The sequence below is a fragment of the Chryseobacterium sp. SIMBA_029 genome (assembly GCF_046535275.1).
Classification (GTDB): domain Bacteria; phylum Bacteroidota; class Bacteroidia; order Flavobacteriales; family Weeksellaceae; genus Chryseobacterium.
In genome coordinates, this window is the sequence record NZ_JAWRXA010000003.1 from 57672 (window position 1) to 173014 (window position 115343).

Below are 115343 nucleotides of genomic sequence, written 5' to 3' on the forward strand. Positions count from 1 at the left end.
CAAATTTATCTTTTTCGCCTCATCATCAGGGTTTTCCAGGTTGATATTCGGAGCAACGAAGTTATTCTGCATCATCAGAATAGAGTAAATTACTTCACTCGCACCCGCCATCCAGCATTCATGACCCGTCATTGATTTTGTAGAACTTACCGGAACCTCACCTCCGAAGATCTCATAAATTGCCTTCGCTTCATTGGCATCTCCTAATGGTGTAGAGGTAGCGTGGGCATTGATGTAATCAATATCCTTTGCCGTTAATCCGGACTGTTTTAATGCGCGGTCCATGGCTAAAGCAGGTCCGTCTACATTGGGAGTAGAAATATGTCCTCCATTGGAAGAGAAGCCATAGCCTACAATTTCTGCAAGGATGGGCACGCCTCTTCTTTGTGCGGATTCCAGACTTTCAACCACCAAACTTGCAGCTCCTCCGCTAGGGATAAGTCCGTCTCTGTCAGCATCAAAAGGTCTTGAAGCTTTGGCGGGTTCATTTTCTCTTGCTGAAAAAACACCCAGTCCGTCAAAGCTTGCCATAGAATATTTATTGGTTTCCTGAGCTCCGCCGCAAATGATCATTTCCTGAAAACCATTTTTAATCATCATGTAAGCCAGTCCCAACGAATGAGATCCGCTTGCACAGGCCGCACTGATGGTAAGATTGATCCCTCTCAATTTAAAAATCGTTGAAAGGTTCATGGTAACGGTGGAGTTCATCGATTTAAAAATCGCTCCCGAGCCCATTAAAGTAGTGTCTTTTTTTTCTCTTGCGATGTCTATGGATTCTACAACCGCTTTAGAAACGCTGTCATTTCCATATAATATCCCGACTTCGTACTGATCTAAAAAGTCCTGGTCGATTTTCGCCTGCGCCAGTGCATCCAGGGTTGCGAGATAAGCATATTCGCTTTCTTCACCCATGCTTACGCGCTGTCTTCTATTGAGATAGTTTTTAAGGTCTGGTTTGGGAACTACACCCGTTAATCCGGATCTGAATCCAAATTCTTTTCTTTCCTGGTCTAAAACGATACCGGATTTTCCTTGATATAGGGATTCCTTGACCTCTTCTAAAGAGATCCCGATGCAAGAATAAATTCCCATTCCGGTAATTACAACCCTATTTTCCATTTTATTTAATTTAGAAATGTATAAGTCTGGCAGTATAACAATGAGGTAATGGACACTGGTAGATTGGTAGATTGTTATATTGCCAAATTGTTACATTATTTAAGAGTAAATTCCTCCGTTAATATTAATCACTTCTCCTGTAATATAGGAAGCTTTTCTGGACGCTAAGAATGCAACCAGGTCTGCCACTTCTTCTGCTTCACCAAACCTGTTGACAGGAATCATCGCTTTCAATTCATCTTCATTAAAATCCTGCGTCATATCTGTCCTGATAAATCCAGGCGCTACGGCATTCACCGTGATATTCCTTTTAGCAATCTCCTGTGCCAGAGACTTTGTAGCGGCAACCAAAGCGCCTTTTGCTGCAGAATAATTGGTCTGGCCGGCTGTTCCTTTTACTCCGGAAACCGATACCATATTGATGATTCGTCCGTATTTATTCCTTAATAATTTTTGAATAAAGAAATTCGTTACGTTGAAAAACCCATTTAAACTCGTGTTAATCACACTGTTCCAGTCTTCTCTCTGCATCCACATAAACAGGCCATCTCTTGTTATTCCTGCATTATTTACGATCACTTCTACCACAGCATCAGGGTTTCTCTCCTGCCATTGTTCTAAAACGCTTTGCGTTTCTTCTGCATTTCCAACATCAAATTTAAGGATTTCTCCTGTAGCACCAAGTTCTTCTACTTTGGCTAATGTTTCTTTTGCAGCCTTTTCATTGGATGCAAAATTGATCAGCAGGTGATAATTTTTTTCTTCTGCGAGTTTGATACAGATTGCTCTTCCGATTCCTCTGGAGCCTCCTGTTACTATTGCACATTTCATGTCTTAGTGTTAGTTTTTTTTAATTTTGAAAAAGTTCTGCATTATAGAACCATTTATTTCCCAATACGTTTCCGGATGTATCAATAAAGCTCCATTTCCCGGATTTCTTCACTCTGGAAACACCATCATTGAAACCTTTATTCTTTTCATTGAATCCAAAACTTACGGAGATGTCATATTCCATCGGAATTACCAGTTTTCCTGAAGGATCAATGAAACCCCAGCTTTTTCCTTTTACCGGTGCAAGACGGTCGTCACTGAACACCTCAGCATCATTATAAGCAGGTTCAATCACATAGTTCCCATCCAGGCCTATGTACCCCCATTTTCCTCCTACAGATACGGGAGCCAGGTTTTGGTTAAAAGCTCTTGCTTTGTCAAACTTAGGCTCTATAATCCAGGTCCCTGTTTTATCCGTAAATCCTACTTTCCCATTTTTGCGGGCGTAAGTGATAGATTGACTTCCAAAGTCCCAGATATCGTCGGCTCCTTCCAATTCTCTGAACAGATCACCATCAATAATTCCATAGGCATCTCCTTTCTGTGCCCAGGTAATGCCGTTCACATATTCTCCAATATTGTCATATTCTAACGGGACAATTAATTTCCCGGTGGTATCAATGATTCCCCATTGCCCTTTTTTAGATACTTTTGCAAACCCATTGTTAAAAGGTTTAATCACATCATATGCTGCAGGGATGATTACTTTGCCATTGGTATCAAAGGCTCCGATTTTTCCGGCTACTTTCATCAAAGCCAGTCCTTCATTAAAATCATAGAGCTTATCGGAAGAAGGCATCGTCAGTTTTTCTCCTTTTTTATTGATATAATACCAGGCACCATCACTTTCAGCCATACAGATTCCGTCATGAAAATCTTTCACATTTGAAAAGGCAGGTTCGATCTCCATCTTACCGTCTTTGCCTATAAATCCCCAGAGCTTTCCCATTTTTACAGCAGCCAGTCCTTCTGAAAAACTTTTCGCGGTATCAAAGTTCGGTTCTATACTATATGTACCTGATGTATCGATATAGCCAATTTTGGCTTTTTCTTTAACTAATGCCAGTTTTTGGGCAAATATGGATTGCCAAAGGAAAAATAATGAAAAAATGATTACTTTTTTCATGCTTTGGTTCCTTTAAGATACTGCTTCACCTTCTCCAGATAAGGATACATAACCATATCATCTGAAAAGGCTGGAATAATCTTTCTTATTTCATCATACAATTCTTTTGTAGATGAAGATATTTCATCCTGAAAACCCAGATATTCAATAGCCTGCACAATGGTAATAGCTTCAATCGCCAATACTTCGAATGCATTTTCAATTACCTTCCTGCAGATCACTGCAGCATTGGTCCCCATGCTTACAATATCCTGATTATCATTATTATTAGGAATACTGTGAACATACATTGAGTTGGACAGCATTTGGCTTTCAGCCGTCGTAGAAGTTGCCGTAAACTGAACTCCCTGCATCCCGAAATTGAATCCTAATTTTCCCAAATTCACAAATGGAGGCAGAATTTCATTGATTTTTGCATTCAGCAGATAGTTTAACTGTCTTTCAGCAAGCATGGTAAGTTTGGTCACTACAATTTTCAGTTTGTCCATTTCCAATGAAATATAATCGCCATGAAAGTTTCCACCGTGGTATACGTGCTGGCCTTCAACATCAATAATCGGATTATCATTGGCTGAATTGATCTCATTTTCAAGGACATTCTCTGTATATTCCAACGTATCTAAAACAGGTCCTAAGATCTGCGGAACACATCTTAATGAATAATATTCCTGAACTTTTTCTTTAAATACTTTTTCCTGCTCTTCAAAGTGAGTGTACAGGTGGTCCGCTCTCTTTCTAATCAGCTTGCTATCAGACAAATGAGCACGCATTCTTTCTGCAACTTTCTGCTGACCGTAGTGCTTTTTGGTTCCGTTCAACGCTTCTGATAAGTGATCATCATACGCCTGAACAATTTCATTGATCGCACAAGAAAGTTTGATTGAAATATCTGTCAGTTGATTCGCTTTGTAAGCGTTCACAATACCGATTCCTGACATTACGGATGTCCCGTTCATTAAAGCAAGTCCTTCACGGATCTCTACTTTTATAGGATTCAATCCTTCAATTTCAAAAACTTCTTTGGTTAATTTCCGGTCTCCTTTATAGAAAACTTCTCCTTCACCGATCAGGACTAATGCCAGATGAGCAAGCTGTACAAGATCGCCGCTCGCCCCTACTCCGCCATGTTCAAAAATAAGTGGCGTAATATCTCTGTTAATCAATTCTCTAAGGAGGTCAATTACAGAATGGTGTACTCCGGAGTTTCCTAATGATAAGGTGTTTAATCTCGCCAGCATACAGGCTTTAACTTCCTGTGCAGGCAGAGGATTTCCGATGCCGGAAGAATGACTTCTTATGAGATTATACTGAAGCTGATGGGTGTCTTCATCACTGATTTTAAATTGAGCCATCGGCCCGAAACCAGTATTTACCCCATATATTACTTTGTTTTTCGAAAATTCTTTTAAAAATTGGAAACTGGCTTCCACTCTATGTAGCAGAGAATCATCCAATTCTATTTTTTCATTCCCAATGATAATTTTTTGAAAATCCTTCAGTTCTAAAAAGTTATTTATTTTCATCAATTAAAAGTAATAGTTGCTAATTTTGTAAAATATTAATTATTTGTCACTAATTTTGCGGCAAAGATAGAAGTTATTATTAAAATAAAAAATCAAGATGAGCAAAGAATTTGTTGATGTTCTCGTAATCGGAGCTGGGCCTTCCGGATGCGTATCTTCTTCATACTTAAAGAAGAACAATATCAACGTGAAGGTTGTTGAAAAAACAAAATTCCCAAGATTGGTTGTCGGTGAAAGTTTAATCCCCAGGGTAATGGACCATTTTGAAGAAGCTGGTCTTTTTCCTGCTCTGGATGCCATGGGTTTTGAAAAAAAACTGGGCGCCCGCTTCTTAAGAGGTGACGAGGTTTGTCTTTTTGATTTCAGTGATAAATTCGGCGAAGGCTGGAACTGGACCTGGCAGGTTCCAAGAGCTGATTTTGATAATACCCTGGCACAGGAGGTGATTAATAAAGGAGTTGACCTTGAGTTTGAAACTGAGGTTGTTGGGATTACATTCAACGGAACAGATTCTATCACCACAGTCAAAAATAAAAATGGCGAAATGAAGGAAATTCATTCCAAGTTTGTCATTGATTCTAGCGGTTACGGAAGAGTACTTCCCCGTCTTCTTGATCTTGAAAAACCCTCAAAACTTTCTCCCCATTCTGCTATTTTCGCCCATGTAGAAGATCTTAACAGAGAGGAAGGTGTTGAAGGAACCTTGATTTCTTTTGATATTATTGAAACTGAAGTATGGCTTTGGGTGATTCCTTTTTCTAATGGAAATACAAGCATAGGAATTGTTGGCCCGACTGATTATATTGAAAAACTGTCCTCAAACGGAGACCCGACTGAGGCCCTTAAAAAGGCAATTTCCCTTTCTGATTATTATGTTAAGCGTTTTGGAGACGTAGATTTCCTTTTTGAACCCAGACATCTGAAAGATTATTCATGTTCTGTTAAAAAATTATTCGGTGATGGATTTGCATTAACTGGCAATGCCTCGGAATTCCTTGATCCCGTTTTCTCATCAGGAATGGCATTTGCCACAGAATCAGGAATGCTTGCCGCAAAACTGGCGATAAGACAGCTGAATGGAGAAACTATAGACTGGCAGAAAGAATATACCGACTATATATTATACGGTGTAGATGTTTTCACCACCTATGTAAAGGAATGGTATACCGGAAACCTTCAGGAATTATTCTTCCACCGGCCTGAAAATGAAGATGTAAAGAGGAAAATATGTGCCGTTTTAGCGGGATATGTATGGAATAAAGACAATCCTTTTGTAAAGAAACATGATACGGTAATTAAAAACCTTGCGAATTTGATCAAGTCCGAAAGAGAGCAAAAGCAAGAATAATCATAAAAAACCGGCCTGAAATTCGGGCCGGTTTTTTATATCTATATCTACTGATGATATTTTTCTATCTCTTAGCAACCTATCTTAAATCAACAAAAGTGATTGGTTTTCTGCTATTTGGATGAAAGACTGTCTTAGACAAAACCGCAAAGTCTATCACTTCAATTTTTGGACTTACTCTTAATTTTGCACGGAAATGGTCTCTCACCTCATTGACAAAATTGTCATGTTCTTCTTCTGTACTTACTTTAATGATAATTTCATCCAATCCCAATTCATTAGACTGAATAACAATCTGATAGCAGGAAATGGTATTAAAATCATTCAGGATATCAGTCATTGCAGGAGGATACAGCGTTGTCCCTTTGTATTTGATCATCTGCTGTTTTCTTCCTAACACGGGTCCCAAACGCATCGTTGTCCTTCCACATTGACAAGGTTCATAATGCGCTTTTACGATATCACCGGTTTTAAACCTTAACAAAGGAATTGCTTCTACGCCTAATGTGGTAATCGTCAGCTCACCGCTTTCTCCTTCTTTTACTGGATTCTCATTATCATCAAGAATTTCAGTGATGATCAGTTCAGGATGATGGTGCCCTCCAACCTGAAATTCACATTCGGTAAAAGCGGTGCTCATTTCTGTCGAGGCATACGTTGAGAATAATTTAATATTCCACTTTTCTTTGATTTTCTGGGAAAGAATATTATCTGTAAAATCCTGATTTTTGATGCTTTCTCCAATACAAACAGCCCCATACACACTGGAACTTTTATAATCTATTCCATGTTTTTCAGCATAATCAATCATTTTCAGTAGAAAAGAAGGAACGGTGATCAGATATTTCGGCCGGTATCTGAAAATAGAATCCCATTGCAATTCAGGAATTCCCGGACCCATTCGTACCACACTGGCTCCCATTTTCCTCAAACCCAGAAAATAAGCCAGTCCCGCCATAAATCTTTTATCAATTGTGGTTACCATTTGTACCACATTGCCTTTTTGGATCCCCGCACAGGCAAAAGAAACCGCTTCATTGTAGGCCAGTCTTTCAAGGTCACTGTCAGACAATCCAAAAGTTACCGGATCCCCCAGAGTTCCTGAAGTCGTACTATAATCGACAATTTTATCCGGCGGAATGCAGAAAAAATCGTGGTTATGCTCCTGAAGATCATTCTTTGTGGTTGTAGGGATTTTCTGCAGATCTTCTAAAGACTGAATATCATGAATGTTGATATCATGTTCTGTGAATAATTTCTGGTAGAATGGAGAGTTGTTTTGAAGATACACCAAAAGCGCCTGAAGTTTTTTCTCCTGAATTGTTTTGATTTCCTGAACGTTTGATCGTTCTATTGATGGATAGAATTCCAATGATTGTAATTTTTAGAAGACAAATTTATTAAAACTTAGATATTGTATGGAGGTATTCATGTAAAATGTAGCTATAATATTGTAAAATCTACGCAGGGAGAAAATTGCAGAGCCTTTATAACCACAGATTGCACAAATTTTTACAGAGGTTTGCGTTTAAAATCTGCATGATCTGCAGAATCTGCGAGAGTAAAATAAAACACTTACATTAAATTCATGATGTTGTAAAATCTATGCTAAGAGAAAATTACGGAGCCTTTATGACCACAGATGACACAAATCTTCACAGATGTTTGCGGTCAAATAGTTTGGTAAATAGCATTTGTGCAATCTGCAAAATCCGCAAGGAAATACGAAAATTTGCAGTAATTTAAATTAAAATAAAGACTCATTTATCATTAGCAATTCCCTTGATAAACCTCCCAGCATTTATATTTCTGAAATTGAAGTTTTTAATAGATGATATCAAAATAAAACATATATTATAAACCGACAAAAAATCACTAAATTTGCAGACTTAATTAATCAACGATATTGAGATAATACAATGAGCCAATTTAAAGAATATAAAAACCTCAACCTTATTGATATAGCCGAGAACGTATCGGAATTTTGGAAACAAAATGAAACTTTCAATAAAAGTGTTGAAATTCGTGAGGGTCAACCCGAGTTTGTATTTTATGAAGGTCCGCCTTCAGCAAACGGTATGCCTGGAATTCACCACGTAATGGCAAGAGCGTTAAAAGATATTTTCTGCCGTTACCAAACCCAGAACGGAAAACAGGTTTTCCGTAAAGCGGGATGGGACACTCATGGACTTCCTGTGGAGCTGGGTGTTGAAAAGGAATTAGGAATCACTAAAGAAGATATTGGCAAAAAGATTTCTATTGAAGATTACAACAAAGCATGTCGTGAAGCGGTAATGCGTTATACAGACGTGTGGAATGAACTGACAGAAAAAATAGGATATTGGGTAGATCTTGAGGATCCCTATATTACATATAAGTCAAAATACATGGAGACCGTTTGGTGGCTGCTTAAGCAATTATACAGCAAAGAATTGTTGTATAAAGGCTACACCATCCAGCCTTATTCTCCAAAAGCAGGAACAGGACTTTCTTCTGCGGAATTAAATATGCCTGGAACTTATCACGATGTTTCTGATACTACAGTGGTCGCTCAGTTTAAAGTAAAGAAAGAATCTTCTGAATTATTTAGTGATGCTGAAGGACACGTAAGCATTCTTGCATGGACGACCACTCCATGGACCCTGCCTTCCAACACAGCGTTGGCTGTAGGAAGAGATATTGAATATGTCTTAGTTAAAACGTTTAATCAATATACTTTTGAACCGATAACCGTTGTTTTAGCGAGAGTACTTTTAGAAAAGAACTTTGGTAAAAAGTATGTGGAAGGAAGTCATGAAGATTTCGCTAATTATACATCAGAAAGTAAGACGATTCCTTATCAAATTTTAAAAGAATTTACAGGAGTAAAATTAACCGGAACTCAATACGAGCAATTAGTTCCCTGGTTTGCTCCAAACGACACTCCTGAAAAAGCGTTCAGAGTAATTTTAGGAGATTTTGTAACGACTGAGGACGGAACCGGTATCGTTCACATCGCTCCTACTTTTGGTGCGGATGATGCAAGAGTGGCAAAAGAAGCCGGAATTCCGCCAATGTTGATAAAAGACGAAAATGACAATCTGGTTCCGCTGGTAGATTTACAGGGAAGATTTATCAAGGGAGAAAATGTTCCTGAATTATTCTCCGGAAAATACATCAAGAACGAATATTACGATGATGGAACTGCGCCTGAAAAATCCTGGGATGTAGAGCTGGCCATTTTATTAAAAACAGAAAATAAAGCCTTCAAAGTAGAGAAATATGTTCACAGCTATCCACACTGCTGGAGAACTGATAAGCCTGTATTGTACTATCCGCTGGATTCATGGTTTGTGAAAATGACCGCTGTGAAAGACAGACTGGTAGATTTAAATAAAGAAATCAACTGGAAGCCTAAATCAACGGGAGAAGGACGTTTTGCAAACTGGATTGAAAATGTAAACGACTGGAACCTTTCGCGTTCAAGATATTGGGGAATTCCTTTGCCGATCTGGAGGACGGAAGATTTAAAAGAAGAAAAGATCATTGGTTCTGTAGAAGAATTATACAATGAGATTGAAAAATCTGTTGAAAAAGGATTCATGCAGGAAAATCCTTTCAAAGATTTCGAAATCGGAAATATGTCTGAGGAGAACTATTCTTTAGTTGATCTTCATAAAAATGTAGTTGATAAAGTAATTTTAGTTTCAGATTCCGGAAAAGCAATGAAACGTGAAAGCGACCTGATTGACGTTTGGTTCGATTCAGGTTCGATGCCTTACGCTCAATTGCATTATCCTTTTGAAAATAAAGAATTAATCGACACCCGTAAAGCATTCCCTGCAGATTTCATTGCAGAGGGTGTTGACCAGACGCGTGGATGGTTCTATACACTTCATGCGATCGGAACTGCAGTTTTTGATTCAGTTGCCTATAAAAATGTAATGAGTAATGGGCTTGTTTTGGATAAAAACGGACTGAAAATGTCAAAATCCAAAGGAAATGGAGTTGATCCGTTTGAAACATTAGCAGTTTATGGACCAGATGCTACGAGATGGTATATGATTTCGAATGCAAACCCTTGGGAAAATCTGAAGTTTGATATCGAAGGAATCGATGAAGTAAGAAGAAAATTCTTTGGAACTCTTTATAATACGTATTCATTCTTTGCATTATATGCTAATGTGGATGGATTCAATTATTCTGAAAAAGAAATAGAAAACCGTCCTGAAATTGACCGTTGGGTCCTTTCTGAACTGAATCTTCTCATAAAAGAAGTGAAAGCATTCTATGAAGACTATGAACCGACAAGAGTAGCAAGAGCCATCAGCACGTTTGTAAATGACAACCTGAGTAACTGGTATGTAAGATTATGCAGAAGACGTTTCTGGAAAGGAGATTATTCGGAAGATAAAATATCTGCTTACCAGACTTTATATACCTGTCTGGAAACGGTTGCTAAATTATCGGCACCTATTGCTCCATTCTTTATGGATCAGCTGTATCAGGATCTTAATAAGGTTACAGGTAAAGAAAACGGTGAATCTGTGCATTTAACGGATTTCCCTGTTGCAGATGAAAGCCTGATCGATCAGGATCTGGTTGAAAAAACGCATTTGGCACAAAGCATTACGAGTATGGTCTTCTCTTTAAGAAAAAAGGAAAATGTAAAAGTACGCCAGCCTTTACAGAAAGTATTAGTTCCGGTACTGGACGCCAAAGCAGAGGCACAGATTCTGGCGGTTGCAGAACTGATCAAGCAGGAGGTAAATGTTAAAGAATTACAGCTCATCAATGCTGAAGAAGCTGCTCACTTAATCATCAAGCAGATCAAGCCTAACTTTAAAACCCTAGGTCCTAAATTAGGAAAAGATATGAAAGTTGTGGGAGCTCAAATTGCTGATTTTTCAGCGGAACAGATCACAGCTCTAGAAAAAGAAGGCAAAATAGATATTCAGGGTTACGAAATCACAATGAATGACGTTGAAATTTCAACAAAAGACATTCCCGGATGGACTGTAACTTCTGATGGAAAAACAACTGTGGCATTAGATTTGACGCTAACAGAAGAGTTAAAATCTGAAGGAATTGCAAGAGAATTGATTAACAGGGTTCAAAACCTTAGAAAAGAGAAAGATTTTGAGCTGACAGACAGGATCAACATCTTTTTGGAAGAAAACTCACCATTCTTGGATGATTTCAAGAAAAATGAGGAATATATTTCATCCGAGGTCTTGTCAAATAAAATAGAAATTGTATCTTCACTTTCAAATTTTAACGAAATCGAAATAGATGAGGTTAATTTTAAGATAAATGTTGAAAAAAATTAACATATAGTTATTGGATTTCAAATTCCATTTCATAATTTTATTAAAAAAGAGAAAAAGAACATGTCAGACGAAAGAGTAAGATACAGTGATGCTGATTTACAGGAATTTAAAGCAATCATTAGAGAAAAAATAGACAAAGCAGAGAAAGATCTGCAGCTGATCAGAGAAAGCTTCATCAACGACCAGAATAATGGAACAGATGATACTTCGCCTACTTTTAAAGCTTTTGAAGAAGGGGCAGAAACACTGAGCAAGGAACAAAATTCTATCCTGGCAGGAAGACAGGAGAAATTTGTACGCGATCTGAAAAATGCTCTGATAAGAATAGAGAACAAAACGTACGGAGTATGCAGAGTAACAGGAAAGCTTATCCCTAAGGAAAGACTTCTTGCCGTTCCTCACGCTACACTTAGTATTGAAGCTAAAAATATGCAAAAATAAACCTTCAGGGTTTGTAAATAAATTTGGGTTTATATTGTATTTCATCAATACTTTATAAACCTAATTTTTAATATATATCCATGAGCGAATATTTGATTTTAGGCGTTGTCCTTATTGTCGTTTTAGGGTTTTTCAACAGAGAATGGATCAAAACCAAATTCTTTCCTGCTCAACCCAGAAACTACACAATTGATGATCAGTTCAATTCAGATAAACGGGAAAGGGAAAAAGAAATCGACCATCTTTTAAGTAAAATGGGCAAGAACGGGATCAATGACCTGTCTGCAAAAGACAGAAAAAGACTTGATGAACTGTCTAAAAAGTAAAAATTTAAATCGAGAACATATGGAATCTATTATCGTCCACACTAAAAATGCAATGGAATTGAATGCTTTGAAAAGTGTTTTAAAAGACATGAATATTCAATTTGAAAAATTCCACACCAAAAACACATTCCATAATCAAAAAACGATCAAGAAAGTTATCGAAAAAAAGAATGAAAAAATAGGAAAACCTTATAAACCAAAAGGACTGTAATGAAAAAGATTTTAGCTGTAACTTTTCTTATTCTGTTAATTGATCAGGCTTCAAAAATATACGTTAAAACGCATTTTAACCTTGATGATAGTATTTCCATACTTCCAGGTTTTAAATTAACTTTTGTAGAGAATCCGGGGATGGCCTATGGATTTCATTTCGGGGGGGTTATCGGTAAGTATTTCCTTGTTATTGTAAGAATATTTTTAATCGGTGGAATGATCTACCTTTTCAAAAAATGGCTGCAGAGAGGGGAATCCAATTATTTATTAATTCCAATGGCAGTTATATTTGCCGGAGCAATCGGTAATCTGATCGATGGAATGTTCTACGGACTTATTTTCGACAGCGGAACAATGTATGATGCAAGTATCGACCGATGGATTGGCTATGGAGGTATCTCCAAAATGGTTCCAGTAGGGCAAGGCTATTCTACTTTTATGAGAGGGTGTGTAGTAGATATGCTTCACTTCCCAATCGTAGACTGGTATGTGCCGGATAATATCCCATTGATCGGCGGAAAACATTTAGAGTTCTTTAAATACATTTTCAATGTTGCAGACTCAGCGATCACAGTAGGAGCCGCTTTCTTGCTTATTTTCAGAAAAAAAGCATTCCCGAACGGCCTCGAATTTTAAAAGAAGTACCATTCGATGAAAAAAATTATAAAAAACATCTTCATATTTTTCCTGCTTCTTTTGGTTGCAGGAATTATTTTTATAGCCTGGGCCAATTACAGCATCAGGAAAGACAGTGCGCCGTTTGTCTCTTACAAAATAGCTGAAGTTCCGGAAACGAAAACAGCATTATTGCTGGGCACCGGAAAAACCTTAAGCAACGGTCTGCCTAATACTTATTTCTATAACAGGATTCAGGCAGCTATTGATTTATACAAAAGCGGAAAAATCAAATACATTATTGTAAGCGGTGACAACAGTACCAAAGACTATAACGAACCTGAAGACATGCAGCTGGCTTTAATGCAGTATGGCATTCCGAAAGACCACATATTTATGGATCATGCTGGGTTCAGAACACTGGATTCTGTGGTCAGGGCTAAAGATATCTTCGGACAGACTCGACTGGTGATTATTTCACAGAAATTCCACAATGAAAGAGCGGTTTTTTTAGCCCGAAAAAATGGAATGAAAGCCTTTGGATACAATGCGAATGATGTCAACAAATATGCCGGGTTTAAAACCAATATGCGTGAATATCTGGCGAAAGCAAAAGTATATTGGGACCTTTTGTTTGGGGTAGAACCTAAATTCGGCGGGGAGAAGGTTTTAATTCCTTAATCTTTTAATTCATTATTCCCCCAAACCCCTTAAATTTGCAATTCATTAATTTTTATAAATAATTTTAAAATGTCAAGAATTCTTACCGGCATTCAAGCCACCGGAACACCCCATCTTGGAAATTTACTTGGGGCCATCATTCCTGCTGTTGAACTATCCAAACAGGAAGGAAATGAATCGTTTTTATTCATTGCAAACCTGCATTCTCTTACCCAGATAAAAGATGCAAAGGAGCTGAAACAAAATACCTACGAGATTGCTGCGGCTTGGCTTGCTTGTGGATTAGATACTGAAAAAACATTCTTTTACAGACAAAGTGATATCCCTGAAACCTGTGAACTATCTTGGCATTTATCATGTTTTTTTCCTTATCAGAGATTAACGCTGGCTCATTCATTTAAAGATAAAGCAGACCGTCTTCAGGATGTGAACGCCGGTTTGTTTACATATCCTATTTTAATGGCTGCTGATATTCTATTATATGATGCAGAGGTTGTACCTGTAGGAAAAGATCAGCTTCAGCATTTAGAAATTGCACGTGATGTAGCATCAAGGTTTAATAACCAGATGGGAGAAGTATTGGTACTTCCACAGGCTGAGCTTCAGGAGAACACAAAATATGTCCCTGGAACAGATGGACACAAGATGTCTAAATCCAGAGGAAATATCATTAACATTTTCCTTTCTGATAAGGAGCTTAAAAAGCAGGTGATGAGCATTGAAACGGATTCTAAATCGTTGGAAGAACCTAAAGACCCTTCTACCGATAAGGTTTTTGCTATTTATGAACTGATTGCAACCCCTGAACAGACTGAGGAGTTAAGAGCTAAATATCTTGCCGGAAACTTTGGGTACGGCCATGCAAAAATGGAACTTTTAAATCTTATCACCGACCGATTTGCTAAAGAAAGAGAAATCTTTGCATATTATATGACTCACCTTGACGAACTGGAAGCTAAACTTCAGGAAGGTGCTGTAAAGACAAGAGCTATCGCAACACAAACCATTACAAGAGTAAGAGAAAGTTTAGGAATTTAATTACTAAATATAAGGGGTGCATTATCCCGCATTTTTAGAGAGCATAAAGTAATGCATCCCTTCATCAAACTCATAGGCAATATCCCATCCGGGATATTGTTTTATTATAGACCTGATGATAGAAAGGCCTAAACCGGTAGAGCTATGGTCTGAACCCTGTTTATAAAACCGATTGAAAATCTGGGATGGGTCTAATGAAACTCCGGTACCCGTATTTTGAAATACAATTCTTTCCTTTTCTGTAATAATCTGAATCGTTCCATGCTGACGGTTATATTTAACTGCATTCTTAAGCAGATTGGAGAGTAAAATATCTGCCAGATCCCGGTTAAAATTGGCTTCCAAAACTTCTTTTTCTACTAGATTAACCTCAATTTTCTTGTATTCTATAAAATCCTGATATTCATTAAGCAGCTCACTGATCAGTTCATTAAAATTAACATTCACGGTTTTTGCAAATTGATTGTTATCAATTTTCGAAAGCATTAACAAGGATTTATTCAGTCCGGACATTCTTCGGAGATCATTTTTAACCTCGTTTAAGAAATTCAGGTTTTTCTTATCCAGCTCATCATTCTGAATCGCCAGATCGATTTTATTAATGGCAATTGCCAAAGGAGTCTGCAGTTCGTGAGAAGCATTTTCTATAAACTGTTTTTGCTGATGAAAAGCACGTTCATTACGTTCTATCATCTCGTTGATTTCTATATCCAGTTCTTCAAACTCTTTAATAGAAAAATCTTGCGGCATTTCCGAAGGCGGAATCCCAAACTGATATTTTTTAAGTTTATCCAGAATCAGATAAAAAGGCCGCATTGCTTTATGAAGGAGAAATCCATTCACCGCAATGATGCTCACGACCAACAGCAGGTACAATACAATCAATGCCGTGGTGAGGTCATACACCAGCTCATCCTGTTCTACCGTTGACGTTCTGATCACCAACTGCTGAGTCTTTCCGAACTGGTCTATAAAGTCTGTTTCAAGAACCCGGTAAGGCTGGTCTTTATCATCATATTCCATATAGTACATTTTATTGTACAATCGGTTTTTAGGCTTATATGAAGAAGCAGAAACGGGATTAATTTTAAACTCATTAAAACCAAATTCATTATTCTTCAATAAATTTTCGTCAAAGTACACTGCTTTTATAATCTGTATCTTCCTGTTTTTAAGACCATCATCCACATTATCATACACTTCATCTAAAATATAGGCATAGAATAAGGCGGCCCATACTGCAATGATAAACAGCAGGATCGTAATCAGATATTTTATGGTGTAATATTTTAACGAAATCTTCATCAGACAAATTTATAACCAATTCCGTAAACCGCCTGAAAATCTGCTTCTGCGTTGAGCGTTTTTAACTTTTTACGAAGATTTTTAATCTGTGAATAAATAAAATCCAGGCTGTCTGCCTGATCAATATAATCTCCCCAAATGGCTTCCGCAAGCATCGTTTTCTGGAGCGTTTTTTCCGGATGTATTACAAAGTAGTAGAGAAGATCATATTCTTTCCTGTTCAGAATAAGTTCAGTCTCTCCTATCTTCACCGTTCTTTTTTCAGGATCAATATAAATATTTTTATAACTGATTGTATTTTCACCATCCTGGTTTTTCCTTCTTATCACCGATTTGATCCGCGCCATTAATTCTGCAAGGTGAAATGGCTTCGCCAGATAGTCATCCGCGCCTATTTCCAATCCGTTCACCTTATCATCCACTGAATCTTTAGCCGATAAAATGATCACAGGATCTTTCTTATGCATATTTTTAATTTCCTTCAGCAGATCCATTCCATTACCATCAGGCAGCATAATATCCAAAAGGATACAGTCATATTCATAAGAAATGATCTTTTCAAGCCCGGATGTATAGTCAGAGGCATGCTCTACAATAAAATGCTCAGCTTCCAGGAAGTTTTGCACGATATTCCTGAGTTCAGGTTCATCTTCTATAATAAGAATTTTCATACTAAGAATTGTTGAAGTAATATAAGATTAATTTTCAGAAAAAACTTTCCCTTTCGCCAAAATAACCTCCTTTTTCAGGAGGCTATGATGCAGTTATTTTAAAAAGAGAGTTCTTAAAAAAATTCCTTTTGAATTAAAAATCAAAGCCCTACCATTCATTAATCTTATATTGTAGGTATTGCTTGTGTTTTCTATAGAATCAACCACAGCACATGGATGATTTCTCGTGATATAGCTCAAAATGTTTTTTCTAACCGCTTTACCACTCATTATATTCCAATTGATCATATCGTTACCATTTAGTTGTTAAAAAACAGGACTTTTCATCCCCGGCTTACCCACTGTATTAATCGTCAATTCTTTTAAAATTTCCATTTTTGTCGAATTCCAGATCAATACCGTTAGAAAGTTCGGCTTTATAAGACCAACGTTCTTTCTCTATCTTAACGATAAACGTATTGGGAAAGGTTTTAGCAGCGTAGTTTTTAATAGATGCCGGAATAAAACCATACGGAAGCTTTTGGTGCTGCCCATCAACTTCTTTCCAGTTTCCATTGCGGTCAAATTCTACTTTTACGCCATTGATTAAGAGAACTTTGTACTCATCTACTCCGTATATTTCACGGTCTTCTATAACAGAACCGGCCGTTATTCCTTTAAAATGAGCTGCCAGAAAGCTTTTTGCCGCCTTTGGAAGCTGATTAGGATGTATCGCTTTATCCTGAGCAAAGATAGAACCCGCCATTAACAGGAAAATGATACTGAATGCTTGTGTAATTTTTCTTAAATTTTTCATATGATAGAATTTTACTTATTAAATTGTCAAGCAAAATTCTATAATCATTTAGGAAAGAATTAGGAATGCAGTAAAATATTTTTTTTAAAGGTATTCTTTGAGCTGTAAAAGATGCGTAACCGCCTTCAGGTTTTCCTCCTGCCTGTTTTCATGATATACATCAAAGAAAATAACATCTATCCCAAAATTCCGGGCTCCTACAACGTCTGCCACCCAATCATCACCTATCAGAATACTTTCTTCCTTCAATGCCTTGGAAAGACCTAATGAATACTCAAAAATTTCAGGTTTAGGTTTTCTTACCCCAACAGAATCAGCGCTCGTAATCGTTTGAAAATAATGGGCAATTCCAGAGAGGATACATTTTCTTTCCGTTACTTCCTGAAACCCGTTTGAAATAATATGTAAAGTATATTTTTTAGATTTCAGATATTCCAGTATATAGGCGGCACCTTCTACCAGTTCATTATGATTAAGGATTTTATCCAGAAAATGTTCTTCAAAAAATTGGGAAAGTTCTTCGTCATCCACACCAAAGCGGTTGAATGTATCATAAAAGCGGTGCTTTCTTAAATATTCTTTTCCGATAAGGCCATCCCGTATATCTTCCCAAAGCTTTTCGTTAATCTCATGATATACCGCATGAAATTCTTCAAAATCAATTCCATATTTCAAGTTGATTTCCTGTTTTTCAAAAAGAGTTTTGATGGTAAGATAGGCGTTCTTGCGGTGATCCCAGAGCGTATTGTCCAGGTCAAAAAAAATGTGCTGAATTTTCATACAGCACAAAATTAATATTTTAATTTTTGGAAATCGGGAAATTCTTATTCTTGGCTTTAATTACTTCAAGATTTTTCGAAAAACTGAGTAAAAACTCAATGGTTTGTTTTTTTGGTTTCAAAGTTTTCACTTTTAAAGAATCATTTTTTCTCATAGGCGTCTAAATGTTTTCTTTATAACGTGAATTTTTACTAATTATTATCTGGTCAGTATAATATTATTCTCATCCATAATTTTTCTTAAATTGATCAAAGCATACCTCACGCGTCCTAAAGTGGTATTAATACTCATATCCGTATGATCCGCGATTTCTTTAAAACTTAACCCGTCAAAAAATCTAAGCTTAATCACTTCCTGCTGATTCTGAGGCAAATATTGAAGCATTTTTAAAAGATCTTCCTGAATTTGATTCGTAACCAGCTGGTCCTCAATATTTTCTGAAGGCTCTCTTATTAAATCAAAAATAGAATAATCATCAGTTTCAAAAGTAGTTTCTGAAACTTTGATATTTTTTGATTTTAATCTAAAGTGGTCTATAATAAGATTGTAGGCAATTCTTTTAGCCCAAAGAATAAATTTGCCTTCTTCGTTGTACCGTCCTTCTTTCAGCATGACAATTATTTTCATAAATGTATCCTGAAAAACATCGTTGGCTAGGTCTTCATCATTAATTTTATAAAAAATGAATGTAAACAGTTCTTTCTGATGACGATGGATAAGGGCTGATAATGCATCCTCGTCTCCTTCCTGGTAAAGGGAAATTAGTAAACTATCCGATTTTAATTTCATAACTCTTCTCAATATAAAATAGTTGTAGACAAACTTTCCTCCAGATATTTTATCTGGGCATAGCTGTAATTACAAAACAGTTTTTTAGAGTAAAGTCAAATCAATAGGCGGTACAATTTTACAGATGTAAATATAATAAAATTTTAATACCTGTTAACTAATTATTAAATTTTTACGATAAATATCTAAAAAATATCACTTAAACATGTCATGAATAAACACAGTAGGGATATTTAGTGTGAAATTAATATTCAAACCTTTCATTTCTTTCCCGTTAAGTCTGGCATCTCCAATAGGGAAAGCATAGCCTCCCGTCAGGTCCAGCATTCCAAAAAGGCTTACCCCTATCTTAGGAGCGATGTATTTATTGGTTCCTTCCGCTCCCATCAGAAAATAATAGGAATGATAGAAATCTACATCTTTTTGAAAATTAAGAAGGACATCCGCCTGAAGTTTCGGCATGATTGCAAATTTTGAATGGGTGGAACCCATCAATGCAGACGCTCCCAACCTGTAAATAACATCATCATTTTTTAAGAAAAGCAACTTACCTCCCACTTCTCCAAAGCTCTGGTTTTGGTACTCGTATCCCACGGTGATCATTTTATGCATCGTATACTGGGCTTTCGCACCTATGCTCAGAAAAAATATTGAAAAAACAGCAATTGCGGACCTCAAATTCATCATCTTAAATTTATTTATGGTGTAAAATTAAAAAAAACTGCCTTATCTGGTGAAGATAAAGCAGTCTATTATTGTATTAAGAAAAAATTAAATACCGAAAGCGGTTTTAATCTCTTCTACTTTGTCTAGTTTCTCCCACGTAAAGAACTCAAGATCTTTTAACGTAAGCTCATTCTTGTGACCTTTATTAAAGGTTTTATCAGCTACAAAATGTTCTCTTCCCATATGTCCATAAGAAGCAGTTTCCTGATAGATAGGGTTTCTTAATTTCAAATTCTGCTCGATAGCATAGGGTCTTAAATCAAAAATAGCAGATACTTTTTTAGCAATTTCGCCATCGTGAAGATCTACTTTTGCTGTTCCGTAGGTATTGATGTACAATCCGCAAGGTTCAGCAACACCGATTGCATAAGAAACCTGTACCAACACTTCATCAGCAACCCCTGCAGCCACTAAATTCTTAGCGATGTGTCTTGTTGCATAGGCAGCGCTTCTGTCAACTTTAGAAGGATCTTTTCCGGAAAAAGCACCACCACCGTGAGCTCCTTTCCCACCATACGTATCAACGATGATTTTTCGTCCTGTAAGACCGGTATCTCCGTGAGGACCTCCGATTACAAATTTTCCTGTAGGATTAATATGGTATTTGATCTGATCGTTGAATAATGCCTTAATTTCCTCAGTCTGCTGTGCTGCTACTCTTGGAATCAGTATACTTTTGATATCCTGACGGATTTTGTCAAGCATTTCTTCTTCTGTTCCAAAATCATCATGCTGTGTAGAAACCACGATAGAATCAATTCTTACCGGCTTGTGATCATCAGAATATTCAATGGTAACCTGGCTTTTTGCATCTGGACGAAGGTAAGCGATTTCTTTATTTTCTCTTCTGATGGCAGAAAGTTCTTTAAGAATAGTGTGAGCAAGATCTAACGCAAGAGGCATATAATTAGCCGTTTCGTTCGTTGCATACCCAAACATCATCCCTTGATCTCCAGCACCCTGAGCGTTTGCTTTTCCTTCAAAGGTTTCATCTGTAACAATTCTGTCAACACCCTGATTGATATCAGGTGATTGTTCATGGATTGCAGAGATTACTCCACAAGAATCTCCATTGAACATATATTCTCCTTTCGTATAGCCAATTCCGTTGATTACTTCTCTTGCAATCGTCTGAACATCAAGATAAGCGTCGGATTTTACTTCTCCTGCAAGAACTACCTGTCCCGTCGTTACAAGAGTTTCACAAGCTACTTTTGAATTTTTATCATAAGCCAAAAAATGGTCGATTAACGCATCGGAAATCTGATCGGCGATTTTATCTGGATGCCCTTCTGAAACGGATTCAGATGTAAATAAATAAGACATATTATTCTTTATTTTTTAGATTAAAAATAGACGAAGAAAAATAAGAAATAGATACCCAGAAAGCTGAAAAAGAATTACTGTTTTAGCTTTTTTTTATAGAGGTTGCAATCAGGTCAAATTTTTCCTCGTTCATAAACGTTGGCAAATTTAAGTACTATTTTTTTAATACTCAAACCTTTTGTTTACTAATTATAATTTTCTTTAAATTATTGATCTGTCTTACTTTAAGAAAAAGAAATTATTGTGGCTTAATACTTACGAATTCTTTTGGGCTTTCGTTATAATTAAGCTTTTTGCTTAATGAAGCAGTAATAGAATGTGCTAATTCATCAATAATTTTTTGCTTGAAAGTAGGCTTATAATAGATAATACTGATCTCTCTGTAAGGGAAAGGCTTTTTAAATCTGAAAACATTGGTCTTCTGTTCTTCAGAAAGCTGACTTAGGGCAAGCTCCGGCAAAATACTGATCCCTCCTACTTTATCTACCATATGTACCAAAGTCTGGATGTTAGAGGCCAGGAAATCCAGATTTTTAGGCTTCAGTGTATTTTCTTTTAAATGACAGATATTTTCAAATTGATTTCTCAGACAGTTTCCTTCTTCAAGAAGCCAAACTTTTTCAACGTTCAGATCTTCAGGAATGATGTAAGAATTTTTCTTGTTTGCTTCTGTATTCGAGCTGTAGATCATCAGTTCTTCATTAAATAAGAAATCCTGATAAAACTCATCTGCCGTATCATAAGGAGTGGAAATAATTCCTGCATCCAGTTCTCCGGCTTTTAAAGCTTTGATAATATTATCTGTAGTCATTTCTTTGACATTCATCTGGATTTTTGGATTGTCTTCCAGAAACTTGAAGATTTCAGTCGGCAGAATGAAAGAAGATACCGTAGGAATGATTCCCAGGTTAATTGTTCCTCCTAAAATATTGTTTAAAAGATTGGCTTTATTTTTAAGCTCATTGACAGACTCTATAATGACCTTAGCCTGATCGATGATCTGCACGCCCACATCTGTGGTACGTATCGGGTGTGTAGTTCTGTCAAAAACCTTTACATCCAGTTCATCCTCAAATTTTTGTATCATTGCACTTAGCGTAGGCTGTGTAATAAAGCATGCTTGAGCCGCTTTCCCAAAATGTTTGTACTTATCTACAGCGATAAGGTACTCCAATTGCTGAATGTTCATTTGATTAATATTATCTATTACAAAGATAAAAGGTTTTTGCTATAAGCAATCAAAAATTCAAGTAAATTTGACATTTGATACGTCTACACAAGACATCTGCAAAGGATATCAATCATTCAAATATAACTATATGGATTCTAAAAAATTAACCTTAGGTAGCGGTGCTCCTTATTTCGAACATCAAGATTCACAGACTGTAGGTCCCAGAGGCCCTGTCCTGCTTCAGGATTTCATACTTCAGGAAAATCTTGCTCATTTTGTAAGAGAGAGAATCCCTGAAAGAATTGTACATGCAAAAGGAAGTGGTGCGTATGGTAAATTTACCGTGACCCACGATATCAGCCAATACACAAAAGCCAAATTATTTTCAACAGTAGGAAACTCCTGCAAAATGTTTGCGCGTTTTTCTACGGTAGGCGGAGAGAAAGGAAGTGCAGACACCGCAAGAGATCCAAGAGGATTTGCCTTAAAATTCTATACCGAAGACGGAAACTGGGATTTAGTAGGAAATAACACTCCGGTTTTCTTTATTAAGGATGCCAAAAAATTTCCGGATTTTATCCATACCCAAAAAAGAGTTCCCAAAACCAATTTAAAAAGTGCCACGATGATGTGGGATTTCTGGAGTTTAAATCCTGAATCGCTTCATCAGGTTCTTATCCTGATGTCTGACAGAGGAACGCCTCACGGTTTCAGACATATGCATGGCTTTGGTTCTCATACTTTTTCAATGATCAATGCCAATAACGAGAGAACTTGGGTCAAGTTCCATTTTAAAACAAAACAGGGAATCAAAAACTTCAGCAATGAAGATGCTGTGAAAATGGCAGGTGAAAACCCGGACTTTGCTCAGGAAGATCTATGCAGCGCTATTGAAAATGGTGATTTTCCAAAATGGACGATGTATATCCAGGTCATGACAGAAGAACAGGCTAAAGATTTCAGATGGAATCCTTTTGATATTACTAAAGTTTGGTTCCAGGGAGATTTCCCATTGATCGAAGTCGGAGAAATGGAACTGAATGAAATTCCGGTTAACTATTTTGCTCATGTAGAGCAGTCTACCTTCTCACCGAGCAACTTAATCAACGGTATTAGCTTTTCCCCGGATAAAATGCTTCAGGGAAGATTATTCTCTTACCCGGATGCCCACCGATACAGAGTAGGGGTAAATGCTCATCAATTAGAGGTCAACCGATGCCCGTTTGCCGTTAACAATTATCAAAGAGATGGATATATGGCAGATTCCACAGATTACGGAGATAAGCCGAATTACCATCCTAACAGTTTCGATGACATCAAACCGGATCCTTCTTATAAAAGCTATGATTATGAATTAGACAGCGCTCATGTTGCCAGCTATAACAGAAATGAAAATGATGATGATCACTACACTCAGCCAGGTCTGTTATACACAAAAGCAATGAACACAGAAGACAGGGAACACCTTATCCATAATATAGTAGGAAGTATGAGAGGAATTGATGGCCCTAAAAGGGATGAGATCATAAATCGTCAGCTATGTCACTTTTTCAGAGCCAATATTGAACTTGGCATGAAAGTAGCTTCTCAACTAAATATCAATATTGACGCAAATATGATGAACCATTCCAAATAAGCATATTGAACAATAAATTCAATTAAAAGGAAAAAAAACCAATATTTTTTCCTTTTTTTTGCAAAAAATTTATAATTTGCAAAAAATAATATTTTAAAGTGGAAAAATGAGTTACGAAAATATATTATTAAAAAAAGAAGATAAATTATCTATTATTACAATAAATAGACCTGAGAGTTTAAATGCCCTAAATGCAAAAACAATTCAGGATATCAGTGCAGCTCTTGACGAAGTGAATTCTGACCCTTCTTGCAGAGTCGTAATCCTTACAGGAAGCGGGGAAAAATCATTTGTTGCCGGAGCTGATATTAAAGAATTTAGTGAATTTGGACAGGAAAAAGCCGAAGAACTGGCTAGAAACGGACAAAATACGCTGTTCAACAAAATTGAAAATATGTCTAAACCTGTTATTGCTGCCGTTAACGGATTTGCATTAGGAGGAGGTTTAGAGCTTGCTATGGCGTGCCATATCAGATATGCATCGGAAAATGCCAGACTGGGACTTCCTGAAGTTACCCTGGGATTAATTCCTGGTTACGGAGGAACCCAAAGGCTTCCTAAGCTTATCGGAAAAGGCCTTGCCAACGAACTGATCTTCTCTGCCAAAATGATTCCTGCCCAAAAGGCAAAAGAAATCGGATTGGTGAATGAAGTATACCCTATTAATGAACTATTAACCAAAACAAAAGAACTCGCCAACACGATTGCCCATAACTCACCGATGGCAATCTCTAAAGCAATCCACGCGGTGAATTTATCTGATACGGATAAAGGTTTTGATACTGAAATCAAGTATTTCGGAGAACTTTTTGAACTTGAAGATAAAAAAGAAGGAGTTTCTGCTTTTTTAGAGAAAAGAAAGCCTAACTTCTAAGACTAAAGACCAATTATTTCGAAAAAACAAACAACAATGCAGCGGTATGAATAAGTTTGATAAAGCTTATCTAAAAATGGCTCAAGAATGGGCAAAACTCTCCTACTGTAAGAGAAAACAGGTAGGGGCTCTTATCGTAAAAGATAGGATGATCATTTCAGATGGTTACAACGGAACTCCTTCGGGATTTGAAAATTGCTGTGAAAATGCTGACGGAAACACACACTGGTACGTACTCCACGCAGAAGCTAATGCCATATTAAAACTGGCTGCTTCTACACAATCTGCTAAAGGTGCAACGTTATATTTAACGCTTTCACCATGCAAAGAATGTAGTAAACTTATTTTACAGGCAGGAATTACAAGACTGGTGTATATTAATGAATATTCAGACGACGACGGGATATCGTTCCTGAGAAACCATCATATTGAAATAGAGCAAATATCAGAATGTGAACTAAAAAAATAAGCACAAATGACTTGGGATGAAAAAATTAAGGATTTTGAAATATTTCTTCGATTCGAAAGAAATTTTTCAGAAAACACTCTCGACGCCTATGTTCGGGACATTAAAAAACTAAAAGAGTATGCTGAAGAGGATCTGGAGAATGTCGGTCCGGACTCTATCGCCTACGAAAACCTGCAAGAGTATATCTTCAATCTTTCTAAAAAGAAATTTAGTGAAAGATCTCAGGCAAGATGGATTTCTTCTATTAAATCTTTTTTTAAATTTTTACTTGAAGACGAATTCAGGGATGATAATCCAGCGTCACTTCTTGAAGGACCAAAACTAGGATTGTATCTTCCTGATACGTTAAGCCTGATGGACATCAATAAAATTATTGCTGCGATCGAGATCAATTCTGATCTTGGAAAGAGAAATCACAGCATTATTGAAGTACTCTATGGGTGCGGATTGCGCGTTTCAGAACTTATCGATCTTAAAATTTCGAATATCAATTTCAAAGAACAGTACATTAAGGTGATCGGAAAGGGAAATAAAACCCGTTTTGTACCTCTTGCTGACTATACAGCTGAATTGCTGGACAGTTACATCAAGGATGTTCGTTCGAAAAACAAAATCAACAAAAAATATGAAGACACTCTGTTTCTGAACAGCCGGGGTACCTCGATGTCCAGAGTGATTGTCTTTCTTATTATCAAAGAATTAACTGATAAAGCGGGTGTAAGCAAAAAAATATCTCCGCACACCTTCAGGCATTCTTTCGCAACGCATTTATTACAAAATGGTGCAGATCTTCGATACATACAGGAAATGTTGGGTCACTCCAGTATTACTACAACCGAAATCTATACCCATTTAAAAACAGAAGAACTGAGGGACGTTATTTTAAGTTATCATCCGAGAAATATGAATATTGCTCAATGAAACTAAGTTCCATCTGACATTTAGAAAATTATAACAGATGAAATTATTGAAATATTGCCCAAGCTGTGGCAAAGAATCTCTAGAATGGGATGGTGAAAAGAAATGGAGCTGCCCCAACTGCGATTTCAGACTGTACAACAATGTTGCCGGGGCAGTAGCCGTGGTCATCAGGTGCGGGGATGAAGTGTATCTTACCAGAAGGAATCAGGAGCCTAAAAAGGGGAAACTTGATCTGGCAGGAGGCTTTGTTGATCCTAAAGAAAGTGCAGAAGAAGCTTGCAAAAGAGAGTTATTTGAAGAACTACAGCTCAACATTGATATTTCAAACTTAAAGTATATAACGAGTCTCCCTAATATATACCAATACAAAGAGATTGATTATAATACAATTGATCTGTTTTATGAATACACCGTTTCAGAAAAGTTTGATGTCAATATCGAACTTTCTGAGATCTCAGAAACACAATGGATTCCACTGAAAGAGGTGAATCCGGATGATATTGCCTTTGATTCTCAAAAGAGATTTTTTGAAGCCTATTTGAAGTCAATATAACCCAAAATATTATTCCCGTAGATGTTAAATCTGCGGGAATTTTTTATATGAATGTATTTGATAATTCGTAATTATTATCTGTTGAACTAAAAGGTATAGACTTATTAATCCTCTATTAATAAGCTTTTGCTTTCAACATGTCTTCAAAATAATGAATCAACAATGTTCTTTCAGCATCAGAAAGATTCGCTTCTTTATGGTATACGATATAACCGGGTAACGGCATCATCTTATTTTGAATTGTTTCAGTGGCTCTGGTCAGCATATTGGTCTTTAAATCCTTGTTATAAGTACCCCATACAGAAAAATTAAGCCGTTCGCGGCCATCATTCACATGGCTTTTGATAGACCAGGAAATCGGAGCAATATCCGCATATTTTGGATAGACCGTTTCATTGGAATGGCAATCATAGCAAGCCCCTTTAAGTAAGCCTGCAATCTTCTGAGGAGTCTTGTTAACCTCTATAAAGTTTACAGAATGTTTCACTGGCTGATTTACCTTATCAATGGGAATAAACTGAATTAACGCAAAAGCTACCAGCGTCCAAAATATCACTTTTTTTATCGTCTTCATTATTTTACTTTACCGGAGTTAAGACTGCATTATCAGATTTCAATTCTTTCTTTACTTCCTTTGTTACAGGCGCATCCTTAGCATCAGTTTCAGGTGTAGTAGTAACACCGGAGACTGTTGTTTTAGGGCTGTCCAATGTTCTGATATCTTTTAAATCCCAATCTTCATGGGTTTCCCATAACGGTCTTATGACTGCTTTTTTATAGAAAATATAAGAATCTTCTGCAAAAACCTCATTGGTAAAATCGGCTTTATCCCAATATTTATTTCCATTGTTGTCTACCAATATTCTTACAATGTATTCTTCAGGTTTTAAGATATCGAATTTAACCTTATCTCCTTTGGTATACTGCTGATAGATGACCTTTTCAGCTGAATCCAGAAGCTGAATCCAATAATTCGTTGTCGGTGCATTTTGAATCGTGAATTCAATACTTCCAAAATTATCTATTTTATCAATATCAAAGTCAAAACGATACGGCGCACTCGTTTTATCATAGAAAGATGAAACACTCTTACTAGGAACGGTAAGCTGATATTTTTTTCCCGTAATAAAATCAGAAGTCACTAAAATCTCATATGGATTCGTCTCTGAAATCTTGGCCGTAAACTGCTGAGTCGTTAAACTATCGCTCTTTAATTCCCACTTTTCAGGGTTTATTTTATCTATGATATAGTTGGAAGTAATTTTAAGCTGTGCTTTGGGAGATAATGTACCGCCTTCATTATTTGAAAGCACCATTTTATTTTTTGTATTATACTTATAAAATACAGAAACGGTATCTTTTTTACTGTCTGCATCATAACTGAACTTAAGGTTTTCCGTCACCGTCTGCCCTACTTTACTCGCTACCGCATCAAACCATATGTTTACAGAGTCTGATTTTGGTCGATGGGTTACTTTGATGTCCTGAAGTTTATCGTTAATAGAAAGCACCTTTACGTCTGTAGGATCTCCTTCAAAAGTCATCAAAATTCCACCAGGGTTTTCCTTCATTTCAAGATATTTCACCGGTTTTTTTGACGGATATATCTTTAAATTTAATCCTGAAATAGATTTTTCAATAGTAACAGGTTCTTTCTGGAAACCAATCTTTTCAGTTCCGGGATCGTAAATAGAGTTTTCATTTTCGTCTTCGAAAGCGATGATTTTATATTTTCCCGGTGACAGATAATTTAGTTCATAATAGCCGTCATCATCTACTTTAGTGATATAATAAGGCTTCTGCTTATAGTTCATGGTATCTTTCACCTGATACAAACCAACCACCAGTTTGTTTTCACTGCTGCTGCCTTTTTTCTTGGTAGCAAGGGCATCTTTTATTTCTCCGCTGATATACAGATCGTCTAATTTATCACCTGTAGAAAATGCAAAATTAAAATAACGCAGAATATTCGTTTCATTATTATCGGCAATAGAATTCCCGAAGTTAAAATTATACGTTGTATTGGCCTGCAGTGTATCTTCCCACTGAATCAACACATATTTGTTGGCAATATTGGAAGGAAGAATACGCTTTATTTTTTTGATAGGGGGAGAAATGATCAGATTTTTATTGATATCCTTCAGGGTAATATATTCGTCAAAATCCAGTCGCAATTCCCGGATATCTCTTTTAACATTAATCCTTGTAGAATCGATATTTGAACCCAGAAATTTAGGAGCCAGAGAGTCTTTCGGCCCGCCGACAGGTGAACCTACCCTTGCACAGGAATGTACAAGAAAACAGATAATAAATAATAGAATAAGTCTTTTCATGAACATGTTTAGGCAAAAGTAAACATTATTCTCCATAAACGTCGTGTCCGCCGTTTAAAGTATCTTTATTGTCATTCATGACGCTGTGAAGCTTGTCTTTCTGTACCGGGAAATCTTCAAACAGTCCGGATAGCGCAAGTGCGGTATATACTTTATTGGAATAAGCATTCCCGATCGCCACGATGGTAACTTTTGATTTTAATAAATGGGCAAAAACTGAATTGCTTCCATGCCACCATCCATTATGATAAGTGAGTTTTTCACCGTTGTCGAAAATCTTCATTCTGAATCCTAATCCATAATTATTCATTCCCATTTTTTCATTGCTGTACGGAGAAAAAACCATCTGCATCAGTTCCGGCTTCAGAAAGTTTTTAGAATACATTGCTTTAGAAAAATTATACAGATCTCTCGGTGTAGTGTATACATTTTTATCACCATAGATAAGATCCAGCCTGTCTAAAGGATATAATTTTCTTCCTCCAAAGTAAAATGACTGTGAAGCCGTAGGTACATCTTTTTCCTGGAAAATATACGTGTTGTTCATTTTCAGTGGCGCAAATATCATTTCTTTCATGGCCTGCGGAAAAGGAGTTTTCGTTACTTTTTCAATCAAAAGTGCCAGTAAGGCGAAGTTGGTATTACAATACATAAAACCTGTATCGGTATCTCTTGCCAGTTCAGGTTTATATGTAATGATCATATTCAGAATATCCTGATTGGTAAGGTAGGTCTTGGAAAGCTCTGCGGGAGCAGGCTGAATCTTCGTAATGAAATATTCATACTTTGGAAGCCCGCTTCTCTGATCCAGTAAGGTTTGCACCGTGACATTCGGATAAGGAAATCCCGGGAAAAATTGAGTCAGGTGGTCTGATAATTTTATTTTTCCGGCTTCTATCAATTTCATCATCGCCATAGCCGTCAACGTTTTTGAAACAGAAGCTACATGCAGCGGTGTATTTTTGTCGATCGGCATCTGGTTTCCTTCTCTTCCGAAACCTCTGTAGTTTTCGTATAAGATCTCATCTCCTTTCGCCACTAGTATCCCGCCACTCAGATTGCCGTTTTCCCAGACTTTTTTATAGTATTGATCAATATATCCTACCAGCGATGTTTTATTGGAAAGCTGTCCGTCTGCCGTTGTAAAAACACCGTTTAAATCTACATTCCCGTAATTAGGCAGATTGGTTGTATTTTCGGCGGAGGCCTGTTGGTCTTCAGATTTTTTTTTACAGGAAAAAAGAACTAAAAAAATAGTTACAATGAGTACAAAATTGCGCTTCTTCATGGATTTCAAAATGAGGAGCAATTTAATAAAACTCAAAATAAATATTAAATATTGAGGGTAAATTATGAATTATTTAACATAAAAAGGTAAAACCACGAAATTGTAAAAATCAATACACCGATCCTGAAACGGAAGAATGAATGATAACAATAGGTTTTACCTTTTTACGATTTTAAGTAAAAGAGGCTACAATTTTATCGACGATTACTTGTGCAAGCTTCTCCTTGCTTTGATGCGTCCAGCCTGCAATATGGGGCGTAACAATCACTTTTTCAGATTCCAGAAGGTATTTCAGGTCATCATTTTCTGTTTCGATATTTTCGAATGATGATTTTTCATATTCCAATACATCCAGACAGGCACCTTTTATTTTTCCAGCTTTTAATGCCTCAACTAAACTTTTCGTTTCAATATTTTTCCCTCTTGCTGTATTCACAAAATAGAAATCATTCTTCATATCAGAAATGAATGGCCCATCAATCAGATAATATGATTCATCAGTTAAAGGGATATGTAAACTCAAAACCTCAGCTTTTTCCTTTAATTCCTTCAAAGAAACCTGTGTAGCATATTCATCTGAAAGATCAGGCAGAATATCATGAAAAATCACTGTACAGCCAAAGCCTGAAAGCCTTTTTGCGGTTGCTTTTCCCATATTTCCATACCCGATAAGTCCAACTGTTTTTCCCAGTAACTCATCACCTCTGTTTTCTTCGCGCTTCCAGATTCCATTTTTCACTTCCTTCGAAGCAATGAAAAGACGATTCATTAAGATCAGCAGCATTCCGACAACGTGTTCTGCTACAGAATCTCTGTTGCCTTCCGGAGAATTAATCAGTTGAATTCCTAATTTCTCTGCTACAGGAATATCAATATTTTCCATCCCTGCGCCTACTCTTGCAATGAATTTCAGGTTTTTCCCTTTTTCAAGGAAATTTTTATCTAAAGGAATCCGGCTTCTGATGATCACTCCGTCATAATTTTCAATGATGCGGCATATCTCATCGTAAGAAGACGTAAAATCCTCTTCCAGTATGAAGTTTTTTGCAATAAGCTGCTCGGTGATAAGCGGATGGTTTTTATCTAAAAGGAGAATTTTCATTTTTCTAAACACAAATTACTTTTCACAAATGACACCGATGAGAATGTTACTTCTTATCTTTTTTCACTTCTTTTATTACCTCAGGCTCCTGGAAAAGTTTTTTCAATTCCACAGATTCCAAAGGTTTCATTCTTCCGGAAAGGATCAGGGAAAGTTCTTTTCTACGGAAAGCCGCTGCAAATCTCTCTTTTTCTTCTTCCGTTTCAGGAATCATTTCAGGAATCGGGATAGGACGGTTGAATTCATCCACCGCAACAAAAGTATAAATCCCTGCATTGGTGTGGATTTTCACCTGGTTAATCGGATCATCCAACCAAACATCTACATACACTTCCATAGAAGTAGAAAATGCTCTTGAAACTTTGGATTCTAATACAACGACTCCCCCTTCAGGAATCGGATGATTAAAAGAAACGTGATTTACGGAAGCGGTTACTACTCTTCTTTCACAGTGTCTTGCTGCAGAAATAGACGCACAACGGTCCATTTTTGCTAACAATTCACCACCAAAAAGGTTTCTTAAAGAATTTGTTTCGTTCGGGAGAACGATATTGGTCATAATGGTCAGAGATTCTGCCGCTTTTTTTATTTTTGCCATGTCTTCTTAGTGTTATTTTTAGGGGCCTGAACTCCAACCGGTTTTCCAGCAGATTTCATTAGTGAATCTTTTTTCAGGGAATCAGCAATTTTCATTTCTGCCGTTTCATGCACCATTATTTTAATGGTATCCTTGGCAATTCTATGCGTTTTCGTCTGTACAGAAACGTTTTCAAAAGATTTTTTCCCGAAAAGAAGGTCTTTCTGGGTATAGGCCAGGATTAACAGACCTGCAACAGGAACAATGAAAAGGAAGATCCAAAGTATAGATTTGTTGAATTTATAATCTTTTTCGCGGTTCTCTGTACGGACTATTTTTTCACCGTTACTGATATCCGAAAATCTGATTTCTTCCAGTCCATAAAAATCAGGACGGCCAGACTCTACTCTTTTTCCTTTAAAATGGGTTTTCTCGTCCTCGATCATGATGGTACCCAGATTTTGAATCTCCAAAACCTGTTCTGCCTGGAGTTTTTTCTTCCAAAAATCAGTCTGGATCTTTAGATCACTTTTAGAGGCTTCCAAAGACATCTGCTTTTGTTCTGCAATGAAAGCAGCCAGTTCATCAGACTGCACTTCATGATCCACTGCAAAAGTGATCTGACTTGCAGGCGGAAGAATGCTTCCGTTTTCAGAATTGATAATTGCCTTAGAGTTCTCCAGGGAAAATACACCAAAGCCTGGAACTGTTGCAGTTCCAGCTTGTTTCAGATATTCTAGAATGTAAGCTGAAATATTCATTTGACGGCAAATTTATAACTTTTTCATGACTTTTAAGGAGATTTATTTGTCACAAAAAAAAGACTGCCGGAACAGTCTTTTTGATTAATGTGTATTAAAATTATAATATTGAAATTTGTTTAACAAATTATCTTTTAAATTATTGAATTTTCCAGCTGATTCCAAACATAAAATTAGTTCCGGCTTGTGAAAAATAATACGGCCCGCCATCATAAACAGCACCATTATTGACATATTTTTTATTGAAAATGTTATTCACTAATAATTTCAAAGCGATATCATTATTGGCAATTTTAAACTGATACTGAGCATTAAAATCAGTCAGCATATAATCTTTCAGCTGCAGGTTTTTATCTTCCGTGTTATCCAGGTATTGCTTCCCTACATATTGGTTCATCAAGGCAAACTGGAAGTTTTTATTTGGATTAAATTTCAATCCGACATTGGCAATGATATCTGGTGAAAATGAAGTCTGGGTATTTCCTAAATCTTTTACCAGCGTTGCATTTTCTATCTTAAAATCAAGATTTCTATTCTGGCTTAAACTTGTATTGGCCGAAATCTCCCACTGTTTTGAAAGTTTTGCCAATGCTCCGATCTCGATTCCTCTTCTGTAACTTTTACCGGAATTGGTTCTGATAAACGCACCCACATTATTAAGTTCACCATTTAAAACCAACTGATTAACATAATACATATAATAAAGATTCGCCGTGAATGAAATACTTCCAAACTGCTTTTCCAAACCAGCTTCAAAATCGTGAAGCACTTCTGATTTTACATTAGAATCTGCAATAAGGTCGTCTCTATTGGGCTCACGATGGGCATTTGCATAGGACAAGAAAACTTTTCCGTTTCCTATCTTGTAATTGACTCCCGCTTTAGGGTTAAAGAAAAGCCAGTTTTTATTCAAATCTGTCCCTTCGCCATCTCCCGCAGTTATAATTCTTGTATTATAATCGATATGTCTGAGCTGCAGATCCCCGAATAATTCAAAACGGTCATTAAGTCTTACTAATGCTTTTGCAAAACCTGAGACTTCATTCTTTACCGAACGGCTTCTGTAGTATTCACTTTCGTTAATCTGAGGATAAAAAACTCCGGTAACATTTCCGAAATGTCTTCCGTAATACTGATTTGCAACGGCTCCAAAATTAAGGTCAATATTTTCAAATTTCCCGTAAAGAGTGGAAACCAATCCGTAAAAATCATTATTCAGCCATTTTTTTCTTATAAAATCTGAATATTGTACCGTTTCTCCGCCATCTATGATGTTGGGAAGGTTATATCTTGAAAAAGGATCTCCCTGTTTGTAATTTTCATAATAGCCTTTTCCTTTGGTATAATGCAGCGTTGTTTCCAGGTTCCAGTGATCGTTTATTCCCTGTTCCCAAAGCAACTGGTAATGATTCTGTCTGTAATTATCGGTTTCATTATCATAGAAACTTACGATATTCTTCCAGTCTGCATCATAAATAGCTCCTGAAACATTAAATTTAGGATCTGTTTCCCAGGTTTTTCTGTCAATTCCGTTCCAGGCCTGATATGTTTTTTCTTTACCTCCGAAAGCCATCAGACGAAGTCTGGTTTTACCTTCTTCAAATAAAGCGGTGAAATTATACGAATGAAGATCTGAAGAAGCCCTGTCAATATATCCGTCAGAATGAATATTGGTATATCTTCCCATTACAGAAAGCCTGTTTTTCCAGAATTTTCCGGATCCTACTTCAGCCGAATATTTGTACGTATTGAATGATCCGTAGCTGTCATCTGTTTTTACATAAAACTTTTCTTCCGGATCCTTCGAAATTACATTGATGCTGGCCCCAAAAGCCGAAACCCCGTTGTTCGACGTTCCTACTCCCCGCTGGATAACGATCTGGGATGCTGAACTGGTAAGGTCGGGAACATTCACAAAGAAAGTTCCTTGACTTTCGGAGTCATTGAACGGAACACCGTTCATCATAACGTTAATTCCTCTTCCCGCTACTCCACGGATTCTGAAGCCGGTATATCCAACTCCGTTTCCGGCATCGGAAGTGGAAATAATTGAAGTTTGATTTTTTAAAAGCACCGGAAAATCCTGACCAAGATTTCTGCTGTCCAGATCTTTCTGTACATTGATAATTTCTTTGGCAACCGGAAGTCTTTTTGTGAAGTTAACACCATCGATTTCCCTTACCTTGAGGGAATCTGTATGTTGAGTTTGGGCCAATCCCAGTGAGCTTGCGGTAAGCCCTAAAAAAAGTAATCCTTTCATTCTATAAATCTTTAAAATTTAATGAATAAAAGGGGCGGATTAAATAATGTAACGTTAGCAGTCTAAAAATGAGATTCGTATATCGTTATACTGTTTCATTGATACATTTTCAAAATTCCCTAAACAGCATTATCTGTTCCAGGTTCATTGGGTATAATCTCAGCCTGTTAAAGCACCCCTTTATTTCAGCCGCGAAATTACAAAAAAATTGTGAGATGTGAGATTTTGATTACAGCGTTCAAAAAGAACTTACTCTCTTTCTCAATCTGAGAGCGTGTTTTTTGATGCAACATTCATTTGGACTCTATCTCTTTAATACGTTTTATTATCAGCATCAATGTAGTAATAATTGGTACCGTCTTTTGTCACTTCAAACATCTTGCCTAATTTCCAGCTGAAATTTCTTTTGATGTTGGAATATTCAAAAGGGATGATTACTTTATTATTAACATCAATCACTCCAAATCTATCATTATTGGAGGCTACAATCATAGGATCAGCTGTATCGTCACCTTCCATAATGTACAGGTATTGATATTGTGGGTAAATCTGGTATTGTTTATAATCTTCGGAATTTACAAATTTTGATTTCTCGATAATGCCATAAAATCCATTGGAGATATACGCCTGAAACAGCTGTTGCTTGTAAGGTTCAAACTTGCACTGCCCTAAATCCTTATCTTTAAATTCATACACCCTTTTTCCTTTCTGATCTATCCGGTAAGAAATTAAATCTTTTTCTACCGTTGCATAGTCTTTGGTTCCAAACTTTCTTACCTTTTCATTGGGAGAATTCAGAAGGTTGCAATCTTCATAAAAAAAGACGACAATATGATATTCAGGCGAAATGATAAATTTTCCTTTTTGATTGACATAGCCGAATTTTCCATCCTTTTTTTTAGGAATTAAAACTGGAAGATCTTTATTAATAACCACTAGGTCCGGGTTGATTTTAGGTCCAGCAGAAGCTTTTTTTACAGTGCTTTTTCCACTGCTTTTTATGGGTGCTTTTTTCACGGATTTCGTCTGTGAAAAAACGAAAACCGAAATAAATACGCATAAAAAATTCAGGATATTTTTCATATTCACCATTTGTGTGCAAAACTACGGCCAAAAATAGAAATTATCAAATTCATATTTATAAAGAATCTAAATAATTTCCCCGCGATAAAATAGTAAAAATTCGTAAATTTGGAAACATTTTTAATTGTTTGATAATTTTTAAACGTTTTTGAGATATGACATTTGATATTGATATGATCAAAAAAGTGTACGAGCGTTACTTTAAAAGAGTTTTTACCACAAAACCACTTGCACGTAAACCGCTTACCTCCTCAAAAAAGTCCTTTATACTCGCCTTTGGGACAGAATATTATTTCACATTTTAAAAAAGACGTAGATTATGCTGACTTCCTCAGTCTGTATTATGTCTCTAAATGCCGGAATTCAACGTGGCATTCATTGTATTTTATACAGATTTGTAAAGAAGAATGGCAGTATTAATAATTATGTATTAATCTACCTTTAACATTGAAAGACTTCTATTATGAACATTTATAAAGATTACATTAAAGAGATTGAAGAAAGAAAAAGCCAGGGGCTTCATCCAAAGCCTATTGACGGTGCCGAATTACTAAGCGAAATCATCGCACAAATTAAAGATTCAGGTAACGCAGATCGATCGGATTCTCTTAAATTTTTCATTTACAATACATTACCCGGAACCACAAGTGCAGCGGGTGTAAAAGCTCAATTTTTAAAGGAAATTATTCTAGGTGAATCAGTTGTAGAAGAGATATCTCCGGCTTATGCCTTTGAATTATTATCTCACATGAAGGGAGGTCCTTCCATTAAAGTATTGCTGGATCTTGCTTTAGGAAATGATATTTCTGTTGCTAAAGAAGCTGCAAGCGTTCTTAAAACACAAGTTTACCTTTATGACGCGGATACAAACCGTCTGAAGGAAGCATTTAATAGCGGTAATGAAATCGCAAAAGACCTAATTGAAAGCTACGCAAAAGCTGAATTCTTCACAAAACTTCCAGAAGTTGTCGAAGAAGTAAAAGTAGTTACATTTATCGCTGGTGAAGGTGACATCTCTACAGATTTACTTTCTCCGGGTAATCAGGCTCACTCCAGATCAGACCGTGAACTTCATGGTAAATGTATGATCACCCCTCAGGCTCAGGAAGAAATCAAAGCTTTACAGGCACAACATCCTGATGCAAGCGTAATGCTTATCGCTGAGAAAGGTACGATGGGTGTAGGTTCATCAAGAATGTCAGGGGTAAATAACGTAGCTCTTTGGACTGGTAAACAAGCAAGCCCATATATTCCATTTGTAAATATTGCTCCAATTGTTGGGGGAACAAATGGTATTTCTCCGATTTTCCTTACTACAGTTGACGTAACAGGAGGTATCGGAATCGACCTTCAGAACTGGGTGAAAAAAGTAGACGAAAACGGAAATCCTGTTCGTAACGAGAATGGTGACATCATTTTAGAAGAAGCTTATTCTGTAGCTACAGGAACAGTTTTAACGATCAATACTAAAGAAAAGAAATTATATAACGGAGATAAAGAATTGAAAGATATTTCAAAATCATTTACTCCTCAAAAATTAGAATTCATCAAAGCTGGTGGTTCTTATGCCATTGTATTTGGTAAAAAATTACAAACATTTGCTGCCAAACTTTTAGGAATTGAAACACCTCTTGTTTTTGCTCCTTCTAAAGAAATTTCTATCGAAGGACAAGGTCTTACTGCAGTTGAAAAAATCTTCAACAGAAATGCCGTTGGTGTTACTGAAGGTAAATTATTACACGCAGGTTCTGACGTTCGTGTAGAAGTAAACATTGTTGGTTCTCAGGATACGACAGGTTTGATGACCGCGCAGGAATTGGAATCTATGGCTGCAACTGTAATTTCTCCAATCGTTGACGGAGCTTATCAGTCAGGATGTCATACTGCTTCTGTTTGGGATAAAAAAGCTCAGACGAACATTCCTAAATTAATGAAATTCATGAATGAGTTCGGAGTGATCACAGCACGTGACCCGAAAGGTGAATATCATGCCATGACAGACGTTATTCACAAAGTTCTTAACGATATTACGATTGACGAATGGGCAATCATCATTGGTGGCGACTCTCACACAAGAATGTCTAAAGGAGTAGCTTTCGGAGCAGACTCTGGAACGGTAGCATTGGCTTTAGCAACAGGTGAAGCTTCTATGCCAATCCCTGAATCTGTGAAAGTGACTTTCAAAGGAGATATGAAGGAGCATATGGATTTCCGTGATGTAGTTCATGCAACTCAGGCTCAGATGTTGAAGCAATTTGATGGTGAGAACGTATTCCAAGGTAGAATTATTGAGGTTCACATCGGAACACTTCCTGCTGACCAGGCATTCACGTTTACAGACTGGACTGCAGAAATGAAAGCAAAAGCTTCTATCAATATTTCTGAAGATGATACTTTAATTGAATCATTGGAAATCGCAAAAGGCAGAATCCAGATTATGATCAACAAGGGTATGGATAATCATAACCAAGTTCTTCAGGGCCTAATCGACAAAGCTAATAAGAGAATCGCTGAGATCAGATCAGGTGAAAAACCAGCACTGGCTCCAGATGCGAATGCTAAATATTATGCAGAAGTAGTGGTTGACCTTGACATCATTGTAGAACCGATGATTGCTGACCCGGATGTAAATAATGATGATGTTTCTAAGAGATACACACACGATACGATCAGAACACTTTCTTTTTATGGAGGAGAGAAAAAAGTAGATCTTGGTTTTGTAGGATCATGTATGGTTCACAAAGGAGACTTGAAAATTGTTTCTCAAATGCTTAGAAACATTGAAAAACAACAAGGGAAAGTAGAATTCAATGCTCCACTTGTGGTAGCAGCTCCTACTTACAATATCATTGATGAGTTAAAAGCAGAAGGGGACTGGGAATTTTTAGAAAAATATTCAGGTTTCGAATTTGATGATAATGCTCCTAAAGGTGAAGCTCGTGTTGAGTACAAAAATATGATGTACCTTGAGCGTCCTGGATGTAACCTTTGTATGGGTAACCAGGAAAAAGCAGCTAAAGGAGATACGGTTTTGGCAACTTCAACTCGTCTTTTCCAAGGAAGAGTAGTGGAAGATTCTGAACGTAAAAAAGGTGAATCTTTACTAGCATCAACTCCAGTTGTTGTACTTTCTGCCATCATTGGAAGGATTCCTAATATCGAGGAGTATAAAGCTGCAGTTGAAGGTATTGACCTTACTAAATTTGCTCCACCTATTAAGGATTTGGTTCAGGTTGGTCATTAATAGAGTTTAATGATAAGTCCTAGGACTGTTTTAAAAATTATATAAATGAAAGATTTTAGTCCTGCGGGATTTAAAATCTTTCATTTTTTTGTTTAGAACCTTTCTATTTAAGACTGATTAAGAATTATTTTAACTCAAAAAAAGAAAAGAAATTCTATTTTTTCTTAACTTGATAGACAGTTGATAGAAATAAAACATCTTGATTATTTATCAGAATTATCCCTTCTATGACCCGAAGGAACAGAATTTGATGGATTACAGTATTCCGTTTTAGATAGTACATTCATAACGGAAAAGTTTATTTGAAAAAAAGAAAAATTAAATTAAGATATGACTTTTGATATTGATATGATCAAAAAAGTATACGAGCGTTACCCAGAAAGAATTGCTGCGGCAAGACAAATCGTGGGAAAACCTCTTACACTTTCAGAAAAAATCCTTTACACCCATCTTTGGGAAGGTAATGCTACATCAGCACATGAAAGAGGAAACTCTTATGTAGATTTCGCACCGGACAGAGTAGCTATGCAGGATGCCACTGCGCAGATGGCGCTTTTACAGTTTATGCAGGCAGGAAAAGCTAAAGTTGCTGTTCCTTCAACTGCTCATGCAGATCACCTGATCCAGGCAAGAGTAGGTGCAGAATCCGATTTACAGGAAGGTATCAACAAAAACTCTGAGGTGTTCAACTTCCTGAGTTCTGTTTGTGATAAATATGGAATTGGCTTCTGGAAACCGGGAGCTGGTATTATCCATCAGGTTGTATTAGAGAACTATGCATTCCCTGGAGGGATGATGATCGGTACGGATTCTCATACCGTAAATGCAGGAGGTCTTGGAATGGTTGCCATCGGAGTAGGTGGTGCTGATGCTGTAGATGTGATGGCTGGAATGGCTTGGGAACTTAAAATGCCTAAGCTTATCGGTGTTAAATTAACCGGTAAAATGTCAGGCTGGACTGCTGCAAAAGATGTGATCTTAAAAGTGGCAGGAATCCTTACCGTAAAAGGAGGAACAGGATGCATCGTAGAATATTTTGGAGAAGGAGCACAATCTCTTTCAGCAACCGGTAAAGGAACCATCTGTAACATGGGTGCTGAAATCGGAGCTACTACTTCTACTTTCGGGTATGATGATTCTATGAGAAGATATCTTGCTTCTACAGGAAGACAGGATGTTGTAGATGCTGCCGACGTAATCGCTGAACATTTAACTGGGGATGCAGAAGTGTATGCAAACCCTGAACAATATTTCGATCAGGTCATTGAGATCAATCTTTCTGAGCTGACTCCACACCTGAACGGACCTTTCACCCCGGATTTGGCAACTCCTGTTTCTGAATTCAAAGCTAAAGCTGAAGCTAACGGATGGCCACTGGAAGTAGAATGGGCATTGATAGGTTCTTGTACCAACTCTTCTTATGAAGATTTATCAAGAGCAGCTTCTATTGTAGAAGATGCTGTGGCAAAAGGAGTTAAGCCTAAAGCTATTTTAGGAATTAACCCTGGATCTGAGCAGGTAAAATTCACAGCAGAAAGAGACGGATTCTTAGATTCTTTCAGAAAATTTGAAAATGCAAGAATTTTCACCAATGCCTGTGGACCTTGTATCGGACAATGGGATAGAGAAGGTTCCGAAAAAGGTGAGAAAAACTCTATTATTCACTCTTTCAACAGAAACTTTGCGAAAAGAGCTGACGGTAACCCAAATACCCACGCTTTTGTAGCTTCACCGGAAATGGTAGCTGCAGTAGCTATTTCAGGAAGATTAGACTTCAACCCTATTACGGATACTTTAACCAACCAAAACGGTGAGCAGGTAAAACTTGACGAACCCAAAGGAACTGAACTTCCTGCAAGAGGATTTGCAGTAGATGACAACGGATATCAGGCTCCATCTGAAGACGGTTCTTCAGTGGTCGTGAACGTAAGTCCTACTTCAGACAGATTACAGTTATTAGAAGAATTCCCCGCTTGGGACGGTAAAAATATTGAAGGAGCCAAGGTATTAATCAAAGCTTTTGGAAAATGTACGACTGACCACATTTCTATGGCCGGACCATGGCTGAAATACAGAGGCCACCTTGACAATATTTCAAACAATATGCTGATCGGAGCTGTGAATGCCTATAACATGGAAACCAACCACGTTAAAAACGAATTAACGGGTGAATACGGAGAAGTTCCTGCTGTACAAAGAGCTTATAAAGCTGCAGGTATACCTTCTATCGTTGTTGGAGACCAAAACTACGGTGAAGGTTCTTCCAGAGAGCACGCCGCTATGGAGCCAAGACACCTTGGGGTAAAAGCGGTATTGGTAAAATCATTTGCAAGAATCCATGAAACAAACCTTAAAAAACAAGGAATGCTGGGATTAACATTTGCTAATGAAGCTGATTATGATAAAATCCAGGAAGATGACACGGTTAACTTCTTAGATCTTGATCAGTTTGCTCCAGGAAAGCAGCTGACTTTAGAGTTTGTACACGCAGACGGCACTAAAGATCTTATCATGGCTAACCATACGTATAATGATCAACAGATTGACTGGTTCAAAGCAGGTTCTGCGCTAAACCTTATCAAAAGACAAGAACATTAATTATTAGATTAATTCCTTATACAAAAAGCAGCTTCTGAGAAGCTGCTTTTTTATTTATTTAAGACTGTTTAAAAGATTTGCTCTATAGCTGTCTCCTATAGGAATTTCATGTTCCGACAGTAAAAGGATCTTTTTGGGTCCTATACTTTTCACCTGGTTTAGGTTAATCATAAAAGATTTATGAACGCGGATAAAAGATGATTTCGGAAGTTCCTGTTCCAAAGATTTTAAACTGTCTAAAATAATGTACTCCTGATGAACTGTCCGGATATTGACGTAATCTTTAATGCTTTCTATATAAAGGATTTCATCAAAATTAATGCGGTGCTGCTGCCCCGATGATTTTACAAAAAAATAGGTGTCAGAATTCCCTTCACTAACCGCAAACCGTTCCTGGACCTTCAGTGCACTTTTATTAAAGCGATCAAAAGAAATGGGCTTTAAAAGATAATCTACAATATTGTGCTCATATCCCTCCAGGGCGTATTCAGAATAGGCGGTTGTTAAAACATATTTAATTTTTCCTCCTACAATCTTCATGAAATTAATTCCGGTAAGTTCCGGCATCTGAATATCCAGAAATACAACATCAGTATCATTATTTTGGATATATTCCAGTGCCAGAATGGGATTTTCCGTAGAAAAAACCAATTCGAGAAAAGGAATTTTCCGGACATAATTTTCTAGAAGCGAAATCGCCAGTGGCTCGTCATCTACAATGATACATTTAATCGTTCTCATAAGGGAAAATTATTCTTAAATCTACAATAAATTCGGATTCCAGATCCTTTATATAGAGTTCATGCCGTTTGGGATATAAAATTTCCAGTCTTTTTTTCACATTTTCAATTCCAATTCCGGACGCCGTATCTTTCATTCTTTGATTTTTATAATTATGAAGATAAAAATGAAGTACTTTATTGTCATCCGAAACTTTCAACACAAAACCCTTTTCTCTGAAATCTCCGTGCTTAAAGGCATTTTCTACAAAAGGAACCAGCAACATGGGTGAAATATCGATTTTAGGATGGTTGATATTTTTTTCAATGATGAGTAATTCAGGATTTTTGATTCTGAGTTTTTCAAGCCCAATTAAGCTTTCGATATATCCTATTTCCTTATCCAGGCTGATCACATCTTTTTCAAGGTCTTTAGTGCTGTACCTCAGCAATTCGCTTAGTTTTTCAATGGCCGGAAGTGCTTTATCTGAATTTTGATACACCAGGGAATAGATATTATTTAAAGAATTAAAAATAAAATGCGGATTGATCTGGGTTTTCAAGGCCTGAAGCTGGGCATGTTTTCTTTCTTCAATAAGCCTTGTGCGCTCTGCCTCTATTTTCAGATAATATTTAAAGAACCACAAGTTGGTACTCACGAAAACCGTTAAGCTCGAATAATAGATATTATCATAAAAATAGTATAGGAAGGTAGTTCCTTCCGCATAATTTCTGAACCCGGCCACCGCAGGAAGCAAAAGTTCTTCCATTGAATATCTGAAGAGGACGAAAATAAATACTCCGACAAAAAAACCGATGATCATCAGGTAAAATCTTTTAGGATCAAAAAATCTTGGTACGACAAAAAAATAATTGACGTAAAAACCCAGGAAATTGGCCAGGAAGATCGTAACGTCTAATATATCGAGACCATCTTTATCATATACTGCTCTCGCAAGAAGACCGTTGAATATGATTAACAGCCAATAAAAAAAATGCAGAAAGAAAACTTGTTTTTGCTTCATGCTCAAATGTAAGCCACAGAACTTTTACATTCCTATACATTTCCGATGAAACCCGCTTTTTTTTCGATGAAACCCTTTTGAGCGGATTAATCCTACCTGAAATCTAAATGCCATTTCATAAAAAAAATTTTGAAAATACCTTTGGTTCAAGATTATAAACTATGAAACTTAAATATATCCTGATCGGCAGCCTTTTATCTGCAACGCTATCTGCACAAGTTCAAAAAGACAGCACCCAGCATGTGGAACAGATCAATCTTTTGGTGAAGAAAAAACTCATTGAAAGAAAAGCAGACCGCCTTATCTTTAATGTAGAAGCATCGATAGCTTCTCAAGGGATGGATGCAACAGAAACACTTGCCAACGTTCCCATGCTGAAAGTAGACGAAAACATGGGCTCTATTTCTATTACCGGAAAAAGTATCGTGAGTGTGATGATCAACGGAAGAATGCTGAATCTTTCGGGAACGGCTTTGTTAAATTATCTGAAATCTATCCGTTCTGAAAATATCTCAAAAATAGAAGTCATCACGACTCCTCCATCAAAATATGAAGCTCAAGGAAACAGCGGCATCATTAATATTATCCTGAAGAAAAACCCTAATTTAGGTTTCAGTGGAAATATTAATACTAACCTTATCCAGCGAAGTTATTCCGGGTTCAGTTCCAATGGCTCGCTTAATTATCAGACGGAAAAATTCAGCAGCAGTCTGAAACTTACCTATTATGATTCCGCTAAACGTACGGATGAAAATTACACCATTCTAGGAGCTTCCCAGAACTACAGCAACTCGATACGAAAAGATATGTGGAAGGAACTGACTCCTACCCTTAATTTATCCTATAAAATCAGTAAAAATGCGGAGATCGGGATGGAATACATCTATGCCCATCAAAAATCAGGGATGGATATCGTGAATACCACAAAGAACATTGCTTCTAATCTTGACGAAGAAAACCTTTTAACCAACACTTTTCACCGTGAAAAACTTCCTACCCACACGTTAAGCGCTTATTACGACCTGAAGTTGGATTCACTGGGAAAGAAACTGAGTATTGCAGGGAATTTTTATAAGAATGACTCTGACACTGATGTTAATTTTTCTACGTTCAGATCTTCTGATCAATCTGTTCAGGATGTGAAAACTACTTCTTTGATTTCGCCTCAGATCTTTTCTGTTCAGGCAGATCTGGAGCTTCCATTCTCTTTCGGAACCATTGAAACCGGAGTTAAATTCAATCAGTTTAAAAACACTTCTGACATTCAATATTTTAATTTGACCGGAGGACAATATGTTCCGGATCTTTTAAGAGCTAATTTGTTCCAGTACCAGGAAGAAAATTATGCAGGTTACTTCAGTTTCTCCAAAACATTGGGTGAACATTGGGAGACCAAAGCAGGTATTCGCTATGAAAATACAAACGCGGAAAGCACCACTCCATCTTCTAATTCACACAACAAATACAATTATGGGCAATGGTTCCCTTCGGCTTATGTTTCGTACAAAGAAGATAAAAATGTGTTCAGTTTTTCTTATTCAAGGAGGATCAACCGCCCAAGCATGAGCAATCTCAATCCGTTCCGCTGGTATGAAAATCCGTATTCTTATTCTTCAGGAAATCCTTTACTGACACCGGCTTATATCAACAACCTGGAGCTGGGATATACTTTCAATAATAAATTCTCAACCAGTATATATTACCTTCGAATGAAAAATGGATTTGGCCAGATTTCTTACATAGACGAACTTTCACAGATCAGCACTTATCTGAATTATTACAACAACAATTTCTGGGGACTTAATGCCTCTTATACCGATACTTTTTTCAAGTTCTGGGAAACCAGCATTTCAATGAATGCCTCGCTTCAGAATTCATCCGTATTTAATATTGAAGCAGAAACACAGAAAGGAAGTTCGTTCAGCTACTCTGTCAACAATACTTTTACTTTAAACAAAAATAAAACACTGGTATTTTTCCTGAATTACAGCCACAGCCTGGCATACAAAAATGTGAACTCTTATTTCCAGGCTTTTCCGGAGCTGACTTCGGGATTAAAGGTTTCCCTGATGGAAAAGAAGCTTCAAATCAATGCAACGGTGACCAATATTTTTGCACAGAGATACCGCGGGGAGCTGTATTTCTCTGATAATACCCAGTACATGAATAACTATTGGGACGGCAGAAGCTTCCGTTTAAGTGTTAATTATACTTTTGGAAGCAGCAAAAAGAAAATTAATAAGAAGAATATCAATTTTGAAGAAAAAGAAAGAGCACAGTAATTGTTTTTGTTAACTCATTATCACGCTTTTGATCTTGATTTTTTTTAAACCACAAAAGAGTTTTTATAATGATAGACTCTCGCAGATCTGGCTGATGGAACAGATTCTCATTGCATACTTTTTTTAAACATTAAGATCAATGAAGAATGTAAGGTCAGTTAAGAAAAAATTAAATAATTTTTTAAGTTGTAGCTCTTAAGCGAAGCTAAAACTAAATATTCTTAAAAGCTTAACAGAATCTTAATGGTTTGAATTTTTTATCTCGCAGATGAACAAACAAAAGTAAAAAATCTGCATCATCTGATTAATCTGCGTGAAACTTTAAAATTAATCTCTATCCATCCACATTTTGAAATTGATCCTTTTTGTTATTCACTCAAACAAAAAAACAGAGAATGAATCTCTGTTTTTTGTTTTAACCTTTATCTATTTTAAAACTTGAATTCTACCCTCGCGAAAACGAAGCGTCCTCCTATACCATACTGGGAAACCTGTCTGGAATACACAAACTGATTATCAGCTGTTAACGAGCTGATATTTGGGCTTTTGGAAGGTAGTATATTGAATATATTATTGCTTCCTATCGTCGCCGAAATATTTTTATTAAAATCATACCCCACAGAAAGATCTGTCACAATACGGTCATTTAAAACAAAATGCTCTCTGCTTTCCGTAACTCCGTCAAAGTTAGCATCCAGCACATCCGCATCCGTCACTTTTCCAAAGTACGAATTCCTAAGAGCAACGGTAAGTGCCGAAAACCTCACGGTATTGGCAAACGTGGCTTTGATACGGGGTACGGCTTCTTCAAAATATACTCTGTTGGGCTCAGAGAAATAATTATCAATCTGGCTTACCAATTTAGGAGAAGCATGAATATCCCCAACTCTTCTGGTTTGATTCAAATTAAGTCCCAGATTATTTTCCAAAGATATTCTTTCCGAGATTCTTGAATTCTGGGAAATAGTGATGTCCAATCCTTTCGTCTGGGAATCTACTGCATTAGCAAAGAAATTCGCAGCACTGGCTCTCGCAATATCAAAAGCCCCCTGCAACACCGCCTGGTCTGATCCCGGTGCAAAACTTCCTTCGGGACGGTAGAATAAATCTGTAAGCACTACTCTATCCTTAATTTTTATAAGATAAGCATCTGCTGTAAATACGAGACTTAAAGCCGGAATTTTCCAGGTAATCCCCGTGCTGTATGACTGTGAAGTTTCCTGTTTCAGTTTGGGAATTCCTAAAGCCTGAGCAGCTTCAGAATTATTTCTGAAAGTCCCGACCTGCGTTGTTTTTCCCTGCTGGATTAATGTAGACGTAGAACTGTAGTAAATCTGTGCTAAAGAAGGTGCTCTGAATCCTGTAGAAACAGCCCCTCTCCAGTTAAAGTTCTTAGCCAGTTTTACATTCGTTGCTAATTTATAATTAAAGGTGGAACCAAAGTCGGAATAGTTTTCGTACCGCACCGCTCCTTCTATCAACCACCAGTCAGTAGGCTCAATTTCAACGTCAGCATATGCTGCGACACTGTTTCTGCTTCCGGAAACCGCATTATCCGGACTGAATCCCGGAAAAACCTGTGATCCGGCCGGTCTTATATTTCCAAAGAAATCAGTGGCCTTTTCATTTTCAGGAGTAGCAGCCGTTACTACACGTCCAAAAATATCATAGGAGACGTAGGAGTTTTCATTTCCTGCATTCACTTTATAGTTTTCATACCTGTATTCTCCTCCAAAAGCCACATTCAGGCCGTGAAGAACATCATATTTTTTTGAGAAATCCAGATTCAGGGTATTTTGTAAAAATTCTGATCCTCCTGCTTCGAAAGTTCTTGGTGAGCTATCTCCCAGAGATGCATTAAATGTATTCACCACCCCAAAATTAAAAGCATTCTTTCCGAAAGTATTACTTAAATCTACATTCCAGCCGTTCCATTTTCCTTTGATCCCGCCTGCTAAGGAATAATCATTCACACTGGCTTCAATTTGGGGCAGATATCCATTTGGGGTAACAGCATTGATGTTTCTTTCTGTGTTGGGAAGCCTGTAAAATCCTCCGGAATTCCCCAGACGGTAGCTGTAGCCTCCAAAGGAATAGACTTTCCAGTCTTCATTAACCGGAATTTCAGAATTGAAAAAAAGTTGTGCTGACTGCAGTTTAGACTGTCCCGCCCTAAGGCTGAAATCTTTTCTTTCCAATCCTCTGTAGGTAAGCTCCTGATCTGTAACGTCTTTTCCTAAAAGCCCCTGGAGCGCAGAAATACTATTAGCTCCTGATATCTGATTCCTGAAATCCTGTGAAAAATAACCTACCTGCGATGCATACTGCTTAACGGTATTGATAATCTGCTGGCTATTTGAAGTATTGGTAATATTTTTATATAATCCATCGATATTCACTCCATCCTGCAATGCTCTGTAATTAATTGCATTATAGGCATTATAAATATCACCTTCCCGTACACCCGCTCTTGAATACGGGTCACGGTATTGTACAGATCCTGTAACATTAATGAAGCCTTTCCCTCCAATTTTTGCTCCGTAGTTCAGATCGGCCGAGATCGTTTGACCATCTATCCCTCCGGAAAAATTATTGGTAGCTGATGAAGCATATCCTCCCAGGAAAACCTGTCCTGATAATCCCAACCTTCTTTTAAGTCCCAAATTCACGACTCCTGCAATGGCATCAGAACCGTACTGAGCAGATGCTCCGTCTCTTAGTACTTCTATTTTCTCCAGGGCAAAAGCAGGAATTGCATTAAGATCTGTTCCTACCGAACCCCTTCCAGGAGTCAACGTAACATTAATTAATGAAGACTGATATCTTCTTTTTCCATTCAGCAGGACCAGAACCTGATCCGGACCAAGACCTCTGAGGAGAGCGGGATCTACAAAATCGGTTCCGTCGTTAACGGTATGTGAAGTGGAAGAAAATGAAGGCACCACATAGTTGAGGGCCTGGCTTATATTGTTAACTGGACTTTGTCTTAAGATTTTTGAAATATTAATGATATCTACAGGAACCGGAGTTTCTGTAAGAGATCTTCCGGATCCTCTTGATCCCAGGATTACAACATCATCGATCTTTTTGGATGATGCAGAATCCGACTGTCCAAAGTAAAATGCTGAAATAAGAGCTGCTGAAGCTATGATTGTTTTTTTTCGAAATTACGCATGTGTTTTTCTATTTTTATTATTGATTGTTTGTTTGATTTTTAGGCAATAGTTATCCTGTATCCTTATGGTAAGGATAGTGTTAGAAAGCCGAAATGGGGGTATTATTTTTTAAAGAAGTCTAGAAACAACAACACATGCGCATGTGGAAATGGCATGAAAAGAGGTCAGAATAATGAAGTGAAACTTCATGATCTGAGAGATGATAATTTACATTGGTTTTTGGGTTTCCCTTGTCTTTAAACATTGATTTTATTTTAAAACAAAAATGTCAAGATGGGGAGAAAATAGAGAATAAACATTTTTTCCGGGCATACCGGCTTATCTATTTCAGCACCTTGCTTGTTTTTGCAGGTTGCTATCCCATCTATGAGATTCTTGATAATTACGCAGCAAAGATATAATTATTTCGGAAATAAAAAAATAATTGCCAAAAATTTTAACTTTTCGCAAATGCTACCGTAACAAATCCAATACAAATAAAGCCCCACAAATTTTGTGAGGCTTTACCTTTTACTTTATGTTACGGAAAGTATTAATTGATATCAACCTGTTGTTCAGGTTTATTCTTTTCCGGATTTTTTGGTAAGACTACGGTTAAAATCCCATTTTCATAAAGCGCTGAAATCTGATCATCAAAGACTTTGTCCGTCAGCTGAAACCTACGCTCAAAAGATCCGGGATAAAATTCCTGATAAATTAATTTAGAATCGGTATTTTCTGAAGTATCAGTGTAGGAAAGGGTAAGAATCTGATCTTTAACCGTCACTTTAAAAAGATTTTTCTGCAATCCCGCAGCATACAGCTGGACCGTAAAGCTGTCTTCATTTTCTGTAATATTTACAGGCTTGTGGTTATTGATTTTTCTGTCGAACATCTCCTTTAAAGGGTGGTTATTCCCCATAAAATGTTCTTTGAATTTTCTTCCGAAACTGCCTTTTTCAAATGATCCGCATTCGTCATGTTTCGCGAATGGTCCTTGTGTATTATGATGTTGTGTATACATTGTTTTAATTATTTAGTTTGTGTTATTGTATTAATAAAAATTCGTTTTTTAGCGGATAGGAATGATGGCTAAATTTTCTTTACGAACCTGTGAATATATCGTTCCCCCCTGTTTTGGGAAGTTATGATGATAAGGAAGATAAACATTGCTGTTTTTTTCATATCCCATAGTTTGGCCCCTTTTTTTACCGATCATTTTTGCGATCAACGTTCCAATTCCGGCTAATAATAGTCCTGCAAATAATAGTTTAAAAATCAGTGATAAAATAAATACTGCTGCTCCGGCCAATAGTGTTACTCCTAATAATTTTGGCAGAATAAATTTCATTTTATTGTTCATTTTGTTCATTGTTAAATTGTACTTTCTTTTTATGTAAGACGAAACAGATATGGATTTACTTTTTTTATTATCAGCTATTTACCATCTATTCCGTTTACATGATACAAGACGAAAGCCTGTTTAATTTTACTTTATTTTTTTAATCTTAAAAATCAATAAGCCTTATTTTCATCAATCAAATTAGGGCTGACAGACTCTTATCTGAATTAAAAAAACAGCGATGAAATTTGAACATTTTGTAACAAAATTTATTTTTCAGCGTCTAACTGGTTAGTAGTAAAAAACATTATGAAAAAAATTATACTCACTGTATCTTTATTAGGTTCCGTCTTTGTTTATTCGCAGGAAAAAGAAAATACGCCAAGCAAAGAGAAGCAAATTGAAGGGGTTGTTATCACTAAAACTAAAAAAGCCGTTGAACAGAAAGCTGACCGAACTATTTTTGATTTTTCGGAGCAGCCACAGCTTAACAACGGAAATGTTCTGGAAGGCATCAAAAAACTTCCGGGATTGGTTTCTACTGACATTGCCGGAATGATGTATCAGGGGAAAATGCTGGATGTTTATCTTAACGGCAGACCTTTAAATATTACTTCCAATGAATTAAATTCTTTCCTGGAAGGAATGCCCGCCAATTCTGTTGACAGAATAGAAGTGATCACCCAGCCGGGCGCAGAATATCCTGCCACTTCCGGTGGTGCGATTATGAATATCATTACAAATAAAAATGCCAATAAGTATTTAACCGCCACGTATTCCGGGAATTATTCTTTTTCCAACTATGAAAAATTCAGAAGCAGAACTACTAACTCTCTGAATTTGAATGCGAGAAACAAATTATTCGGATGGCAGCTGAATTTCGGTCAAAACTACCGTGAAAGCATGATGAATACGATGCAGGATGTATTGTTGAACAGTAATACTGACCGTATCGGCCGTGGATATTTTGCTAAATCAGGATTGACTTTTGATCTGGGGGACGACAGGTTATTGCTGAACTACGATATCTATCATAATAATAACGACAACTACACCGCGAGTAATGGTCTTGCAGAAATTTTTGATAAAGACAAGGATCTGTACAGAGAAGCCAATTTTAATGCTTTCGATGCTGCACGTACTAATAATTTACGACAGGAAGCTGTCATAACGTACCAAAAACGTTTCAGTGATAAATCTCAAAAATTAGATTTCCAGTTTGGATATACAAAATCCGACAGTAAGTTTGCTCAGGATAATTTTTTCCAGGAAGGAAATTTCACTGATGACGGGCAATTTTTCCGAAATCCGGGTGCCAATGATATCCTTAATAACAAATCGGATATGAGGGTTGCCAATTTTAAGGTGGATTATTCACAACCTATCAATATTCTTGATGGTGGAAAAGTGAGCGCCGGAGGATTGTATGAAAGACAGGATTTTGAAACGGAAAGCAAAGGGCTTAAAAACCTGGAATATCAGAGACAGACTGCTTCTACCTACCTGGAGTTTCAGGCTAAACTGAAAAAATTCGACTTCACATTAGGAGCTCGTGCTGAAAATTATGATATTTCCGGGATTGCAAGAAAGGACAGTGCAGGTACCATTGTACAAAAAGATCTTACAACATTCAATAAGTTTAAACTGTTCCCTAACGCCAGTGTACAGTACAGCCTGATGAATCAGGTGTATATTGCTGCAAACTATAATAAAAAGATCAGCTTACCGAGTATTTCAGCCCTGAATCCGAATAACGTAACGTTTTCAGGTCCCAATACGCAGGTAAACGGTAACCCAAATCTTCAGCCTACTATTTTTGATAATTATGAATTAAAGATCTCTGCTTTTGATTATGCATTTATCGGATACAGCGTAAGTTCTGCAAAAGATCAGGTAGCGCAGATCATTATGAAGGATGGTAAAAATCTTTACAATCAGCAGGTGAACATTTCCAGTATGAAAATTCATAACTTCAATGTTGGACTTCCTGTTCCTTTTATGATCTTCAGAAAGCCTATCAGCGAAATCATGAAGTTTGATTTCAATCCTGATAAAATCAACTTTATGTATCTGTATGCAGGATATCAGAAGCATGAAATTGAAAACCTCAGTAATAAAGGCTTCTGGATCTTTAACGTAATGGCCCAGCTGATTCTTCCTAAAGGCATCAAAATGACGGCAAATTACAGTTATCTGACTCCTAAGGCAGGCTATTTTTACTTTACGGCAGAAAAACCGTTTAACAACAACGTTGATATCACACTAACTAAGAAGTTCCTGGATAATAAACTGACTCTTTCTATTTTTGCGAATGATATCTTTAACGGACAGGTGATGCAGGTACGTTCTAACCCACCTTCAGGCGATGCGGTGGTATTAAGAAGCAAGTATGATTCAAGAAACTTCGGATTATCTATCAATTATAAAATTCCTACAAAAAATAAGCTGGCAAAAGAAGATGCCAATATCTTAAACAGCACGAAAAAAGAAGACACCGGTGGTGTAATGCAGCCGGGACAATAGTTTGTCACCCCATTATAAAACAGGGCAGTAAGAAATCTTACTGCCCTGTTTATTGTAAACAATCTCATTAAAAATCAACGGATTGAAATCTCCAGTTGAATGTATCGATAAGTGTCATTTGATTGATTGGTACAGGAAGATCTGTGATAATATGTAAAGCCAGATTAGCCATCATACTCCCCACAATTCCCGGCAAAGTTCCCAGTACACCAAGGCTGTCGCAGTCTGGAATATCTTCATCAAAAGGAGGTTCGGGAAAAAGGTCTCTTAAATTTTTGCTTCCTCGATGATTAAATACGGCAACCTGCCCGGAAAATCCCAATATACTGCCATAGATAAGCGGCTTTTTTACGATGACACAGCTGTCATTGATCAAATAGCGTGTTGAGAAATTATCTGAACAATCAATCACCATATCAAAGGCAGAAAGGATTTGTTCTGCGTTTGAAGGTTCAATTTTTTCTTTAATTTCAATACAATGTATATGATGATTGAGTTTTTTCACAAATTCCGCTGCACTGCTGACTTTTGATTTTCCTACCGATTGCTCCTGATGGATGACCTGACGGTTTAAATTGTGAAGTTCGACTTGATCAAAGTCTGCTACGCCTAAAGTTCCTACACCTGCTGCTGCCAGATATTGAATAACAGGACTTCCCAACCCGCCGGCACCTACGACCAGTACTTTTGAAGCCATTATTTTTCGCTGGCCTTCCAATCCTACCTCATCAATAAATATCTGACGGCTGTACCTTGCTAAAATATCTTCGCTTTTCATTTTAATTCATATGTTTTTGCTCATTAAGATTTTTTAAAGTTTAGAAAATAGTAAGGCTCCTCTTAAAATTTAAAAATCGGGTTCTTATTATATAATTCTACATCTATTGTCATTCCGACGAAGGAGGAATCTCGTTTATAGATTAGACTCTTTATTGCACTTCGTTACATTCAGAATGACAGCAGAATAGTAACTTTCCTCCTCCCTTATTCCTTCTTTACGCTCTCTTTATATTATTCGTAACGACTTCCTTCTTTTAATGGTTTATTTTTAAAAAAAATCCACTGTAAGCCGGATCCCAGTCTTTCATGACCGGATCGTAGCCTGCTTTTCTAATGCTGTTTTTCACTTCTTCCATACTGCGTTCATCACTGATTTCAAACTGTTCCAGAGATTCTACGTCTACGGCATAACCGCCGGGGTTTGTTTTTGAAGCTGCACTCATTGCTGTTGCTCCGAGTGATATGATATTATCCCTGAACTTTTCACTTTCTCTGGTGGATATTGATATTTCAAGGTCTTCATTCCAGATTCGATAGGCACAAATCAACTGTAAAAGATCTTTATCATCCATTATAAAATTAGGCTCTATGATTCCTTCCGCCGGCCTTAGCCTTGGAAATGACACTGAAAACCGGCTTTTCCAGTACTCTTTCTGTAAATAATCGATATGAAGCGCATTGAAAAAACTGTCTACACGCCAGTCTTCCAGTCCTAATAAAACACCGAGTCCAATTTTATGGATTCCTGCTCTCCCTATCCTGTCAGGGGTTTCAAGACGGAAATGAAAATTAGATTTTTTTCCTCTGGGATGATATTCTTTATAGACCTCCTGATGATATGTTTCCTGATAGACGAGCACAGAATGTACACCTTCCTGATGCAGCTCCAGATATTCTTCTTCTGATAAAGGCTGCACTTCAATGGATATATTGGCAAAATGTGGTCTCAGCTTGCGGACAGCATTCAGAAAATAAGGAACTCCCACTATTTTATTGGCTTCTCCGCTTACCAGAAGGACATGATTAACTCCCATTGCTTTCAGAGCAGAGGCTTCTATCATCAGTTCTGTATCCGAAAGCGTTTTCCGTTTAAGGGTATTATCTAAACTGAACCCGCAGTAGGTACAGATATTCTGACATTCATTACTAAGATACAGCGGGGCATACAGCTGAATTGTTTTTCCAAAGCGTTTCTGCGTAATTGCCTGAGCCATCACCGCCATGCGTTCCAGTTGCTGGGCCGCAGCAGGAGAAATCAGGTGGAGAAAGTCTTCTATGGTTTTATTCTTTTTTTGCAGACTATACGCTACCTCAGAAACGGTTACCATGTCCAATTTTTCCTTGATTTCCTGCCAGGAATAGCGTTCAAAAATATCTTTAAAGCTGTTCATGATTTCTGTTGTTATTCAAATAAAAACGAAGTCAGCGGGCTGGATGCTTCTGCATGGTTTCCAATGACTCCCAATCCTGATTCAAACGCTCTTCTTCCTGCAATAACTCCTTCTTTAAATGCAAAAGCCATATTCTCGGGATTTCTGGCTACCGCAATTGCAGTGTTGACAAGAACTGCATCAGCACCCATTTCCATTGCCTTTGCGGCATCAGAAGGAGCTCCGATTCCTGCATCCACCACCACGGGAACCTTCGACTGGCTGATGATAATTTCTAAAAAATCCACCGTCCTTAAGCCTTTATTCGTTCCAATTGGAGCTCCCAACGGCATTACCACTGCTGTTCCGGCATCTTCAAGACGCTTGCATAAAACAGGATCTGCATGAATATAGGGCATTACGATAAACCCCAATTTTGTCAACTCTTCTGTAGCATAGAGGGTTTCTATAGGATCGGGCAATAAGTATTTCGGATCCGGATGGATTTCCAGCTTCACCCAATTGGTTTCCAACGCTTCCCGGGCAAGCTGGGCTGCCAGTATAGCTTCTTTTGCGGTGCGGGCACCTGAAGTATTCGGTAAAAGGTGGGTTTGGGTAGCTTGCAATGAACTTAGTAAACCATCTTCAGAAGACTGGATATCCAATCTTTTTAATGCCATGGTAACCATTTGGGTTCCTGATGCCATAATAGATGCTTCCATTTCTCTCATGCTTCCAAATTTTCCGGTTCCTAAAAAGAGCCTTGAATTAAAAATCCGGTCTGCTATTATTAATTGTTGATTATTCATTTCATTATTGTTTTAAATTCATTGATGATGGAAGGGTTTTCTGTAATCTGACCGGAGACTGCCACCCCGTATATTCCTGCCTGCTGTAATGGGTTGATATCTTCTAACCGGACACCACCAATGGCATAGATCTTTGGAATTGCTATTGATTCTTTCTGTAAGCTTTCAATAATGTTTTGATAGCCATCAAATCCCAAAACCGGGCTGAGCTTTTCTTTTGTAGCCGTAAATCTTAACGGCCCTAAGCCAATGTAATCACAACCCTCGCTAATTCTTTGCAATACATCCGAGAATGTGTTGGCGGTTCCGCCGATAATTTTATGATCTCCCAGTATTAATCTTGCTTCTAAAACTGATTCGTCATTGAGACCCAGATGTACTCCGTCTGAATCAATGATTTTTGCAACCCGAACGTTGTCATTGATAATGCAAATGGCATTATAGTTTGAACACAGCTGTTTCGCATGTTCACAAAGCCTGATGAATTCGTTTTCCGGAGCATCTTTCCACCGGACCTGAACCCATTGTATACCATGATCCAGCACTTTATGAATATTAAGTTTCTGTTCAGATTCACTCTTTCCCTGAGAGATGTATTGTAATTTTTCCATAATTACTATTGAATGTAGTCTTAGTAAAGAAGGTTTATTTTAAAAATTATGATCTGTTTTTTACCTAAGAAAGAACGATATCCCTGCATTTCTTAAAAGTATTAACAGGTGTACTGCTATTCCAGATTGCTCCCAGCAAGGCTGCTCCATCTGCGCCGGCCTGAAATACCTTTTTAATAGTATTTTCATCAATCCCGCCCAGAGCAATCAATTTTACATGGATGTTATTCCGGTAGGTAAGATCTTCCATCATTTTTGTATCCTGTCCGTATCCTTTTTTAGAAATACTGGGAAACACGGGGCTTATAAATGAATACTGCCATTCGTTTCCCAGCATATTATAATCATTGATTTGATGTACCGAAGTTGAAATTATATTTCCTTCTTCGATCTTTGATCTGTACAACCCATTGACCCGATCGGCTTCCCTCACATGAAACCGGGAAATATTGTAAAACTTCCCTACCTCATAATGGCTGTGCAATACCAATTTAGAATGAAATGTCTGATCAATCCCATTGATCAACCCCTTCATTTCTTCATCATTAATAAAAGGCTTTCTGATGTGTAAAAGATCAAGACCCTCGCGAAACATTTCGTTGATGGTTTCAATTTCATGACTGATGAGGTCTTCATGGGTAATTACAATGATCATAGATAAATTTCTTTGCCTTTTTCGATGAATTCCATGGACTTATCAAACATCCCTTGCTCAGCAGATTCCCGGATTTCCTGGGTAATTTTCATCGAACAGAACTTAGGTCCGCACATGGAACAGAAATGGGCAATTTTAGCTCCTTCGGCTGGAAGTGTTTCATCATGATATGATTTTGCCGTTTCCGGATCTAATGAAAGGTTAAACTGATCTTCCCATCGGAATTCAAAACGTGCTTTACTCAATGCATTATCTCTGTATTGTGATCCAGGATGTCCTTTGGCAAGATCTGCCGCGTGGGCAGCCAGCTTATAAGTGATCACCCCATCTTTTACATCCTTTTTATTAGGAAGTCCTAAATGTTCTTTAGGTGTAACATAGCACAGCATTGCACACCCAAACCAACCAATCATCGCCGCCCCGATTCCTGAGGTGATATGATCATATCCCGGAGCAATATCCGTCGTCAAAGGACCTAAGGTATAAAATGGAGCTTCATGGCATTCTTTCAGCTGTTTGTCCATATTTTCTTTAATCATATGCATCGGTACATGCCCTGGACCTTCAATCATTACCTGTACATTATGCTTCCACGCAATTTTAGTCAGCTCTCCTAACGTTTCCAATTCTGCAAACTGGGCAGCATCGTTCGCATCGGCAATAGAACCCGGGCGAAGTCCATCTCCCAAAGAAAAAGCAACGTCATACTTCTTCATGATCTCGCATATCTCTTCAAAATGGGTATATAAAAAGTTTTCTTTGTGATGATAGAGACACCATTTGGCCATGATAGAACCTCCTCTGGACACAATTCCTGTGACTCTCTGAGCGGTAAGATGAATGTATCTGAGTAAAACACCCGCATGGATCGTAAAGTAGGATACGCCTTGCTCGGCCTGCTCTATTAAAGTGTCTTTAAAAACTTCCCAGGTCAAATCTTCAGGAACACCTTTCACTTTTTCCAATGCCTGATAGATCGGTACGGTACCTATAGGAACCGGACTATTCCTGATGATCCATTCTCTGGTTTCATGAATGTTTTTTCCGGTTGAAAGATCCATGATCGTGTCAGCGCCCCAGCGGCAAGCCCAAACTGCTTTTTCAACTTCTTCCTCGATACTGGATGATACAGCACTGTTTCCGATATTGGCATTGATTTTAACCAAAAAGTTTCGTCCAATGATCATCGGTTCACTTTCCGGATGATTGATATTATTCGGAATAATTGCTCTTCCGGCTGCTATTTCATCCCTTATAAATTCAGGAGTGATTTTATTTTTAGGGGTATTGGCTCCAAAGCTATTTCCCGGATGCTGAAAAGCCATTTCTTTTGAAACTGTGTCCAGCTGTTCTATCCGCTGATTTTCCCTGATGGCAACGTATTCCATTTCTGCTGTAATAATACCCTTTCTTGCATAATAGAGCTGGGTAATTTCTTTTCCTTCTTTCACCACTTTAGGTTTGTGATCATAGGAAAAACGAAGGTCATCCAGACGGGAATCGGCAAGACGTGTCTTTCCATATTCTGATGTGATCCCTTCCAGAATATCTACATCTTCACGATCCAGTATCCATTGCTCCCTTATTCTCGGGATCCCTTTTAAAATGTCTATTAGCGCATTTTTATCTGTGTACGGTCCGGAGGTGTCATAAATGGTTACCGGCGGGTTATGTTCCAGTGTTCCGTTGCTGAGTTTGGTGGGACTCAGGTGTATTTCACGCATGGCAACATGGATGGGATGTAGTGTTCCTTCAATATAGATTTTATTTGAGTTCGGAAATGGCGAACAGGTGATTGAATGAGCCATAAAATTTTTGTTTTGTATGAGAATTAACCGCCCTGAGTGGCAGTGATGATTAAAATAGAATCTTTGTTTTTAAGCAATGTATCAGGCCAGGACGGCTGGGGAACGATAGAGTTGTTGACGGCTACGGCGATCCCTTTTTTGCGTTCGGGTACCTCCATAGCCATTAATGCTTCCAGATTTTCGGGAAGTTGATCAAACGTCTTCGTTGTATGGTTGATTGTAAGTTCCATTCCTAAGTTTTAATTAAACATATCACTTTAGGAATGGCTGTAATTATGCAGTAGAATGCACAACAAAAGTCATCTCACTTTTCCCTACGCTGGTATGATCCAGATCAGGTTCAAAGGGTAAAGTCTCAGTCTGTTTGTCAACAGACACCCCTAAAGTATGGGACGAAGGTAGTTATTTTTTCAGAATGAGCAAAATTTCATGTATTTCTGAAAAACAACAAGGCCGAAAATTGTATAATTTCCGGCCTTATTCATTATTTTCCAGCTCAATATGTTGAGATACTGATATTATTATTCTTCACAGGCTCTCCAGATCGCATCATTCTGCGGTACGGGAGCTATCACCTCAATTTTTTCTTTGGTCACGGGATGAATAAACTCCAGTTTTCTGGCATGAAGATTAATTCCCCCATCCGGATTTGAACGGGGTGAACCGTATTTTAAATCTCCTTTAATCGGAACTCCCGTTTTGGATAGCTGAGCTCTGATTTGATGATGCCTTCCTGTTTCCAGATCAATTTCCAGTAAAAGATAATTATCTAACGTTTTGATCACATGATACGTTAAGATGGCTTCTTTTGCCCCCTCAGTCACCTTTGTAAAAACAATCGCTTTATTCGTTTTTTCGTTCTTCTGTAAATAATGCACTAGGCGCTGGCTTTTGGGAATCATTTCTTTTGGAACAACTGCCCAGTAGGTCTTTTTAATTTCCCTGTTTTTCACCATCTGGGTCAGACGGGAAAGTGCTTTGGAAGTTTTGGCATAAATAACCAATCCGGAAGTTGGACGGTCAATACGATGTACTAAACCGAGAAAAACATTTCCCGGTTTGCCATCTCTTATTTTTATAAAATTTTTAATCGAATCCAATAACGGCTCATCCCCGGTTTTATCCCCTTGAACAAGCTGGCCGACTTTTTTATTAATGATTAAAAGGTGATTATCCTCGTAAACAATCTGTTCCTTCATATATTCCTAACCTATATTTTTGGGTCTGCCGACAAAAGAAAGGATAATCCCTCCCAGAAGTCCCAGCGTTTTCATTCCTGCCAATCTCGATTCCAATGGTAAAAATGCTCCGATAATACAAAGGGCGCCCGCAGCATACATTGCATAGACAAAATTTTTGTTGGAAAGAGCAGGTGCCTGAAGCAGAAAGCTCGCTCCAATCAGGACATAGAAAACTCTTTTTGAAAGCAGAATATTAATTTCAGGTGAAAACAGATTAAACCATCCTACTGCAAGACAGATGATGGCAATAATGGATATAATTCCTTGTAAGGCTTGTTGGTTTCTCATTAATTAATAACTTTCTTTTTCATTTGGAAATTCTACAGCCTTCACATCTTTTACATACTGAGCCACAGCTCCTGTAATTTCTGTGTAAAGATCAAGGTATCTTCTCAGGAATTTCGGACTAAACCCTTGATTCATTCCTACCATATCATGATATACCAAAACCTGCCCGTCACAATCAGAGCCTGCACCAATACCGATCGTTGGAATAGTAATGCTTTCTGAGACTCTTTTAGCCAAATCAGCAGGGATTTTTTCAAGCACGATAGAGAAACATCCTAATTCTTCTAAAAGCTGTGCATCAGCGATTAGTTTTTCAGCTTCAGCCTCTTCTTTGGCTCTTACTTTATAAGTTCCAAATTTATAAATTGATTGTGGCGTCAATCCTAAATGTCCCATTACTGGAATCCCCGCATTAATAATTTTCTTGATGGATTTTGAAATTTCTTTTCCTCCTTCAATCTTAACTCCATGCGCCCCTCCTTCTTTCATCATTCTTACGGCAGATTCCAGTGCTTTTTCCGGATTACTCTGGTAAGTACCGAACGGAAGATCAGCAATCACCAAAGCTCTGTCTACTCCACGCACTACACATTGAGCATGATAAATCATCTGATCCAGCGTTATCGGTAATGTAGTCTCAAAACCAGCCATTACGTTAGCCGCAGAATCTCCTATTAAAATTGCATCTACTCCACCTGCATCTACCATCTTGGCTGTGGTAAAATCATATGCAGTAAGCATGGTTATTTTCTCCTTGTCGAATTTCATTTTACGCAAGGTTTCAGTCGTAACTTTTTTAATTTCAGAGTGAACAGACATAATTTATCTATTTTTAAAAGTTAAAAAGTCGGCTTTCGCCGACTTAAATTTTGTATGATTTTTATAAAACTACGTGTCCTAGTTTCATTAGTTTGTCGTGGTTTAGGATTCTGATGTTTCTGCCGTCCACTTCTATCAGACTGTCCTGTTTGAATTCGGAAATCAAACGGATGGCACTTTCGGTGGCCGTACCTATAATATTGGCAATTTCTTCTCTGGTAAGCGAAATTTTGATGAACCCTTCAGGATCCACGCCTAATTTCTGCTCCAGCAGCAGTAAAATCTCAGCCAGCCTTTCTCTTACCGTCTTTTGGGCAAGGAAAGTAACGGTATTTGAAGATTCACCCAGTTCATAAGAGATCTTCTGAAGCATCACGAATGATAATTGGGGATCAACTTCTAAGAGGTACATGAAAACCTCTGCAGGCAGGAAAATGCATTCTATATCTGTCATTGCTTCAGCCTTTGCCTGGAAATTTTCTCCGCAAAGTAATGAACGATAGCCGATGATGTCGCCTTCTTTGATAAATCTTAAAATCTGATCTTTCCCGAATGCTCCCGATTTTGACAGCTTAGCTGCTCCTTTTTCTAAAAAGTAAACTCCTCTTGGAGTTTCTCCATCCTCGAAAATAATATCGTGTTTTTGAAAATCGAGCCTCTTCTTGGCACTCATATACTTCTCAAAATCTGCACTGGAAAGTCTTTCTTTAAATGATTTATCATTAAAAACTCTGGCGAACCTCTCTTCAATTGCAATCTGTTGTTCCTGCGACATTTTATATGACATTTATCACAAAAATAGAACATTTTAACTCGATAAACAAAAAAAATTGTTATAATTTTGTACGTCAATAATTTAGGGAGGTGAGCGAGAACTGTTTTCATTGTGGTCAGGGTATAGAAAAAGAGAGAATTCTTTTTGACGAAAAAATTTTCTGTTGCAACGGCTGTAAATCTGTTTACGAAATTCTAAATACGAATAATTTAAGTAATTTCTACGAACTTAACAAGCGTGCCGGAATTCGTCCTAATGATGAAAACTCTTCACAATTCGATTATCTTGATACTCCTGAAATTTTCGAAAAAGTAACGGATTTCTCTGAAGGAAATACCAGCCTGGTTACTTTTAAAATTCCTGTTATCCACTGTTCTTCATGCATCTGGTTACTGGAAAGCCTTCATACCTTAAATAAAAACATCAAATATTCTCAGGTTAACTTCACGAGAAAAAACCTGCAGATATCTTTCAATCATAACGACTTAAAATTAAGCGAATTAGCTAATTTTCTAACCAATCTTGGATACAAACCGGTTATCAGCCTTGAAACAGCCGATAAAAATGTTGATCATCTTGACAAATCATTACTTATAAAGTTCGTTATTGCTGCTTTTGCATTCGGTAACGGAATGTTCCTTGCCATCCCGGAATATATGGGTGAACAGGATTACTGGATGGAACATTATAAAGGCCTGTTCAGGATATTGATGTTTATTCTCGCCTGTCCCGTTGTGTTTTATTCCGCTTCTGATTATTATAAATCGGCATGGTACGGATTAAAAAATAAGATCGTGAATATTGACGTTCCGATTGTGCTGGGAATCTTTGTCCTTTTCGGGCGTAGTATTTACGAGATTGCTACTGATTACGGCCCTGGATACTTTGATACCTTATGTGGTCTTTTATTCTTCATGCTTATGGGGAAACTCTTTCAAAAAAGAACCTACAGCGCCCTTTCTTATGACCGTGATTACAAATCATTTTACCCAATCGCCGTTACAAAGGTTGATTTTAATGGAAAACAGGACAATATTTTACTTTCTGAAGTGAAAGTAGGCGATCGTATTTTAGTTAGAAATGAAGAAATTATTCCTGTAGATGCCATTTTAATTAATGGGGAAGGAAATATAGATAACAGTTTCATTACGGGAGAAAGTGAAAGCATCAGCAAGCATCCGGGAGATAAAATCTTCGCAGGAGGAAAACAGATCGGATCTTCACTGGAACTGGAAGTGATTAAGGATGTAGATCAAAGTTATCTTACTCAGCTTTGGAATAAAGAAGCATTCAAAAAACATGAAACAGGATTAGACACACTGACGAATAACATCAGTAAGTATTTCACTTTCATAATTTTAGGCATTGCCGCAGCTTCTGCAATTTACTGGTCATTTATTGATCTGGAAAAAATGTTCCAGGTAGTTTCAGCTATTCTGATCATTGCATGCCCTTGCGCCCTTGCGCTATCTGCACCGTTCACTTTTGGACACATTATGAGGATTTTAGGCAGAAATAAATTCTATGTAAAAGATACCCTTACCATTGAAAAAATAGCTAAACTTGATACTATTGTCTTTGATAAGACCGGAACGATTACACACAGAAAAAAATCAAGTATAAAATACCAGGGTACTGAAATCAGTGAATTTGATTTACTGAATATCAAGACTTTATTAAAAAACTCCAACCATCCGCTTTCTAAATCTCTCTATGAATTCATAGAAGTGAATGATGATTATTTCCCTGTAGAACATTTCAGAGAAATCTCCGGAAAAGGGTATGAAGCTCAGGTACGAGGAAATACGTATAAAATTGGTTCTGCCCGTTATAATAACCAGGAATCGAAAAACCTTGAAACTGCAGTTTTTGTAAGCAAAAACGACGAATTTTTAGGCAAATTCATCTTTAAAAATGAGTACCGCCAAAATCTTAAGGATTTATTCAAAAAACTGACCCACTATAAAATCTTCATTCTGAGTGGAGATAATTCTTCAGAAGAAAACCAGCTTAAGGAATTAATTCCAAGTTTTCACGCCATGGCTTTTAACCAAAGCCCGGAAGACAAACTGAATTATATTAAAAATCTTCAGGATCAAAACCTCAAAGTTGCCATGCTTGGTGATGGTCTTAATGATGCAGGAGCTTTGAAACAAAGCAACGTAGGAATTGCCATTTCTGATGACACGAACAGCTTCACCCCTTCTTCTGATGTGATCATGAACGGTGAAAAAGTAGTAACCCTTGACAAGTATTTAAACGTTTGTAAAGGCTCCATAACGATTGTGAAAATGACATTTATAATTAGTTTCCTTTACAATATTGTTGGATTAAGTTATGCGGTTACAGGGCATATGCATCCGCTTTTTGCGGCAATTCTTATGCCAATCAGTTCTATTACCGTGGTTTCTTTCACCACACTTTCTACCTGGATATTGGGTAGAAAACACTTCAAAAAACAGGCGTAAACACCCTTATTTAGACTGATTTTAAATTAGCTGAAATCGGCATTTCGTGATGAATGTCATTATTTTTCACTAAATTTGAACCCCGAAAATAGGTTAATTTTGTTGACTGATGGATATTCTATATTTAATGATCCTTTGCAGTGTTTCTTTGGCTGCAATCTTCTTGGTGGTATTTATAATAAACGCCAGGAAAGGACAGTTTGAAGATGATGAATCTCCGGCTGTGAGAATCCTTTTTGACTCTGGAGAGATCAAAGAGGATGAAGAAATTGTCAACAAAAAAACAGACGAGAAAATAACAGGAGAAAATAATAAAATTGAAGAAAAAAGTGAATAGTTGATATGGAAACACAGAAGTTTAGTTATGACAACAGTATTGTTCGGGCATTCCTTTACGCGACCATAGTTTTTGGGCTCATAGGATTTACGTTCGGACTTACGGCAGCACTCATGCTTTTCTACCCGGAATTACCTGAATTTTTATTCGGGACTGATGATACAACCATTAGGAGTTTGTCCTCAGGTAACATTCAAGGGCTGATAAACACTCATGGTGCATTTGGTTTTGGTAGAATTAGAATGTTGCACACCAGCACCGTAATCTTTGCATTCGTATGTAATATCGTTTATACCGGTATTTATTACTCATTACAGAGATTATTAAAAACAAGAATGTACAGTGATACATTATCTTGGTTACACTTCTGGACTTGGCAATTTATGATTGTTGCTACGTTCGTTACCTTCTTTATGGGAATCAATACCTCTAAAGAATATGCAGAGCATGAGTGGCCAATTGACATATTAATCGCATTCTCTTGGATTATTTTCGGGATCAACATGTTCCTGACGATTGCAAAAAGAAGAGTAAGACACTTATATGTAGCGATTTGGTTCTATATTGGAACTTGGATTGCGGTAGCAATGCTTCACATCTTCAACAACCTGGAGGTTCCTTTATCTTTCACTGGCTGGAAATCTTATTCAGCATATGCAGGGGTAAAAGACGCTATTGTACAGTGGTGGTACGGTCATAATGCGGTAGCATTCGTACTAACGACTCCGGTACTAGGTTTGATGTATTACTTCCTGCCAAAAGCGGCAGACAGACCTGTATTCTCTTATAAGTTGTCTATTATTCACTTCTGGTCATTAATTTTCGTATATATCTGGGCTGGTCCTCACCACCTTCAGTATACAGCACTTCCGGCTTGGGCTCAGGCAGTGGGAACAGGTTTCTCAATCATGCTTATTGCACCATCTTGGGGAGGAATGCTGAATGGTCTTCTTACTCTAAGAGGAGCTTGGGATAAGGTAAGAGAAAATCCTATCTTGAAGTTCTTCGTAGTTGCAGTTACCTGTTATGGTATGGCAACGTTTGAAGGACCGCTTTTAGCCACTAAAAACATCAACAAAATCGGTCACTTTACGGACTGGGTTATTGGTCACGTTCATTTAGGAGCTCTTGGATGGAATGGCTTCATGGCATTCGGGGTTATCTATTATTTGGTACCGATCTTGTGGAGAACAAAACTTTGGTCTGTAAAATTAGCTAACTGGCATTTCTGGTTAGGGACTTTAGGAATTATTTTCTATGCAGTACCAATGTATATTGCAGGATTCACTCAAGGATTAATGTGGAAGCAGTTTAATCCGGACGGAACTTTATTGTGGAAAAACTGGTTAGACACAGTAACTGCAATTATTCCTTACTATAAAATGAGATTTGCAGGAGGTTTATTCTATATCTCCGGAGCCATCTTAATGGTCGTAAACGTTGTAGCTACTGCAAGAAAAGGATCATTTCAAAAAGAAGTTCCTGCAGAAGCTCCTGCTTTGGCAAACATCGGTAAAAACAGAAAAGAAGGAGAAGGTACTCACCTTTGGTTAGAAAGAACACCGGTATTATTAGGTATTCTATCTTTCATTACGATTTCAATTGGTAGTTCTGTGGAGATCATCCCTACATTATCTCTTAAGAAAAGTGTACCTACGATTTCAGCAGTAAAACCATATTCTCCCCTTGAATTAGAAGGTAGAGATATTTATATCCGTGAAGGATGTAACTCTTGTCACTCTCAGATGATCAGACCATTCAGAGATGAGATTACCAGATTCAACGGTAAAAACGGACAATATTCAAAAGCTGGAGAGTTCATTTATGACAGACCATTCTTATGGGGATCAAAAAGAACAGGACCAGATTTACATAGAGAAGGGGGTAAAAACCCAAGTTCTTGGCATTATAAACACATGTATAACCCAAGATCTACCTCTGCTGGTTCTATCATGCCTCGTTTCCCTTGGTTAATTGCTACGAATTTAGACCGATCTAAAATGGTTGACAAAATGTTACTAATGAAAAATACTTTCGATGTACCATATACAAAACCTCAGGTAGATTCTGCTAATGCATGGGCAGACAATCAGGCTAAGAAAATTGTAAAAGATATCTTCTCTGAAGCAGCTGACTTGAAAGATGCATACGCTAAGAGACCTAAAGGAGAATTAGAGAAAAAAGAGATTGTAGCTCTTATCTCTTACCTACAAAGATTAGGAACTGATATCAAAACAACGGAAATAAAAACAGCAAGTAATAACTAAACATTAAAAGGTTCAATCATGATTCCTCAAAATTTTAAAGATATCTTATCCAATACAGAAAACGCTGGTCTTTACCAGACGCTGGCTCTGATTTTCTTTATGCTGTTCTTCGTCGCTTTGGTAATCTATGTTTTTAGCAGGCCTAAAAAATATTACAAAGAGGAAGAAGAAGCTCCGCTTGGGGATGATGAAGACGATTTTAATTTAAAAAATTAAACTATTTATTATGAAACAAAGAACACCTGTTGTTGTAAACATCTTAATAATAATTGGACTCTTAATAGTTTTTTATTATTTGTTTGTACAGAGCTACTCGTTCCTAGCTTCGCCTTACTTCTGGGGAACTGTGGTGATTGGTGCTATTTTAGCATACATCCACAATGCGATTGGAGATTTGATTGAAAATAATAAATTCAAGAAATTAACTGCAGAAGAAAAAGCAGCCTATTTATCAGAAAAGAAAATCCCTTTCTTAAGAAGAATGTATGACAGTGCTTTCAAAAAGCAGTCTGCAACCGAAGAGAAAGATATCCTTATCGACCACGGTTTCGATGGAATTATGGAGTTGGATAATCAACTTCCAAAATGGTGGATCGGATTATTCTATTTTGGGACCGCTTTTTGTATTGTGTATATTGCAGCGTATTCTTTCACAGACTTTGCTCACCCATTGAGCGAGTATGAAAAAGAATATAAAGAGCAGATGGCAAGCATTGCAATATATGAAGCAGAGCAACCTCCTGTAACAATAGAAACAGCTAAATATTCTGCTGATAATATCGCAGAAGGTAAAGAATTATTTAAAACTAACTGTTCATCTTGTCACAAGGAAGATGGTAGTGGAGGAATCGGTCCAAACTTGACAGATAACTTCTGGATCAACCAACCTGAGAAAACTTTATTTAAAAACGTTTTCCATATGGACTGGAATGGTTCTCCTACTAACCCTGCGATGAGACCATTTGGTAAAAACGGGGAAGTTTCCGGTGCTGAGATTGAAAAAATCGCAGCGTATGTATATCACATTAACCAGGAACAACCACCAATAACACCAGCTCAGGGAGGAGCTGCTCCTCAGGGAACTGAAGCACATTGGGAAAAAGAATAATTTACACAAAAAATTAGAAACCATATGAAAAACATAATTTGTTATTACCTTAAAAACTAGTAACGAATTATGTTTTTCTTTTTTTAAATACATTACAAAATGTCAGACATAGAAGAAACAGAAGTACGAGGCGGACAGGGGCAGGTTCTGGATCCTGAGACTTACAGAGATTCTATAGGGACAATGGAGCAATCCGGCAAAAGAAAATGGGTATTTCCGAGAAAACCCAAAGGGAAATACACCAACTATAGAAACCTGGTAAGCTATACTTTATTAATTATTTATTTTACGGTGCCATTTCTAACCATTAATGGCAACCCATTCTTTCTATTCAATGTTATTGATAGAGAGTTTTACATCATGGGGCAGCCGTTCTATCCACAAGACTTTTTCATCCTTACTTTAGGAGCTATTGCGTCTTTAATATTCATTATTATTTTTACGATTGCGTTCGGAAGAATTTTCTGCGGGTGGATATGCCCTCAGACAATTTTTATGGAATCTATTTTTCGTAAAATAGAATATATTATCGAAGGCGACAGAAACAAGCAGATGAAGCTGGACAGACAGGAGTGGAATAGCGAGAAAATATGGAAAAGAAGTTTAAAATGGACGGTCTATATTATTATCTCCCTTATTATCACTCACTTTATGCTCATGTATATTGTTGGGTATCGCGAGATATTTAAAATCATTTCAGAAGGTCCATTTGCTCATCCTACGAATTTTATTGTGATGATTCTCTTTACCGGAGCATTTTACTTTGTATTTGCATGGTTCAGAGAGCAGGTATGTACTCTTGTATGCCCTTATGGAAGACTTCAGGGTGTATTGATTGATAAAGATACCATCAATGTTTTCTACGACTTTAAAAGAGGAGAAAACAGATCCAAATGGAGAAAAGGAGAAGACAGAAAAGCAGCTGGAAAAGGAGATTGTATCGACTGTCATCAGTGTGTGGTGGTATGCCCTACCGGAATTGACATCAGAGACGGCCAGCAGCTGGAATGTGTTAACTGTACTGCTTGTATTGATGCCTGTGATGAAGTAATGGAAAAGGTTGGATTACCCAAAGGATTGGTGAGATATGCTTCTGAAAATGAAATTGAAAACCAGACCGAGTTTAAATTCACCGGAAGGATGAAAGGATTTGCAGTTGTTCTGGTATTGCTGGTAGGATTGTTAGGATTCCTGCTTTCCAGCCGTGGTGAGATGGAAGCAAAATTCATCAAACCTGCAGGAAGTACTTTCTTCGTGAGAGACGGAAAGATCACCAATACCTACAATTATACCTTCCTAAACAAAACAAATGATAAGAAAATCGTAACGATTAAAGTAATCGAGCCTACGCATGGTGAAATCATCTATAGCGGATCGAGCAAAATTACCGTAGAAAGAGACAAAATTTCAAAAGGTACCATCAATATCAGTTTCCCGGAAAATGAAATGAAATTATCTAAACAGAATATTTCTATTGGCGTTTATGACATGAAAGGAAAAATGATCGATTCTTACCAGACTTATTTTGAAGGACCATTTAAATTACAATTTTAATTTTTACAAATGAAAAACTTTAGTTGGGGACACGGTGTTGTCATTGCATTATTTGCATTTATAGTTTTTATTTTATCCATGTTATTTCTTTTCCCGAACGGGCAGAAGAATTCGGAAATGGTAACGGATAATTATTATGAAGAAGAGCTGCAATACCAGGATGTAATTGATGCCAAGAAAAGAGCAGATAATCTTCAGGAGAAACCTACATATAGTCAGGATACATCAGGAATTAAAATTGTTTTCCCTAAAGGATACAACAATTCCAATACGACGGTAAAATTTGTGTTAAACAGAACCGATGATCAGAATTTGGATATTAAAAAATCCGAACAGCTGAATGCAGATCAATCTATTTTAATACCTGCAAAAGTATTGAAAGCCGGTAATTATACATTACGATTGACATGGACAAAAGATAAAACGGAGTACCGATTGGATTATGATGTGATATGGAAATAGCACTTATTTTATCGGCTATCGGCTTAGGGTTCGCATCCGGATTTCATTGTATTGGAATGTGCGGACCTATTGCCCTGTCGATGGGATTAACAAAAAAACAGGCTACCAATTTTTATCTTCAAAATCTTACATATCAGTTTGGTAGAATTTTCACCTATTCTCTTTTGGGAGCAGTGTTGGGAATTATTGGAGAAGGTTTTGAAATGGCCGGAATTCAGAAATACCTGACGATTGCTGTAGGTATTCTGCTTATTATCATGGCTCTGTTTTCATTTGGAGGAAAAGATTTTGCTTCAAAAATTCCTTTTTTCTCTAAATTTCTTTTTGCCGTAAAATCAAATCTGGGAAGACTTCTTCAAAAAGCAGATTACCGCTCAAGATTCACAACAGGAATCCTGAACGGCTTTTTACCATGCGGTATGGTGTACATGGCTCTTACAGCAAGCTTAGCAAGCGGAGGAATATGGCAGGGAGCCTCATACATGGCTTTATTTGGTCTAGGAACCCTTCCCTTCATGTTTGCGGTAGTTCTTGTCGGAAACCTCATGAATCAAGCTTTTAGAATTAAAGTTTTAAAAGTCATTCCTGTGGTTATGATTATTTTAGGAGGATTATTTATCGTAAGAGGCCTGGAATTAGGAATTCCTTACATTTCACCAAGGGCCGAAGCTATGACTATTTCTAAAGACAACAATGGCGATTGCCATTTACCAGGAGATCACAGTACTCATAATCATCCTTCAACAAATTGTCATTAGATTGAATGTTAGATTTTTAGATTTCAGACGCTAGATTTCAGATTACAATCGTTGAATAATTATATTATTATTTGAAATTCAACACTTTATCATTACTTAATTAAGACCATGTATAAAAACTTTTTTCTATTTTTCATCAGTCTGTTTGTTCTGCATTCCTGTACTATTAATTCAGAGATCGTCTATCATAAAGATGCAGCATCAACTTCTGTAACGGATGTAGACATGCGGGAATTTATGGCCGAAATGAAGGCAATGACTCCGGATTCATTACAGCAAAAGGAATTTACAGATCTTGATAAACTCCCTACTGTATGGACGAGCCTCTATGAACTCGAAAAAAAAGAAAAAAAGTTAAAGACCAATGATCCGGATTCCATCAGAATCATGAAAAAGATTTTCATGAAATCCAGTAAGGAAAATAACCACCCAGCAGGATTTGCTTTAAAACTGGAACATTTTACAAAAGCCGATTTTAAATCTTTAAAAGATTTTACTAAACAGGAAAAACTTCCTCTGGAGCAAAATCTATTTAACGATTGGGATGGGAAAACATTAACGATAGACACCCGGGATTTTAATCTTAAAAATGTTCAAAAGGCACTGGACTCTAAAACATCCCCTGAAGAAAAATCAGATGAAGAAAGTGGAAAAACAGAAGGAATGATGATGATGTTTTTCAAAAAGGTGGGTGCCACTCTGAAATTTGAGAATAAAATACAATCAATTACCGGAAAGCACGACTGGCTGAAACAGGTTGATGATCACTCTGTAAGGATAGAATATGATCTTAAAGCATTATATGACAAAGAAGCCAAGTATAAAAATGCAGACCAGAAAATAATCATCGTTACAGAATAAAAAAACAATGCCCCTTCCGATAATCGAAAGGGGCAATTTTATAAAGTTATCATTTTCTAGTTGATGATATCAAACCTTGCGTATTCAGCTACCTTTTTAGGAAGCTTAATTCCTTCTTCTGTCTGATTATTCTCAAGAAGCGCTGCCATAATTCTTGGCAATGCCATTGCAGAACCGTTTAAGGTATGTACAAGCTGAGATTTTCCGTCTGTTTTGTAACGACATTTCAAACGATTGGCCTGGAATGTTTCAAAGTTAGAGACAGAGCTTACTTCCAGCCACATTTCCTGAGCAGCACTCCATACTTCAAAATCGTAGGTCATAGCCGCTCCAAAACCTGTATCTCCACCACATAGTCTTAATACACGGTAAGGAAGTTCAAGATCTGTTAAAATCTCTTTGATATGCTCTACCATTTCTTCCAGCACAGCATAAGAGTTTTCAGGCTTTTCAATTCTTACAATCTCTACTTTTTCAAACTGGTGAAGACGGTTCAGCCCTCTTACGTGAGCTCCATAACTTCCCGCTTCTCTTCTGTAACACTGAGAAAAAGCGGTATTTTTAATTGGCAGGTCTTTTTCATTCAATAAAACATCACGGTATAGGTTGGTTACCGGAACTTCTGCCGTAGGAATCAGGAATAATTTATCTTCATTGATATAATACATCTGCCCTTCTTTATCCGGCAATTGTCCTGTTCCAAAACCTGAAGCTTCGTTCACTACGTGAGGAGGATTCACTTCCATGTATCCTTTCTCCACATTCTTATCAAGGAAATACTGCACTAAAGCTCTCTGCAATCTTGCCCCTTTTCCTAAATAAACCGGAAAACCGGCACCTGCAATTTTCACTCCTAATTCAAAATCAATCAGGTTATATTTCTTGGCAAGTTCCCAGTGAGGAATTGCTCCTTCTCCAAGACCTTCTACGTCATGAGACTGATAAATAATCTCATTATCATCCGCTGAAGCACCGCTTTTTACCAATTCATTCGGAATATTCGGAATTTGATATAAGATATGAAGCAATTGTGTTTCTAATGCCGCCAACTGACCTTCTAATTCTTTACTCGACTCTTTGAACTGTGCGGTTTTAGATTTTGAGGATTCTGCTTCTTCTTTTTTTCCTTCTTTCATTAAAATTCCAATTTCTTTGGAGATTTTATTGATTTCGGAAAGTTGGGAATCCAATTCAAACTGAATCTTTTTTCTTTCGTCGTCAGCAGCGATCGCATCGTCCACCAACTCAAGATTTTTGAATTGTCTTTTTTTAAGACCTTCTAAAACGCGTTCCTTATGGTCACGCAAAAAATTGACTTGTAACATTTTATTTTAGATGTTAAATATTAGATGTTAAACTTAAAACTAAGCTAACTGTTATACAAATTTAAAATTATTTTATGATAGTAACCGTATTTATGGAATTCGGAGCATCTGCTTCCTTGGTAAATTTCACTTCTCCATTATAAATTACCTTCGAAACCTGAAATACTGCCGGGGTCCAGCGGTACTGAATTTCCATCGTATCATTAATTGTATCCGTCACATTGTTGATGGTTCTTCTTAAAGAAAGCACCATGTTGGAGCGGTACGTTCTGTTTTCCGGGCTTACCGAATCCAATGTCACCCTTTTCGCTCCTGCAATGTATTCCATATAATACAGCGAATCTGTGGTCATCCTAAGCGGTATACTTACTGGAGCAATATCACTGGTTCCATTCTGATCATTTACAGAAAATCCGATAAATGATCCGGCTTTCGTGCTGTTAAGCAAATCCTGTCCGGCACTGTTTTTTATATAAATGTTCATGATCTGATCGATTCTTTGTATAGAATCGTCATCTCTGGTGCAACTGAGAGTCGCAAAAAGCATAAGCAATATCCCAAAAACAGAATTCTTCATAAGACAAAGGTAATAAAGATTTATAATTAAGGAAGTTTTCTCAGATACAAAAAGAAAAAAATAAGACAAGAAAACCCTGATATCAGCAAGGTGGATGTCATTGCAATTGCCATACCTGCAGTTCCATAGATTGGTATTAACAAATAGGCGGTTATTGCGAGGAACATAAGAGAAGCTACGCCAACCCAAGTATTAATTTCAACTTTCCCTACAGCCGGAAGGAGATTTCCATATAGATTCCGGGTGAGCATTCCTATATTGAAACCTACCAGCAAAATCATCATCAATTCTGAGTTATCAACATATGCAATTCCAAAAAACCATTGTAAAATGTAGTGACTAAAAAAAATAAAAAAAACAAATATTCCGATACATACAGGAATAAACACTTTATGGTAATTAATGATATAGGATCTTAAAAAAAATTTATTTCTATAATTTTTTGAGAGCATAGGAAAATCACTTTGCATAAAGCTAGTTGCTAAAAATGTAATATTAGAAGGTATTAAAATAGCAACACGATAATGAGCAACAGCATTTTCATTCATTAAAAAACCAAGTAAAAGAATATCTAAAGAAAACAAAGCATCAGAAATAAGTGATGTAGCGGCCGTAAACGCACCATACCGCCACATTTCCTTGTAGTTTTCAGGAATAAATTTATGAAATGAATAAATCTCTTTATTAAGCCAAAATAAAGAAAGGTATGGCGTAACCGCGATCGCAATCAAATAGCCATAAAATTTAAAGAAATAGGTGAGAATAAGTATTAAAGCCAATCCCCCGATATTGATTAAATTATTAATATGGGCAAAAGTTTTATTTTTTGAAGTAATACGGTAAAAAGACTGTATATGGTTTACAAAATAAAAACCACCCAAGCGTATCGCACAGAATATAAAAATAACTAGAATATCATCATATTTATTAAAATAAAAAAGGGATATTGTTAAAAAAATGACAATAAGAATAATCTCAAAAAAAATTCCTTTGAAAAAAAAATAAGAGGAGATCTTTTGCTTTTCAACCGTATCAGTAGATAAGGAACCAAACCTGAGTAAACTTTGTCCGCTCCCGAATCCTGTGAAAGGAACAAAAATTGTCAGTAATGAAAGCAATATGCTTAAAATTCCAAATTCTTTTTCCGGCAGTAATCTGATAATTAATATTGAGCCTACAAAACCACAAATCTTTGCGATAAGAAATGAAAAAAAAATGTGATGTCCACTATTATTTAGAAAGCTTTTCAAAAAATCTTTTAAACTTTTCACAATTGCACATTTTTAGTAATAACTTCATCATAAATCTTTACGAATATTCTTCCAACAACTTCTTTCGAAAAAGTATTTTTAGCATAGTTTGCTAGTTCTTTCCTATCATAACTTATATTGTTCTCTAGCATACTTATCATTGCCTTTTCCAATAAATCTTCACTTGGTTTTTCTAATAAAATTCCAAAATTTTCAGGAAAAAATTCAGATACTCCACCCACATTAGTGGAAATTACTCTTATACCACTTGCAAATGCTTCTGCAATTACGCACGGCTGGTTTTCATAATCACTAAACAGAATAAAACAATCTGAATGATGCATTCGATCTGCAACTTGCGGCAAAGTCTGGATTCCAAAAATCTTTATTTTCTGTTCTAAATTTTCTTTTTGAACTATTCTATTTAATTTAGAAATATCTCCATCACCACCAATCTGCAAGTTAAAATCATATCCTTGTTTTAAAAGTTTTATAGCGACATTTATAATTCTATCTGCATTTTTTCCTGGAATTAAATTAGAAATATGAAGAAATATAAATATTGAATTTGCTTCTGATTTAGATAAAAAAAGATGGGTATCTACTACATTCGGAATTACTTTCATAGGAGTGCGTACTCCCAAAAACTGCAAGCTATCTTTAAGATTATTACTTACAGGTAGAATATAATTTGCATTTCTAGCTATATATTTTGCAATTATCTTGACAGTATGTGCTGTCTTAAATAGATTGTTTTTTTGTAATGCAGACCAATGTTCACTCACTACAAAAGGTATTTTATATTTCTTCTTCAAATAAACAGCAAACAACATCGTGTTATGAAGAACGTTAGCGTGCACCACATCAGGTTTCTGCACATTGGAAAACCCCATTTTGTAAGCTTTCATACGCCTTAAAAAATTCACAACAGGGTTACTGGAGTTTTTATAATAAATGATAAGCGTTCTAATATCATTTATTATTTTATCATCAAAAATAAATTCTTCTTTTTGATTGTTATCTCCAATTGCATGCAATATTTCTACATCATGCAACAGCGCAACGGCTTCCGCATGACGCTGTACAAAATTTCCATTAGTAGGCTCCAATTTGTTAGGAAACCATGAAGAAATAAAGAGTATTTTCAATAGGAATTATTATATTGAAGATGCCCAGCTTCTCCCAAACGGCAGTAAAAAGTTACTTAAAAATTCCAGATAGGTATTTTTAGAGAAATCAAACACTTCTATTTCTTTTGATAATTCTCCGCTTCTTAGTTTTGATTTAAATTCCTGCAGTTTCAAGGTCTTTACTGTTCCGTTTTCTACAAAACTTGCTTTCATTCTGTCGAAAAGTCCCAGTTGATATTCTGCATCAATTTCTCTCATGATCTTCCCTAATGCATCGATACTGCATCCGGAAGCCATTTCTTTCTCTTCATCTACACAGATAATGATGAATTGATTCTTTTCGATCTTAAAAGATGAAGAAAGAGGTTTTCCATGTGCTGCCCAACCGGCCAGAAAATCATATAATTTTTCTGTTATTACTTTGGCTTCTTTGGTCTCAAAAGGTCTTGAAGCCGGGTATATAATGACTCTGTAGTCGTTGGTTTCTACTATATTTGATTCTTCAATTTTCATATCCTTCCAATTTAAAGTATAAAATTAATAAATATTCCTGAGTTTATGATAAACAAAAACCCAAGCTGAGGCCTGAGTTTAAATTTTATGCTATTATGGACTGCTTTCTACAGATCATCTGCTTCAGCAAGAAGCTCTACGATATCTTTTACAGCAACCTCTTCATTTTTATTAAAGTGCTTTACCCCATCTGTCATCATGGTATTACAGAACGGGCATCCCGTTGCAATAACTTTAGGTTCAAATGATAAAGCTTCTTCGGTTCTTTCGATATTAATATCTTTATTTCCTTTTTCTGGTTCTTTAAACATTTGCGCTCCTCCGGCACCACAGCAAAGCCCATTGGTTTTGCATCTTTTCATTTCTACCAGCTCCGCATCAAGCTTTTCTAAAAGCATTCTAGGAGCCTCATATTCATCATTGGCTCTTCCCAGGTAACACGGATCATGAAAAGTGATCTTTTTCCCTTTGAAAGCACCGCCTTCAATCTTCAACCTACCCTCTTCCATTAATGTTTTAAGAAACTGCGTATGGTGTACCACATCAAAGTGACCACCTAAGCTTGGATATTCATTTTTCAACGTATTAAAACAGTGAGGGCAAGCCGTTACGATTTTTTTTACTTCATAGGCATTCAGGACTTCAATATTCGTTAATGCCATCATTTGAAAAACGAATTCATTTCCTGCACGTTTTGCAGGATCACCGGTACAGCTTTCTTCCTGTCCCAGCACAGCAAATTCAACCCCTATTTTATTAAGTATCTTGCAAAATGCTTTTGTAATTTTTTTAGCACGGTCGTCGAAACTTCCTGCACAACCTACCCAAAATAAAACTTCAGGTGCTTTTCCTTCGGCAGCATATTCTGCCATTGTTTTTATATTGAAATCCATTTCTTCAAATTTACCAATATGCCAATGTACCAGTTTCCCAATGATTGCTACATTGTTACATTATTTTACATTGTTACACTAATTTTCGTTGGCCCAGTTCAAACGATCTGCCTGATTATACTGCCAAGGTGCGGCATTGTTCTCGACATTCGTCATCATTAAATTCAGTTCCTGTGGTGCAGCAGACTGTTCCATTACCAGGAATCTTCTCATCTCAAAAATGATAGACAGCGGATCCAGCAAGATAGGACAAGCCTCAGTACAGGCATTACATGTAGTACATGCCCAAAGTTCTTCTTTTGTGATATAATCGTTCAGCAGTTTTCTGCCGTCATCTACGAATGCTCCGTTTTTATCAATGTTTTTTCCTACTTCTTCCAAACGGTCTCTCGTCTTCATTAAAATCAATCTTGGAGAAAGTTTTTTGCCTGTAATATTTGCCGGACATACAGAAGTACATCTTCCGCATTCTGTACATGAATAGGCATTCAGCAACTGCACCTGATTAAGATCAAATACATCTTCAGCACCGAATTTAGAGGGAACATCAGCTTCAGTTCCTTCTGCCGGAGCAGCATAAGGGTCTGCATTCGGATCCATCATCAATTTAATTTCTTTCGTTACAGATTCTAAATTGTTGAATTTTCCTTTCTTTTCAAGATTAGCATACCATGTACTAGGGAAAGCCAAAATAATATGCAGATGTTTTGAATAATACAGGTAGTTCATGAAGAAAAGGATTCCCACAAAGTGGAACCACCAGGCAGCTTTTTCTGTGAATATTAAAAAGCCATTATTAAAACTGAAAATTTCTAAAAACGGAACAAAGATCATTTCACTGATCGGGAATGATCCGATATGATGGAAACCTTCTACCCCTCTCGTTTGCAAAATGAAATCTGAAGCATTCATTTTGAAGAATGCCATCATCAGGGCAAATTCTATGATAAGAATCCAGTTGGCATCATGTTTTGGCCATCCAAAAAGTTCTTTCATCGTTAATCGCTTAACTCCGTAAAAATTTCTTCGGATAAAAAACACGACTACTCCAATCACAACAAGAAGTGCGAGAACTTCTAATGTTGCGGTAAAGAAGTTATAAAAACTATGTCCGAAAATGGAAGACAGGAAACGGTGTGTTCCGAATATTCCGTCAACAATAATCTCAATAAGTTCAATGTTAATAATGACGAAGCCGACATACACGAAAAGATGCAGAATCCCTGCAACCGGTCGTTTTACCATCTTGCTTTGTCCCATAGCTACTCTTGCCATGGTTTCCCAGCGTTCAGATTTCCTGTCTCTTCTATTGATTTCTCTTCCTAATCTGATATTTCTATATATCTTCTGCAGGCTCTTAGCAAACAGCCCAAAACCAGCAACTAATAAAATCAGAAAAATAATATTATCGATATACTGCATAAGGTATTAGTCTTTATTGTTCTTACCAAAAACAGAGAAGTTGATGTACCTTTTAGGATTCGCCTTCATATCTTCAATCAATGAATTCAGATTGGTAGATGCTGAATTCAGATTGTTATAAAGCTGCTCATCTTTCATCAGCTTGCCTAAGCTTCCCTGACCATTATCAACACCGGCAATTACCTGATTAAGTTTTCCTACCGTAGCATCTAAGTTGGCGATGGTTGCATTCAGCTTTTTCGTATCAATACTTTCTGCTAAATTTCCGTATTTATCTAAAGTAACTTTTCCGCTTTGCATGGTTAGACTTGCATCATCAAGTACTTTTTGAAGCTTCGGATCATTATGACCTACCAGACTGTTTACATTTCCTGCAGTAGTCTGTAGCGCTCCAACTGTTTTATTAAGATTGGAAAGCAAAGCTTTAATTTCAGCTCTGTTTTGTCCATCTACAATCATGTTGGCATTAGCCATCAGAGAGTCTACACGGTGCAGCACAGATTGAAGCTGATCTTTAACAGGACCTACCTGAGAAGAAAGACTTCCCAAAGTACCCAGTTTGAAAGCTCCCAGTAACGTATCACCGTCTTTTGCAGTTTGTCCCCCGTAAACCAGGTTAATTCTCATTTCTTTACCAGACATAAGTCCAGGTTCGAAAATTTCAAGAGGAGAGTTTTTTGAAAATTCAAATTTATTATCTACCGTAATTTTTACAATAAAATGGATTTTACCTTCTTTTGTAGTCTGTGGAATGATTTTATCAACCTGCCCCACTTTCAATCCATTGATAGAAACCGGAGAAGACTGTGTTAATCCTTCTACGTTGTCATATTTTGCGAAAAATATATTATCGGTAGTAAAAAGGCTTCTGCCTTTCATAAATTGAAACAATAACACAAACCCTACAATGGCTAAAAGTGCTATCACACCAGCTTTTATTTCTTTACTGAACTTCACTTGCTAAATTTTTTCTAATGAGCAAATATAACACATTTTAAATTAATGTTTTTCTTTATTGCTCTGCGTTAAATACAAAAAAAGCAGCAAAATATTTTGCTGCTTTTTATAGATATGAATAATTTCTTATTGTTGTTGATTTCCTACCTTGTTCCAGATTTCGATTCTATAGTCATCGATCGCTGCATTATCCTGAAGGCTCTTCATCCAAGCCTGTCCGAACATTCCTGCATTTCTCTGAGTAATAGATTCTGTGAACTGTTTAAGGTCACCAGGTTGTTTGTTGGTTGTTTCATTCTTTTTGATCAAAACATAAACCCCTGTTCCTCCTTCAACAGGATTAGATAGTTTTCCTTTTGCCACACCAAACGCTGCACCAGCCACTTTAGGCTCCATAGCACCAGCCACTGACGGGTTCAATAGGTTAACCTGAGCACTTTGCTTTGATGATGCAAATAATTTAGCAATTTGATCTAAGCTGGAAGCTTTAGCCGCGGTAATCTTATCAGAGATTTGTTTCGCTGCCAATTTATTTTTAACGATAATTTCAATCTGGTCTCTTACTGATTCCGGATCAGCAAGTCCTTTTTCCTGTTTTCCGTTTAAATACACTACAATTTTATCTCCTGTACCTTCTACTGTAAAGAATTCAGTGTCTCCTTTAGATCTCTTTTTATCAAATGCCCAAGCTAAGATCTCAGGATCTTTATCTGTTCCTAACCCTTGAAGCTGTCCGTCAAATCTTTTTGCAGACTTAGGATTAGAGAATTGATAGTTTCCTTTTTTAGCGATATTTACGAAATCGTTGAAAGATTTCCCTTGTACCTGCTGGATAAATCTTCTTGCTTTTTTATCAGTTTCAGCTTCAGTAGCATCAGAAGGCTTAATTGCTTTCGTAAGATTCGCTACTTTATAGCCCATTGATCCTGCTTTTTTATCTTCAATATTGATGATATGGTATCCAAACTGAGTTTCTACCACTCCTGTAGCCCCTTTAGGATTGTTCGCTAAATACGTTAAGAATTCAGGAACAAAAGGAGTTTCTGGAGTTGTCCAGCCTAAGCTTCCACCTTGAGCAGCAGAACTAGGATCATTAGAAAGTTTAAGGTAATCTGTAAATTTAGCTGGATTAGCTTTTACAACAGCTCCGATAGAATCTGCCAATTTCTTAGCCTGTTCCTTGGATCTTGTAACGCCTTGTCCTGCCGGGCTTCCTTTAAATGCAATAAGGATGTGTCTTGATAACGTAGAATCTGAAGTCTTTTTACCTACTAGTTTAGAAACTACATAATAGTTCTGCTCTTTGTAAGGACCAAAAGTCTGCCCTACTGCCGCTGCCGGGATTTGTGCCTGGATAGCCTGCGGTAATTGAGTAGGCTTCACATACTGGTTGTTGAAAGGGGTATCAGAGTTTGCCGTTACGAACATAGAATCATTCTTAGTGTTCTGGAAATTCTCTGCTCCACCGCTTGCATCTGTTCCTCCGGAGTACAATTTTGTAATCTCTTTCTGAGCGGCTGCATCATCAGCTGCACTTGCCTGAGAAGGAAAATAAGCAATACCGATGTTTCTGCTTGCTTCTGCTTTGAACATTACAGGATGCTGCTTAATATAATTATTAAGATCATCCGTAGAAACGTTGATTTTAGTTTTCTGAAGATACGCTGCATAATCAATTTTCACATAGTCGATATCAGCTAACTGATCTCTCTGCTTCATTAATTCTTCAGCTTCTTTTTTACCTGTAGTAACTCCAGTGGAAATATTAGAAAACACTTGTCTAGCCATCAATCGGTATTCGATTGTTTTTCTGGTCTTCAACCATTGGTTGTAGCCATCAGCGTTCGTGTTTTTTAAGTTTTCAATTTCTTTTTTAAGGTCCTGAGTTTTGAAATTACCTTTCTCATCAAAGAACTGTTTGTTCTGTGCAAACATCTGATCATACTGGATCTGACTCCAGAAATAATCTTCCGTTAATTCAAAACCTAACTTTTCAAACTGCTGTTTGATAAGCTTAGATTGCACAAGTAACTGCCAAGCCTGTTCTTCAAGGCCATTTTTCGGTTGACCTTGCTGCTCAGCCTGCTGTTGTAGAATGAAAAGTTGATCATTATACTCCTCACGGGTAATTTTTTCACCATTTACTTTTCCTAAAACATCAGGATTTTTACCAAAAACCTTATCGATACTATCCGGGTTTACCAAGAACGCTAAAAGCGCCAATGCAATTACTCCCATCAAAAGCCAAGGTCTGTTCCTAATCTGTCCTAAAATTGCCATTTTATAAATTATAGTTTTTTATCAGTTTGCGAAAATACACATTTTTAAGAAATTACAGAAATCAAAGCGGTCTTTTTAATTTTTTAAAATTAAAATTATGTAAAAAAGGAAATTTTGGCCATATTTTTTAGCAAAAAACAAATGGCATAAGTATTGTGCATTTTTAGCAAATCATACTATGCCACTATTTTTCAAGGTATATCATGAAATATCACTTTAACGATTTAAAACGAAAATGACAATTTGTCATTCGATTAACTATGACAGAATTTGAAGATATTAGTTTAGAGGAAATGATTAGCGATGGATTTGATATCGTAGCTGAGGAAATCAATCTTTCCGATTTTTCGGAGACTGATAAAAATTCCGAACAAAAAATATTCCCTATACTTCCCGTAAGAAATATGGTCATGTTCCCCAATGTGGTAATTCCTATTACTGCTGGAAGAAAAACATCGATACAGCTTCTTGAAGAGGCACAAAAAAACGGAGATTTCATCGGAATCGTAAGTCAGAAGAACTCTGACCTGGAACAGCCGACTGAAAAAGACATTTACCAAACCGGTACCCTGGCAAAAATTATTAAAATAATAAAACTTCCCGAAGGTAATATTACAGCCATTACCAAAGGTTTTCACAGGTTTAAAATTAAAAATTTCGTAGAAACCAAACCTTATTTTAAGGCAGAAATTTCAAAATTGAAAGATTCAAAACCTAAGAATAAGGAAGAATACGAAGCATTATTAGAGAATGTTAAAGATCTTGCTTTAAAAATCATTGAACTGGATCCTAATATTCCGAATGCCGCGAATTTCGCCATCAAAAACATCAATAATAATGATGATTTATTAAATTTCATATGCACTAACGCGAATTTTGGTTCTTTCGAAAAGCAGAAGCTGCTTGAAGAGAAAAATCTGATGGAAAGAGCGAACAGATGCTACGAAATGATGCATGAAGATTTCAGAAAATTAGAATTGAGAAATCAGATTCATCAGAAAACATCCAAAGACCTTGATAAACAGCAGAGAGAATATTTCTTGAATCAGCAGATCAGAACTATCCAGGACGAACTGGGAGGTGGACCGGAGAGTGATGTGGAGGATTTGATCAATAAAGCTAAAGACAAGAAATGGAGCCTTGAAGTTGAGGAGCATTTTCAAAAAGAAATCGGAAGACTGCAGCGTCAAAACCCGAATTCTCCGGATTATAATGTACAGAGAAACTATCTGGATTTCTTTACAGATCTTCCGTGGGAAACCTATACCAAAGATCTTTTTGACATTGCAAAAGCTGAAAAGGTTTTAGATAAAGCCCATTTCGGACTGGAAGATATCAAGAAAAGAATTTTAGAGCACATGGCTGTTTTAAAATTAAAAAATAATATGAAATCTCCTATTCTTTTACTAGTAGGCCCTCCGGGAGTAGGTAAAACGTCTTTAGGGAAATCTGTTGCAGATGCATTGGGAAGAAAATATGTTCGTGTTTCTTTAGGCGGGCTTCATGACGAGAGCGAAATCAGAGGACATAGAAAAACTTATATTGGTGCTATGGCCGGAAGAATTCTTCAATCCATCAAAAAATCAGGAACCTCAAATCCTGTGATTGTTTTGGATGAGATCGACAAAGTAGGAAAAGGAATCCATGGAGATCCAAGTTCTGCATTGCTTGAAGTTCTTGATCCCGAACAAAATAAAGCATTTTACGACAATTTCCTGGAAATGGGTTACGATTTGTCGAAGGTGATGTTTCTGGCAACTGCCAATTCACTTTCTACCATTCAGACTCCATTGTTAGACCGAATGGAGATCATACAGATCGCCGGCTACACTTTGGAAGAAAAAATTGAAATTGCAAAAAGACACCTTATCAAAAAGCAGCAGGAGGAAAATGGATTGGATACCAAATCATTCAAACTGGGAAATCCTGAACTTAAGCATATTATTGAAGCTCATACTTCCGAAAGCGGTGTAAGAACGCTGGAAAAAAGAATCGCAGGTATTGCCCGTTGGGTTGCCTTGCAGACTGCTTTATTAAAAGAATATGATCCCAAAATTTCTCTGGAAAAAGTAGACGAAATTCTTGGAGTGCCAAGACCGAAAAGTATTTCTGAAATTACCGGAGTTCCGGGTGTTGTTACAGGACTGGCGTGGACGAGTGTAGGAGGTGATATCTTATTCATTGAGAGTATTTTAAGCAATGGAAAAGGAACCCTGACAATGACCGGTAACTTGGGAACCGTCATGAAAGAATCCGCAACAATTGCTTTGGAATATATCAAGGCTAAACATGATGAGCTTGGAATCAGCCAGGAGGATATCGATAAAAAGAATATCCACGTCCACGTTCCGGAAGGCGCCACTCCAAAAGACGGACCTTCTGCAGGAATTGCGATGCTGACTTCAATGGTTTCTTCATTTAAAAATAAGAAAGTGAAACCTCATCTTGCCATGACCGGAGAAATTACCCTACGAGGAAAAGTTCTTCCTGTCGGTGGCATTAAAGAAAAACTTCTGGCGGCTACCCGGGCTGGTATTAAAGATGTTATTCTTTGCGAGGCCAACAGAAAAGATGTGGAAGAAATTAAAAAAGATTATTTAAAAGATCTTAAAGTACATTATGTCAACAGAATGGAAGAAGTAATTGAAATTGCAATTGAAAAATAACAATCTGTTACAACTTATCAATATATCAACACATCTCAAATTTTTGGGGTGTGTTTTTCTTATTATTAAAAAAAACAAAGTACACTTTTTTATCTCTGCGAAACAGAATAAAGTCCTTTAGTTCCTTCACGGAATAGAATTTGCTTAAATAAAAAGAATTTAGTTAAAAAAAACTTAAATTCCACAGCTTTTGTTATTTTTATACTACACACTTGAAACTATGAATTTTCTCAAACTTCCTTTCCTTGTTAACCTCACTCTCGTTGTTGTTTCCGTCATCGGTGTCGGATACCTACTGGTGTTAGGACAAAGTATTTTGGCTCCTTTTTTCTTTGCTTTTTTAATGGCGATGCTCTTTTTGCCTATTGCAACGTTTATGGAAAGAAGACTAAGATTCCCGCGGTCAATCTCTACGATGACTTCCGTGATGATCATGCTGGTAATTTTAACGGGGCTTATTTATTTCTTCGGATCACAGTTATCGAACTTCAGCAAGGATCTACCGCACCTTAGAATGCAGTTCAATACTGTTTTTCACAATCTTCAAAAGTGGGTTTCGGAAACGTTTCATGTTAAGATTGATGAACAGCTGGGATATATAGATCAGGGATTAAACAAACTTTTATCTTCTTCAGGTGTAATTCTAGGCTTTACGTTCGGAATATTTTCAACAGGGCTTGGATTTATATTATTTTTCATCCTGTTTTTCATCTTCATTTTAAATTACAGAAGAGTCTTGAACAATTTCATTGTTAATGTTTTTAATGAAAAACATAAAACAAGTGTGCAGGAAGTGGTTACGGAAATCCGCATCATGACGAAGAAATACATTACCGGACTTTGTCTTCAGGTATTGATCGTTTCTATCCTTGCTTCAATCGTTCTTACAGTTTTTGGAGTTAAGTACGCGGTTCTTCTGGCGGTTCTTACCGGATTATTAAATGTGATTCCTTATCTGGGAATATTCATCTCGCTTTTGATTTCATGTTTCATCGCTTTTGCAACGGGTACTCCTTCAACATGCATCTATGTGGTTATCGGCTATATTGGAGTACATATCATTGATGGAAATATTGTTCTGCCATTTGTTGTAGGTTCAAAAGTAAAGATCAATGCCCTGTTTTCCTTCATCGGGATTATTTTAGGAGAGCATCTTTGGGGAATTGCAGGAATGTTTCTCTGCATCCCGGCCATTGCGATTATTAAAATTATTTTTGAAAGAATTGACGGTTTAAAGCCTTGGGGTAAACTGCTTGGGGAAGAAGAAAAACCCCATAAAAAGAAAAAGAGTTATAAAATATCTAAGAATATCACCTTAAAAGAAATGGATTAAGATATCGGCACGCAATCGGTAACGAATATCATTCAAAATAGAAAGCCCTCAAATGAGGGCTTTCCTGTTTTTTATCCTATCGCACAAAACGGACTCGTTCCATTTGGACAGCTTTGTGTACAAGGAATATAAGTATGACTGTCCGGACAGTATCCTACAGGATCGTCTCCAGGACCTCCAGGGCCTCCGCCTCCACCAAGACAGGGATCACCAACAGGGATTTTACATGGACAACCAACAGGACCAATATCACACGGACCAATACCTATTCCTCCATTAATCTCTTTTAATTCATTACGATTTAGTTTTTGAAGATTTTTCAACATAATACTGTTAATTTAGTTTGATTTGTTGAACAAAAATATAAAATCAAATTGTATTTATTACAAAGAATTTAAAGTTAATACAACAAAATACATAAATTTTATTCTAAAATATACATTGAAAAACATTTTTGTTTTACATTTGATTAAATATCATCAATCATGAAAATCGTAAAATTTATTCTGTGCCTGCTTTTCGGGCTTATGTTTATTAATGCGGGTCTTGACAAGTTTTTTCACTACACTCCTATGCCGAAACTTACGGAGGAACAAATGAAATTATTTGCTGCTTTTGAAGAAATTGGCTGGCTGATGCCGCTTGTGGGAACTGTAGAAGTTATTGGAGGACTGCTATTCATCTTTCCAAAAACAAGAGCATTAGGGGCTATTGTTATTCTGCCGGTAATGGTAGGTATTTTGCTCCATAATGTGTACAGAGCTCCGTCTTCTACTGGCATTGCCATATCTGCTGTCTTATTCTTGATCAATATTTGGATCATTATTGATAACAAAGAAAAATATAAAGCCTTAGTAAGCTGAAAAAGATATTTCTTAAAGTGAGAATGAATCGTGAATGGTCAATTCTGAGTTTGGCAGTCTATTGAAATTTAATTAAAATTGACAACAGATGTTATTGACCCTTCACAATTCACTCATATAAAGTTATACAAAAGCACTGAACCCGGTAATTGATCTTCCGACAATCAGTGAATTGATTTCTTTAGTTCCTTCATAGGAATAGATCGCTTCGGAATCTGCTACAAATCTTGCTACATCATATTCCAGCAAAATCCCGTTTCCACCCATAACTTCTCTGGCTCTGGAAACGATATCTCTTGTTCTCAATGTACAGAATACTTTTGCCAGGGATGCATGTTCATCTTTTAAAATACCTTCATCCTGCATTTCAGACAATCTAAACACCATGGTCTGCATTGCAGTAAGATTGGAAAGCATTTCCACCAGATGTCCCTGGATCATTTGAAATGAAGCAATGGTTTTTCCAAACTGTTCTCTTTTTCTGGTGTAATCCAAAGCACTTTCGTAGGCTCCTCTGGCACAGCCTGTCGCCATCCATGCTACTCCCGCCCTAGTCATTCGTAATACTTTTGCAGTATCTTTAAAAGAATTGGCATTCTGCAGCCTGTTTTCTTCTGCTACAATACAGTCTTTTAAGGTTATCAACCCATTCTGAACGATTCGGAGAGCCATTTTTCCTTTAATTTTTTCAACAGAAAATCCGGGATTATCTTTTTCTACAATAAACCCTTTTACTTCTCCACTGTCTACGTCTTTTGCCCAAATGATAATCAGATCTGCAAATGTTGCATTGCCAATCCATTTTTTCTGGCCATTAAGAACCCAGCCTTCAGGTGTATTTTTGCAGGTTACCGTTAAACCACCTGCCGCTCCTGAACCTACTTCCGGTTCTGTCAATCCGAAAGCTCCTATTTTTTCAAATTTCTGCATCTGTGGAAGCCATTTCTGTTTTTGCTCTTCTGAGCCGCAAATATAAATAGATCCCATTGCAAGCCCGGACTGCACCCCAAAGAATGTAGCAATAGAGGCATCAATCCTGGCCATTTCCATTGCAATAACTCCTTCCATTAAGAAAGGCATTCCCGGACAGCCATATCCTTCATAGGTAACTCCGCAGATATTTAGTTTTTGAAATTTGGGAATCAGTTCGAAGGGAAACTCATCTCTCAGCCAATAATGGTTGACCAAAGGTTTCACCTCTTTTTCCATAAACGCTCTTACCTTAAGCTGAATTTCCCGCTGTTCAGGGGATAACGTATGGTAGATATCGTAAAAATCGCCATCAATAGGCGGCAGTTCTTTCTTTTTTTTATTAGGATCGAGCATCTTCATTAATCCGCCCATCTGTTTATCGTCCAATGTTGAAAAATTCTGCATCAGTTTGGGAAGATCTACTTTTTGAGAAATAGCACTCAACTGATCGAAATCTATGGATCTGAATAATTCTATCGCGTTTCTGATTTTGGAAAAAGTATTTGACATAATTATAGTTTGGATTTGATTTGTAAAAGACAAGCAAAAATCAATCCGCAAATTCCTATAAACGTCTGTATTTATTTTACAAAACACTGATTTTTAAAACATTATATAAAATTCATTATTTACAATTTTTTTACTTGAGTTTTTCAAACATTACAACGGATTCAGGGGGAACTTTGGAGTAAGCAAACAATAAAAAAATCAATACTATGAAAACTACTTACATCACCTTATCACTATCTGCTATTTTTTTACTGGGTCTATCTTCATGTAAAAAAGGAGAAGCAGCAACCAGTAAATATGAATCTTTACAGAATGCAGATTCAGCAGCTGTTATTGTTTCAGACAGTGTTTCTTCTGCTGCAACGATGACCGTAAAAGACAAACAGTTCATCAAAACGGCACAAGTAAATATGGAGGTAAAAGATGTATATGAAACTACAGTTTCCATAGAAAAATCAGTTCAGGACCTGGGAGGATTCGTCACTCATAGCAATCTTCAGAGTAATGTGGTTTCTGAAAATACATATGATACGTCCAATGAAGAAGCTATGCTGGTAAAGAAATATCAGACAGAAAATACGATGAACGTCCGTGTACCTACTGAAAAACTGGGGGAATTTTTAACGCTCATCAATAATAAAAAACTGTTTTTAAATTCAAGAACGATTGATGCGGAAGATGTAACAGCGGGTATAAAATACGCAGAGCTTGAGGGCAAAAGGATTAAAAAGACGAATGATAACATTGCACAGCTAAAAACCAGTAAAGACAAAGTGAATATGGGTAATGATAACATGCAGGAAGAAAATACGCAGCAACTGGCCAATATGAATGTAGCTGACAACTTAAAATACAGTACCATAGATATTTATATTAAAGAACCGAAACTCCGCATTACCGAAATCGCCATCACCAACACCACCAGTATTGACAATAAATATAAATTCAACTTCCTGTATGGGGTTAAAACCGCTTTTGTGGAAGGATTTTATTTAATCCAAAGAATATTTGTCGGATTAATCGTGATATGGCCGATCCTGTTAATCTTAGGGGTCGCAGTCTATTTTGTAAGAAAAAGAAAAGCATTCAAAAAACCTAATCAGAATATTTCTGAATAATCATCAGCTATCCTAACCTTCGGGTTATTTATCATAATTTTAGATTTTACTGGCCTCCGCATTTCTTGCGGAGGTTTTTGTATTTTCAACAATTATAAAAAAAACTGTAACGAATATTTTCTTTCTCTTACTTACTCATTAAAACAAGATAAAATTAATAGTATGAGAACATTCGTTCAACCTGGAATCACCACTTTATTATTATCCATTCCTCTTGCAGCAAAAGTACACAGTACAGCCCATAAACAACTATAACTAACCCCATAGAAAACATCGTGAGTAACCCAACCGAAGCGGCTTTCCTGAAGCTCGTCACACAGCATAAAGGCATTTTGTATAAGGCCTCCCGTATGTATGCTGATTCTATTGAAGACCGTGAAGATCTGCAGCAGGAAATAATGATCCAGCTCTGGAAATCTTACCAGAACTTTAAAGGAAACAGCGAATTTTCTACCTGGATGTACCGGGTGGCCATCAATACTGCAATCACCTTCCTGAAAAAAGAAAAAAAGAGGACAGGCAACCAGGCGGATGTTGCGCATCATTTTGAAATGGCGAATGAAGATTACAATCCAACGAAAGACAAGCAGCTGGAAATATTTTATAAAGCTGTCCAGGGACTTAATGCTTTAGAAAAAGCAGTTATCTTTTATTTTATGGAAGGAATGTCACATAAAGAAATCGGTGACAATCTAGGAGTAAGTGAAGGTAATGCCAGAGTAAAGCTCAGCAGAACTAAAGAAAAACTACAACAAATCATTAAAAAATCAGGTTATGAATTTTGACACCTTAAAAACAGAATGGGATAATGAAAACACACCTATACACATTCCCAACACCATAGAGCAATTAAAAAAAAGCAAGCACCCTATTGAAAAGCTTCAGAAAATCATGAAAAAGGAATTCTTCATGCAGATTATAGCCATTATTCTTATTGCTTTCTTCCCGCTTCAATTCGGATTTTCTGCTTCACAAAATATGATCTACTATACATCCTACACCATGTTTGTGGTGATCGCGTCTTATTATCTATCCGGGTTCTATACGTTTTACAAACAGACAGAACTGTATACCGGAAATACCAAAAACAGTTTATGGAAGATCTACCATGAATTAAAACTCAATATGGAAAGGTATCAATCCTTTGGATTTCTATTACTTCCCCACCTTATGATTACATTAGGTTTGGAAACCTATATCGTGACGGAGGGAAAAGGAAAATCTCTAAACGAACTTACCGATTTTCACCTGCAATATCTCATCTTAGCAGTATTAATAGGAACTTTACTGTATGTTGTAGGTATTGTTTTCTGGACCCGATATTTCTATGGACGCCACGCCAAACAGCTGGAAAATATATTGAATGAAATGGACGAAGATTAGCAGGCTGAGATAGCTATACTCAATTTTACCTGATAAAGTGATCGCCCAATTAAAGAAAATTTAACGATAAAGTTCAACCTCCGGATTTCTCGGAGGTTTTATTTTTCCTTAAATTTGCAAATTAGAAACTCAACACGATAGATTTTAGACATTCTAAGTCTTACCGTTGTTTCTTTCAACCTATAATTTAATCCCGGAAATATGCTATCAAAAATAAATCCTATACAAACCAATAGCTGGAAAGCACTCGATGAACATTTTGCAGGAAACGACTTTGAACTAAGAAGTCTTTTTCAATATAATCCGAATCGTTTTGAAGAATTTTCTTTACAAAGAGATAATTTCCTTTTTGATTATTCTAAAAACCTGATCGATACCAAAACAAAAGAGCTTTTATTAAACCTGGCTGAAGAATGCCAGCTGAAGGATGCTATTGCTAAAATGTTTTCAGGTGATAAAATCAATGAAACAGAAGGCAGAGCCGTACTTCATACAGCGTTGAGGGATTTTTCTGATAAAGAAATTCTGGTGGATGGCGAAAATATTAAGCCTCAGATTAAAAATGTCCTGAACCATATGAAATCTTTTTCCGAAAAGATCATTTCAGGAACCCATAAAGGATTCAGCGGAAAAGAAATTACGGATGTCGTAAACATCGGAATCGGAGGTTCAGACCTTGGTCCGGTTATGGTATGTTCGGCATTGAAGCATTTTAAAACAAGACTGGATGTACATTTTGTTTCCAATGTAGACGGAAACCATATCGCTGAAGTGGTAAAGAATTTAAATCCTGAAACAACATTATTCATCATTGCTTCCAAGACATTTACGACTCAGGAAACAATGACCAATGCCAATTCTGCAAAAGACTGGTTCCTGAAAGCAGGAAAGCAGGAAGATGTAGCTAAACACTTTGTAGCCTTATCTACTAATATTCAGGAAGTTAAAAAGTTTGGGATCGCAGAGGAAAACATTTTTGAATTCTGGGACTGGGTAGGCGGAAGATACTCTCTTTGGAGTGCTATCGGACTAAGCATCGTTCTTGCGGTAGGGTATGACAATTTTGAACAGCTTCTAAGAGGAGCTTTTGATACTGATCAGCATTTCCAGACGGCAGATTTCGCAGAAAACGTTCCTGTTTTAATGGGATTATTAGGAATCTGGTACCGAAACTTTTATGCGGCAACCACCTATGCCATTCTACCATACTCTCAATATCTTGACAGATTTGCTGCGTATTTACAGCAGGGAGATATGGAAAGTAACGGAAAATGTGTGGATAGAAACGGTGAATTCGTAGAATATGAAACAGGACCGATTATCTGGGGAGAACCTGGTACAAACGGACAGCATGCTTTCTACCAATTGATTCATCAGGGAACAGAATTGATTCCGGCAGATTTTATCGCGTATGCAAAAAGCTGTAATGTAGTATCTGATCATCAGGATAAATTACTGGCTAACTTTTTCGCTCAGACTGAAGCACTTGCTTTCGGAAAATCGGAAGAGGAAGTGGAAGAAGAATTAAGAAGTGCAGGAAAATCTGACGAAGAGATCAGCAGGCTGGTTAACTTCAAGGTCTTCCATGGAGACACTCCAACCAACTCTATATTATTCAATGAATTAACTCCTTTTTCATTAGGACAGCTAATTGCAATGTATGAACATAAAATCTTTGTTCAGGGAGTGATCTGGAATATCTTCAGTTTTGATCAGTTTGGAGTAGAACTAGGAAAAGTTTTAGCAAATAAAATTTTACCGGAACTTGAAAACAATGAAGAAGTAACTTCTCACGACAGCTCAACCAACGGACTGATCAAGTACTACAAAGGAAATAAATAACGAATGTCTGCATTAAGGTCATATTATTATAAACTGCCTCCCGGCTTAAGGTTATTGGGGAGAAAGATCTATTATTTCCCGATAGACCTTTACGAAGGTGTTACCGGAAAAAGATCTAAAAATGAACCCAAAAAAGGAGATATCTATGTAGGAAGCAGTGATTTCCTTTCACATGGAATCCGTCAGACGAAAGTATTACAGAAATACATTGATCTTAAAAGTACAGATCATGTACTGGATGTAGGATGTGGAATAGGAAGAACTGCCGTTGCCCTGACTGAAGTATTATCAGAGGGAACCTATGATGGCTTTGATGCGGTAGAAAAAGGAATTAACTGGTGCAACAAGCATATCCATACAAAACATTCTCATTTCAATTTTAAGTTTACGCCGATTTATAATGATCTCTATAATTCTTACAGTCAGAAGGCTGAAGATTTTACATTTCCTTATGATCAGGGCAAATTTGATAAAGTATTTTTGTTCTCTGTCTTCACCCATATGCAGATTCCTGAGATCAAAAGATATTTAAAGGAAATAAGCCGTGTCCTAAAAAATGACGGAGCATGTCTTGCTACCTTCTTTTTGTATGATGATTCTAAAAAAGAGAGCGGTTCAATGCTTTTTTCTCATGTGTATGATGGATACAAGCTTATGGATGACAAAGTAACCGCAGCCAATATTGCGGTGAGTATCTCATTATTAAACAAAATGGCAAATGATGCCGGCCTACAGGTAAATACGGTGAAAGGAGGATACTGGAGAAATGATGTAGAAAAGGAAAATGCCGATGAATTTCAGGATATTGTAGTATTTAAAAAAATCTAATAAAAATAAAAAGTAAAAATGGCAGAAATTCTTGACGGACTTAAAGTATCCAAAGAAATAAAAGCAGAAATCAAGGTTGAAGTTGAAAAAATCCTTGAGAGCAAGAAAAGAGCACCTCACCTGGTGGCCATTCTTGTAGGAAACAACGGAGCAAGCAAAGCCTATGTAAACAGTAAGGTGAAAGATTGTGAGGAAGTAGGATTCCGTTCTACCCTTGTAAAATTTCCAAGCACGGTTTCAGAATCTGAACTATTGGAAAAAATCGATGAATTAAATAAATCTAAAGCAGTAGACGGTTTTATCGTTCAGCTTCCTTTACCGGACCAGATCGATCAGGAGAAAATCATTCTGGCGATTGATCCGAGAAAAGATGTTGATGGTTTCCACCCGGAAAATTTTGGAAAAATGGCACTGGAAATGGATACATTTCTTCCTGCTACTCCATTCGGAATTTTAACATTATTGGAAAGATATAACATCGAAACAAAAGGAAAAGACTGTGTCATTATCGGAAGAAGTAAGATCGTAGGAAGACCGATGAGTATCCTGATGGGTAGAAAAGACTTCCCGGGGAACTCTACCGTTACCCTTACCCACTCTTATACGAAAGACATCGAAGAATATACTAAAAAAGCAGATATCGTAATTACAGCCTTGGGAGATCCTCATTTCCTGAAAGGAGAAATGATAAAAGATGGTGCAGTAATTGTGGATGTAGGAATCACCAGAGTGGATAACGACTCTCCAAAAGGATATTACCTGGCAGGTGATGTAGATTTTGACAGCTGTGCAGCAAAAGCAAGCTGGATCACCCCTGTACCGGGAGGTGTAGGACCAATGACAAGAGCCATGTTGATGAAAAACACCATCATCGCTTACAAAACTTCAGTCTATAACGACTAATTTTATAATGAACAAAGAAGAAGATATTTTATTAAAAGAAGGTAAAATGCTCCCTGTGATGGAGCATTTTTACACTTTACAAGGAGAAGGAGCACACACCGGAAAAGCAGCCTATTTTATCCGATTGGGAGGCTGTGACGTCGGCTGTCACTGGTGCGATGTAAAAGAAAGCTGGAACCCGGATTTACATCCGCTAATGCATGCCGAAGAAATTGCCGAAACTGCTGCAAAACACTGTAAAACAATTGTTTTAACAGGTGGAGAGCCCTTAATGTGGAATCTGGACGTGCTGACATCTAAATTAAAGGAATTGGGATGTACCATACATATTGAAACGTCAGGGGCTTATCCGATGAGCGGACAACTGGATTGGATTACCCTTTCTCCTAAGAAAACAGGTCTTCCCAAAGAAGAAATCTATCAGAAAGCCAATGAGCTTAAAGTAATCGCTTTCAACAACAACGATTTTGCTTTTGCACAGGAGCAGGCTTCCAAAGTTTCAGAACATTGTAAGTTATATCTTCAAAGTGAGTGGAGCAAACGTGATGAGATGTATCCTAAAATTACAGACTTTATCTTAGCTCACCCGGAATGGCAGGCATCGGTGCAAACTCATAAATACTTAAATATCCCATAAAAAAACGTACCTTAGCTCTTCGTATCCGCTATAACACTGATAGATGCAGAGAATTCGATACTCTAGATACCTGAAATCGATCATCATACTGCTTGACCTCTTGGTTATTGCATCTATTTTTGTATTCTTTTTTTTAAGCAGAAATGAAAATTTAAAATACAATAAAGAGACGTGGTATCAGAATATTTTTTCTTTGATATTGCTGTTTTTGTTTTGGATGTTATTAAGCGGCAGAACAAAAATTTATAATGTCGCAAGGAATTTAACTTATACCCTCTTTTTGGAGCGGCTGCTGATTCACTTTATTTTTTTTATACTCGGTGTACTGCTTATAGGAAAGGTAAGTTACAATGTATTTTTCAATTCGGATATCTACTGGCTTTCCTTTTTTCTTTTTTTCTGTATTTTTCTTGTGAAATCGATTATCTATTTTGCGATAAAATATTTTCGCTCACAAGGGATTAACTACAGGAATGTAATGTTTCTGGGAGAGACCGGTTCCACCGAAATCCTGAAAAATATATTTCAGGACAGAAAAGACTACGGATACAGGATTTTCGACTATGAAACTTCCGATATAAGTGCTGAGCAACTTGTAGGCTTCTGGAAGGAAAATGAAATTCATACGCTGTTTTTATCTACGGAAAATTCATTTGATGAACGGAGTGAAACTGAAATTTTCAGATTAGCTGAAAACAATAAAGTTCATATTTCATTAATTCCAAGCATTACTCAAAGTGATTTTTTCCTTTATGATCTGGGCTATATTCAAACTCAGCCTATTCTCATCCAGGCAAAATATCCCTTAGATTATTATGCTAATTTTCTGGTGAAAAGGACTTTTGATTTCATATTTTCAATTACAGTATTGGTTTGTGTATGTTCCTGGTTATTTCCCATTATAGCCATTTTAATAAAGGCCAGCTCTAAAGGCCCAGTTTTTTTTCTGCAGAAAAGATACGGCTTCCACGAAGAAGTGTTTCACTGCATTAAATTCCGGACGATGATTGTGAACGATGAATCCAGTACTAAAACTACTCAGGAAAATGATTCAAGGATTACCAAAATCGGAAAATTTTTACGCAAAACCAGCCTTGATGAGCTTCCGCAATTCCTTAATGTAATTAAAGGAGAAATGTCAATCGTAGGACCGAGACCCCATATGCTTTCTGTAGATAATTTCTATAAGCCCAAGATTGGCAGATACAGCTTAAGAAGTGTTGTAAACCCCGGAATTACGGGCCTTGCACAAGTAAGCGGCCTTCGTGGAGATTCCGGAGATGTAGAAGTTGAAATGAAAAAACGCATCCTGGCCGATACTTTTTATGTAAGAAACTGGAGTTTTGTTCTGGATTTGGTTATTATTTTAAAAACCATTGTATTGGTAATTGGCGGAGATAAAAATGCAAAATAAATAATGCTTTAATAAAAATAGTCTAATTTAGCACCATGTTAAAAAAGTTTTTTACAGCAGTAGGAGAATACATGATCCTTCTAGGTAAATCCCTTCAGAAACCTCAGAAAATGAGGGTATTCTGGAAGCTGTTCATGAGAGAAATAAACGATTTGGGAGTCAATTCATTTGGGCTCGTTATATTCACTTCTATATTTGTAGGAGCAGTAGTTGCCATTCAGATGTTCAATAATTTTGATGCATCTTCATTTCCAATCCCGCATTCATTCGTGGGATATGCAACAAAAGCCGTTTTAGTACTGGAATTTTCTCCTACCATTATCAGCTTGATTCTGGCAGGAAAAGTTGGCTCATATATTGCTTCAAGTATAGGAACAATGAGGGTTTCGGAGCAGATCGATGCACTGGATATCATGGGAGTAAACTCTCCTAATTTCCTGATATTGCCCAAAATACTCGCCTGTATGATCTTTAATCCGTTACTGATTGCCATCAGTATCGTATTTGGTATCGGCGGAGGTTATATGGCAGGGATTTTAACCGGAAACTGGACGGAATCAGATTACATTACAGGAATACAGATGTATATGCCTAATTTATTTATCTACTATGCATTTGCAAAAACCACTGTATTTGCATTTATCATTGCTTCAGTACCTGCTTATTTCGGATATTTCGTAAAAGGAGGATCGCTGGAAGTTGGTAGAGCAAGTACACAGGCAGTAGTTTGGACGATGGTCTTCATTATCCTTTCCGAACTAGTTTTAACCCAACTAATATTAAGCTAATGATTGAGGTAAAAGATCTTAAAAAGAGTTTTGATGATGTTGAAGTACTTAAAGGAATTTCAACCACTTTTGAGAAAGGAAAAGTAAACTTGATTATTGGCCAGAGTGGCTCAGGAAAAACCGTTTTCCTGAAAAGTTTATTGAATGTATACCAGCCTTCTTCAGGAGAAATCCTTTTTGACGGAAGAGATATCAATGTGATGAACCGCGAAGAGAAACAGCATTTACGCTCTGAAATAGGGACCCTGTTCCAGGGAAGCGCACTGTTTGACTCTTTAACGGTAGAAGAAAATATCATGTTCCCGCTGGATATGTTCACCAACCTGACTTTCAGAGAGAAGAAAAGAAGGGTTTTCGAAGTGATTGGAAGAGTACATTTAGATAAAGCCAACAGAAAGTTTCCATCGGAGATTTCAGGAGGTATGCAAAAAAGGGTTGCCATTGCAAGAGCTATTGTAAACCACCCGAAATATTTGTTTTGTGATGAGCCGAATTCCGGTCTTGATCCTTATACTTCTAATGTAATTGATGATCTTCTTCTCGAAATTACGAAAGAATACAACACCACTACGATTATCAATACCCATGATATGAACTCTGTAATGACCATCGGTGAAAAGATTGTCTATCTGAGATTAGGAATCAAAGAATGGGAAGGAAATAAAGATGTTCTGATTACAGCAGGCAATAAAAATCTTATTGACTTCGTTTATTCATCAGAACTGTTTAAAGAACTGAGAGAATATCTGCTTGAGAATAATAAAACTATTGAGAATACAATTACAAAAATAGACGACAATGAAAAAGGTATTTAGTATCGCATTAATAGGTATTTCTATGTTCGCTTCTGCACAGATATCCCTTGCAGGTAAAGCGAATTTAATATTTCCAACAGGTTCTCCAACCTGGAAAAATATTTCCGGAACAGTAAATAATGCTATAGAAAATAAAGGAAGTAATAATGTGGGTTTTAATTTAGGACTTTCATTGAGAGTAAATCTTCCAACTTCATTTTTCTTAATGCCGGAACTGTATTACACGCATTTTAAGAATGAATTTACAGATCCTGTATCCAATACAAGTTTCGATGTTAAAAGCAACCGTATCGACCTTCCTGTGCTTTTAGGACATAATGTTCTGGGAAATACGCTGGGAGTATTTGTAGGTCCCGTTGCCAGCTATAATCTGAGTAAGGATAATACATTCAACGATTTTAAGGAAAACGTTAAAAACAATTTCACAGTTGGATACCAGTTTGGGGCACAGCTTGAAATAAAGAAACTTATTGTGAATGCAAAATATGAAGGTGCATTTAGTAAGGACACCAGAAACTTTATCAATAAAGTATCCGGTGAAGAAATAAGATACGACAACAGACCCAACTTATTCATGGTGGGGCTTGGATATAAATTTTAATTCCTTCGAAAATAACAGCTATAAAAAAATCCTCAAATTTTAAATTTGAGGATTTCTATTTTGTGCCTGTAATTCAGCTTCACGTTTTGCTATTTCAGCCGTTTGCTTTTCCAGTTCTTCTTTATCTTTCTGAAGTTGTTTGAACTCTTTCCTTTGCTGCTCTGCTTTTATCGCACTTCCCTTACTCACATATCCTACCATTCCACCGATAATTAAACCAATGCCTACTCCTGCCATAACTCCCATGACATGAGACATGGTAATTTTTTCAACCGTAAAATCTGTAGTCAGATAAAACAGCAACGCTGATACTGCTAAAAGGATAAGTCCTGTGATTGATAAACTCTTCATAATATTGTGTTAAGTGATTAAAGTCATTGAAAGCCTTATCCAATCAGTGAAAATTTAATAAGGCTTTATTGAGGGCTAGAATACGAATGATTCCTTATATTTTTCCTCCTGCTGCTTTATAGTATTCCAAAGCTTTAGGAAGATCTTTATTAATATCTGAAATTCTTGTTTCAGGATTCGGGTGGGTAGATAAAAACTCTGGCTGTCTTGATCCTGAAGCAGCACCTTCCATCCTATTCCAGAAAGGAATAGCAGCTCTTGGGTCATACCCTGCCATTGACATTAGATAAAGCCCCATTTCATCAGCTTCTGACTCCTGATTTCTTCCATACTTCAATAAAGCAACCTGAGATCCAACCGGATATACCTTCTGGAATACACTTGCCCATTGAGCATTTGATATCGTTCCACCAAGAATAGCTCCTCCATATTGGGCAACCATAGCCTGGGAGATTCTTTCATTTCCATGGCCTGCCAATGCATGAGACACTTCATGTCCTAATACTACGGCAAGTCCGTTATCATCTTTGGTAACAGGTAATATTCCAGTATATACTGCAACTTTACCTCCGGGCATACACCAGGCATTCAGCTCACTGCTTTGTAAAAGATTGAATTCCCAGTTATAATTGGCAAGATCTGCAGATCTTCCAATGCTCTGGTAATATCTTTCTGCTGCACCCTTTATTCTGGTTCCTACATTGGCTACCCTTTTTGCGTCTGATGTCCCGGTAATTACTTTACCTTTAGATAAGGTTGTTTTATATTCCTGAGAAGACATTGTCAAAATTTCTGAGTTATTTGCCAACTGCAGCGAAGACCTTCCTGTAATTGGGTTTGTTGTACAAGCTGCAACTGATACAGCCATTGCTCCCATTCCAAGTAGATGTGTTAATTTCATAGTTCGTGTATTAATAGTTCAACATTAACAATTTTTATTCCAAAAAATTTTAGAAGGAATATATTTGCATGTATTTTGCTTGTTTAAATTTAACAATTATTACGATTATGAAAAAGTATATATCACTTATATTTATTTTTGGATTTTTATTTTTTTTCCAGAGTTGTGCTTCGCAGGGCTCATCCGATCCAAAAACAGTAGATGCCATGGTGAATTCTCAGGATTTTACCTTCTATGCACAGCGAGCAAACCCTACGAACTATGATGTCATCAATGTGATGAACTCGATACCAAATGCTCCTGCTTCCCGAATCTTAGATTTGAACGGAAATTACACCGTTGAACTGAGAAATAATGTGGTAGAGGTCGTTCTTCCTTATTTTGGAAGACTTTTTACAGCTTCAACATTTGGCGGTGGAAACGATAAAACAAGTTACCGTTTTACCTCAAAAGATTTTGGAATTACAAAAACACAAAATAAAAAAGGGAATTGGGTGGTAAGAATTAAACCTAATGACGTGAGCAATGTAGATGAAATGATCATTGAGGTTTATAAAAACGGGAAAGCTTTTGTATCCATGAGAAGCAATGATCGCCAGCCTATAACGTATGACGGCTACGTTTCTAAAAATGAAGAAAAAAAGTAAACCTTAACGTTTTTCTTTCGCTAAGAATTTTTCTACAAATAATTTTGCTTCGGTACTTGGACTAGAAACCATTTCCGAAGCATTTTTTTTATGGCTGATATATGCTTCTTCCACAGCATCACTTTTTTTCATCATCGCCAGAATATATTCCTGGACCCAGTATTCAAAACGCTTTTCTGCCTGATGGGTTCTGATCTCGCTAAAGCGCCCTGCACTTTTTTTCAAAGCAATGAATTCATCAATTTTGGTATACACCTCAGCTAATCCTTCATTATGCAGTGCTGAACCCAATAATACCGGAATTTTCCAGTCTTTTTCTTTAGGAGGAATAAAATCAAGTGCTCTTTTCAGTTCTAATCTTGTATTTTTTGCTTTTTGCAAATTATCCTGTTCCACTTTATTAATGAAAATGAGATCTACCATTTCCATAATCCCACGCTTGATGCCCTGAAGTTCATCTCCGCCGCCGATAATTTTAAGAAATAAAAATACGTCGGTAATATCCGCTACCAGAACTTCCGACTGGCCTACTCCTACGGTTTCAATAAGAATATAATCATAGCCGGCAGCCTCGCAGATCATCATGGTTTCAAAAGTCGTATTGGCAACTCCCCCCAGAAAACCTGAACTTGGGGAAGGACGGATGAATGCATTTTCTTCTTTTGCAAGTTCTTCCATCCTGGTTTTATCCCCTAAAATACTTCCTTTATTGATTGAGGAACTTGGATCAATAGCCAGAACAGCCACTTTTTTCCCATTAGCAATAGCCAGCCGTCCGAAATTTTCTATAAAAGTAGATTTACCTGCTCCAGGTACTCCTGTGATTCCCACTCGAATTGAATTTCCGGTGAAAGGCATTATTTGTTTTAATAATTCCTCTGCCTGCAGCCTATGCTCCGCTTTTTTACTTTCCACTAAGGTAATAGCTTTTGCGGTCAGGCGTTTGTTTCCTGACCGTATTCCTTCTATTAGTTCTTCTGTAGAAAATTTCATGAGTTCAAAAATAGGAAATTAACCTTCATAATCCCACACCACCCACCGTTAATTTTATTTCTTCTAAATTAAAACTAGATTGAATTTTATCAACCAGAAGGGGATTTTGCTACATTTGTTATCAATCAAAGAAAGAAACATGAAAAAAATAATTGCTATAGCAACGTTCACTGGTATTTTGCTAGCTTCTTGTACGCCAAAAACATCAGCGACAACGGCTCCTGTCAGTGCTGCACAATCGACAGCAGAACAGATCGCACAAGGAAAAACAATTTTTGAAAACTCTTGCGGAAGATGTCATAAATTACCTGATCCTACCTCACATACCTCTGTACAATGGGTAGGCATCATGAACGCTATGGCTCCAAAAGCTAAATTAACGGATGAACAGCACCAGTGGGTATATGATTATATTGTTTCTGTAAAAAAGTAGCAAACTCACTCCTTCAGAAAATATAGATTAAAATCATTTACAATGCTGATTTTTAAAACTGAAAATCAGCAATAAGGACTTCGTTGATCAAATATAAAATAAGCTTTCTTATGAGAGCTTATTTTATTTCTATCCCCAACCCGGGTTTGTCTGATAACATTATTTTTCCCTTGTCTACGAAGTTTCCTCTGGCATAATCATTGGCAATAAGTTCAGCACCGTCAAGATCTGAATAGTCTGCCAATCCAGCTAAGATACATGCCGCTGAAATACCGACTGTAGATTCTGTCATGCAGCCGATCATTATCTTATAGCCCAATTCTCTTCCTTTCTTTATCATTTCCAGAGCAGGGGTCAATCCTCCGCACTTCATGAGTTTAATATTAATGCTTTTGTAATAAGGAATTAATGCTTCCAGAGAGTTTATATTCTGACAATCCTCATCTGCCATCCAATTGGCAAAGCTGTCTTTTTTCAGCATTTGATAGTGACCAACAGGCATAGGCTGTTCAAGATAAGAAAATTGATTAGCATGAGTATATTCCTGAAGCTTGAGACAATCATCAACCGTGAAGCTCGCATTGGAATCTAAAGCTATTTTTTTCTGTAATGGTAAAAGCTTTTCGATATCATTCATATTTAATCCTTTGCATTTCACTTTAAAACGGTTCCAGCTGCTTTTTTCAATTTTTCTGATCTGCTCATCAATAGAACCTATGGAAATGGTAATGGAACTTTCAGCCAGGTGATCAAAGGGGAGATTATTTAATTCAATACAACTTTTATTTTCCAGTTTACCAAACAGATCCCAAAAGGCACAATCCAGTGCAGACTGTAAAAAAGGGTGAAGGTGTAGATTGGATAAAAATCTGAAAAATTCTTTAGGATGGATTATTTGTTGCGTTTCAATTGATGATCTTATCTTTTTCAAGGTTGAAACAAAAACCTGAAGATCAATTTGATAATAATCTATTGCCACACATTCTCCATATCCTTTACATCCTTGATGGGATAATGCTACGAGCAAAGCTTCCCGCTTATCATAGTTTCCGTAAGCGATGGAGAATGTTTCTTTCAGCCGAAGCTGCTTGCGTTCAAAATGCAGTTCCATCTATTAAAACTACAAAAAAAGAGACCAAAATGGTCTCTTTTACTTAAACTAAAGCATTACTTAGTCTTCTTTTTGGACTTTTCTTTTACCTTTTTAGGGGATTTTGCCTTTATAAATTTCACCTTCCCATTTAAAAAATCAAGCATACTTTGCGCATAGCTGTATTTTTTTGCTTCTTTAAGTTGCTCCAGCGCTGTTTTATATTCAAGCCTGATCTCGAAAAGTAAAGCTTTAAGTATTAATATTCTGCATTTATCGATCCCTTTGATTTTTAAAGCGTATTCAATCAATTTCTCTGCTTCTTCCAGGTCTTCATTATCTAAGAGACATCTGATATAATACTGTGGTGTATTGAGATTGGTTACATCATACTGCATCGCCTCTTCGAAATAAAGCTTTGCTTTTTCGTAATCAATCAGCATTTCGCTGTATATTCTTCCCATCAGGCAAAGGCTGTCCGCATCTTCAGGGTCGTAGGACAAGGCATAGTTCAGTGCTTCCAGGCAATCCGGAAGACTATATGGATAATTGTCCAGTGCCTCAAAATAATATTTATTTTTAGTTAAGGTCATTTTTGTAGTTTTTGAGTTCGCTTTTTAACATGTTTCTTTGTTTCTTGAAAGACTTTTCCTGAAAATTTTTCTTAAAATCTGTTCCTGAAAATGTCCGGACCGGGTTTCCTCTCTGCACTTGCAGATGATTGTTCCAGGTTTCCTGCATTCTTTTTTCCAGCTGCCGGATGTACAATCCCGTCACTTTTTCATGGAGCCGTGCAACTGCTAATTTTTTATTGTCAAGCTGCGAGCGGGAGTCCTGTGCAAAAACACTCTCTCCTGTCGGAATATGAGTGGCCCGAACGGCTGTATTCACTTTATTGACATTCTGGCCTCCGCTTCCTTGGCTTCTTGTAGTTTGAAACTGGATATCTTTTTCATGGAAATGTATTTTTTCAACATCTTCAATTTCAAAAATACCGATGAACCAGTTGCTTCTTTTATGAAGTTTTCTGAAGGTACTTTTACCTGTCCAGCAGATACTTCCCAACCAGCTGGTAAGGAATTCTGGAATATTTTTCCCTTTTAAAAGAAGGGTTGCAGATTTTAAGGTGAGGTTTTCGTCCCCATTTTCTCGATGAATAATTTCGTAGTCTATCGTATTTTGTTTCGCCTCATCAAGGAAAGCCTTCAATACCTTGGCAACTACCCATTGGCATTCTAAAGGTCCTCTTCCTGAGGTTATTTGTATGATTTTTTCCATTGTTACCTAGGTATTTCGCTTAATCTGGAATGTCCCACCGGATCAATTCCTTTTTCTAATAAATCTTTTGCAGCCATTACCGCCCAGCATTTATCACTGGAATGAATATTTCTGTAAAATGAAAGTAAAAGTTCAGGCTTCACAACAGTAAAACCATTTGCTTGAATGGTTTCAAGATCATTTCTTTCGAAGAAATCGATGGTAATCCTGTGACTCTTGCCAGCTTCCAGCTCAACGATTTTTTCATACCTACGGAAATTTTCTTCGCTTGGCAGATGATCATATCGTGTCCAGACTTTCTGAAACCCTTCCTGATGAAGTGTTATAAGGACTTCTGCAACGTTTTCTTTTTTTACAAAAATATCTATATCCTTATGGTCGTGTGCGTGTTTGTACTCTGTGTGTCCTGCTTCAGACATACAATGCCACGCCCACCCTCCGGATAAGATGACTGTCTTTTTTAATTTTTCTAAAATTTCAAGTCCGTATCGGATTCTGAATTCCGGCCAGACTTCTCCGTATCTTTTTATATTGTGGGTTGCTCCCATTATTTTTGTTTTTGTTAATCATTGATGGTTGATGGTTTATAGTTGTCTGTAGCTTCTACTGACAACCATAAACAGTCAACTTATTATTATATTGGTTTAGGTAAGCGTAAGCTGATGGTGCTTAAAACTCTAACAACCATCAACTAACAACCATCAACTAAAAACCATCAACCATTTTACTTATCCATTCTCACAATTCTTGGCTGAAAAGTTCCGAGGATATCTACCAGTTCACTTTGTGCACTCATGACTTCATTGATGTCTTTATATGCCATTGGTGCTTCTTCGGTATTTCCGCCCATCAAAATGACATTTTTAAGTTTCAATTCTTTTTTAATGTCGTTTTGCGTGAACAGGTTTCTGCATTCTCCTCTTGAATAAGCTCTTCCCGCGCCATGTGAAGCTGAATTCAGTGAATCTGGATTTCCTTTTCCGCGAACAATAAATCCTTTTGCGGTCATTGATCCGGGAATCATTCCTAGCTCATTTTCATTGGCTGGAGTTGCCCCTTTTCGGTGGACAATCACTTCTTTTCCGTTGTGGATTTCCTTCCATGCGAAATTGTGATGGTTTTCAATTCTTGCTTTCACTCTGCCTCCAACCGCTTTCACCAATCTCCGGTGAATATCGTCATGACAGGCGGAAGCATAGTCTCCGGCCAGATTCATTGCCGTCCAGTATTCTAATCCAAGATGGGTGTTCAGGTCCAGCCATGCGAAGTTCTGTGCTTCTTTCGGCAACGGACATTGGTCTACAGCTACCCTGGAGTAATACTGTGCGATTTCTGCTCCTAATCCACGGGAACCGCTGTGAGAAAGAATTCCAAGATACTTCCCTTTTGGAAGTCCGATCTGGACATCTTCTTCTGTAATCTCCACTTCCCCGAATTCTACAAAGTGGTTTCCACCGCCGGAGCTTCCCATCTGTTTAATGGCTTTGCCTTTTAACCGTCTCAAAATCGGAATCATATCGAAGGTATCTCTGTCAAAAATTTCATGATCGACATGAGATTTATGGGTTTCGTACATCCCGAATTTGGTGTGCTCGGCCAGTGCTTTTTCATATTTATCTTTTGCACCGTCCAGATATGAAACTGGCGTATCCAAAATACTGAGGCTCATTCTGCAGCCAATGTCCATTCCGACTCCGTAAGGAATCACTGCATTTTCTACTGCGAGAACTCCACCGATCGGAAGGCCATACCCACTGTGTGCATCAGGCATCAATGCTCCCTGTGTAGAAATAGGAAGCTTCAAGGCAGTATACAACTGATTTTTTGCTTCATCTGAAATATTATTTCCGAAGATCTGAAAAGAGGTACGGTTGGTATTCAGCATTCTTTTTTCTGTTTTCTTGGATGAAAGCAGGGCTTCTGCAATCTGTCCGAAGGTTAGATCTTTTTCAAAATCCTCCGGATGAATCAGAATTTCCTTTAAAAGGGATTTTACATGGTGAATATTTTTAGTCGCAAAGTTTCTTTTCATGACTTCTAAAGCGATGTTGACACTTTGATTATTTGGATATCCTAATTTTAATATATCTTTTCCTTTAATTTTTAAATTTCCCATTGTTTTATATTTAGAGATAAGAAGGCTGATGATTATAGCTAGATTCAAGATACCAGATATCAGATGTCAGATTGTAGACATTAGATATCGGATACCGAATGTTTAAGCATCAGCCTTGTTCCAACTAAAATTATAGTTGAAATTTTTGCTTCTATTCAGTTTTAATTTCTGAAAATAGGCAGGTGGAGTTTCTAGCCCCGATTGCAGTGGTTACCCCGCAGCGAGCCTGAAAGGCGAGCGAGGAGTACTAACGGAAAGCGGGAAATAGCTCCTGAATTTGTTATAAAATGATTCCGGGAAAACTGTAGTTTTTAAGTATTGCGCAATAAAAAACCCGAAATCTTACGACTTCGGGTTTTGATATTTCATTATACTGTTGTTCTAAGAGTGTACCAAACCACGAAGCCTCACCACCATAAGTGGCAAACCGAAAGGAGAATTATGATCTAATTTGAACATTGCTTCGTTGTTTTTTAAGGGTTAAACTTGATTTTGTGGTGCAAATATATTAAAATTTCTGAATATCAAAGTTTTAATTTGTTTTTTTTACGTTTTACTGATAAATAAATCTCCATCGGGTGTACAAAATAGTATATTTGTTTTCTTATACTAAAAATTATGAAAAACACTTTAATGAGAACGTTATTTTACGTATTCGCGGTCGCGATTCTCTTTTCATGCAAATCCAACAAGAATGATGATGTCTTGAATTACACTACCGACACCACTCTTGGACTGTCGAGAGTAAACCTCAAGACCATCTCTGATAAAATTCCTGTTGATAAAATTCTAAAGGAAAAAAAAGATTTAAAGGAGGATGAGAAATTTTTCCTTCAGCTGGTTAGCAAACCAAAGGAATCGGGTATTAATGTAGATAAACCTCTTTACTTCATCGTAGATCAGGGGAAATCAACTTCTGATCCGGATCCGAAAGCTTTTTTCTGGATCAGTGATAAAGCTAAGTTCCAGAAGTCTATGTCTGACCTTACCAAAACGAAGGTAACGATCGACAAAAAAGATTACATCTATGTAGACGGCAAGATAACAGGAAGCATAAAAGGAGATATGGCTATCGTTTCCAGCGATAAATCATACAATCCGTACAGCGGCTACAATTATATGAATACGCCGGGGATTGATACTTCTTCTAAACTTAATGAAAAGTACTTCACCGATTTCTGGTCGAGAAAAGGAACTTCAAGTTCTGTTATTAAGGAGCAGGTAAACCAGTCTTTGGTTAGTGATAAAGACATCAGTGGATGGATTAATCTTGCAGCGGTTGCGAGCTATGTTTCTAAAGGATATATCGAAACACTTGCTGTGAACAAATTAATCAAGGATTCTGGAATCGGTTTTGATTTTAATTTTGATAAAGGTAAATCTGAAATGGATACTAAAACGTTCTTCAACAGCGACATGAAGAAGATCGTAGGCAAGTATTATGACAAAAATAAAATCAATTATGATCTGGTAAAAAATGTAGAATTAGATAATGCAAAATCTTTCACTATCGGATTTTTCAGTTTAGATTTTATGAGATATCTTGTGAAAGAGGCTGGATTTGAAGCTACGATCAATCATTATTTATCTTCAGCCAACAAGACTCTTGAGGACATTACCACAACTTTTACAGGAGATTATGCTTTTGCAGAGTTTAAATCACCTACGGATTCTGCGAATTATTACCCATCAAATAAAGCGGTTGTTTTAGGTTTTAATCCTAAAAAGAAAGATGTTCTTACTAGTTTGCTTCAGGGTCCTCTTTCTGAGGGTAAAAAATATATGATTTCTGACAATCAGGTTCTTTTCTCTGATGATAATGCTGTGATTTACCAATTCCAAAATAAGAAAGCAGGAAAAAATGCAAAACTTGGGGAAAAATCCGGGATTACCTCTTATTCATGGTCTGACGGAAAGGAATACAACTCAAAGAAAAATGTGGATGTTAATATTATAGATGCTGTCAACGAGTCTAAAGAAGACAACGGAAACCTGGTTTCCAAAACGGTATTTACTTTGGATAAGAAAGATGAGAATGCATTGTATTACTTAATAATGAATGGATAATATTGTATTAGAAAATATTTCGCCCCGATATTTCACTCCCAAGAATATAACGCAGTCCGAAATATGGAATAGGGATATTGTCTTCAGCAAAGGAGACAAACGCCTTATCATCGCGCCTTCCGGGAGTGGAAAATCTACACTTGCCACCGCAATGCTGGGAATGCATTTTCAGTATGAAGGCAGCATCAAATATGGCCAGCAGCCGGTACAAAAACTACATCTTGAAGAAATTGTAGACAACAGGAAGCAAGGGGTAAGCCTGCTATTTCAGGATGTAAGGCTGATTAAAGATCTCAGCATCTCGGAAAATATTCTTCTCCGCGTTTTTAATAAGGACCGGAAACCATTTATTCCTGTTATGGAAGAATATGCTTCAAGGTTAGGGATTGAAGACCTTTTAAACAAAAAAGCAGAGAACTGCTCTTACGGGGAACGGCAGAGAAGTGCTATTGTAAGAAGTCTGATCAATCCGACAAATTTTCTGATCTATGATGAGTGTTTCAGCCATCTTGATCTGGAAAATAAGAAGATAGCTTTTTCCCTGATTAACGAAGTATCGCAGAGCAGTGGAAGTTCTGTCCTGTTTTTTGAGCTTAATGAGTTTCCTTTTGAACATGATTATAAAATTCTTCATCTTTAAAGCTTATGAAGAAAATATTTAATTCAATCATTCTGTACGCAGGGCTTTTTATTGCCTTCATCCTTGTGCTTTCGTGTCTGCAGCTGTATGAGAATGCCAACAGACTTTTCGGAAGTAAAAGCGGTGACAGCAATTATTGGCTGACGTTCAGCAAGAAATTAACTCCTGATAATATCGGGAGGAGGGAACTTCTTGGATTTAACGAGAATGACATTGCTAAACTGAAAACATGGCCGGAAGTAAAAAATGTGTATCCATTTTCGGCTAATGAATTTAAAGCTTCTGCCAATGGCGGGGATTTTATTCCGTTTTATACTGATCTTTATTTTGAAGGAGTCGACATTAGTGGTATTGATGTTCCTTTGACGGAGAAAGAGTTTCAGGTAAAGGGTAATGAGATTCCGATCATCATTTCCAGGGAATATCTCAATTTATATAATTATGGTTTTGCTTTAAATCAGGGATTACCACAGATCTCAGAAGATTTTGCAAAGAAAATTGAAGTTAATATCAATATTACTGTCAATAAAGAAAACAAAACCTACATCGGAAAGATGGTTGGACTTTCGGACCGGATTCATTCGGTACTGATTCCTAAAAAGTTTCTGGATTCATTGAATCTGGCTACAAAACCCAGTCTTGCCAGCCAGCCGAAGATCTACAACCGGGTTTTGGTTCAAGTAAAAGATTCCGGTGACGAGGGTTTGATCGCTGCAATGAAGGATAACGGCTATGAATCCAACCAGGAAAGCCTTCGCTCTGCCAAGATAAAGTCTAAGCTTTTCCTTGTTTTGCAGGCTATTGCTATCCTTGGGGTCTTCATATTTGCTTTATGTCTTTATATCATTGTAAGCTTTATTAAAATCCAGTTTTTAGAGAAGCAGGAAGAGGTTTCTATTAAAAACAGTTTGGGATATTCTCCCAAAAAGATGGTTAATGATATCAGCAGACGGTTCAGTATTCATCTGACTATCGTTTTAGTCTTAAGTTTGCTATTAATTGCCGGAGGACAGTATTTTGCTGCCAAATCGAGCATTTCAAATGATTTGCTTTCGCCTTATATTAATCCTTATCTCTGGATATTGGTGATTATCATCCCTATTCTGGTGTACTTCTTTGTGAAAGAACTGATTTACCGCTGGCTGATCCGCTCGTGGAAAATATAAGTAAAGGCTGTCAATGATGACAGCCTTTTTTATTGTATTTATTTCAAGTTGATCAGACTCATGAAAACTCCGTCAATCACATGAGCCATTCTTTTCAGATCAAGGGTTTCCAGGGTATCTGTGGGTTCATGGTAATTTTTATTTCTGAAAAACGAAGTGTCCGTAATCATCATAGCTGAGTATCCGAAATTCCAATAGTTTAAGTGGTCTGAGAAATCTATTCCTTTTAAAAATTTTGGCGCTGTAAATGTTTCTGTCTTGATCTGATTGGATTCTTTAAAATTTTCACTGAAAGCTTTTACAAACTTTCCTGCCCCGAATTTTTTAACCAGCGTAATATAATCTCCTTTATTGCCGTAAACCCACGAAAGAATACCGAGAGGATAGTCCTGAGAATCTTTATTGTCTTTAAAATAACCGATCATTTCTACGCTGGCCATTCCATACACCTTGATATTGTTATCTTTTAAATATTTTGCATGGATATAGCTTCCCATGTTTTCCGTTCTGAAATAAGGAGGTTCTTCTAAAGTATACGCGACTAAATCTATTCTATAATTCAGTTTTTGTCCTTTCAACATTCTAGCTAACTCTAACAGTGCGGTAACTCCCGTTGCATTATCATCGGCACCTTCCTGTTCTCCACAGACATCGTAATGAGCCCCTATAATGATTCTTTTTTTATGTTCTGTCCCAAAAGACCCTATTATATTTTTATAGATCTTCCCATCAACAGAATAGGTTTGTTCACGGGTACTATCACTATAGACATTCATATTCTGATGAATATAAGCCGCTACAGCATTCAACTGGTCAATATTTTTATAATTCCGGAATTGAGGTGTTTTGGTAAGCGCAGCCAAATGCTTCTTAATTAAAATGGAATCTGCCGGAACCGGAGATTTTTGTTCTGTTTTATTATTCTTTAAAGAGGCCAAAAAAAACACAGCGATACAAAAAAAGCCTACACAGAGGATTATCTTCCTCATTGTAGGCTTTATTAATTTTTTACTATTCATTTGCTATTGTCTAAGCATAAAAATAGATATTTTGTATTGATCTGGAAAGTTAATCTTCCAAAAATCTGTTTAAGATATCAACGGCACATTTTGGAAGGTTTGTACCAGGTCCGAAGATGAAATCTGCTCCATTGGCGTAAAGAAACTCATAATCCTGCTGTGGGATAACCCCCCCCACTACTATGGTAATATCTTCAGCTCCCAATTTTTTCAATTCTTCCACTACTTGTGGAACGAGTGTTTTATGTCCTGCAGCCAGAGAGGATACTCCTAAAATATGAATATCATTTTCAACAGCCTGTTTGGCTACTTCTTCCGGAGTCTGAAACAATGGGGCTACGTCCACATCGAATCCCATATCGGCAAATGCGGTCGCTACTACTTTCGCGCCTCTGTCGTGCCCATCCTGGCCCATTTTAGCGACCATCAGTCTTGGTCTGCGGCCTTCCTGCTCTTCAAATTTTTGAGTTAAATGAAGGGCTTTTTCAAAATATTCATTTTTGCCGGCATTCATAGCGTATACTCCTGAAATTGTTCTGATATTGGCTTTGTATCTTCCAAAGGTTTCTTCCATTGCATCGCTCATTTCTCCTAACGTCACTCTTCTGCGTGCTGCTTCAATACATAAAGCCAGAAGGTTTCCGTTTCCTGTTTTGGCACTTTCTCTTATTTCATTTAAGATCTGGGCAACTGCTTCATTATCTCTTGCTGCTTTTATGGTAGCTAACCTTTCAAGCTGCTTCCTGCGCACTTCCGTATTGTCGATATCTAAAATTTCAATGGCATCCTGCTTTAATGCAGATCTGAAAGAATTAACTCCAATGATAAATTCTTCACCACTATCGATCTTAGCCTGTTTTTTGGCCGCCGCTTCTTCAATTCTCATTTTCGGAATTCCTGCTTCAATCGCTTTTGTCATTCCTCCTTCCTGCTCTACCTCATCGATGTACTTCATTGCTTCCTCGATCATCTGCTGGGTAAGGCTTTCCACAAGATTACTTCCCCCCATCGGGTCTACAACATCGCAGATTCCGCTTTCCTGCTGTAATATGATCTGGGTATTTCTTGCAATTTTAGCTGAATAATCAGTAGGTAAAGCAATGGCTTCATCCAATGCATTGGTATGTAGCGACTGTGTTCCGCCTAATGCAGAAGACAGCGCTTCAATAGCCGTTCTTGTAATATTATTAAAAGGTTCCTGTTCAGTCAGTGACCAACCAGAAGTCTGGGAATGCGTTCTAAGGGCTAGCGATTTTGGATTTTGGGGATTGAACTGCTTTAAAAGATTGGTCCAGATATACCTTGCAGCTCTCATTTTAGCAATTTCCATGAAGTGATTCATCCCGATTGCCCAAAAGAATGATAGTCTGGGTGCAAAATCATCTACATTCATGCCTGCTTTAATTCCTGTTCTTACATATTCAAGACCATCTGCCAGTGTGTAAGCCATTTCCAGAACCGGAGTGGCCCCTGCTTCCTGCATATGATATCCTGAAATAGAAATCGAGTTGAACTTCGGAATATTCTGAGAGGTATACTCAAAAATATCGGCAATGATTTTCATGGAAGGTGCCGGCGGATAAATGTAAGTATTTCTTACCATAAATTCTTTCAAGATGTCATTCTGAATGGTTCCTGAAAGAAGTTCCTGCTTTACCCCCTGCTCTTCAGCTGCGACAATATAGAAAGAAAGAATTGGCAGTACTGCACCATTCATCGTCATGGAAACGGAGATCTGATCTAATGGAATTTCATTGAATAAGATCTTCATATCTTCAACGGAATCTATGGCTACCCCTGCTTTTCCTACATCTCCCACCACTCTTGCGTGATCGGAATCATATCCTCTGTGGGTTGCCAGGTCAAACGCTACGGAAAGACCTTTTTGTCCTGCAGCCAGGTTTCTTCTGTAAAAAGCATTAGATTCTTCTGCGGTAGAAAATCCCGCATACTGGCGCACAGTCCATGGTTTCTGAACGTACATCGTTGAATAAGGTCCTCTAAGGTAAGGAGCAATTCCTGGGGAAGTCTGTGTTAAAGATTCATTTGTAACGTCTTTATGGGTATAAGATGACTTTAATTCCAGTCCGTCTTTTTCAAAACTATAGATTTCTCCGTTTTTGGGTTCCACATTGAAGTCCAGCTTTTTCACAGAAATTGTCTTTCGCATTCCAATAATTTTATCTCCGTAAAGTTAATTTTTTTGAACGAAACATGAAACTTATGTTAAGCGGATGCGAGAAATCAGATTTCAAAGGATAAGCTTGCTATGAAAGCATTGGTATTTAAGAGTATTTCGCCAAACTATTTTTACACTTACCACCCAGTATTTCTGGTACTTATAAAAATTAAAGGCCGGGCATTTACCCGGCCTTTAATTAAGATATATGATCTGTTATTTCTTTATTCCCATTTCATATAATGCGAATGAAATAAGGTCTGCATTTTCACCGATAACCTGTTCTGTAGATCGTCCGGCACCGTGCCCTGCATTTTTCTCAATTCTTAATAAAATCGGATTCTTACAATTCTGTTTTTCCTGCAATTCTGCCCCAAATTTGAATGAATGGGCAGGAACTACTCTGTCATCATGATCACTGGTGATGATCATCGTTGAGGGATAGCAGCTTCCAGATTTTACATTATGTACCGGAGAGTATGATTTTAAATATTCAAACATCTCTTTGCTGTCTTCTGCCGTTCCATAGTCATAGGCCCAGCCCGCACCTGCTGTGAATTTATTATATCTCAGCATATCCAGAACACCTACTCCCGGAAAAGCAACTTTAGCCAGATCAGGACGCATGGTCATGGTAGCACCTACCAGCAATCCTCCATTTGATCTTCCTGAAAGTGCCATGTATTCTTTTGAAGTATAGCCTTTGCTTTGCAAATATTCTCCTGCAGCAATAAAGTCTTCAAAAACATTTTTCTTCTGCATCTTTGTTCCGGCGTCATGCCATTTCTTACCGTACTCACCACCGCCACGGATATTGGGAACAGCATACACCCCTCCATTTTCCATCCAGACCGCATTGACTACTGAAAAAGCAGGTTGTAAACTGATGTTGAAACCTCCGTAAGAATATAAAATAGTAGGATTTTTTCCGTCTAGCTTTATTCCTTTTTTATAGTTGATCATCATCGGAACTTTTGTTCCATCTTTTGAAGTATAGAATACTTGCTCAGAAACATAATCATCCGGATTAAATTTCACCTTAGGCTTTTGATACACGTCCGATTTTCCAGAATCTATATTAAATTTATAGGTTGTTCCCGGCGTAATGTAGTTACTGAAAGAAAAGTAAAGCTCTTTTTCCTTCTCTTTTCCATCAAAACCTGAAATATTTCCTTTTCCGGGAAGAGAAATTTCTCTGATCAGTTTTCCGGTTTTATCAAACTGCTTTACCTGATCAATAGCGTCGACCATATATGTTGCAAAGAAATATCCGCCTCCGGTAGAAATCCCCAATACATTGTCAGTTTGTGGTATCACATCTTTCCAGGTGTCTGGAGAAGGGGTTTTAATGTTTGTTTTTACCAGACGCATATTCGGAGCATCTTTATCGGTAAAAATAAAAAGATCATCGCCCTGGGTATCAACGATATTGGCATTGATGTCAAATCCTGTGTTAATTTGAACAAAATCACCACCTTTTTTTAAGTCTTTGATATATAATTCATTTCCGTTGGTTGCATTGGCTGCAGAAATAATGAGATATCTCTGATCTTCCGACACTCCTGCACTAAGATATCTTCTTGGTGTTTT

At 37.1% G+C, this 115343-nt stretch carries 104 protein-coding genes and 3 riboswitches (2 of these 107 cut by a window edge); of the genes, 45 read left to right on the forward strand and 59 right to left on the reverse strand.

The annotated features are described in order from the left end of the window. The 4 genes from SB679_RS05785 to hutH form a co-directional block, all read right to left on the reverse strand. Nucleotides 1-1122, reverse strand: the 5' portion of a protein-coding gene (locus SB679_RS05785) for a beta-ketoacyl-[acyl-carrier-protein] synthase family protein (RefSeq protein WP_410701305.1). Its footprint begins 99 nt before the window's first position; the window shows 1122 of its 1221 coding nt (coding positions 1-1122); its start codon is at nucleotides 1120-1122; the stop codon falls past the left edge of the window. A gap of 99 nt (nucleotides 1123-1221) precedes the next feature. Further along, nucleotides 1222-1953: a 3-oxoacyl-ACP reductase FabG gene (fabG, locus tag SB679_RS05790; RefSeq protein WP_410701306.1), complete on the reverse strand. Its 732-nt coding sequence runs from the start codon at nucleotides 1951-1953 to the stop codon at nucleotides 1222-1224. A gap of 19 nt (nucleotides 1954-1972) precedes the next feature. Beyond that, nucleotides 1973-3079: a WG repeat-containing protein gene (locus tag SB679_RS05795; protein WP_410701308.1), complete on the reverse strand. Its 1107-nt coding sequence runs from the start codon at nucleotides 3077-3079 to the stop codon at nucleotides 1973-1975. Next, entirely contained in the window at nucleotides 3076-4602 is a 1527-nt protein-coding gene (gene hutH / locus SB679_RS05800; protein WP_410701310.1) for an HAL/PAL/TAL family ammonia-lyase, read from the reverse strand. Before hutH ends, SB679_RS05795 begins: the two co-directional genes overlap by 4 nt. A gap of 97 nt (nucleotides 4603-4699) precedes the next feature. Between hutH and SB679_RS05805 the strand changes: the two genes are divergently transcribed. After that, the gene (locus SB679_RS05805; protein ID WP_410701311.1) at nucleotides 4700-5950 is read left to right on the forward strand and encodes an NAD(P)/FAD-dependent oxidoreductase; all 1251 of its coding nucleotides are present in this window, start codon (nucleotides 4700-4702) and stop codon (nucleotides 5948-5950) included. Between the two features lie 79 nt (nucleotides 5951-6029). On the opposite strand, the gene SB679_RS05810 is transcribed toward SB679_RS05805, so the two are convergent. Further along, entirely contained in the window at nucleotides 6030-7322 is a 1293-nt protein-coding gene (locus tag SB679_RS05810) for a phenylacetate--CoA ligase family protein (protein ID WP_410701312.1), read from the reverse strand. Nucleotides 7323-7869: 547 nt separating this feature from the next. Here SB679_RS05810 and ileS point away from each other — a divergent pair. The 7 genes from ileS (at nucleotide 7870) to trpS (ending at nucleotide 14573) form a co-directional block, all read left to right on the forward strand. Then, nucleotides 7870-11259 (forward strand): isoleucine--tRNA ligase, encoded by a 3390-nt coding sequence (ileS, locus tag SB679_RS05815; RefSeq protein WP_410701314.1) that lies wholly within the window; start codon nucleotides 7870-7872, stop codon nucleotides 11257-11259. Nucleotides 11260-11319: 60 nt separating this feature from the next. Beyond that, nucleotides 11320-11700, forward strand: coding sequence for a TraR/DksA family transcriptional regulator (locus tag SB679_RS05820; protein ID WP_034709384.1), 381 nt, complete (start codon nucleotides 11320-11322; stop codon nucleotides 11698-11700). A gap of 80 nt (nucleotides 11701-11780) precedes the next feature. Beyond that, nucleotides 11781-12026, forward strand: a complete 246-nt coding sequence (locus SB679_RS05825; protein WP_410701316.1) for a DUF6576 domain-containing protein — start codon at nucleotides 11781-11783, stop codon at nucleotides 12024-12026. A gap of 19 nt (nucleotides 12027-12045) precedes the next feature. Next, entirely contained in the window at nucleotides 12046-12237 is a 192-nt protein-coding gene (locus SB679_RS05830; RefSeq protein ID WP_034709848.1) for a DUF2683 family protein, read from the forward strand. Beyond that, nucleotides 12237-12875 carry a lipoprotein signal peptidase gene (locus SB679_RS05835; RefSeq protein ID WP_410701318.1) on the forward strand — a complete coding sequence of 213 codons (639 nt, stop codon included), beginning with the start codon at nucleotides 12237-12239 and terminating at the stop codon, nucleotides 12873-12875. The genes SB679_RS05830 and SB679_RS05835 overlap by 1 nt, the downstream gene beginning before the upstream one ends. A 15-nt stretch (nucleotides 12876-12890) precedes the next feature. Next, a complete protein-coding gene (locus SB679_RS05840; RefSeq protein WP_410701319.1) occupies nucleotides 12891-13535 on the forward strand; it encodes a vancomycin high temperature exclusion protein in 645 nt (214 codons plus the stop codon). Between the two features lie 69 nt (nucleotides 13536-13604). Next, entirely contained in the window at nucleotides 13605-14573 is a 969-nt protein-coding gene (gene trpS, locus SB679_RS05845) for a tryptophan--tRNA ligase (protein ID WP_410701321.1), read from the forward strand. A gap of 21 nt (nucleotides 14574-14594) precedes the next feature. Here trpS and SB679_RS05850 read toward each other — a convergent pair whose 3' ends face one another. The 8 genes from SB679_RS05850 to SB679_RS05885 all read right to left on the reverse strand — a co-directional run bounded on the left by SB679_RS05850 (nucleotide 14595) and on the right by SB679_RS05885 (nucleotide 22155). Continuing rightward, nucleotides 14595-15878 (reverse strand): sensor histidine kinase, encoded by a 1284-nt coding sequence (locus SB679_RS05850; protein ID WP_410701322.1) that lies wholly within the window; start codon nucleotides 15876-15878, stop codon nucleotides 14595-14597. Beyond that, nucleotides 15878-16549: a response regulator transcription factor gene (locus tag SB679_RS05855; RefSeq protein WP_410701323.1), complete on the reverse strand. Its 672-nt coding sequence runs from the start codon at nucleotides 16547-16549 to the stop codon at nucleotides 15878-15880. Before SB679_RS05855 ends, SB679_RS05850 begins: the two co-directional genes overlap by 1 nt. A gap of 346 nt (nucleotides 16550-16895) precedes the next feature. Next, on the reverse strand, nucleotides 16896-17345 hold the full coding sequence (locus SB679_RS05860) for a PepSY-like domain-containing protein (protein WP_410701324.1): 450 nt from the start codon (nucleotides 17343-17345) through the stop codon (nucleotides 16896-16898). A gap of 84 nt (nucleotides 17346-17429) precedes the next feature. Beyond that, complete coding sequence (locus SB679_RS05865; protein ID WP_410701325.1) at nucleotides 17430-18125, reverse strand: YjjG family noncanonical pyrimidine nucleotidase; 696 nt, start codon at nucleotides 18123-18125, stop codon at nucleotides 17430-17432. A 198-nt stretch (nucleotides 18126-18323) separates the two neighbouring features. Continuing rightward, nucleotides 18324-18914, reverse strand: coding sequence for an RNA polymerase sigma factor (locus SB679_RS05870; protein ID WP_034709376.1), 591 nt, complete (start codon nucleotides 18912-18914; stop codon nucleotides 18324-18326). A 195-nt stretch (nucleotides 18915-19109) separates the two neighbouring features. Continuing rightward, the gene (locus SB679_RS05875) at nucleotides 19110-19601 is read right to left on the reverse strand and encodes a hypothetical protein (protein WP_034709375.1); all 492 of its coding nucleotides are present in this window, start codon (nucleotides 19599-19601) and stop codon (nucleotides 19110-19112) included. A gap of 84 nt (nucleotides 19602-19685) precedes the next feature. Beyond that, on the reverse strand, nucleotides 19686-20966 hold the full coding sequence (metK, locus tag SB679_RS05880; protein WP_410701327.1) for a methionine adenosyltransferase: 1281 nt from the start codon (nucleotides 20964-20966) through the stop codon (nucleotides 19686-19688). Nucleotides 20967-21204: 238 nt separating this feature from the next. After that, the gene (locus SB679_RS05885) at nucleotides 21205-22155 is read right to left on the reverse strand and encodes a LysR substrate-binding domain-containing protein (protein ID WP_034709373.1); all 951 of its coding nucleotides are present in this window, start codon (nucleotides 22153-22155) and stop codon (nucleotides 21205-21207) included. A 130-nt stretch (nucleotides 22156-22285) separates the two neighbouring features. Here SB679_RS05885 and SB679_RS05890 point away from each other — a divergent pair, with 130 nt between their 5' ends. From SB679_RS05890 to SB679_RS05910, 5 genes are all read left to right on the forward strand, one after another. Next, nucleotides 22286-23773 (forward strand): catalase, encoded by a 1488-nt coding sequence (locus tag SB679_RS05890; RefSeq protein ID WP_410701329.1) that lies wholly within the window; start codon nucleotides 22286-22288, stop codon nucleotides 23771-23773. Nucleotides 23774-23879: 106 nt separating this feature from the next. Beyond that, on the forward strand, nucleotides 23880-24647 hold the full coding sequence (locus tag SB679_RS05895; RefSeq protein WP_410701331.1) for an enoyl-CoA hydratase/isomerase family protein: 768 nt from the start codon (nucleotides 23880-23882) through the stop codon (nucleotides 24645-24647). Between the two features lie 46 nt (nucleotides 24648-24693). Next, nucleotides 24694-25116 carry a deoxycytidylate deaminase gene (locus SB679_RS05900; protein ID WP_410701333.1) on the forward strand — a complete coding sequence of 141 codons (423 nt, stop codon included), beginning with the start codon at nucleotides 24694-24696 and terminating at the stop codon, nucleotides 25114-25116. A gap of 6 nt (nucleotides 25117-25122) precedes the next feature. After that, a complete protein-coding gene (gene xerD / locus SB679_RS05905; protein ID WP_410701335.1) occupies nucleotides 25123-26037 on the forward strand; it encodes a site-specific tyrosine recombinase XerD in 915 nt (304 codons plus the stop codon). A 37-nt stretch (nucleotides 26038-26074) separates the two neighbouring features. Further along, nucleotides 26075-26590 (forward strand): NUDIX hydrolase, encoded by a 516-nt coding sequence (locus tag SB679_RS05910; protein ID WP_410701337.1) that lies wholly within the window; start codon nucleotides 26075-26077, stop codon nucleotides 26588-26590. A 115-nt stretch (nucleotides 26591-26705) separates the two neighbouring features. Here the strand turns inward: SB679_RS05910 and SB679_RS05915 are convergent, their stop codons facing one another. The 8 genes from SB679_RS05915 to SB679_RS05950 all read right to left on the reverse strand — a co-directional run bounded on the left by SB679_RS05915 (nucleotide 26706) and on the right by SB679_RS05950 (nucleotide 35994). Next, the gene (locus tag SB679_RS05915; RefSeq protein WP_410701338.1) at nucleotides 26706-27164 is read right to left on the reverse strand and encodes a heme-binding domain-containing protein; all 459 of its coding nucleotides are present in this window, start codon (nucleotides 27162-27164) and stop codon (nucleotides 26706-26708) included. A 4-nt stretch (nucleotides 27165-27168) separates the two neighbouring features. Then, nucleotides 27169-28923 (reverse strand): Ig-like domain-containing protein, encoded by a 1755-nt coding sequence (locus SB679_RS05920; RefSeq protein WP_410701339.1) that lies wholly within the window; start codon nucleotides 28921-28923, stop codon nucleotides 27169-27171. Nucleotides 28924-28948: 25 nt separating this feature from the next. After that, the gene (locus tag SB679_RS05925; RefSeq protein WP_410701341.1) at nucleotides 28949-30211 is read right to left on the reverse strand and encodes a serine hydrolase domain-containing protein; all 1263 of its coding nucleotides are present in this window, start codon (nucleotides 30209-30211) and stop codon (nucleotides 28949-28951) included. A 172-nt stretch (nucleotides 30212-30383) separates the two neighbouring features. Continuing rightward, a complete protein-coding gene (locus SB679_RS05930; RefSeq protein WP_410701343.1) occupies nucleotides 30384-31313 on the reverse strand; it encodes a 2-hydroxyacid dehydrogenase in 930 nt (309 codons plus the stop codon). A 46-nt stretch (nucleotides 31314-31359) separates the two neighbouring features. Next, nucleotides 31360-31911, reverse strand: coding sequence for an acyl-CoA thioesterase (locus tag SB679_RS05935; protein WP_034709362.1), 552 nt, complete (start codon nucleotides 31909-31911; stop codon nucleotides 31360-31362). Continuing rightward, nucleotides 31899-32651 (reverse strand): hypothetical protein, encoded by a 753-nt coding sequence (locus SB679_RS05940; protein WP_410701345.1) that lies wholly within the window; start codon nucleotides 32649-32651, stop codon nucleotides 31899-31901. The genes SB679_RS05935 and SB679_RS05940 overlap by 13 nt, the downstream gene beginning before the upstream one ends. Before the next feature lie 139 nt (nucleotides 32652-32790). After that, complete coding sequence (locus tag SB679_RS05945) at nucleotides 32791-34911, reverse strand: TonB-dependent receptor (RefSeq protein ID WP_410701347.1); 2121 nt, start codon at nucleotides 34909-34911, stop codon at nucleotides 32791-32793. 99 nt (nucleotides 34912-35010) lie between these two features. After that, a riboswitch (TPP riboswitch) is annotated at nucleotides 35011-35101 on the reverse strand. A gap of 122 nt (nucleotides 35102-35223) precedes the next feature. Then, on the reverse strand, nucleotides 35224-35994 hold the full coding sequence (locus SB679_RS05950) for a WG repeat-containing protein (protein ID WP_410701348.1): 771 nt from the start codon (nucleotides 35992-35994) through the stop codon (nucleotides 35224-35226). 463 nt (nucleotides 35995-36457) lie between these two features. Between SB679_RS05950 and SB679_RS05955 the strand changes: the two genes are divergently transcribed. Both SB679_RS05955 and SB679_RS05960 read left to right on the forward strand, forming a co-directional pair. Beyond that, a complete protein-coding gene (locus tag SB679_RS05955) occupies nucleotides 36458-39238 on the forward strand; it encodes a bifunctional aconitate hydratase 2/2-methylisocitrate dehydratase (RefSeq protein ID WP_410701350.1) in 2781 nt (926 codons plus the stop codon). A 330-nt stretch (nucleotides 39239-39568) separates the two neighbouring features. Next, nucleotides 39569-41836, forward strand: coding sequence for an aconitate hydratase (locus SB679_RS05960; RefSeq protein WP_410701352.1), 2268 nt, complete (start codon nucleotides 39569-39571; stop codon nucleotides 41834-41836). Nucleotides 41837-41890: 54 nt separating this feature from the next. Here SB679_RS05960 and SB679_RS05965 read toward each other — a convergent pair whose 3' ends face one another. Together SB679_RS05965 and SB679_RS05970 are read right to left on the reverse strand one after the other, a co-directional pair. Beyond that, nucleotides 41891-42577, reverse strand: a complete 687-nt coding sequence (locus SB679_RS05965; protein WP_410701354.1) for a LytR/AlgR family response regulator transcription factor — start codon at nucleotides 42575-42577, stop codon at nucleotides 41891-41893. Beyond that, nucleotides 42564-43580 carry a sensor histidine kinase gene (locus SB679_RS05970; RefSeq protein WP_410701356.1) on the reverse strand — a complete coding sequence of 339 codons (1017 nt, stop codon included), beginning with the start codon at nucleotides 43578-43580 and terminating at the stop codon, nucleotides 42564-42566. Before SB679_RS05970 ends, SB679_RS05965 begins: the two co-directional genes overlap by 14 nt. Before the next feature lie 161 nt (nucleotides 43581-43741). Here SB679_RS05970 and SB679_RS05975 point away from each other — a divergent pair, with 161 nt between their 5' ends. Beyond that, complete coding sequence (locus SB679_RS05975) at nucleotides 43742-45862, forward strand: TonB-dependent receptor domain-containing protein (protein WP_410701358.1); 2121 nt, start codon at nucleotides 43742-43744, stop codon at nucleotides 45860-45862. Nucleotides 45863-46293: 431 nt separating this feature from the next. Here the strand turns inward: SB679_RS05975 and SB679_RS05980 are convergent, their stop codons facing one another. From SB679_RS05980 to SB679_RS05990, 3 genes are all read right to left on the reverse strand, one after another. Beyond that, nucleotides 46294-49014 (reverse strand): TonB-dependent receptor domain-containing protein, encoded by a 2721-nt coding sequence (locus tag SB679_RS05980; protein ID WP_410701692.1) that lies wholly within the window; start codon nucleotides 49012-49014, stop codon nucleotides 46294-46296. Between the two features lie 312 nt (nucleotides 49015-49326). Then, nucleotides 49327-49425, reverse strand: a riboswitch (SAM-I-IV-variant riboswitch). A 145-nt stretch (nucleotides 49426-49570) separates the two neighbouring features. Continuing rightward, on the reverse strand, nucleotides 49571-50041 hold the full coding sequence (locus SB679_RS05985) for an Hsp20/alpha crystallin family protein (protein ID WP_410701360.1): 471 nt from the start codon (nucleotides 50039-50041) through the stop codon (nucleotides 49571-49573). 48 nt (nucleotides 50042-50089) lie between these two features. Further along, nucleotides 50090-50380, reverse strand: a complete 291-nt coding sequence (locus SB679_RS05990; RefSeq protein ID WP_410701362.1) for a hypothetical protein — start codon at nucleotides 50378-50380, stop codon at nucleotides 50090-50092. 288 nt (nucleotides 50381-50668) lie between these two features. Here SB679_RS05990 and SB679_RS05995 point away from each other — a divergent pair, with 288 nt between their 5' ends. After that, nucleotides 50669-52882: a TonB-dependent receptor domain-containing protein gene (locus tag SB679_RS05995; protein WP_410701364.1), complete on the forward strand. Its 2214-nt coding sequence runs from the start codon at nucleotides 50669-50671 to the stop codon at nucleotides 52880-52882. Nucleotides 52883-52949: 67 nt separating this feature from the next. On the opposite strand, the gene SB679_RS06000 is transcribed toward SB679_RS05995, so the two are convergent. From SB679_RS06000 to SB679_RS06050, 11 genes are all read right to left on the reverse strand, one after another. Next, nucleotides 52950-53660, reverse strand: coding sequence for a HesA/MoeB/ThiF family protein (locus SB679_RS06000; protein ID WP_410701366.1), 711 nt, complete (start codon nucleotides 53658-53660; stop codon nucleotides 52950-52952). A 256-nt stretch (nucleotides 53661-53916) separates the two neighbouring features. Further along, a complete protein-coding gene (gene thiH / locus SB679_RS06005) occupies nucleotides 53917-55053 on the reverse strand; it encodes a 2-iminoacetate synthase ThiH (protein WP_410701368.1) in 1137 nt (378 codons plus the stop codon). A gap of 11 nt (nucleotides 55054-55064) precedes the next feature. After that, nucleotides 55065-55841, reverse strand: a complete 777-nt coding sequence (locus tag SB679_RS06010; RefSeq protein WP_410701370.1) for a thiazole synthase — start codon at nucleotides 55839-55841, stop codon at nucleotides 55065-55067. After that, entirely contained in the window at nucleotides 55838-56452 is a 615-nt protein-coding gene (locus tag SB679_RS06015; RefSeq protein ID WP_410701372.1) for a thiamine phosphate synthase, read from the reverse strand. Before SB679_RS06015 ends, SB679_RS06010 begins: the two co-directional genes overlap by 4 nt. A gap of 64 nt (nucleotides 56453-56516) precedes the next feature. Beyond that, a complete protein-coding gene (locus SB679_RS06020) occupies nucleotides 56517-57107 on the reverse strand; it encodes a thiamine phosphate synthase (protein ID WP_410701374.1) in 591 nt (196 codons plus the stop codon). Further along, nucleotides 57104-58915, reverse strand: coding sequence for a phosphomethylpyrimidine synthase ThiC (thiC, locus tag SB679_RS06025; RefSeq protein WP_410701376.1), 1812 nt, complete (start codon nucleotides 58913-58915; stop codon nucleotides 57104-57106). Before thiC ends, SB679_RS06020 begins: the two co-directional genes overlap by 4 nt. Before the next feature lie 23 nt (nucleotides 58916-58938). Beyond that, complete coding sequence (thiS, locus tag SB679_RS06030) at nucleotides 58939-59145, reverse strand: sulfur carrier protein ThiS (protein ID WP_410701378.1); 207 nt, start codon at nucleotides 59143-59145, stop codon at nucleotides 58939-58941. 64 nt (nucleotides 59146-59209) lie between these two features. After that, nucleotides 59210-59307, reverse strand: a riboswitch (TPP riboswitch). A gap of 129 nt (nucleotides 59308-59436) precedes the next feature. Further along, nucleotides 59437-60114: an RluA family pseudouridine synthase gene (locus SB679_RS06035; protein WP_410701380.1), complete on the reverse strand. Its 678-nt coding sequence runs from the start codon at nucleotides 60112-60114 to the stop codon at nucleotides 59437-59439. A 6-nt stretch (nucleotides 60115-60120) separates the two neighbouring features. Further along, nucleotides 60121-60444, reverse strand: coding sequence for a hypothetical protein (locus SB679_RS06040; protein ID WP_410701382.1), 324 nt, complete (start codon nucleotides 60442-60444; stop codon nucleotides 60121-60123). Between the two features lie 3 nt (nucleotides 60445-60447). Then, on the reverse strand, nucleotides 60448-61263 hold the full coding sequence (gene panB, locus SB679_RS06045; RefSeq protein WP_410701384.1) for a 3-methyl-2-oxobutanoate hydroxymethyltransferase: 816 nt from the start codon (nucleotides 61261-61263) through the stop codon (nucleotides 60448-60450). A gap of 61 nt (nucleotides 61264-61324) precedes the next feature. Then, entirely contained in the window at nucleotides 61325-62038 is a 714-nt protein-coding gene (locus tag SB679_RS06050) for a Crp/Fnr family transcriptional regulator (RefSeq protein ID WP_034709330.1), read from the reverse strand. Nucleotides 62039-62127: 89 nt separating this feature from the next. Here SB679_RS06050 and SB679_RS06055 point away from each other — a divergent pair, with 89 nt between their 5' ends. The 9 genes from SB679_RS06055 to SB679_RS06095 all read left to right on the forward strand — a co-directional run bounded on the left by SB679_RS06055 (nucleotide 62128) and on the right by SB679_RS06095 (nucleotide 71853). Beyond that, a complete protein-coding gene (locus SB679_RS06055) occupies nucleotides 62128-64506 on the forward strand; it encodes a heavy metal translocating P-type ATPase (RefSeq protein WP_410701387.1) in 2379 nt (792 codons plus the stop codon). Between the two features lie 109 nt (nucleotides 64507-64615). Further along, a complete protein-coding gene (gene ccoS, locus SB679_RS06060) occupies nucleotides 64616-64843 on the forward strand; it encodes a cbb3-type cytochrome oxidase assembly protein CcoS (RefSeq protein WP_317740199.1) in 228 nt (75 codons plus the stop codon). A 5-nt stretch (nucleotides 64844-64848) separates the two neighbouring features. Beyond that, nucleotides 64849-67110 (forward strand): cytochrome-c oxidase, cbb3-type subunit I, encoded by a 2262-nt coding sequence (gene ccoN / locus SB679_RS06065; protein ID WP_034709327.1) that lies wholly within the window; start codon nucleotides 64849-64851, stop codon nucleotides 67108-67110. An 18-nt stretch (nucleotides 67111-67128) separates the two neighbouring features. Next, complete coding sequence (locus SB679_RS06070; protein ID WP_410701390.1) at nucleotides 67129-67326, forward strand: cbb3-type cytochrome oxidase subunit 3; 198 nt, start codon at nucleotides 67129-67131, stop codon at nucleotides 67324-67326. Nucleotides 67327-67336: 10 nt separating this feature from the next. Beyond that, nucleotides 67337-68218, forward strand: a complete 882-nt coding sequence (locus tag SB679_RS06075) for a cbb3-type cytochrome c oxidase N-terminal domain-containing protein (RefSeq protein WP_410701392.1) — start codon at nucleotides 67337-67339, stop codon at nucleotides 68216-68218. A gap of 99 nt (nucleotides 68219-68317) precedes the next feature. Further along, nucleotides 68318-69772, forward strand: a complete 1455-nt coding sequence (gene ccoG / locus SB679_RS06080; protein WP_410701394.1) for a cytochrome c oxidase accessory protein CcoG — start codon at nucleotides 68318-68320, stop codon at nucleotides 69770-69772. A 9-nt stretch (nucleotides 69773-69781) separates the two neighbouring features. After that, complete coding sequence (locus SB679_RS06085; protein ID WP_410701396.1) at nucleotides 69782-70234, forward strand: FixH family protein; 453 nt, start codon at nucleotides 69782-69784, stop codon at nucleotides 70232-70234. Next, nucleotides 70225-70992 carry a sulfite exporter TauE/SafE family protein gene (locus SB679_RS06090; RefSeq protein WP_410701398.1) on the forward strand — a complete coding sequence of 256 codons (768 nt, stop codon included), beginning with the start codon at nucleotides 70225-70227 and terminating at the stop codon, nucleotides 70990-70992. Before SB679_RS06085 ends, SB679_RS06090 begins: the two co-directional genes overlap by 10 nt. Nucleotides 70993-71100: 108 nt before the next feature. Then, nucleotides 71101-71853 carry a hypothetical protein gene (locus SB679_RS06095; protein ID WP_410701400.1) on the forward strand — a complete coding sequence of 251 codons (753 nt, stop codon included), beginning with the start codon at nucleotides 71101-71103 and terminating at the stop codon, nucleotides 71851-71853. A 56-nt stretch (nucleotides 71854-71909) separates the two neighbouring features. Here the strand turns inward: SB679_RS06095 and serS are convergent, their stop codons facing one another. From serS to SB679_RS06140, 9 genes are all read right to left on the reverse strand, one after another. After that, nucleotides 71910-73178, reverse strand: a complete 1269-nt coding sequence (serS, locus tag SB679_RS06100; protein ID WP_034709321.1) for a serine--tRNA ligase — start codon at nucleotides 73176-73178, stop codon at nucleotides 71910-71912. A gap of 67 nt (nucleotides 73179-73245) precedes the next feature. Continuing rightward, the gene (locus SB679_RS06105; protein WP_410701401.1) at nucleotides 73246-73755 is read right to left on the reverse strand and encodes a hypothetical protein; all 510 of its coding nucleotides are present in this window, start codon (nucleotides 73753-73755) and stop codon (nucleotides 73246-73248) included. Nucleotides 73756-73781: 26 nt separating this feature from the next. Beyond that, nucleotides 73782-75026: an oligosaccharide flippase family protein gene (locus tag SB679_RS06110; RefSeq protein ID WP_410701402.1), complete on the reverse strand. Its 1245-nt coding sequence runs from the start codon at nucleotides 75024-75026 to the stop codon at nucleotides 73782-73784. After that, nucleotides 75023-76153, reverse strand: a complete 1131-nt coding sequence (locus SB679_RS06115; protein WP_410701403.1) for a glycosyltransferase family 4 protein — start codon at nucleotides 76151-76153, stop codon at nucleotides 75023-75025. The genes SB679_RS06110 and SB679_RS06115 overlap by 4 nt, the downstream gene beginning before the upstream one ends. A gap of 9 nt (nucleotides 76154-76162) precedes the next feature. Then, entirely contained in the window at nucleotides 76163-76648 is a 486-nt protein-coding gene (locus tag SB679_RS06120) for a hypothetical protein (RefSeq protein WP_410701404.1), read from the reverse strand. Between the two features lie 107 nt (nucleotides 76649-76755). Beyond that, a complete protein-coding gene (locus SB679_RS06125) occupies nucleotides 76756-77541 on the reverse strand; it encodes a (Fe-S)-binding protein (protein WP_410701405.1) in 786 nt (261 codons plus the stop codon). Nucleotides 77542-77619: 78 nt separating this feature from the next. Beyond that, nucleotides 77620-78963 (reverse strand): 4Fe-4S dicluster domain-containing protein, encoded by a 1344-nt coding sequence (locus SB679_RS06130; protein ID WP_410701406.1) that lies wholly within the window; start codon nucleotides 78961-78963, stop codon nucleotides 77620-77622. Between the two features lie 6 nt (nucleotides 78964-78969). Next, nucleotides 78970-79920 (reverse strand): MlaD family protein, encoded by a 951-nt coding sequence (locus SB679_RS06135; protein ID WP_410701407.1) that lies wholly within the window; start codon nucleotides 79918-79920, stop codon nucleotides 78970-78972. A gap of 126 nt (nucleotides 79921-80046) precedes the next feature. Next, nucleotides 80047-82200 (reverse strand): SurA N-terminal domain-containing protein, encoded by a 2154-nt coding sequence (locus tag SB679_RS06140; RefSeq protein ID WP_410701408.1) that lies wholly within the window; start codon nucleotides 82198-82200, stop codon nucleotides 80047-80049. Nucleotides 82201-82460: 260 nt separating this feature from the next. On the opposite strand from SB679_RS06140, the gene lon reads away from it, so the two are divergent. Together lon and SB679_RS06150 are read left to right on the forward strand one after the other, a co-directional pair. Continuing rightward, nucleotides 82461-84866, forward strand: a complete 2406-nt coding sequence (lon, locus tag SB679_RS06145) for an endopeptidase La (protein WP_410701409.1) — start codon at nucleotides 82461-82463, stop codon at nucleotides 84864-84866. A gap of 220 nt (nucleotides 84867-85086) precedes the next feature. Next, the gene (locus tag SB679_RS06150; protein ID WP_410701410.1) at nucleotides 85087-86199 is read left to right on the forward strand and encodes an AI-2E family transporter; all 1113 of its coding nucleotides are present in this window, start codon (nucleotides 85087-85089) and stop codon (nucleotides 86197-86199) included. Between the two features lie 71 nt (nucleotides 86200-86270). Here the strand turns inward: SB679_RS06150 and SB679_RS06155 are convergent, their stop codons facing one another. Next, a complete protein-coding gene (locus SB679_RS06155) occupies nucleotides 86271-86525 on the reverse strand; it encodes a bacteriocin-like protein (protein WP_410701411.1) in 255 nt (84 codons plus the stop codon). A 159-nt stretch (nucleotides 86526-86684) separates the two neighbouring features. Between SB679_RS06155 and SB679_RS06160 the strand changes: the two genes are divergently transcribed. Continuing rightward, entirely contained in the window at nucleotides 86685-87062 is a 378-nt protein-coding gene (locus SB679_RS06160) for a MauE/DoxX family redox-associated membrane protein (RefSeq protein ID WP_410701412.1), read from the forward strand. Between the two features lie 123 nt (nucleotides 87063-87185). On the opposite strand, the gene SB679_RS06165 is transcribed toward SB679_RS06160, so the two are convergent. After that, a complete protein-coding gene (locus SB679_RS06165; RefSeq protein ID WP_410701413.1) occupies nucleotides 87186-88544 on the reverse strand; it encodes an acyl-CoA dehydrogenase family protein in 1359 nt (452 codons plus the stop codon). A gap of 206 nt (nucleotides 88545-88750) precedes the next feature. On the opposite strand from SB679_RS06165, the gene SB679_RS06170 reads away from it, so the two are divergent. The 11 genes from SB679_RS06170 to SB679_RS06220 all read left to right on the forward strand — a co-directional run bounded on the left by SB679_RS06170 (nucleotide 88751) and on the right by SB679_RS06220 (nucleotide 98873). Further along, on the forward strand, nucleotides 88751-89662 hold the full coding sequence (locus SB679_RS06170) for a DUF4349 domain-containing protein (RefSeq protein WP_410701414.1): 912 nt from the start codon (nucleotides 88751-88753) through the stop codon (nucleotides 89660-89662). A gap of 275 nt (nucleotides 89663-89937) precedes the next feature. After that, a complete protein-coding gene (locus SB679_RS06175; RefSeq protein WP_410701415.1) occupies nucleotides 89938-90447 on the forward strand; it encodes an RNA polymerase sigma factor in 510 nt (169 codons plus the stop codon). Continuing rightward, nucleotides 90437-91045, forward strand: a complete 609-nt coding sequence (locus SB679_RS06180; protein ID WP_410701416.1) for a hypothetical protein — start codon at nucleotides 90437-90439, stop codon at nucleotides 91043-91045. The genes SB679_RS06175 and SB679_RS06180 overlap by 11 nt, the downstream gene beginning before the upstream one ends. Before the next feature lie 201 nt (nucleotides 91046-91246). Further along, nucleotides 91247-92887, forward strand: a complete 1641-nt coding sequence (gene pgi / locus SB679_RS06185) for a glucose-6-phosphate isomerase (protein WP_410701417.1) — start codon at nucleotides 91247-91249, stop codon at nucleotides 92885-92887. A 3-nt stretch (nucleotides 92888-92890) separates the two neighbouring features. Then, a complete protein-coding gene (locus SB679_RS06190; RefSeq protein ID WP_410701418.1) occupies nucleotides 92891-93715 on the forward strand; it encodes a class I SAM-dependent methyltransferase in 825 nt (274 codons plus the stop codon). Nucleotides 93716-93733: 18 nt separating this feature from the next. Further along, nucleotides 93734-94618, forward strand: coding sequence for a bifunctional 5,10-methylenetetrahydrofolate dehydrogenase/5,10-methenyltetrahydrofolate cyclohydrolase (locus SB679_RS06195; protein WP_410701419.1), 885 nt, complete (start codon nucleotides 93734-93736; stop codon nucleotides 94616-94618). Nucleotides 94619-94625: 7 nt separating this feature from the next. Beyond that, nucleotides 94626-95255 (forward strand): 7-carboxy-7-deazaguanine synthase QueE, encoded by a 630-nt coding sequence (locus tag SB679_RS06200; protein WP_410701420.1) that lies wholly within the window; start codon nucleotides 94626-94628, stop codon nucleotides 95253-95255. Between the two features lie 43 nt (nucleotides 95256-95298). Beyond that, the gene (locus tag SB679_RS06205) at nucleotides 95299-96669 is read left to right on the forward strand and encodes an exopolysaccharide biosynthesis polyprenyl glycosylphosphotransferase (RefSeq protein WP_410701421.1); all 1371 of its coding nucleotides are present in this window, start codon (nucleotides 95299-95301) and stop codon (nucleotides 96667-96669) included. A 35-nt stretch (nucleotides 96670-96704) separates the two neighbouring features. Continuing rightward, nucleotides 96705-97457 carry an MlaE family ABC transporter permease gene (locus SB679_RS06210; RefSeq protein WP_410701422.1) on the forward strand — a complete coding sequence of 251 codons (753 nt, stop codon included), beginning with the start codon at nucleotides 96705-96707 and terminating at the stop codon, nucleotides 97455-97457. Then, nucleotides 97457-98272: an ABC transporter ATP-binding protein gene (locus SB679_RS06215; protein ID WP_034709299.1), complete on the forward strand. Its 816-nt coding sequence runs from the start codon at nucleotides 97457-97459 to the stop codon at nucleotides 98270-98272. The genes SB679_RS06210 and SB679_RS06215 overlap by 1 nt, the downstream gene beginning before the upstream one ends. After that, nucleotides 98256-98873 carry an outer membrane beta-barrel protein gene (locus tag SB679_RS06220; RefSeq protein WP_410701423.1) on the forward strand — a complete coding sequence of 206 codons (618 nt, stop codon included), beginning with the start codon at nucleotides 98256-98258 and terminating at the stop codon, nucleotides 98871-98873. Before SB679_RS06215 ends, SB679_RS06220 begins: the two co-directional genes overlap by 17 nt. Nucleotides 98874-98912: 39 nt before the next feature. Here the strand turns inward: SB679_RS06220 and SB679_RS06225 are convergent, their stop codons facing one another. Both SB679_RS06225 and SB679_RS06230 read right to left on the reverse strand, forming a co-directional pair. Further along, nucleotides 98913-99224, reverse strand: coding sequence for a hypothetical protein (locus tag SB679_RS06225; RefSeq protein ID WP_034709297.1), 312 nt, complete (start codon nucleotides 99222-99224; stop codon nucleotides 98913-98915). A gap of 94 nt (nucleotides 99225-99318) precedes the next feature. Beyond that, the gene (locus SB679_RS06230; RefSeq protein WP_410701424.1) at nucleotides 99319-100125 is read right to left on the reverse strand and encodes a M48 family metallopeptidase; all 807 of its coding nucleotides are present in this window, start codon (nucleotides 100123-100125) and stop codon (nucleotides 99319-99321) included. A 107-nt stretch (nucleotides 100126-100232) separates the two neighbouring features. Between SB679_RS06230 and SB679_RS06235 the strand changes: the two genes are divergently transcribed. Beyond that, complete coding sequence (locus tag SB679_RS06235) at nucleotides 100233-100772, forward strand: DUF4251 domain-containing protein (protein WP_410701425.1); 540 nt, start codon at nucleotides 100233-100235, stop codon at nucleotides 100770-100772. A 3-nt stretch (nucleotides 100773-100775) separates the two neighbouring features. On the opposite strand, the gene meaB is transcribed toward SB679_RS06235, so the two are convergent. Further along, on the reverse strand, nucleotides 100776-101765 hold the full coding sequence (gene meaB / locus SB679_RS06240) for a methylmalonyl Co-A mutase-associated GTPase MeaB (protein ID WP_410701426.1): 990 nt from the start codon (nucleotides 101763-101765) through the stop codon (nucleotides 100776-100778). Nucleotides 101766-101904: 139 nt separating this feature from the next. On the opposite strand from meaB, the gene SB679_RS06245 reads away from it, so the two are divergent. Continuing rightward, nucleotides 101905-102198: a c-type cytochrome gene (locus SB679_RS06245; protein WP_410701427.1), complete on the forward strand. Its 294-nt coding sequence runs from the start codon at nucleotides 101905-101907 to the stop codon at nucleotides 102196-102198. Nucleotides 102199-102316: 118 nt separating this feature from the next. On the opposite strand, the gene SB679_RS06250 is transcribed toward SB679_RS06245, so the two are convergent. From SB679_RS06250 to SB679_RS06270, 5 genes are all read right to left on the reverse strand, one after another. Beyond that, entirely contained in the window at nucleotides 102317-103309 is a 993-nt protein-coding gene (locus SB679_RS06250) for an enolase C-terminal domain-like protein (protein WP_410701428.1), read from the reverse strand. A gap of 56 nt (nucleotides 103310-103365) precedes the next feature. After that, complete coding sequence (locus tag SB679_RS06255; RefSeq protein WP_410701429.1) at nucleotides 103366-103881, reverse strand: tetratricopeptide repeat protein; 516 nt, start codon at nucleotides 103879-103881, stop codon at nucleotides 103366-103368. Next, nucleotides 103868-104566 carry a peptide chain release factor H gene (gene prfH, locus SB679_RS06260; RefSeq protein ID WP_410701430.1) on the reverse strand — a complete coding sequence of 233 codons (699 nt, stop codon included), beginning with the start codon at nucleotides 104564-104566 and terminating at the stop codon, nucleotides 103868-103870. Before prfH ends, SB679_RS06255 begins: the two co-directional genes overlap by 14 nt. 2 nt (nucleotides 104567-104568) lie before the next feature. Further along, complete coding sequence (locus SB679_RS06265) at nucleotides 104569-105114, reverse strand: nucleotidyltransferase domain-containing protein (protein ID WP_410701431.1); 546 nt, start codon at nucleotides 105112-105114, stop codon at nucleotides 104569-104571. 176 nt (nucleotides 105115-105290) lie between these two features. Continuing rightward, nucleotides 105291-106682 carry an RtcB family protein gene (locus SB679_RS06270; RefSeq protein ID WP_410701432.1) on the reverse strand — a complete coding sequence of 464 codons (1392 nt, stop codon included), beginning with the start codon at nucleotides 106680-106682 and terminating at the stop codon, nucleotides 105291-105293. A 618-nt stretch (nucleotides 106683-107300) separates the two neighbouring features. On the opposite strand from SB679_RS06270, the gene SB679_RS06275 reads away from it, so the two are divergent. Genes SB679_RS06275 through SB679_RS06285 form a run of 3 tightly spaced genes read left to right on the forward strand, consistent with a single transcriptional unit; the run spans nucleotide 107301 to nucleotide 110555 of the window. Beyond that, the gene (locus SB679_RS06275; protein WP_410701433.1) at nucleotides 107301-108749 is read left to right on the forward strand and encodes a DUF4836 family protein; all 1449 of its coding nucleotides are present in this window, start codon (nucleotides 107301-107303) and stop codon (nucleotides 108747-108749) included. After that, nucleotides 108742-109389, forward strand: coding sequence for an ATP-binding cassette domain-containing protein (locus SB679_RS06280; RefSeq protein WP_410701434.1), 648 nt, complete (start codon nucleotides 108742-108744; stop codon nucleotides 109387-109389). The genes SB679_RS06275 and SB679_RS06280 overlap by 8 nt, the downstream gene beginning before the upstream one ends. A 5-nt stretch (nucleotides 109390-109394) precedes the next feature. Continuing rightward, on the forward strand, nucleotides 109395-110555 hold the full coding sequence (locus tag SB679_RS06285; RefSeq protein ID WP_410701435.1) for an FtsX-like permease family protein: 1161 nt from the start codon (nucleotides 109395-109397) through the stop codon (nucleotides 110553-110555). 38 nt (nucleotides 110556-110593) lie between these two features. On the opposite strand, the gene SB679_RS06290 is transcribed toward SB679_RS06285, so the two are convergent. From SB679_RS06290 to SB679_RS06300, 3 genes are all read right to left on the reverse strand, one after another. After that, entirely contained in the window at nucleotides 110594-111544 is a 951-nt protein-coding gene (locus SB679_RS06290; RefSeq protein WP_410701436.1) for a M28 family peptidase, read from the reverse strand. A 79-nt stretch (nucleotides 111545-111623) separates the two neighbouring features. Beyond that, nucleotides 111624-113744 carry a methylmalonyl-CoA mutase gene (gene scpA / locus SB679_RS06295; RefSeq protein WP_410701437.1) on the reverse strand — a complete coding sequence of 707 codons (2121 nt, stop codon included), beginning with the start codon at nucleotides 113742-113744 and terminating at the stop codon, nucleotides 111624-111626. Nucleotides 113745-113969: 225 nt separating this feature from the next. After that, nucleotides 113970-115343, reverse strand: partial view of a prolyl oligopeptidase family serine peptidase gene (locus tag SB679_RS06300; RefSeq protein ID WP_410701438.1) — the 3' portion only. It continues 729 nt past the right edge of the window; the window shows 1374 of its 2103 coding nt (coding positions 730-2103); its start codon lies beyond the right edge, outside the window; its stop codon occupies nucleotides 113970-113972.

Bases quoted from the DNA above. Each gene is read 5' to 3' on its own strand.
- SB679_RS06270 (WP_410701432.1), bottom strand. From the start codon at position 106,682: ATGGGAAATTTAAAAATTAAAGGAAAAGATATATTAAAATTAGGATAT.
- SB679_RS05820 (WP_034709384.1), top strand. From the start codon at position 11,320: ATGTCAGACGAAAGAGTAAGATACAGTGATGCTGATTTACAGGAATTT.
- SB679_RS05920 (WP_410701339.1), bottom strand. From the start codon at position 28,923: ATGAAAAGACTTATTCTATTATTTATTATCTGTTTTCTTGTACATTCC.
- SB679_RS06215 (WP_034709299.1), top strand. From the start codon at position 97,457: ATGATTGAGGTAAAAGATCTTAAAAAGAGTTTTGATGATGTTGAAGTA.
- SB679_RS05805 (WP_410701311.1), top strand. From the start codon at position 4,700: ATGAGCAAAGAATTTGTTGATGTTCTCGTAATCGGAGCTGGGCCTTCC.
- scpA (WP_410701437.1), bottom strand. From the start codon at position 113,744: ATGCGAAAGACAATTTCTGTGAAAAAGCTGGACTTCAATGTGGAACCC.
- prfH (WP_410701430.1), bottom strand. From the start codon at position 104,566: ATGGAAAAAATCATACAAATAACCTCAGGAAGAGGACCTTTAGAATGC.
- SB679_RS05955 (WP_410701350.1), top strand. From the start codon at position 36,458: ATGAACATTTATAAAGATTACATTAAAGAGATTGAAGAAAGAAAAAGC.
- SB679_RS06015 (WP_410701372.1), bottom strand. From the start codon at position 56,452: ATGGAAAAATTACAATACATCTCTCAGGGAAAGAGTGAATCTGAACAG.
- SB679_RS05865 (WP_410701325.1), bottom strand. From the start codon at position 18,125: ATGAAAATTCAGCACATTTTTTTTGACCTGGACAATACGCTCTGGGAT.
- SB679_RS06105 (WP_410701401.1), bottom strand. From the start codon at position 73,755: ATGAAGAATTCTGTTTTTGGGATATTGCTTATGCTTTTTGCGACTCTC.
- ileS (WP_410701314.1), top strand. From the start codon at position 7,870: ATGAGCCAATTTAAAGAATATAAAAACCTCAACCTTATTGATATAGCC.
- SB679_RS06180 (WP_410701416.1), top strand. From the start codon at position 90,437: ATGAATTTTGACACCTTAAAAACAGAATGGGATAATGAAAACACACCT.
- SB679_RS06035 (WP_410701380.1), bottom strand. From the start codon at position 60,114: ATGAAGGAACAGATTGTTTACGAGGATAATCACCTTTTAATCATTAAT.
- SB679_RS06220 (WP_410701423.1), top strand. From the start codon at position 98,256: ATGAAAAAGGTATTTAGTATCGCATTAATAGGTATTTCTATGTTCGCT.
- ccoG (WP_410701394.1), top strand. From the start codon at position 68,318: ATGTCAGACATAGAAGAAACAGAAGTACGAGGCGGACAGGGGCAGGTT.
- SB679_RS05825 (WP_410701316.1), top strand. From the start codon at position 11,781: ATGAGCGAATATTTGATTTTAGGCGTTGTCCTTATTGTCGTTTTAGGG.
- trpS (WP_410701321.1), top strand. From the start codon at position 13,605: ATGTCAAGAATTCTTACCGGCATTCAAGCCACCGGAACACCCCATCTT.
- thiS (WP_410701378.1), bottom strand. From the start codon at position 59,145: ATGGAACTTACAATCAACCATACAACGAAGACGTTTGATCAACTTCCC.
- SB679_RS06095 (WP_410701400.1), top strand. From the start codon at position 71,101: ATGTATAAAAACTTTTTTCTATTTTTCATCAGTCTGTTTGTTCTGCAT.
- SB679_RS05795 (WP_410701308.1), bottom strand. From the start codon at position 3,079: ATGAAAAAAGTAATCATTTTTTCATTATTTTTCCTTTGGCAATCCATA.
- SB679_RS05885 (WP_034709373.1), bottom strand. From the start codon at position 22,155: ATGAACATTCAGCAATTGGAGTACCTTATCGCTGTAGATAAGTACAAA.
- xerD (WP_410701335.1), top strand. From the start codon at position 25,123: ATGACTTGGGATGAAAAAATTAAGGATTTTGAAATATTTCTTCGATTC.
- panB (WP_410701384.1), bottom strand. From the start codon at position 61,263: ATGTCTGTTCACTCTGAAATTAAAAAAGTTACGACTGAAACCTTGCGT.
- serS (WP_034709321.1), bottom strand. From the start codon at position 73,178: ATGTTACAAGTCAATTTTTTGCGTGACCATAAGGAACGCGTTTTAGAA.
- SB679_RS05985 (WP_410701360.1), bottom strand. From the start codon at position 50,041: ATGTATACACAACATCATAATACACAAGGACCATTCGCGAAACATGAC.
- SB679_RS06150 (WP_410701410.1), top strand. From the start codon at position 85,087: ATGAATTTTCTCAAACTTCCTTTCCTTGTTAACCTCACTCTCGTTGTT.
- metK (WP_410701327.1), bottom strand. From the start codon at position 20,966: ATGTCTTATTTATTTACATCTGAATCCGTTTCAGAAGGGCATCCAGAT.
- SB679_RS06230 (WP_410701424.1), bottom strand. From the start codon at position 100,125: ATGAAATTAACACATCTACTTGGAATGGGAGCAATGGCTGTATCAGTT.
- SB679_RS05990 (WP_410701362.1), bottom strand. From the start codon at position 50,380: ATGAACAATAAAATGAAATTTATTCTGCCAAAATTATTAGGAGTAACA.
- SB679_RS05925 (WP_410701341.1), bottom strand. From the start codon at position 30,211: ATGAAGAAGCGCAATTTTGTACTCATTGTAACTATTTTTTTAGTTCTT.
- SB679_RS06130 (WP_410701406.1), bottom strand. From the start codon at position 78,963: ATGCAGTATATCGATAATATTATTTTTCTGATTTTATTAGTTGCTGGT.
- SB679_RS06210 (WP_410701422.1), top strand. From the start codon at position 96,705: ATGTTAAAAAAGTTTTTTACAGCAGTAGGAGAATACATGATCCTTCTA.
- SB679_RS05895 (WP_410701331.1), top strand. From the start codon at position 23,880: ATGAGTTACGAAAATATATTATTAAAAAAAGAAGATAAATTATCTATT.
- SB679_RS05855 (WP_410701323.1), bottom strand. From the start codon at position 16,549: ATGAAAATTCTTATTATAGAAGATGAACCTGAACTCAGGAATATCGTG.
- SB679_RS05840 (WP_410701319.1), top strand. From the start codon at position 12,891: ATGAAAAAAATTATAAAAAACATCTTCATATTTTTCCTGCTTCTTTTG.
- SB679_RS06000 (WP_410701366.1), bottom strand. From the start codon at position 53,660: ATGAAAAGCGAAGATATTTTAGCAAGGTACAGCCGTCAGATATTTATT.
- SB679_RS06225 (WP_034709297.1), bottom strand. From the start codon at position 99,224: ATGAAGAGTTTATCAATCACAGGACTTATCCTTTTAGCAGTATCAGCG.
- SB679_RS06140 (WP_410701408.1), bottom strand. From the start codon at position 82,200: ATGGCAATTTTAGGACAGATTAGGAACAGACCTTGGCTTTTGATGGGA.
- SB679_RS05950 (WP_410701348.1), bottom strand. From the start codon at position 35,994: ATGAAAAATATCCTGAATTTTTTATGCGTATTTATTTCGGTTTTCGTT.
- SB679_RS05915 (WP_410701338.1), bottom strand. From the start codon at position 27,164: ATGAAGACGATAAAAAAAGTGATATTTTGGACGCTGGTAGCTTTTGCG.
- SB679_RS06255 (WP_410701429.1), bottom strand. From the start codon at position 103,881: ATGACCTTAACTAAAAATAAATATTATTTTGAGGCACTGGACAATTAT.
- SB679_RS05940 (WP_410701345.1), bottom strand. From the start codon at position 32,651: ATGAATATTTCAGCTTACATTCTAGAATATCTGAAACAAGCTGGAACT.
- SB679_RS06085 (WP_410701396.1), top strand. From the start codon at position 69,782: ATGAAAAACTTTAGTTGGGGACACGGTGTTGTCATTGCATTATTTGCA.
- SB679_RS06120 (WP_410701404.1), bottom strand. From the start codon at position 76,648: ATGAAAATTGAAGAATCAAATATAGTAGAAACCAACGACTACAGAGTC.
- SB679_RS06245 (WP_410701427.1), top strand. From the start codon at position 101,905: ATGAAAAAAATAATTGCTATAGCAACGTTCACTGGTATTTTGCTAGCT.
- ccoN (WP_034709327.1), top strand. From the start codon at position 64,849: ATGGAAACACAGAAGTTTAGTTATGACAACAGTATTGTTCGGGCATTC.
- SB679_RS05890 (WP_410701329.1), top strand. From the start codon at position 22,286: ATGGATTCTAAAAAATTAACCTTAGGTAGCGGTGCTCCTTATTTCGAA.
- SB679_RS05965 (WP_410701354.1), bottom strand. From the start codon at position 42,577: ATGAGAACGATTAAATGTATCATTGTAGATGACGAGCCACTGGCGATT.
- SB679_RS06070 (WP_410701390.1), top strand. From the start codon at position 67,129: ATGATTCCTCAAAATTTTAAAGATATCTTATCCAATACAGAAAACGCT.
- meaB (WP_410701426.1), bottom strand. From the start codon at position 101,765: ATGAAATTTTCTACAGAAGAACTAATAGAAGGAATACGGTCAGGAAAC.
- thiH (WP_410701368.1), bottom strand. From the start codon at position 55,053: ATGAACAGCTTTAAAGATATTTTTGAACGCTATTCCTGGCAGGAAATC.
- SB679_RS05900 (WP_410701333.1), top strand. From the start codon at position 24,694: ATGAATAAGTTTGATAAAGCTTATCTAAAAATGGCTCAAGAATGGGCA.
- SB679_RS06050 (WP_034709330.1), bottom strand. From the start codon at position 62,038: ATGTCGCAGGAACAACAGATTGCAATTGAAGAGAGGTTCGCCAGAGTT.
- SB679_RS05970 (WP_410701356.1), bottom strand. From the start codon at position 43,580: ATGAAGCAAAAACAAGTTTTCTTTCTGCATTTTTTTTATTGGCTGTTA.
- SB679_RS05930 (WP_410701343.1), bottom strand. From the start codon at position 31,313: ATGAAAATTCTCCTTTTAGATAAAAACCATCCGCTTATCACCGAGCAG.
- SB679_RS05935 (WP_034709362.1), bottom strand. From the start codon at position 31,911: ATGGCAAAAATAAAAAAAGCGGCAGAATCTCTGACCATTATGACCAAT.
- SB679_RS06275 (WP_410701433.1), top strand. From the start codon at position 107,301: ATGAAAAACACTTTAATGAGAACGTTATTTTACGTATTCGCGGTCGCG.
- SB679_RS06190 (WP_410701418.1), top strand. From the start codon at position 92,891: ATGTCTGCATTAAGGTCATATTATTATAAACTGCCTCCCGGCTTAAGG.
- SB679_RS06155 (WP_410701411.1), bottom strand. From the start codon at position 86,525: ATGTTGAAAAATCTTCAAAAACTAAATCGTAATGAATTAAAAGAGATT.
- SB679_RS06040 (WP_410701382.1), bottom strand. From the start codon at position 60,444: ATGAGAAACCAACAAGCCTTACAAGGAATTATATCCATTATTGCCATC.
- SB679_RS05960 (WP_410701352.1), top strand. From the start codon at position 39,569: ATGACTTTTGATATTGATATGATCAAAAAAGTATACGAGCGTTACCCA.
- SB679_RS05910 (WP_410701337.1), top strand. From the start codon at position 26,075: ATGAAATTATTGAAATATTGCCCAAGCTGTGGCAAAGAATCTCTAGAA.
- SB679_RS06285 (WP_410701435.1), top strand. From the start codon at position 109,395: ATGAAGAAAATATTTAATTCAATCATTCTGTACGCAGGGCTTTTTATT.
- SB679_RS06010 (WP_410701370.1), bottom strand. From the start codon at position 55,841: ATGAATAATCAACAATTAATAATAGCAGACCGGATTTTTAATTCAAGG.
- SB679_RS06075 (WP_410701392.1), top strand. From the start codon at position 67,337: ATGAAACAAAGAACACCTGTTGTTGTAAACATCTTAATAATAATTGGA.
- SB679_RS06165 (WP_410701413.1), bottom strand. From the start codon at position 88,544: ATGTCAAATACTTTTTCCAAAATCAGAAACGCGATAGAATTATTCAGA.
- fabG (WP_410701306.1), bottom strand. From the start codon at position 1,953: ATGAAATGTGCAATAGTAACAGGAGGCTCCAGAGGAATCGGAAGAGCA.
- SB679_RS06170 (WP_410701414.1), top strand. From the start codon at position 88,751: ATGAAAACTACTTACATCACCTTATCACTATCTGCTATTTTTTTACTG.
- SB679_RS06280 (WP_410701434.1), top strand. From the start codon at position 108,742: ATGGATAATATTGTATTAGAAAATATTTCGCCCCGATATTTCACTCCC.
- SB679_RS05945 (WP_410701347.1), bottom strand. From the start codon at position 34,911: ATGAAAGGATTACTTTTTTTAGGGCTTACCGCAAGCTCACTGGGATTG.
- SB679_RS06205 (WP_410701421.1), top strand. From the start codon at position 95,299: ATGCAGAGAATTCGATACTCTAGATACCTGAAATCGATCATCATACTG.
- SB679_RS06290 (WP_410701436.1), bottom strand. From the start codon at position 111,544: ATGAGGAAGATAATCCTCTGTGTAGGCTTTTTTTGTATCGCTGTGTTT.
- SB679_RS05975 (WP_410701358.1), top strand. From the start codon at position 43,742: ATGAAACTTAAATATATCCTGATCGGCAGCCTTTTATCTGCAACGCTA.
- SB679_RS05860 (WP_410701324.1), bottom strand. From the start codon at position 17,345: ATGAAAAATTTAAGAAAAATTACACAAGCATTCAGTATCATTTTCCTG.
- SB679_RS06020 (WP_410701374.1), bottom strand. From the start codon at position 57,107: ATGATCATTGTAATTACCCATGAAGACCTCATCAGTCATGAAATTGAA.
- SB679_RS06125 (WP_410701405.1), bottom strand. From the start codon at position 77,541: ATGGATTTCAATATAAAAACAATGGCAGAATATGCTGCCGAAGGAAAA.
- SB679_RS05850 (WP_410701322.1), bottom strand. From the start codon at position 15,878: ATGAAGATTTCGTTAAAATATTACACCATAAAATATCTGATTACGATC.
- thiC (WP_410701376.1), bottom strand. From the start codon at position 58,915: ATGGCTCATTCAATCACCTGTTCGCCATTTCCGAACTCAAATAAAATC.
- ccoS (WP_317740199.1), top strand. From the start codon at position 64,616: ATGGATATTCTATATTTAATGATCCTTTGCAGTGTTTCTTTGGCTGCA.
- pgi (WP_410701417.1), top strand. From the start codon at position 91,247: ATGCTATCAAAAATAAATCCTATACAAACCAATAGCTGGAAAGCACTC.
- SB679_RS06250 (WP_410701428.1), bottom strand. From the start codon at position 103,309: ATGGAACTGCATTTTGAACGCAAGCAGCTTCGGCTGAAAGAAACATTC.
- SB679_RS05830 (WP_034709848.1), top strand. From the start codon at position 12,046: ATGGAATCTATTATCGTCCACACTAAAAATGCAATGGAATTGAATGCT.
- SB679_RS05875 (WP_034709375.1), bottom strand. From the start codon at position 19,601: ATGATGAATTTGAGGTCCGCAATTGCTGTTTTTTCAATATTTTTTCTG.
- SB679_RS06195 (WP_410701419.1), top strand. From the start codon at position 93,734: ATGGCAGAAATTCTTGACGGACTTAAAGTATCCAAAGAAATAAAAGCA.
- SB679_RS05995 (WP_410701364.1), top strand. From the start codon at position 50,669: ATGAAAAAAATTATACTCACTGTATCTTTATTAGGTTCCGTCTTTGTT.
- lon (WP_410701409.1), top strand. From the start codon at position 82,461: ATGACAGAATTTGAAGATATTAGTTTAGAGGAAATGATTAGCGATGGA.
- SB679_RS06200 (WP_410701420.1), top strand. From the start codon at position 94,626: ATGAACAAAGAAGAAGATATTTTATTAAAAGAAGGTAAAATGCTCCCT.
- SB679_RS05835 (WP_410701318.1), top strand. From the start codon at position 12,237: ATGAAAAAGATTTTAGCTGTAACTTTTCTTATTCTGTTAATTGATCAG.
- SB679_RS06235 (WP_410701425.1), top strand. From the start codon at position 100,233: ATGAAAAAGTATATATCACTTATATTTATTTTTGGATTTTTATTTTTT.
- SB679_RS05870 (WP_034709376.1), bottom strand. From the start codon at position 18,914: ATGAAATTAAAATCGGATAGTTTACTAATTTCCCTTTACCAGGAAGGA.
- SB679_RS06160 (WP_410701412.1), top strand. From the start codon at position 86,685: ATGAAAATCGTAAAATTTATTCTGTGCCTGCTTTTCGGGCTTATGTTT.
- SB679_RS06090 (WP_410701398.1), top strand. From the start codon at position 70,225: ATGGAAATAGCACTTATTTTATCGGCTATCGGCTTAGGGTTCGCATCC.
- hutH (WP_410701310.1), bottom strand. From the start codon at position 4,602: ATGAAAATAAATAACTTTTTAGAACTGAAGGATTTTCAAAAAATTATC.
- SB679_RS06265 (WP_410701431.1), bottom strand. From the start codon at position 105,114: ATGGGAGCAACCCACAATATAAAAAGATACGGAGAAGTCTGGCCGGAA.